Here is a 115,343-nt window from a genome sequence, read left to right as displayed (position 1 = left end):
AATGAGCAAATTCCTCTGTTCCTATATCAGTTAACAGACCTACCACTTTATCTGGAATTGTATATCTTTGGTTTAAGTATCTTAACGCAGCTGCCAATTCTCCATCTGCTCCGCCATATTGTTCTATTAAGAATTTTGCTAAGGTTGGATTACATGTTGTTACTTTTACCGGATATTGCAATTTCTTTTCATATACCCACATTTTTACCCTCCCTTTCTACACCTGCCAGGGCCAAGGAGATGTTCCCCAGCTCCAATTTGCATCTGTATAACTATTTCCATATTGAAGAAGTGGACCGAACTCTGCTTCAAACTGTTGTTTAATCTGTTTACTGTATTGTGCGAATTGATTAAATTGCTGCATCGCTTGTTGATCGGTTTGGTGAGTATCTAAGTATAATGTTAGTTCTACTAGGACGAAGTCAACGGCTTGAATTTCTTCCATTAATTGATAGTATCTTTCAGGCAACTGCTTCACATGTCCTGCCTCCTTTTTGCTTCATAAGGGTTTTCATAATAATCATAAAAAATAGGCCAAAGGGTGCCTTTTTGTAACGCTTCTTTTGGGGAGTATTGCGGAAGATTAGGTGGTTGAAATCCTACATAAAGATTTGGGGGTGTTGAGTAAAACTTAACTCCAATCGGACGACAAGGATCAAATGGACTGTGGTAGGGTTGGTATGTTTTCATGTGAGTAAATACTTGTTTAGGCTGGTTAGCCATAATTTCCACCTCTTTTTACCCAGTTTCTAAAATATACTCGAATACCGCTTGTCACTATGTCTAAAAAGTTCTTTCCATTCAAATCGTAATGTTTCCTTATCCATCCTCATATTTTTAACTGACAATCTCGAATAAGAGGTGTGGTGCTAATGAGAAGTGAAAAATTAATGAAGACGAAAGATTATTTAATTGAAAGCCTGAGAGATAAGCAGAAAAGGGATGGTTCGTGGAAGTTTTGTTTTGAAGGAAGTTTAATGACAAATGCATATATGATTATATTGTTACGGTCATTGAACATCCATACAGAGGAGACGCTCATTAAACGATTGGTGCAAGAGATATGTGGAAAGCAAGAGAACAACGGCTCATGGAAACTTTATTATGATGAAAGATTCGGAAACTTATCTAATACGATTGAATGTTATTTTGCACTACTTTATTCAGGTTACTTACCAAGGGATTCTGATGTTCTGCAAAGGGCGAAGTCATTTATTATCAATAATGGTGGACTTCAAAAATCTGAGTGGTTAACAAAATCCATGTTAGCTATTACGGGGCAAATCCCCTGGCCAACCATTATTAAACTCATTCCAATAGAAATCATGCTTTTACCGACTTGGTCGCCCATTTCCATGTTTGAGATCGTTGGCTACGCTAGAGCTCACTGGGTCCCTATTATCATTTGTTCAAATAAAAATTTTAAGAAAGTTCACCCACAACTTCCTTCTCTAGAAGACTTGAATTTAGATAGAGAAGAAGATCAGTCACAATTAGATGAACGCTCAATGAAATTAATCTCAAAGATTAAATCAGAAGCTATAAAACTAGCAGAAATACCAGAACAAATTCATGAAGAGTCTTTTCATAAAGGTGAAGCTTACATGCTTGAAAGAATAGAGTCGAATGGTACATTATATAGCTATTTTAGCTCTACCTTTTTTATGATTTACTCCCTATTAGCACTCGGATACAAAAAAGATCATCACATTATTAAAAGTGCCATCGAGGGGATGAAATCTTTTCTTTTTGAAGAGAAAGACCTCTATTATATTGAAAACTCACCATCCACGGTTTGGGATACTGCACTAATAAGTAACGCCTTGCATATTGCAGGTGTAAAGAATACGGATCCAATGATAACAAGCTCAACTCAATATTTATTAAACCACCAACATACTACCTTTGGTGATTGGATGATAAATTGTCCAGACACTCCACCGGGTGGTTGGATGATAAATTGTCCAGACACTCCACCGGGTGGTTGGGGTTTTTCTCCGATCAACACGATGGTTCCAGATATAGATGATACGACCGCTGCCTTACGTGCGCTTACACCTTCCACTATTGCAAAAAAAATTCCTCCAACCGCTTGGGAAAAAGGAGTAAACTGGGTGCTTTCCATGCAGAACAAAGACGGCGGGTGGGCTGCTTTTGAAAAAAATATCACGAACAAGTGGCTCTCCTTTATCCCTTTCAGATACGAGGATCGAGTTTTATTTGACCCATCCACTGCTGATTTGACAGGTAGGACACTTCATTTTCTAGGAGAATACACGAATATCGAAAGAAATTCAGCCACGATTAAGAAAGGAATCAATTGGCTTAAGAAGCATCAGCTAGAGGATGGCTCATGGTACGGTCGATGGGGAGTTTGCTATATTTACGGTACTTGGGCTGCCGTTACCGGATTATTAGCTTGCGGGGTTAGTCAATCAGATCCTACCATCAAACGAGCGATAAATTGGTTGAATTCGATTCAAAACAATAATGGCGGATGGGGTGAATCATGCTCAAGTGACATGAAAAAGAAATATACGCCACTTTATGCAAGTACCCCATCACAAACCGCGTGGGCTCTAGATGCACTGATTAATTATTATGATAAACCAACAAAAGAAATAGAGATTGGAATGGAATCGCTCTTATCGTCATTCGAAAAATCAAATTGGACGATTGAGTATCCAACAGGGGCCGGTTTGCCTGGAGGTTTTTATATTCATTATCATAGTTATAACTACATTTGGCCTCTTGTTACAATTAGCAATTATCAACGAAAATATTTATAGAATTCATGTGAATAAGACCGTTTATGCATAACAAATTTTTTACTGAGGAAAATACCTCCTAGGTAGTCTTACTAGGAGGTATTTGAATGGACACTTTTATCAGGCATAAGTTACTCCAAAATCATGACGGAGCATATGAACTCATTCTTTACTTAGACGATACTTTAACAGAGTTTTCACAGGAACTTGGCACAAAGTCATCCATCCGCACTGATATTATGAAGCAAGCAACTCTTTTAATAAAAAATCGTTATCCTTCGATCAAGATTACAGTTGTCAAGGTTGTGTTAGGTGGTTTCGTAATGAGCACCTTGCCAGTAGCAGCTGATCGCTCACTTGCCAATACTTCTATTCAGCAAACAAATTCTAACGTCTTTTACTCCGTTTCTCCAGGTGATACATTGTGGGGATTAAGCAAGAAATTGGGGACCTCTGTGGATCTTATTAAAAGTGCGAATAAGCTACCCTCCGACACATTAACGATCGGACAAAAGCTCGTCATTCCAAAAGCGATACATACGGTCCAATCTGGAGAAACATTATATAGTTTATCGAAAAAATACAATACAACCGTTGATAGCATTAAAGAAGCAAATCAAATGTCATCCACGACATTATCTATAAATCAAAAACTGATTATTCCAGCTATACTAAAAATACCACAAACACCTGCAGTTTCGGAAACCACAGCCACTCCTGCTAGTGTGACCCACACGGTTGTTGCTGGAGATACACTTTATAGCCTCGCCAAAAAATATAATACTACGGTGGATGCACTAAAAAAGAATAATCAGCTAACAACCGACGTATTAAGCTTGGGACAAATATTAACGATTCCTTCAACACAATCGGTGGCTCCAACTCCAGGACCGACCACAACTACCCCATCGCTCCCTGACACTTATACAGTGGTTAGTGGGGATAGTCTATATTCAATCGCGCTAAAGTTTGGATTAACGGTTGATGAACTAAGATCTCGAAACCAATTAGTTAGTGATGTATTACGAATTGGTCAAGTGTTACAAATTAGTGATAAGGCCGTTTCTACTCCTATTAGCACAGTTAGCTTTACCACGCATAAAGTCCAGGCTGGTGATTCGATTTGGAGTCTGAGTATAAAATACGGAATTCCACAGGCAGAACTATTACAAGCGAATGGGTTAACCACCTCAAGTATGCTCTCGATCGGTCAAGAGTTACGAATCCCCGTTCATAATATACCTGTAAAAGAGACCGTCAGTCCGAATCATGGTGAATTATTAAATTGGTGGACGGAAGCCCAATATGTATTTACAATTGGCAAAGTAGCAAAGGTAACAGATCTTGCTACAGGCAAATCATTTAATATTAAACGGACAATTGGCGCTAATCATGCAGATAGTGAGACTGTTACAGTGACCGATTCAAATATGGCAAAAACCATATGGGGAGGCTATTCCTGGACACCAAGAGCTGTTATTGTTGAAGTGGATGGCAGAAAATTAGCCGCTAGCATGAGCTTTTATCCTCATGAACGAGAATATATTATGGATAATGGGATAACAGGACATTTTGATGTGTATTTTTCAGACAGTACAAGACATGTAGATGGCAAACCAGATCCATCTCACCAAACCCAAGTGGAAAAGGCTGCTGGAGTGAGATAAATAAAGAAACAAGGAGCTATTACTTAGCTCCTTGTTTTTTCTCATGATTATAGAATGTCTAATCTAGCAACTAGAGCTAGTAGTACTTGTAGAAGCACTTGTACGTTAACAGCTAAATCTGTATCAGTAGTTGTTACTTTTACACCACGAGAGTTTTCGATATACGTTTGTTGACGATTGACTTGCTTATTAATTAGTTTTTGCGTCAATTCTTGAGTTAATACTTCAGCTTGGTCGCTACTAGCAATTGAGATGCTAATAACTAGTTGAATAGCCGCTTGAAGAGCAACTTGAAGGTTGATGGCTGCTTGTGTGTCAGTAGTGATTACTTCAACATCACAAGAATCTTTGATTACGATTGACTCGTATGATGCTTGCACGCTTTTAGTTGTTTGATCTGCTTCTTGTGTGTCGTTATCACAATCCCAAGGGTGTGTGCTGCTAGGGTCTAATGCATTAAATCTTTGAGGTGCGCATCCTCTGTTGTCAGAAAGAACTGGCGCCTGGCCTCTCCATACTTTTGAACTCATATATGATTTCCTCCTTATTGAATTTAGTTATTACACTATTGGTATATGTAAGTTTGACCCGGTCTGGCAGGGCAAAAGACTATATTTATAGAAAAATGGACTATAGACTAGTCATTTTTTTAGGTAAAAAACTAGAAAAAGTGGTTGTTTGTCACAACCACTTTTACCCATTACTTTTTTGTAATATTAGTTAGAGACTCCACGTTTTGCTTAAGTCCTTCAATTAGACTTCTTAATTCTGCTCTATCTTCATCTGAAAGCTGTGGCTTTGTATCCAGGTTAATGCCATGTCTTTTTAACGTAGCATTAATTAATAAATCCATACTTTGTTTTGAAATTTTTTCAAATTCTTCTTTATTGCTCATTCAAATCCCTCCTACCTTTTTAATATAGGTTATGTCACGATACTTCTTGATGTGTTAAGGGTATATGACCAATTTTCAATGAAAAAAAATAAAAACCATAGGAATTTATCCTATGGTAGGTCAGGTGGGCATGTATAAGAGTCATTACTTAAACCAGCCTTTTTCTTTAGATTGTGTAATGGCTTCAATTCTGTTCGTAACCTCAAGTTTCTCCAAAATCGCTGATATGTAATTTCTAACCGTTCCTGTTTTAATGTTTAACTGCTCAGCGATCTCCTTCGTATTCCTTCCGTCCGCAACAAGCTCAAGAACCTCGCGCTCTCTTTCCGTTAAAGGATTTTCCTCTGTATAAAGATCATCCATTAGTTCAGGTGCATAAATTCGCTTGCCAGCTACAATATTTCTTATCGAGCTTGCCAATTCTTCACTTGGACTATCCTTTAAGAGATACCCTCTTACTCCCGCTTTTAACGCACGCTGGAAATAGCCTGAACGCGCAAATGTCGTTAGAATAATCACTTTACAGTTTCCACCCTTTAGCTCTTCAGCCGCTTCAAGCCCTGTCTTTTCTGGCATTTCAATATCCATGATACAAACATCAGGTTGTAATTGTTTTACAAGGGAAACAGCTTCGTTTCCATTATTCGCCTTCCCGATCACTTCCATATCATCCTCTAGGCTTAGAAGAGATCCTAAAGCTCCTAACAGCATTCGCTGGTCCTCTGCTATGACGATCTTGATCATACTAAATTCCCCTCCTTTGCGACCTGTACAAGTGGCACCTTCATAATTAGCTTGGTTCCACCATCACCAATGATTTTTAGACTTCCATTAACAAAATCAAGACGTTCTTTCATCCCTACTAACCCATGTCCTGATGATTGGCTCTGCTTTTGCCAAAGACCTATTCCATCGTCTTGTACGATTATCGTTATGTCTTTTGATGATTGTTTTATAGTCAGCTGAACGACATTCGCCTGACTATGCTTAACGACATTCGTTATTGCTTCCTTAATACACATGCTTAAAATATTTTCAAGAAATAACGATACATTTGTAACTGGTTTTTCTTGACTATAGATAAACTCAATATCTGCCGCTTTTAATATTTGTCTAACGAGTACAATTTCTTCATCTAGCCGAATCCCTCTCATTTGTGATACTAATTGTCGAACCTCGTTTAACGCAGTTCTTGCAGTTTGCTGCACATCCCTTAGCTCATCCTTGGCCTGTTCAGGATCCTTTGTAATCAATCTTCGAGCTAAATCACTTTTTAAGCCGATTAGGGAAAGCTTTTGTCCCAAAGTATCATGTAAATCACGAGCAATCCTTTGCCGTTCCTCTTGTTTCACCAATTCGGCAATCCGTTTGTTTGCATCCTCTAACTTTTCTTCTAGTACCTCTTGTTTTTTACGATTATGTATATTAAAAGGTAATAAAATCACACTTATCCAGATGATAATGACAAATGGCAGCTGTTTTAAAAACTGAGGGTCTTGTAGAACCACATTGTAATTGATTGCAAATGTGGTTGCGACAAGATGGATTACGTATATAGTCATAAAAGCAACACGTTTTTTAATATTGCCGTTGTAATACGCTATGTAAAAAGCAAAGTACACAAACGAAAAAAGAATAGCCATAGTAATAGAAATACTAATTAATATAATCGTCCATAAGTAGACTGGCCAACGTTTTGATAAGAACGCAAATCGTAAGGTAATAAAAAATATGACAGTCAGTATGATTCCTGCAACAATTTCAGGAGTGGACGATGATTGGAAGATAAAATAAAAAGGAAGTATACTGATAACGCTCCAAATATATGGCGAAATGCCCCAATTTCTTTTTGATTTTAACACGAATCAAACCTCATTTTCTTACCAGCTTTTTCTATATAGTATCATATCTTTAAGAAATGAAAAGAAGGTTGCCTTTAATAAGCAACCTTTATAAGCGAACTTTAGATTATATTGCGGCATTTGATGAGTTATTACGCTTTTGTATAGCGTTTACACCCATGATTACAGCTATTAATTCTGGTGATGTTAACATATTAGAGTGATTGTCTAATTCGTAGGCGGCGGATGAAAAGATACCACTTACTTTCTTAAAAGTCGCAATCACCTCTTCGTCTGCCTCTCGCTTGATTACATATTCCTTTGAAAACAATTCAGAATCGATAAAAAAAGTGTCCCGATCATATGCTTCATACGAATATTTTTTTGAAAAGAAAGCAAATTTCTCCTTTAACTTCCCTAACTCTGTACCGTCTCTATCTAATACTCTCCAATAAATACCTAGCATCGGAAACTTTCCACTCACTAAAACTTCTTGTTTTCCATTCAATATATCTACAGATGAAGAAAACATACTTTTAAGATCAATCTCTCCAATCTTTTCTTCCTCTTCCGTTAAAATATCCGTCTTCCCCGTAGAAAAGAATGTATCGGAAAAGTACAGTTTCTTTTGATTCATCGGAACTCCCCCTAACTTGCTTTTAACTTATCTTATATACGGGGCAAAGTTTAAAAAGATTCACAACATTAAAAAACCACTCAAATGAGTGGTGACTACTTATTTGCTAAAACTGCTATAAATTCTCTCATATAGTCAGGTAAGTCTGGTGGACGGCGACTTGAGATAATATGTCCATCGACGATAACTGGAACATCTACCCACTCAGCTCCCGCGTTGATCATATCATCTTTAATCCCTGGAGTACTTGTTACCTTTCTACCTGATAAGATTTTTGCAGAGATTAATACCCATCCGGCGTGACAGATTTGGCCAATCGGTTTTTCTGCCTGATCCATGGAACGAACCATGGAGAGAATCGATTCAAATCTTCTTAATAAATCCGGTGACCATCCACCTGGTACAAGAATAGCGTCGTAATCTTCTGGGTTAATATCTGTAAATGCCCGATCTGATTTAATAGGAACTCCATATTTCCCGATATACGTTTCTCCAGCTTTTTCTCCTACAATATCAACGATTGCTCCTTCTTCACGAAGCCGCAGAACAGGGTACCATAATTCTAAGTCCTCGAAGTCATTGCTAACCAACTGGATGATTTTTTTCCCTACTAACTTCAACCCTTCTCACTCCTTTTGTATATCTTACTTCTCTGGGATCTCACAAGAATCATCTGTACATACTCCCGCATCATCGGAAGACAGATTTTGAAGTGGACTATTTGCGTTCTCCTCTTCCCAAACCTTTTCTAGCGCGTTTTTAAACGTTTCCAAAGGCTGTGCTCCGGAAATACCATATTTATTATTCACAATAAAGAATGGGACGCCTGTTATTTTGTATTGCTGTGCTATTGTCTCATCGATACGAACATCATTCGCATAAAGAGTATTATCGTCTAACACTTGCATTGCTTCCGCTCTTTCAATACCCACACGTTCAGCAATTTCTAGTAATACGTCTTTTTGAGATTACTGTTTGTTCTCGGTAAAATAAGCATACAAAAACTTTTCAGTCAGTTCCTTTTCTTTCCCTACCGTTTTGGCATACTTGGCTAAACGGTGAGCATCAAAGGTATTACTTGGCATCATATCGTCAAAGCGAAATTGTAATCCGACAGAAGCCGCTTGTTTCGCCATATTTTCATTTGCTCGTTTTGCTTCGTCCACACTCATCCCATATTTCTTTGCCAATGCCTCATGAATTTTCATAGTAGGCTCCATCGGCGAGTTAGGATCCAATTCGAATGCTTTAAACTCTACCTCTACTTGGTCTTTATGTTCAAATTGATTAATTGCTTCCTCTAGTCTTCTTTTTCCAATATAACAAAATGGACAAACAAAATCTGACCATACTTCTATCTTCATAAAAACCCCACCTACAACTTAATTTACTTGCATATAAACCATAGTTTACAACAAAAAGTAATTAAACACACTTGTGATTTGTTCATTGTACCCCTCCCACATTTCGCTGTAAATCATTCTGCTCACATGAAAAAATCCCACTCAATAGTGGGATCCAAGGTTTACGAAAACAAGCTCTTCAAACTATCAATAAACGACTTAAAGAAATTTGCAATGGTGTCCAAAAATCCTTTGTTTTCACTAATTGCATTCTCAATACGATTTTGGATATCCTTTGATAGATCTTCAAGCTGCGATTGAACATTATCAAAATTAATATTGAGATTACGCATTTTTTCAAAGAGGTCTATTAATAGCTGACGATCTTCTTCACTTAATTGAACATTTAAGGTTTGGAGCTTTTCGTCAATCAATTGCTCCAATTCCTCCTTTGTTGCTGGTTTTTGTTCGGCAATCTCTTTCTTTATTTCCGTTAACAGCTCACTTACCTTATCTTCATCGAGCCCTTCTTTTTTGGCCAGATCTGTGGCTAGCGTTAGTTCTTCATTCGCTACTTCGGTACGCTCTTGATTCAGCTCTGTACCTTCACCCTCGTCGTAAGCTTTATAAATACCAACAAGAGCGGAGTGTCCACTTACCTTAACAGGAGATGCTACATCTACCACTGCGTCCTCAATCCCCGCAGTCAATAAAGCATTGGCATACATTTCACTCGTTACTTCTGTAATGTTTTCTGGTGTAACTTGGTTAATAACCAGTCCTTCCCCTTTTTCCTTACGAGTGATCTTTGCGGAGGAGTACATATTAGAGTTTTTATCTCCATCAATATAATAAACAAGGTCTTCCCCTGTTACGGTAATTTCAGTTACTTTACTTGTATCCTTCACCCCGAGCAGGTCTCTTACCTCTGCTTTCTGACTGTCGGACAAGGCTTCACCATATACAACAATCGGAAGACCAAATTTTTCATTAATACTTTCTTCGTCATTTGAATCAGTTGAGGCATAAACCAATTGATTTGAACTGACCACTACAAAAGCTAGGGCAACCATACAAATCCATTTTAACAGCTTCATTTTCTTCCTCCTAATAGTGTTAAGCATGTACTCTCTATCCTATGTTCTTGACTAATTAATATTTCATTTAATTAAATCGTTTGAACAAATGAAAAGATAAATGAGTATACCAGTTGGTAAGCCTCCGCAACGGTCATATCCTCACGAAAACCTGGAAGGGTATGTAGGGAAAAATTGATATTCCAAATGCCTTCTTGCGCGTCGAACATTAAGTCTACAGGCTCTTCAGGATATTCTGAGTGTTGTGTAAAATAGTCTCTAAGCTGTGAAGAATACTTTTTTTGAATTTTGAGACCGAGCATCACATCGTAGGTTCCAAATAAGTCGTCAACTTCAAAGGAAATCGCATCGATTCCAATTAACGTAAACCATTTCGATTCCATATATAGAAACTCATTCATATGTTCCTTAAAATACGTAATTGGCTTATTTAAGAAGTTCGCATTTTCCTCTCCCAGAAATTCTTCTGTTTCCTTATTTGAGCGTTCCATATAGGCATCAAGAAACCTAGATTTCCCATTAATTTTGACAACTTCCGTAGCAGAGTTAGTTAATCCATTGTTTATAACAAAATCGTATTCCTCTGGATACAATTCAACCTTGCTTTGATTTTTCATTAAATTCTGTAATGATTCTTTTAACATGAGAAAATCCTCCTAAGTAATTGCTATCTTCAGTTTTTACAAACTCACTTCAATGCATACCGGGCAGTGGTCACTTCCCATCACATCGCAATGAATCTGTGAGTCTATTAAATTCGTAGCAATCCTATTTGATAAAATGAAATAATCAATACGCCATCCGATGTTCCTTTCTCGGACCTTGCTCATATATGACCACCAAGTGTAAGTATCTTTTTGTTCTGGATATAAATAGCGGAAGGAGTCCACAAAGCCAGAGCTTAGCAGGTTGGACATTTTACCTCTTTCTTCCGTAGTAAAACCAGAGTTACCAATATTGCTTTTTGGATTTTTTAAATCAATCTCTTCATGGGCCACATTTAAATCCCCACAATAGATGACCGGTTTTTTCTTATCTAGTTGAGTTAAGTAGTCAGATAATTCATCCTCCCATTGCAAACGGAGAGGCAATCTAGCTAAATCACGTTGTGAATTTGGTGTATACACATTTACTAGGTAGAAATTTTCATACTCAAGGGTAATAATTCGCCCTTCTGACTGAGATTCATGTTCACCCACACCATACGAAACGGAGAGTGGTTTATGTTTTGTAAAGATGGCTGTACCTGAATAACCCTTCTTTTCTGCGTAATTCCAAAATTGATAATAACCTTCTAACTGTAAATCAATTTGACCTTCTTGCAGCTTCGTTTCTTGTATTGAAAAGAAATCTGCATTCATTTCATTAAAATAGTCTAAAAAGCCTTTTTTTACACAAGCTCTTAAACCATTCACATTCCAAGATATAAACTTCATTTATCTTTCTCCTCTATCTAAATCTGAGGCTCATTTTACTATAATTTAAAACGTCTGTCCAAAATAAGAAAAGCGCAAGCGCCCGTTTTGCGACGTATGGACTGGAGCGCTCTGACTGAGATAAAGGAAACACGGAGAGCGCTAGCGATCCGATGTTGACTTATCGAAGGGAAGAGAGCGAAGTACACTAGTCGCTGGGCGCTGGAGCTAGACATTGTTTATAGTTCAATAATTTATCCTTTCTTATCTTCTAAAAAAGGATGCACGTTTCCGCATCCTCATTATTACGTTTGTAAAAACTGCAGAATTTCCTGCTTTTTCTCTTTATATACTTGTCTGCCTAATTCAATTAGCCATTCAATTGTCTCTACCTGGTCAAAAGGAACTTCTTTGCCTAAATCCGTATTTAATCGTAAGTAGTTTTCTCCAAGTAAATGTTGACACTGATACGAGATGGATTCCGAGGATAAATGGAGGGCAAGGTCAAGCAGCTTCGGTGTAAAAGTCATCGTATGTAACCGAAAAGGCATCCAGTGCTTAATCCCCCACAAATGAGTTTTTTTAGAATTGAAATTGATTTTTTGTTGACCAAGTCCAATCGATAATATTTTTATTTGTTCCATTTCTAATTCGTAATGGTTCATCGCTTCCGTAATACACACGAGTGAAGGATTGTTGGCCCAGAGGCCCCCATCAATGGTAATGACTTCATTATTTATATTGTTAGGTGGAAAATAGATAGGAGCAGAGCATGAGGATAGTACAGCATCCCAGAGCTTTATATGATCATTTTCGCCTTTCTTATGAATTCCATAATGCGATCGATGAACATATGGTTTCCCCTCCGTTACATTGACTGCAGGAATTAAAAGTGGAATACCTACCTCAGCAAGTGATTGCTCCTTAAATGCTTTTTGAATAAAGCAGCGTAGATCACGATCACTATAAATACTACGAAACAAGCCGATTCTTGCTTTTCGTTTAAAAATTTTTCTTCCAAAGTGACGGTACCCCTCGAGGAGTTCACCCATTTCCCTTTTTACAGCAATGGAAGCAGCTATGATTGAACCTGTACTCGTACCAGCAACAAGGTCAATGGAATCGCGAATGCTCATTCCTACATCCTTTTCTAATTCCTGAAGAATGGCAACTGCAAAAACCCCTCGAATTCCTCCACCATCAATACATAACATCTTCATGTTTTCACCTTTTACAAGTAGTTTTATGTTTTTTTAAAAAGCTTCCCCATCTTAGTTGCAATTGTGTTAAATCCTCTTCATATGAGGCATCCAAATTTCATCAACCGATCCAATATTCTATCTTAACTTCCCCAAACAGAAAAAAAACAACCATTTACATGATTGTTTTTTCTATGAATGATTAATTTTTTTTAGTTGCTTCAAAAACAGACACAACAGGTGGAGCATCAAGATAGGTTGAGCTTACCTTACCCCAGTCTTTATAGTGCGGAGTTTCATTATGAAACTTAATAGCTTCCATGTCCTTCCATTCTTCTAATACGACAAATGTATTGGTATCCGTGGTTAACTCATATAGTTCATAACGAATATTTCCCTCTTCCGCTTGTGAACCCTCTACCAACGGCTTAACCACTTCCAGGAATTCTTCACGTTTTTCTGGCTTTATTTTTAAATGTGCATGAATAATATTCATCCTGAATGCCTCCTTTTTCAACTTCTTTTATTTTAGCAAAATTTCGGTTAAATTGGGAATAATAGCTATGAGGTGATGCATGATGAAAATAAAAACTCTAGTTATTTGTTTCGTATTCTTCCTTCTAGCCCCACTTGCTAGTTTTGCCGAACAAAACCCTATTGAGATTTTTGATATCGAAGAAGGAAAAGTGGTTCAGGAGAGTCCTTCAACTTCTGATATTCAAAAGGAAACTGAAAAAATCATTAAAAGTATTACAGGCGTGTACAAAAATCTAGATCCCCTTCCGAAAAAAGGTGTAATGGTCAAGATACCTCTAGATCCACCTATCACGTTAAAAAATGAATGGTTCAATGATTTTGTCAATGAAGCTGTGCTTATTTTCTCATATGAGGAGGAAGATCCATATATCCTCATTTGGAATGACGAAAACCATCCTCACTTTTACACGTTCAAAGCCTCAACAGAGAAGCTAATGAAGTTATTAAAGTACCAACCCAAAGAAAAGGAATAGAACCTAGGGCTGTTTCCCTAGGTTCTTTATTGATTGGCTATTATTGAAATCATTCGGTCTTCTACTTTTTTTGCATTTTCTTCATCTACCACATTATTTATTAGGATAGAAAATATCAAGTTGCCCTTTGATCTCGTCCTTACATAACCCGAAATGGAGCTTACTGTCGTTAACGTTCCGGTTTTTGCCACTACATTCCCTACTAAAGGTTCTTGTTTCATCCGATATCGTAATGTTCCACCCACCAGTTTTTCCTTTGCTCCAGCTACTGGCAAGGCACGATAATAGCTTGGAAACCAGCTCTTTGATTGAATGGCGAACAACAGCTTCGTGAGTTCATTGGGTTGTACTAAATTCACATGAGAGATCCCTGAACCATCTCTTATTACTTGGTTGTTAAATTCTATTCCAAATGGGGTTAGCTTCTCATTCATAACAGCTAGTCCTGCTTCAAAACTACCCGTTCCTTTTATAACCTTCCCCATTTCCTTCATCAACAGCTCACCATGGACATTATTGCTAAGCTTCATAAACGGCAGTAATAACTCTCTTAGTGGTATCGATTTGAGCTCGTTGATAAAACGCGCATTACTTGGTGTTACTCCTAGCCGGTATCCTTTATCCACTTTGATACCAACTTTTTTTAACTCCTCTTCAAAGAGATGTACAACAAACTTACTAGCATGAAAAACCGATATCCACTCACTTTCACTTGTTGCACCTTGAGGAATTTGACCAGAAATCGTAATCGTATTGGTAGAGTGATCCCTTGAGAACGTAAGGTCCTCCTTACTATCTTTTGCGCTAGTTACTGCTTCATTTACAACATGAACATATGTATTTTCTGGCCTCATCGTAAAGCTTACTTTTTCTCCTACCTTTTTGGCTGGCTTTACTTCTAATGCTACTGTCCCCGCATCATAATCCTGATCAGGCGATAAAGTTAATGCAGATATTTCTGCGCCATAATAGGCTTCTTTATCGCTCCATGGCATATCAATGGAATAACGAATATCATCATATCTTGTATCGTCTCCAAGGATTTGTCCACCAATTCTTTTAATTCCGATCTCCTTGAGGCTATGAGCAAAAGCTTGTAAATCAGCTTGCTGTAGGGTAGGGTCCCCACCCCCCTGTAAGATTACATCTCCCTTTAGTACTCCTTTTTCAATTGATCCATTTACAAAAAGCTTAGTAGAGAAAGTATAGTTTTCCCCAAGCACTTCCAAGGCACTAGCCGCCGTGAATAACTTTAAATTAGAAGCAGGCCGAAGTCTTGTTGATCCGAGATGATTATAAATTAATTCACCTGTTTGTTGGTTTCTAATACTAACACCTACCATTGCTCCCGCTAAAAGTGGCTCTTCATTAATAAACGAATCCAATTGCTGACTAAGAACTGAGCCTTGAGTATTTGCTTTTACATGGGGAGCAGTAGCAGTGAGAGCAGGTAATAACCATGTAAATAGTAGACTTAAGACGATGACTGTAATTTTATACCGGTACAATATCTCTGCCCCTTTATTAATCGTTTCAGTCCTACTAATATATGTTACAGAAATTCAATCTATGTAAATCTACTCTATTTTTTTCATTACCATCCGCTCCCATAACCTCCATGGAAGACAGCTCTTTACGAACAAAGTAAATCTTACTCCCTTTCCAATTGGGTACCTTAGCTTAGTCGAGGATTGTTCGCAGATTTCTGTAATGAGGTTAGATACCTCTAATGGGTCGCCATATGAGGCTTCTCCCTTTTCCAGATGTAACGAAAGTTTTTTCATATAAGAAAAGTAGGGTGAATGCTTCTGCAATGATTTATCTGTTATATGCTTTCCAGACGACCAAATACTCGTTTGAAAAGAACCGGGTTCCACTAACACCACATCAATACCAAAAGGGCCTACCTCCAACCTTAAGCTCTCGCTCCAGCCCTCTAACGCATGCTTGGACGCTACATAGGGTGATAGCCCCGGAAAACCAACTCTTCCACTAATACTGCTAACATTAATAATTTTCCCGTTCCTCTGCTCTCGCATAAAAGGAAGGCATAATTGTGTGACAGAAATCGCTCCGAATACATTCGTTTCAAACTGCTGCCGATACTCTTCGATCGGAATCTCTTCAGAAAATCCAGCGCCAGCATAACCTGCGTTATTGACTAACACATCTACTCGACCAAGTTCTCTAAGTTTCTCTTTAAATACTAGTAAAGAATGGTCGTTTGTTACATCCAAAGGAAAGACCTCTACAAGTTTTGTAACCTTTGCTACTCCTGCCCTCTCTAGTAAGGCTAACTTTTTATCTACATTTCTCATTGTCGCAACTACATAATAATTCTGTTTAGCTAGCTCAATACTTGTTAGCATGCCAAAACCACTTGATGCACCTGTAACAACGGCTATTTTTTTACCGATCATAATGTCCCCCATTCACTTTATATAGCTTATTTTAGCAAAAAAAAGCCAAGGACCCATCCTTGGGAACCTTGACCATTTTTATGGTAGAAAAACGGAAATGACTGAATTCTGGTTATTTATAGAAAAAGAAAGATGACAACTTCCTCGAGTATAAGCCATATACTTTTCTAAGAGCATGCGAAAGTAGGTGGCGGTTTGTCTCACAATCAAAAGGAAATATTTCTGTTTCAAAACCTTCAAGAAAATCACATGTCATTTGAAGATATATTCGAAAGAATTATTACGTTTATGCAGCTGCACCCCAGTGGAAACTACCGACTGATGGTTGGAACAGACTCACAGGTTCATCATAATCGTACCCTTTTTATAAGTGGAGTTGTCATTCAAAACATCGGTAAAGGTGCCTGGGCCTGTATTCGGAAGGTTGTAGAACCTAGAGAAATGAAACAGCTTCATGAGCGGATTTCCTATGAAACGACTCTTACCGAAAGAATTGTCTCCCTATTTACCGAAGCACATAAAAATCGTCTTATTGATATCGTTCTTCCCCATATATACCATGGTGCCTCATTTACGATGGAAGGACATATTGACATTGGTTCAGGACAGCGAAACAAAACCCGTGAATACGTGGAAGAAATGGTCACAAGAATCGAATCAATGGGTTTTGAACCTAAGATTAAGCCTGACTCCTTTGTTGCCTCCAGCTATGCGAATCGTTATACAAAATAATCTTTATGATCTTTTATAGCGTGCTGAATGGCATTGGTCACAAATAGGAAATTCATAATTCCATGGCAAATGACGTCCACAACTACGGCATCTTTTTGCAAATGAACCAACATCTGTTTGAAGCTTTTCATGGACCTCGTCACTCAACTCATCCCTTACTCTTTCCCAATAAATTGCCTCTGTTCTCCGATCTAACCGATATAAAAACAATAAATGTAATCCTAATTTTTTATACGATAACTCGAGGTCCTCCAATGTTCGCTTTTTTATATTTGGCTCTGGCAGGTCTTCGTTATTGATGATTGCAAAAATCGTTTCATACCATTGCTGAATTAAGGCTTGCTCCCTTGAGGCAAACGGAAGATGTAAAAATCCATATAAATCCTGTAAAGAAAGACGTGCTTCAATTTCAGTTCCCTTCACGATGTCGTAAAGCTCCCGTTCTTCAGCTAAGCTTGCCTTTTCCGTACCCCTTGGATTTTTAAAGCGATCCCATAATTCAAAAAAAGTACCAAGATCACGATAATACGTTTGAAACCTTTCTAACACACCGGTCGTAGGTGCAATCGCAAAAGTATGAACTGGTTCATCTTCTTGTTCTAGTTTCCTTCTCATAAGCCGGATATCCTTTGTAAATGCCACTTTTCCAACATCATAAATCCCTTTTCTGCCTGCCCTCCCGGCAATTTGCTTGATCTCCTGCGAAGTTAAAAGCCTTCTTCTTGTACCATCAAATTTCTCATTTTCTAAAAATACAATTCGACGTATCGGTAAATTAAGACCCATTCCAATTGCATCTGTTGAAACGATGACCTTCGACTTTCCTTCAATAAATTGTTGAATTTGTTTTTTTCTTGTCTCAGGGGGCATGCTACCATAAATTACACTGACCGAATGACGATCGTTTTGAAGTCTTGATGCCGTTTCTAACACCCTTCGACGAGAGAAGCAAATTAGTGCATCTCCCTTTCGCACATGTTTGATGGAAAATTCGTTTCCTTCCACCTCAAGCGGAATGTCACGTTTATATTCATGAATTTCCGTTTTTGATTCTCCTAGTAATTGTAAAATCATATTTTTCGAATTTCTGCTGCCTATGATATGAACTTCCCGAGCTCTTGCCTTCGTAATCGCCTTAAACCATGAAAACCCTCTATCCTTATCAGTAATCATTTGAGCTTCATCAATGACGATACAATCGTATCGATCTTTTTCATGGAACATTTCAACCGTTGAAGCAATGTGGCTTGCTCCTGGAGTCAATTTCTCTTCTTCACCTGTTTTTAAAGAACAAGGTATGCCTTCCGCATTTAATTTATCATATACCTCAAGTGCAAGAAGTCTAAGTGGTCCAAGGTAGAGGCCGCTTGTTGCTTTTTTCATTCTTTCAAGAGCGTGGTGTGTTTTACCCGTATTTGTTTCTCCTACATGGATGACATATTCAACATTTGGATCATAGATCACTCCATATTCCCTGCCAAATATATCGTCCATCATCCGCTCTTCTTCTTCGATCTTTCTTTGTCGTTCAGCCTCCTCCTCGGCTTTCCGTTTCACTCTTTCTGCTTTTTGCTCTTCATATAATTTGCTATGAAAATCAAGATCATAAGGTGTATCCACTGCTTGTAACAAGTGATCAATATATTCAACTTCTAATTCAGAAAGCATTTTGGAAAAGAGAGATTCAAGCTCTTCTTCCACAAGCTCCTTCATCTTTGATTTCGAAAGAGCTTGGCCAGTTAGCTGGATGTAATCATTTTTCGTTCCATCATCAAGATTTGTCATCACTTTTGATGGAGCAAGAGACAAAAGATTCTTCCAAACGAAGGAACTATATAAGTCGCCATAGGTTTCATATTCATAATAAAACCTGCCATCATAATTCGTTTTCTGAATATCCCCTGTTAGCTCATCCAAAAAGAAAGAAAAGGACTGTTCACGAAGATCCTCAAAGCTGCCTTCTATTTCAAGCTTCTCTTCTAGTGCATATGTATCAAGCCTTTTATATCTAGGCTTGGATTGAAGATCTGCTTTCATCTGTAAACCAACTAAATATCTAATATACAAATAAAGACTTTGATAGCCGCTTGAGAATACATCCGAAGCCTTTTCCTTTATCGCTTCTAGGACAGACTCCTTTTTTATTAATTTCTGAGTCGCTTCTTTTCTTTTTTGAACTTGCTCCATTGTGTGGTCATATAAATCATTCCATTTTTCGAATTCCTGAGCGTATGTTTCCTCGAGCCAGTCTGTTACTTTAAACGGTTCATACTCTCTGACTTCTGTTCGAAACAGGTGGTCAATCATTTTTCTAGCCATTCCCTCTGTTTCAATCCCACGGTCCTGCAAAAATTCTTTTTTATCTACCCGGGGAACCTGGTTAGACACTCTTGTAAGCCAAACATTTACCCATATTTGATCCAAATAATGACCCCTTGCCCGTAAATACTCCTCAAAGGTTGGCCTCTCTTCCTGTTGCTCGAAGAATGACTCTATATCCTGATGGATCTTCATTTTTGTATGTACAATACTTTCATCATGTATTTTTTGTAATAACATTTTTCACCCTCCAAATAACCATCTCTGTCGATTAACCATACCATTATTTGATATTGTTTTAAATCATATGGCTTTTTATCCTATTATTGACCTTTGCGTCTTATCAAAAAAGATGCTATGATTATTTTGCTCCCTCCGAACATTCGCTTGTTGCGGGACACTTAACCATGTACGGACGGAGGGAGTTGGTGTCTGCTTAGCAGACACCATTTTTAATAACAAAGGGGCGAATTTTGTGAGTGTACATAAAGCATTATCTGATCATGCGAAAAAACTAAACGCTATTTTAACCCAATACGCAAATCTTGACCGTGAACGGGAATTCTACATAGAAGAAGCATTATCTCTTTATGAAAGAGGCCTTCCCTTCACTACCGATAACATTAATTCTATTACGATTCAAATGAACAAACTTTCTAATAAAATTGAAAATCTTCCACCTCGAAAACTTGTAACCAAGGAAATGGTCGAAGAATATGCAAATAGACGAAAATAAGTGAAGCAGAAGGCCGTGACCTTCTGCTTTTTGTTTTTTTAAAAATTGCACTTCTTTTGGCGAAATAAAAGAAGTTTTGTCGCCAAGATAGGAAATTTAATTTTTAAAGAAGAACATTACTATAAAGGAGTTGAGACTATGAATACGAGTTCGGTCGCTAAACAATTGGGAGTTTCTTCAAGTACCGTAAAACGTTGGGTAAAACAATTAAAACTAGACTTAGAGAAAAATGATATGGGGCATTTCACCTACCGGCAAGAAGACGTTGACCTATTAATGACTTATAAGGAACAGCAAAACGAAGCTTTACTCGTTTACAATGAAATTGCGACTGGTAAAGACTATTTACGAAGAGGCTCAGTTCATACATCCATGGTTGATGAAAATACGGTTCTTCTAAATCGGATCAAATGTCTAGAGTCCATTGTACAGTCAAAGGCGGACCAGGTCGTGGAATATCAGATACTCCAACATCGGAGAGAAATGGAAGAAATGCAAGCTACCCTTGAAAAACTTGAAGAAAGAATTCGGTTATTAGAAGCACAGCAAGTACCTCCTTCATCCCTTATTACCTCTTCCGAACAACCCATAAATATAAAGCCTCGAAGAAAGAAAAAACAGAGTATCCTACAAAGTGTTTTCCGTTCTTCCACCCAACACAGTTCTTAGCATCTAAGAAGTGTGTTTTTTTTTGCATTTTTACAGAAACTAATATGAAGAACATACGAGGGTATGAAAATCAAGTATTCAGTTCAACAAACTCGATATTGTATTAAAAATTGAACGAATTGTGAAAAAACCTGTATTTTTTCGACAAAATTCTTTCCTATTTAATAGTTTTCGTATAAAATTAATCTCGTTTGGATGAAGTGATATATAACTGGAGGTTACATGATGGTTTTCAAGAAGAAAGACAAGTTTAACACTTTGTTAAGCAGCATTGCACTAAACCTTAAAGAAGGTGCAGATTATTTCGCTGATTACAAATTGAAAAATGTGAGCGATCTAAAAATATTCTCCGAGACATTAAAGGACTACGAAACTAAAGGAGATACATATGTACACGAAGTAATAAAAGAGTTAAATAACGCTTTTATTACTCCTATTGAGCGTGAAGATATCCTTCTTCTAGCTATGAGTATGGATGATGTAATCGATGGAATTGAGCATTGTGCAGCTATGTTTGAAATGTACAATATTACTCAAGCTGACGAATTCATGGTGAAGTTTGTTGAAGCTATCAGAAACTGTGCGATTGAAATTCAGCAATCGGTTGAACTGCTTTCAACAAAAAAGCTTCCATCAATTCGTGAACATGCGATTAAAATTAAAGACTATGAGTCAAAATGTGATGGAATCCTTCGTCAGTCAATCAAGCATTTATTCTCAGTTGAAAAAGATCCAATTCGTGTTATTCAATACAAAGAAATTTACGAAGAACTTGAAGAGATTGCTGATAGCTGTCAAGGCGTGGCAAACACACTTGAAACCATCATCATGAAAAATGCATAAGGGGACGTACTAACATGGATGCATTATTTGTGATAACGATTTTAATTGTGATCGGTGCCCTTGCCTTTGACTTTATTAATGGGTTTCACGATACAGCAAATGCGATTGCTACTGCTGTTTCTACAAAAGCGTTAAAACCAAGGCACGCGATTATCCTTGCTGCAGTGATGAACTTCTTGGGAGCAATGACATTCACTGGTGTTGCAAAAACAATAACAAAAGACATTGTCGATCCCTTCACTCTTCAAAACGGATCACTTGTTATTTTAGCCGCCTTGATTGCAGCTATTTTTTGGAACTTACTAACTTGGTACTATGGTATTCCAAGTAGTTCGTCGCATGCCATTATCGGATCCATTGCGGGCGCAGCCATTGCTGCTGCCGGATTCGCATCGTTGAATTACACTGGATTCTTAAAAATCTTACAAGCTTTGCTTTTTTCTCCGATCCTTGCTTTTGTCGCAGGATATATCGTTTACAGTATTTTTAAAGTTATCTTTAAAAACAATAATTTAGCTAAAACTAACAGAAGTTTCCGAACTTTCCAAATATTCACAGCTGCTTTGCAAGCTTATACACACGGAACAAACGACGCCCAAAAAGCGATGGGGATTATTACGATGGCATTGATCGCTAACGGATTTACTAATTCGACAGATATTCCTTTCTGGGTTCAATTTTCTTGTGCGTTGGCCATGGGATTAGGAACAAGTGTTGGTGGTTGGAAAATCATCAAAACAGTTGGTGGAAAAATCATGAAAATTAGACCTGTTAATGGGGTTGCAGCTGACTTAACTGGAGCAATGATCATTTTTGGTGCAACGTATATTCACCTACCAGTAAGTACAACGCATGTTATTTCGTCTTCCATTTTAGGAGTGGGTGCTTCTCATCGTCTGAAGGGTGTGAAATGGGGAACAGCTCAAAGAATGCTAATAACTTGGGTTATTACCTTACCAATTTCAGCAACTATCGCAGCACTATGCTATTTTGTCCTTAATATGATTTTTTAAATTCAATATAAAAACTTCGAGTTCACGACTCGAAGTTTTTTATATTTTTCTAATATTTTTCTTCTGTTTATTCATTACCTCATAAGATTTATCAATAATATCAGTAAGCACATCACCTTTATAGACTCTGCCTATTTTTGTATGCTCCTGATAATACTCAACAATTTCATCGAGTTTTTCTAACGTTTCTTTTGTCACTCGTACATTTAGTTGGACTCTTTTCTCTTCTCCCATCCCCGCAACCATCCTCCTAGTTCTTTTTTATCAATTTGCTAGCATCTGCTAACATAATTATATCAATATAAACAACAATGTCTATCAAAAAAAGATGCTCGTTTTTCACGGACATCTTTTAACGTTTTTATTCTTTTGTATCTAACGGCTTTAATTTCGCTTCTATACTGCTTCTTTGCGCTTCAAAATATGGAGGAAGAGCAAGACTTTCTCCAAGATTCTCAAACGATTCATCCCCCTCAAACCCTGGACCATCCGTCGCTAATTCGAATAGGATTCCATTAGCCTCTCGAAAATATAAAGACTTAAAGTAATATCTTTCTACAAATCCAGAGCTAGGGATTCGCAACTCTTTTAAATACTGAACCCATTTTCTCAATTGTTCTTCATTTTCCACTCGAAAAGCTACGTGGTGAACACTTCCACGTCCAGGTCTTTCCACAGGAAGATCTGACTCTTCAAGGACATGTATTTCTGCTCCGGTCCCTCCTAACCCGGTTTCAAATACTGTCACTTTCTTTTCTTGTATCATATAGGTTCCTACTTCTCTGAATCCTAAAACCCGAGTTAAAATCATAGAAGTAGATTCAAGCTTTGCTACCGTCAACATCACAGGACCCAATCCTATAATCGCGTGTTCAACGGGAACTGGACTTTTCTCCCAAGGCCTTCCCCCTTCAACGCCATGATTATTCTCGTCTGATACAAGCATCAATCTTTGTCCTTCAAAATCCTTAAATGCAAGAGATAATCTTTCGTATACCTTTTGTTCCTCGTATTCTACACCTAAGGCATCAAATCTTTCCTTCCAATAGTGAATCGCAGAATCTGATGGAACACGTAGAGAAGTGGTTGAAATACTATTTGTACCGTATCTAGTTTGGCCTGCATTAGGTATTTCAAAAAACGTCAGATCGGTGCCTGGATTCCCTCGTTCATCTGCATAAAATAAATGATAGACAGACGTATCATCTTGGTTTACGGTTTTCTTCACAAGTCGTAAACCGAGAGTTTTTGTATAAAATTCATAATTTCCCTTTGCATTAGCTGTTATGGCAGATACATGGTGTTGTCCTTTTAAAGGTAATAACTGCTCCATTATTAGCACTTCCTTATCTTTAATTAAAATATCTCAATTTAAAGGTATTTATTTTATAGTGCACTATTTTGTTTCTGATTGCAAATAAATTAATTTTTTTCTTGTACAAAATGTTAGGACGTGCTATAGTTATGAAGCGATGAGCTGAATTGCATAAGTCGAGAGACGCTCCTTTATTGGAATACACGAATGTGGCGTGTAGTCTCGTCGCCGCAATACGCAGAAAAGACTCCTACGGGGGTCTTTTCTTTTTTATTTCTATAACTGTGATAAAAAATATGTGCAAAGCCTCTCTGAATGGACTCGGACAGATATATATGGTGGCAAAGTGTCATTGGCAGCCTCATAAGGGACTCCAAGCCAGAATATTTTGTTATCAACCATGACAAAAGGAAACGGTGGTTGTTTCTCTTCTTGTCTAAATATTAGCTTAACGGAAGAGCCTTGTAGAAGCCGGTTCCACTCATTTGATAATTCTTTTCCTTCTGGGAGAGAAACGAGAATTTCAGATTTGGCTGACCTTACATCGCTCATCAATATCTCAAGCTTTTTCGCATGCATCCAGGTTACGTCTTCATGTTGATTTTTAATCCAGGTACCTATTTGCCCAGGAGTGATAAGCTGATTCGTACTTTCCTGAAATTCTACTAACTTTCGAATCGTTTTATCTCGGTATACCTTCTGTTTTATGTAATTTCGGTTAGCAAGATGAACAAATTTCCCCTTTGTCCTTGTCACTGCCACATTAATTAACCTCTCACTCTCTTTCCCGGTCAATAACATGCTCGGTCTACTCTCAGGAAACGAATCAACCGTATCAAAAACCATTACTTCCCTTTCACTTCCTTGAAATTTGTGTACCGTTGCAGATAGAATCTCCCCATTCTGAAGCTGTTGATTGTATAAATCTTGTAACAGTGTATCCATCAGTCCTGCTTGGGCACGGTACGGAGTCGTATACCCTATATTTTTAGAACCGCCCACATATAATTCATGAATGACCTGAAATGAGAGCAAAACCTGCAACAAATTAAATCGTGATCCTGACGTGGAACGCATACAATACTCCCCCATATGGCTCGTATCTAATAAGATCGACGCCATCTTTGGAAATGGAGCTCTATTTGCGATCGGCTCTCTTACGGTGTACATACTTTTGTAATCTTTTACCATACCAAAATATACAAATTGGTTTGTGAATGCGGAGATGTCAGGATGCATTCTCCTTTGTTCAGACAGCAAAAATAAATGAGGATGCAGCATCCCCTCTTTCAACCCCTCTACAACTCCAGACTTATGAAACACATCCTCTTTTAACCATTCATTTACTAGAGGGTGATTGGCATGTGCAATGGGTGGAAGCTGTTTAAAATCACCACATACAATGCTCTTTTTTCCAAGAGAAACTGCGAATGCAACTTGCGGAATATATGCCATACTTACCTCGTCAATAATAACGAGATCATATTCCTTTTCATAAATAGAGGGATCTGTGGCAGCTTTTGCGAGTGTAGTTCCGATTACCTCTGCATCTTTTACAAACGTCATTTCTTTCGCACGAATTTTATCTAGTACCTGAGCTAGCTTTTTTTCTACTTCTAAAAGTGTTTCAGAGTCTCTAGTGGAGAAAGAACCTACTAAATCTTTTTTTAGTAGATGCCTCTCATTTCTCATTTCTTCTCTTTGCTTTGAAAGTTCAGGGTGATTTTTTTTTAATAAATAATCAATAGTTAAAGGAGTGTCCTGTAATATTTCACTTACTTGTGATCCATATCGAAGAAGTTCTCCAACCTGTAGCTTATTTTGTTTGTCAACAAAACGCATTATCTCTAACATTAACACATCAACAGCTTGGTTACTTTGAGACAAAACAAGAACCTTTTTCGCTTTTAAATATTTATTTGCAATGACCCTAGCTAGTGTGTATGTTTTTCCAGTTCCAGGTGGGCCCCAAACAAAGGTAATTGGATTGTATTTTGACCTGAGCACAAGCTCATGTACATTGGTTTTTATTTTTTCTATTGGATGGAGCGGCACCATGGTTGGCTCCAACATTTTTTGAATCCTGGTCCTTTTCTTCTTGCTTGAACGAATGTCTTGAAGTCGATTAATTAATTCGTCTAAAAGTTCCCATGGATCATATTGGAGCATGAGTTCACTTAAGACAGCTCCAATATATTGTTCGAGTTCTACCATCATACTTTTTCCTTCTGATGATAAAACTCGACCTGCTATTTTTCGCTCTCCCCACCATAATGTTACTTTAGATCCAATTGGAATACTCGTCGTTGTTGATGCCGTATTAAAATAATAAATAAAAGGTGCCCTCTCGTTAATCGCGTAGCCATGAGTAAGGCGATACCTTGTGCTACCGTACTTCTTCAAATATGAAATCTCTATTTGCAGTGCCTTTTGCCAAAGTTGTAAATAAGTTGCCATCATTGTCTTCCCTTTTATTAATAGTAAAAACTCAGAGCGTACACACTGAGTTTCGTTCCGCGCTCATATTATAGCTTTAATTGGTATAAAAAAACAGGTTTAATTGTTATATTCAGATAGGCTTTGGATTGGCATATGGTCATCCTTGAACAACTCTTGACCCTCTTCAAGCGCAAAGTTTCGTCCGAGTGGCAGCTTGAACATGTCAATATCAACGATGTATTTTGGACGGCGTTTGGACTCTTTGTATATTTTTCCGATATATTCCCCAATTAAACCAATTGCGATTAATTGAAGACCACCAATCAGCCAGATAGATGTGATAAGGGAAGTCCAGCCGAGCTCTGTATTTCCAAAAAACTTTAAACTTAGAAAATAAAGCGCAAAGAAAAGACTGATAAAAAAAGATACTAAACCTCCAACGAGGACTAACCGAATCGGAGTAACTGAAAAGGAAGTAATTCCATTAAATGCAAACGATAGCATTTTACGTAAAGGATATTTACTCTCACCTGCTGTTCGTTCTTTTCTTTCATAGAAAACCTTTGTAGATTGAAAACCAAGAAGAGGAATAATCCCTCTTAAAAACATATTCACTTCTTCAAATCCTTGTAGGTACTCTGCTGCACGCTTACTCAATAAACGATAGTCAGCATGATTATAAATAAGCTCTACTCCCATTTTGTTCATTAACTTATAGAATGATTCAGCAGTAAATCTTTTAAAGAATGTATCTGAATCACGCTTCTCCCTTACACCGTAGATAACTTCATATCCCATCTGATATTGCTCAATAAACTCCCGCATAACATAAATATCGTCCTGTAAATCCGCATCAATCGTAATAATAGCGTCCGATGACTCTGTTGCTATGTGAATTCCTGCTAATAAGGCATTTTGATGGCCCACATTTCTAGACAGTTTGACTCCTTTAATCATTCCGTTTTTTAACGTTTCTTTATAAATTAGTTTCCATGTTTGGTCTATACTACCGTCATCTACAAACAGTATCTTACTCTTAGGAGAAACTAGCCCATCATCTACCATACTAGTCAACAAGTTGGATAACTCAGAAAAGGTTTTCTGTAATATTTCTTCTTCATTGTAACAAGGTACAACAATCGTTACGTTTGTTGGATTCAAAGTATTGCTCCTCCTAGCTGTTTAATATAATTTGTATAAGTAAATGGTCCAAGCAGAGCTTTCCGATTGAAATATTTTTTCAAGCTGCAATTTGTTTTCATCCGCATTCTTAATAGGCATTGCTGAAAATACATACTCCCCACCTAATTCCTTTAATTGGGATGGCTGCAGCTGCAAATTTTTTAGAGTTTTAGAAGAATTCTTTTTGACCATATAATGCTTTCCAATTTGGGCTGTAAAAATATAGCATCTTCCCCCCCATTCATCAAAATACCTTTTGATTTTTTTATTCTTACTTAATTCCTTTTCAATAATGGTTCGAAATTGATGCTTATAAGTTAAAGGATAGAAGTTGTTATACGTATCAAGAGTGTAGAAACCGTTATACTGTGCGATTGCTGGGTGAATACCGATACTTACCACACGATAGTCGTTTACTGGTCTTCCTATAAACGCTTTTATGTTGGTAAATTGTTCTGTTGCGTAAAATTGTTTTACGGTTGGCTTTCGATGATTAATGATTTCTTCATTAAAGGCAAATAACAGCATGATCTGCGCAACAAGGATGTAGCGAATATATCCGTTTTTTTGAATGTATGACTTAATAATGAACAAGGCTTGTGCGAAATTGATATAAATAATAAGCGGTCTAAGAAAGTGAAATCTTGCGAAATTAAACGTATTCAAAAAATGAAATCTTTCTACGATTGGAGCCCACCCTTCATAAAACCAAAAAGCATACCAAAGGGATAAGAAAAAGTTTAATACGAATAAGGTAAGATACACTTTATGCACTTTCCAACTCTTGTTTTTTAGTACCAGAAAAAGGGCTATTAAGAGAATTGGAAGGATGATTAAACCATGAACGCTCATCACATGTGTATGTCCTAGGATGAAATTCTTAAAGGTTAAGCGAATCACGCGCCGTAATGGTAACGTGGCATGAATATATTCATCTCGACTGTTTGGTTCACCAGCAACGAGGAAGGAGCTAACCAGACGATATTCTACGAGTAAAAAAACCAATGTCATATACACGATAGAAAGAAAAAATTGAATTTGAAGCTTTTTTCTCATTAAAAGCTCGTAGAACCAAAAGATACCCATCGCTACCAAAAAGAAGAAGAAACCTAGTACAAAACTAGAATAGAAAGGTAAAAAGGTAAAAATGATTACGTTATTCCAAGTTTTCTTTCCACTACGAACATTAAGGAATGCCCATAAGGCCAAAGGCATACCAAGTGTACTTAACATCCCTGATGGCCAAAAGGGAGTTAACGCAAACGCTAATGCGACACCTATACGAATCACCGTATCAGGACTATTTGGCACATAGTAATCTCGAAGCAATAAGTACATACCAAGAAAAGCAAAAAAACGAGTGATCGCCTGGCTAATGGCATACGCCGTCATCGTTGGAAGGAAATGATGAAGCCAAACGATTCCACTAAATTCGGTCCCAAATGCATTCCTAGGCAGACCATTTATCACTTGTGGGATTACAGCATCAATACCTCCAAATAGTTCCCCACTACGGGAAAGAACTTTATACCAAGCAAGATTTGAATCCAAATTATCATGAACTCGTATATGCGCATTTTCTCCTAGTACAAATAAAGGCATTAAGTACACAGCTATAACTACTGATGCGAACACGAACATTCTTCGCTCAAAAACAGTTGAAGATTTGAACAAACTAGCCACCTCATTCAAAAAAGCTCCATTTCTAACTTTTGCATTATTACCGTAATTATTCCATTTTGTTTTTTTATCTAAAAAAAGCTCCCATGAAGGGAGCTTTCTCACTACTTCTTAATAAACATTTGTGTCCAATGGTTTCCAGCTTCCACATAACCAACACCAATATGTGAATAGTTACCACTTAAAATGTTTTTTCGGTGTCCTTCACTATTCATCCATGCCTGAACAACTTCCTCAGGAGTTCTCTGTCCTTTTGCAATGTTCTCTCCAGCACTTTGATACGTAATCCCGAAATCACGCATCATATCAAATGGAGAGCCGTAAGTTGGACTGGTATGCGAGAAATATCCTTTTTGTTGCATGTCGCGTGATTTCTCACGAGCTACGTTACTAAGTTTAGTATCAGCTTGAAGCGCAGGTAAACCAGCTTTTTTACGTTCCGCATTCGTTAACTCAATTACTCGCGATTCAATAGAGCTAATGGATCCAGCAGCAGGTGTAGTTTTTGGTGCTGGAGCTGGGGCAGCAGGAGCTGCTTGGTTTTGATTTTGTGTTGGTGCTTGTTGTGGCTGTGTTGCATTCGGCTGTTGTTGTGTTGGTTGTTGCTGTCCAGCTTGGCCAGTAACAATCTTCCATTGACCTTGCTTAATAATCTGGCTATGTGGATATTTACCACTTGGTGTACCTGTACTATAAGCATTTGGGTCAATTGTGATAACGCCTGTTTTAATTTTTAATATATCACCGTTATGCGCTAGTGCTTTGGATTTGCCTTGTTCGTTTGGCGACCCGTTCATCCCAGTGGCTCCGAAGCCTCGATCCTCTCCTCGACCTTTTTTCACATATCGATAATCATCGGTTGGGGACGGATTGGTTCCCACATCTGTACGGCCAATCTCTCTTCCGCCTCGGTAATCGGAGTCCATATGATATTGATGATCTCCTCGTCCTAAACGAACAAGAGGATTCATATCGGTATTATTCACTCGTTGTGTTCTGTTGGTTGTATATCTTGATGCTTGGTCACTTGTAAATCCTACATCCGAAGTACCGGTCGTGCGGTTATTATTATTATTATCTTCGGCTGCATTGTTGTTACAAGCAGTAAGCAACATTAAAGAAAAACCTACAGAAAGTAGACGCTTGTTCAATGTAAACCCCTCCTTTTAGTAATTAAGTGTTACATATGTAGTGTTTCTTCTTTCGAGACAAAACATAGATGGGAAAAATCGAGAATAAAAATGGCATAAACAAGGAAAAATGACAAAAAAAAAAGATAACCTTATTGAAGGCTATCTCAGGTGACTTTTATTTTGATGGTACAGCTGATATCTTTGCAACCAGATCAATGGTACGTTCGATATCCTGTTTGTTCACTTGATGATGTGTGGTAAACCTTACAGCGGTTGGTCCAAAGGTGACAGCTAGCACTCCCTGTTTTTCTAATTCATTTACAAATGCTTGAGAACTCATTTGTATATTTGCTACATCAACAACCACAATATTTGTTTCTACTTCATTGACCACTTGTATCCCCTTTATATTTTTAAGGGCATCAGAAAAGCTCCTAGCTAAATGATGGTCTTCAATTAACCTTTCTCTCATAGTTGTTAAAGCTACATACGCTGGTGCCGCAATCAACCCAGCCTGACGTAATCCTCCACCTAATCTTTTTCTCCACTTTCTTGCTTTGACAATAAATTCTTTATCTCCAGCCAAGATGGAACCAACAGGTGCACCAAGCCCTTTTGATAAACATACTTGAACAGTATCACAGTACTGCGTAAAATCTGTTACAGAAACACCTAAAGCTGCGGCTGCATTAAACAATCTAGCTCCATCCACGTGAACAGGTATATGATTTTCTGCTCCTATTTCATAGATCTGTTTCATGTTTTCGACAGGAACGACCGCACCACCTGCACGATTATGTGTATTTTCCAAGCAAATTAAGCCCGTATCTGGAAAATGAATGTCCTCGGGACGAATAGCCGAACGTACTAATTGTGGATCCATCGCTCCTCTAGAACCTTGTATCGTTCTCGTTTGCACTCCAGCTAACGCGGACACCGCACCTGACTCATAATAAAAAATATGTGATTCTGCTTCAAGTAAAAGCTCTTGTCCCGGACGGCAATGGGTTAGAACAGCAATTTGGTTACCTTGTGTCCCACTTGTTACGAATAGTGCCGCTTCCTTACCAAGAATGGCAGCAGCTTCCTCTTCTAATTTATTTACAGCAGGATCCTCTCCATATACATCGTCACCAACCTCTGTATTAAAAGCGGCCTCTCTCATTTCTTTTGTCGGTTTTGTCACTGTGTCACTTCGTAAATCAATCACTATGTTTCCACTTCCTTTTATTTCGTATTTCTAAATTATAAAACTTGTCCCACTATTTTTGTATAAAAAAAACCAGATCTTAAAAAAGTTCTGGTAATGACTAAGTTTAATGAAATGTATTTGGGTTAATGTCCTGAAATAAAGTGGCAAAGGTGGACTTATAATTCTTAGTTATCGTTAATAATTCGTTCTCTCCATGAACCTGACAATACTGAATAAAATCATCTAGTTCATAAAAGATTTTTTCAACCATCTCTAATGGAAGGGAAATTGTAGTCAAATGCTCTCCTCCTCCGTCAGCTTCTGGAACATACATTAAAAACTTGTGGTATAGAAAATCAAAGAACTGTAACTCATGATGAAGATGTTCCCTCTCTACATCATCAATATCCTCGTTTTCTTCCACTTCATAACCACGCCAATGCAAGTGAAAAGATGAAAAATGAATCCAAAACATTAATATCTCCGAATTAACCGCTAACTTAATATCATTCGTTTCAACAGAAGAATCTAAAGAAAATAACTCCATAAAAAATGCCCCCTCATTTTAAAGACATTTTAACTTCACAGTTTCGCAGAACGCCTATAAACAAATAATCGCTACTTATCATAACATAAAGCAAGGGTTCCACCTATTTACTTTTAATTCCATAAAGGAGAGATTTGATGCCGTTAAATAATCAAAATCCGTTAATACTTTCCAATCAAGGAGAACCAAACTCCAATCAGACCATATTCCGGTATTCCTATTTTCAAGAAGTACTGCAAAACCAAAAAATGACTAACTCTACTTTATCACAATCCATTGAATCATTTCATAGCACGCTTAGTGAAACCACTTCCTCTCAGCAGATAAAATTTAATGAGTTACTACAAGAAATCAGCCGATCAGAACAATCTTTACGGCAAATTGCATCAATAATGATTGAACAAAGTAAAACCAATCAAAAAATTCTTGAGAGACTGGATAAGCTTGAAAAAGAAAATGAACTTGTCCTTAATGAAATTACAAAAGAAGGGCTTATGCATGAAGCAATGGTGGATCAATTATCTTTACAAGATCAGCGTTTACTCGAGCTTAGTTCAACACTGTCTTCACACGAACAACAAACAGTTGAGTTAACAAAACAACTACATGTACATGAAAATATGTACGAAGAGATTTCAGAGAAAATGGGATTACAAGAGGTATTTCATCAAACAGTGATGGAAAGGCTAGACCATCAAGAGGCCATTTCGGAAAAAATTCAAAGACAACTCGATCATTTAAAGACTGCCATTTATGAGAGAGCATCACACTTGGCGGAAAAAATAGAGACGAACTTTAGCAAAGTTGCTAAACCTGTTCATCGATTTTTTGTACAAAAAGAAAAAAACGAGCAAAAATAATAAAGAAAAACCCCAGTTTTATAATGACTGGGGTTTAAGCTTAAGCCGTTTTTGCAGGTAATATGATATTAAAGGTGGTGCCTTTGTTTATTTCACTTTCTATATATACTTTTCCTTGGTGGCTCTCAATGATTTTAAAGCTAACCATTAATCCTAGACCGTTTCCTTCCTTTTTGGTTGTATAGAACGGTTCACCAATCTTTTTGAGCTTATCCTCTGGTATCCCAACCCCCGTATCTTGGATTGAGATTTGTACTTGGTTATCCTCGACACTTACTTTAACGGTTAATTCCCCACCATTCGGCATAGCTTCAATACCGTTCTTTACAAAGTTCAGAAACACCTGTTTTAGTCTATCTTCATCACACTCGATTTGAATGATTTCCTCATTTGCTTCAAAGCTCATTTTCACATGCTTTTTTCGTGCTTCGAATTCTAATAGTGAAAGTACATTTTTTATAATCGTGACGATATTTTTTTCTTCAAGTTCTACTGCCTTAGGCTTGGCAAGAACCATAAAATCTTCAACAATCGTATTTACACGACCAATCTCATCAAGAATAATCTCAATAAATTCTCTTCTTTGTGGATCGGTTTCATCCTCTAATAGAAACTCTCCATATCCCTTCATAGAAGTTAGAGGGTTTCTTATTTCATGGGCCACCCCGGCAGCTAACTGACCAACAGCAGCAAGCTTATCCTGACGATGAAGTGTTTCTTCTGTTTTCTTTCTTTCAGTAATATCATTTCTTATAGCAAGATATTGATACGGTTTCCCTTTTTCATTCATGAACGGGATGATGGTTGTATCGACCCAATAGTAAGTTCCGTCCTTTGCTTTGTTTCTTATTTCACCTTTCCAAACATGTCCGTTCCCTATTGTACTCCACAACTCCTTAAAGAAAGCTTTGGAATGGAACCCCGAGTTTAAGATGTGGTGATCTTCCCCAATAAGCTCTTCACGTGAGTATTTAGAAATCTCACAAAACTTATCATTCACTTTTGTAATTTTTCCCTTTTCATCTGTAAAAGCAACAATGGAGGATTGATCTAAAGCAAAATTTATGTCGTTGACTTCTTTTAACGAATCTTTTAATTTCTCTTCTGCTAATTTTCTATTGGTGATATCATGACGAATCGCGACATATTGATACGGTTTGCCGTTTTTTCCCAGAAACGGAACAATGGTCGTATCGACCCAATAGAAGCTTCCATCCTTCGCTTTATTTCGAATTTCCCCTTTCCAAACTCTTCCTGAGCTAATCTCTTTCCAAAGTTGTTGGAAATAACTACGTGGATGGCACCCCGAATTTAATATCCGATGATCCATACCGAGAAGCTCTTCTCTTTGATACTTAGAGATTTCAACAAATTTGTCGTTAACAAAGGTAATTTTCCCTTTTGGATCTGTAATAGCAACAATGGAGGATTCGTCTAATGCAGCTGTGATATCTTTAAGATTTGTGTCAGTAATAGCCAACTTTCTACTGATAAATGCTGAAGACGAAATTAACCCTATTAAAATGACTATCGATAAGAAAAGAACAAAATAAATAAATAACCGTTCATCGTACATATTCCCTAATTGATCCGTATTTTTAAACCTAATAATTGCAGCTGATTTTACAAGTAAAAAATGCCCTTCCACAATAGCTATTGTTAATACTAAAGCTGCTAAAGGCTTCATCCAAATGCGATGACTAACTGAAAAGTTTTTAGCAAAAAACAACATCCAAAATACGAACCAAAAAGATGCACACATCAAAACAAGAGCAACGATAAGGATAAGGGGATCATAAGAAAATGTGATTTCCAGTCCTAACATCCCAACCATATGAACGAACAAAACTGCACAAGTCATAAAAATACTTCCTAATAACAGACTAGTTCTATGGAAGTGATGTATTGTAACAGTATAAAATGCAAGCCCTACAAAGCTAATACCAATTATCAGTGATAACAAAATGAGTGGAATACGATAATGAAAGGAAGCCGCTCCATCTATAGTAAGCATTCCGATAAAATTCATTAACCAAATACCAACACCCATCGATAAGGTACCGGCAATTAATAAAAACCTCCTATTTCTTTCGGAGGAATGAAGCATTGCAACAAGGTTCATTGAAGTATAGGAAGCCATTATCGTTAAAATAAATGCAGAAAAAATTAAAATAGGATTGTACGATCCAATAATTTCTTGCATAAAAAGAGATGCCTCCTTTTCAGAAACAGTTTATATCTACTTGATTTTAATGGATAGATACCGTTTATAAAAGAAAAAGTTTTGTTTTTTGTCACAATTATTTTCTTTTGTTTTCCCACCGAAAATGATATCTTAGTACATTTCGCTTATTTATAAAATATTTTGAATTTTTTATGAAAAGGGTCTACACATTTTGAATATCCTCGTGTATACTGTACTATAACAAAAGAAATTAAAATTATCTGTATTATATAAGGAGGAGTAAAAATGTTAATGAGTCCAGTTGAGTTTTTCCGTACATTACCGAAAAAGGTTTGTCCCGAGTGTGGTCAACATGTACATGAACAGGCTGAATCGTACATCTTGGAATGTGACAGATGCCTTTCAAAGAAAATGGAAGAGTAACAGGTAACTGAGCACGGTGAGGTTAGATAATCTCACCGTTTTTTTGTGTTGATTTGTTAAAATATTTAGAAAAATCATTCCAAATCATGTATACTTACACTGTATATACTTAGGAATACGAAATACATAGTTGGGGAGGAAAGAAAATGAAGAAAACATCTGAAAAAAGGTATTTACGTGAAGAGGTACCCGAGCATTTAACATGGGACTTAAGTGATTTGTTTGACTCTGAAGAGACTTGGCAAGACAATCTCAAATTGGTGGAAAACGATCTAATTCTATTTGATGCTTTTAAAGGAAAAGTAACCGAAAACTCCGCTACTCTACTCGAGTGTTTAGAACAACGTGAAAAGTTAACCCATAAGTTAATAAAAATTTCTACTTTTGCTTCTTTAAAGCAATCAGAAGATGGAACAAATCCAATCAATCAGGAAAATGTTGGAAAGCTTTCATCGCTACTATCAAAAATAAACTCATCATTATCTTTTATTGATTCAGAGTTACTAAAACTTGACGAAGTGACCCTTTCACAATTCGTACAAGAACAACCGAATCTCCTTCCTTTTCAGAATATGCTAGCTGATTTACTAGAGACAAAAAAATACCGTTTATCCCCTGAAACTGAAGAAGTACTTGCTGCTCTAGGGGAAGTTCATGGAGCACCTTACCAAATTTATCAAACAAGTAAATCTGCCGATATGACTTTTTCTTCGTTTTTAGACGACGAAGGAAACGAGTTACCAAATAGCTTCGCTTTATTCGAAGACCGATATGAATTTTCACCAGATCCAGTAGTGAGAAGAAATGCCTATGAATCATTTGTTTCTACATTAAGCAAGTACAAAAATACGTACGCTACTGTGTATGCAACAGAAGTAAAAAAACAAGTCGCTTTGTCTATATTACGAGGTTATGACTCTGTAACAGATATGCTTTTACATCTACAAAAAGTTGAGAAAGTTACCTACGAGAATCAATTAGATGTTATTCAAAGGGAGCTTGCTCCGCATATGAGAAGGTTTGCTCAGTTAAAGAAGCGTGTTCTTGGTCTTGAAACGATGAGATTCTGTGATTTAAAGGCACCTTTAGATCCATCTTTTAATCCATCTACGACCTATGAGGAAGCAAGCCAAGTGATTTTAGAGGCATTAAAAGTAATGGGGCCTGAGTATAGTAGCATCATGAAGAAAGGATTAACGGAAAGATGGGTTGACTTAGCTGATAATGTTGGGAAATCAACCGGAGCGTTCTGTTCTAGCCCTTACGGCTCCCACCCGTATATTCTAATAACTTGGACAGACACCATGAGAGGTGCTTTTGTACTTGCCCATGAGCTTGGACACGCAGGACATTTTTATTTAGCAAACAAAAATCAACGAATCATGAATACTCGCCCTTCCATGTATTTTATTGAAGCCCCCTCAACAATGAATGAAATGCTTTTGGGTGACTACTTGCTCTCTCAAACGAATGATGTTCAAATGAAGCGCTGGGTTGTATTACAATTGTTAGGAACGTATTATCATAACTTTGTTACACATCTTCTAGAGGGAGAATTCCAAAGAAGAGTTTATCATTTTGCTGAGGAAGGTGTGCCATTAACAGCAAAAACACTTTGCGAACAAAAAGCAAATGTGCTAACTGACTTCTGGGGAGATACAGTGGAAATCGATGAAGGTGCAAGTCTTACATGGATGAGACAGCCTCATTACTATATGGGACTATATCCATATACGTATTCCGCTGGCTTAACTGCTTCAACTGCTATGGCTCAGTTAATAAAGGAAGAAGGTCAAGCGGCTGTTGAGCGTTGGCTAGAAGTGTTAAAAGCTGGGGGGACTCTGCGTCCATTAGAGCTGCTAAAACATGCTGGAATTGACATGTCCACACCAGCTCCTATTGAGAAAGCCGTAAGCTACGTAGGTACATTAATTGATGAACTAGAAGCAAGCTATCAATAATAAAAATGGCACAGATTACTTTTACGTAGTCTGTGTTTTTTAGAGTAAATAAAAACTCTCTAGCTAAACTAGAGAGAAAGTCAACATCTTAGGGGACCCAACCATTTTTCACCAGCTTTGCTTCCGGTTTAGTTATTTTCCTACTTCAAATAACAAGGTTAAGCTTTTTTAAAACTTGGCTGATGTGTGTTTGTTCCGTTTTAGGATTACGTTGGATGGTCTCACTTACTTAGCGAAGTGAGAAGGTATTCCTTCCGTATAACAAACAGCCTTATTAAGTTTTAATTTTTTAACTCACATACACATAATTGAAGCTTTATTAGAATTCTATAAAGGAAGTTGTAATTTCCATAACCAAATTTTCCGTTTTTGGTCTACTTTTTAACCCAAGGCGTTGGCTTCTTTCCCATTTATTATTTTCTCGTAACTATTTTTTTCATAACACTATATAGCTACAATACTTAAAATGAGAATTTCAGCTTCAGGTCTTTGCTACTTATTAAGTAGCTTTTTACTGAATAAGTAGTGATTAAAAAGTAGGGATTTTACACTTTACCTTTCTTTTCACCGCTTCATGGATTATGTGTGGACTTTATAGTTTACTCGTTCTCGATACACTTACTTACGGAACGAACACTATATGGTTGAGTCTCCTAAAATGTTAACTCCTTTCTTTTTTTGACTTGTTTTTCTTTACACTCTTATTATATCACCTAAAAAACGGAATACTCCCCATAACTGTGATAGTTATGTGAACGTTTTCATGTCTTTCTGAAAGAATAACACTTGAACTTGATGAGAACGATATATATATGCTCATCAACTAAAAGGAGGTGATCATGAGATGGAGATGATCAATCCAAAAGAGGTCAAAGTAGGTGATGAGGTGTTTGTGATTTACAATAACCCACATACTCCGACTGTATCTAATATACGAGCCGCTGAAATCGTACAACATCCTCATAATCCCGATGCAGTCGCCTTATTTTTAAATGAGACCTTTCATGTAATTGAAGATGACGATGCCCTTTTTGCTTCTGAAGCTGCTGCTGAACAAGCATTTAATGACCACTACTTTAATTCGGATACACACTAAAGAAGCAAGGCTACGCCTTGCTTCTAAACCCTAATTGATTTTGGGCAGCTCTCTAACTTCCATTGTTGTGTCGTGTCCGCACAGTGGACATTTTAAATCGGAGCTTGCAAATTCTTTTCTCATCCAACCAATACAATCGTTATCAGCACATGTATACACTTCAATATCCATTAAAATATCTTCTGGTTTTTCTTCTTGAGCTTTTCTGTTAAAGAACATAGCAATTGCCCCCATTCTAGAGATTCTTTCGTTCTTTTTATTTAGTATGTACAATTTATTATATTTTAAAAGTATTTTTTCCTGTGTATCCAAAAACAAACAACCTGCCCATTAGAGCAGGTTGTTTATTTGTTCTTATAACCAAGAGGCGCCTACAATGATTAATAAGATAAATAATACGACGATTAACACGAATCCTCCGTATCCATAGCCACATCCACCATAACCATATCCGTAGTTATAGCCCATACCTTTCAACCCCTTTTATTATAAATTACTTATTAATATCCCCATCCTACATATGCTGCTCCTACAATAATCAATAGGATGAATAAAACGACGATCAAAGCAAATCCACCGCCGTAGCCGAATCCAGCTTCTGCGCTCATTACTTCCACCTCCCATGACATCTATCGGCAGTATATGTGTGGCAAAGTTGTCCTGTATGGGCGTTTTCACTAATTAACAAACTTACCAGAAAAAGAATGGCAGGAATGCAAGTCCAATGATTGCTCCAATAGCAATGCCTGCAGCAAAACCACCGTAGCCATATCCATAACCTCTTCTTCCCCATGGATAAGCAAATCCTCCGTAATTCCCTCTATTTCCTTGTCCAAATGGTTGTAGATATACTCTTGAATTAGTAACACGATGGATCATTCCAGTATGAGTTCTACCATCTCTTGTTGTTATTCTTACTGGTCTTCCAACACCGCCACGGCACATTTCATAGTAGTTTCTATTTGACACTTTCTCACCTCCGATGGTTTGTACACATTTATCATATGTGACCACTGGGAGTGACGTACGTACAAACGCACAGGGCTTCTCCATCAAAAAAACTCCTTGAACTATATCAAGGAGTGATTGCATACCATTAAATTCTTACATTTTCGCTACTCTCTTCTCTGAAACGGAAAAAGAAACTTCATTTTCTAGTACTTTCTTATCTTTAACAACAGGCTTTTTATTTAGGTACACATAGAAAGCTCCGACAAAAATACTTCCGCCAATTAAATTTCCAATGGTTACAGGTATGATGTTATGGATAGCTGACCCTATTGTAATCGTTTCTGGATGTGGAACCATTAGTGCAATACCAAATAGTGCCATATTTGCAATGCTGTGTTCATAGCCTGAGATAACAAAACCAAATACAAGTAAGAGGGTTAAAAGGACTTTTGCTACGTCACCTTTTACATGCATTGGTAACCAAATGGCCAAACATACGAGCCAATTACAAAGAATCGCACGAAAAAAGATTTCCAATGTATGTCCGTGCATCTTATAACTTGCAACGTCCATCAAAAGCTGCGATTTGTCTGGTGATAAAAATAAACCTGATAGCATGATCAGAAGAGAAAAAAACAATGCACCTGCTAAATTTCCAAAGTAACAGGCCACCCAGACTTGGAACGTCTCATACCAGGTAGTTTCCTTTTTTAACGTTCCGATGGTCATTGTCATTGTGTTACTAGTAAACAACTCCGCCCCACCATAAATAATCATTACTAGTGCAGTCCCAAAGAAAATAGCTACCAACATCATGGCAGATGGAGACCCGGCATCAAAGAAAAATTCCCCAGTCTTATAAGATACCATGATTCCGAAACCAATATAGACCCCAGCAAGCATCGCTTTAATAAAGTAATGTAGTTTAGAAGACATCCAAGTATCTCTTTTTTTCTTAGCGTTTAATGCCGCTTCCTCAATGGGTGTAAGCTCATTATACATGTTCAGGATCCTTTCTCTTTTCAAAATGTGAAAAACGTCACAATATTTACTGTCATTTTACCCCTCATTCCTGCTTTTGTTAATAGAAAAACTATTGAACGCTTCGTGACTCTTTATGAAGCGGTTACATATTCCCTTTTTCATCATTTAAGTATTGAAAACTAGGGTTTTCAATATAGGAATATTAAAAACTCCCCTTACTCCCCTGTTACAAATATCACTCTTTTAAAGAGATTTTAAATTTAACGTGATTTCTGTCACAAAACGTTAACTCTTTATTAAGTAAACTATATTGACCAGCTACATGACATTCTTTTAAATAAAATATATGGCCAGCGCTTAAAGGAGGATACCGATGGTGAATCAAAAATATAAGGAAGAATTGTCCTACGAACTTGGCGAATTATTAAAATCGGCTGAACGAATTGTACCTATAAAAAAAGGAAGCTATCTGTTTAAAGAAGGACAAGAAGCAAGAGAAATGTATATTATCTTATCAGGTAAGGTTCAAATATCTAAAATGAACGCCGAAGGAAATGAACTGAGTTTAAGACTTTGTAAGCATAATGATATTGTAGGGGAACTAACCTTATTTACTGTGGATCCAAGGTATATATTTAATGCTAAAATAATAGAAAATGGTGAAGCAGCAGCCATTAATATTGCTGATCTTGAACAAGCCTTTTTTAAAAATAGCCAGTTGGCTTTTGAATTCCTCCGATGGATGAATGATCATATAAGAAAAACCATTACTAAGTTTCGTGATTTGGTGTTAAATGGAAAAAAAGGTGCACTCTATTCTACCATTATCCGGTTATGTAATAGTTATGGTGTATTAAGAGAAAATGGAATTGAAATATCGGTTCCATTAACAAATCAAGATCTAGCGAATTTCTGTGGTACAGCAAGAGAAAGCGTTAGTAGAATGCTGACTGAATTAAGAAAGAACCATATTATATCTATTAGCAAAAAAATAATTACTGTCCATGACCTAGATTATTTAAAAAAAGAAATAGATTGTGAGAACTGTCCGATTGAATATTGTAATATTGATTAATCGTAATCGCCTATTTTAGGCGATTATTTTATTTTTGTCGAAAAATCGTGTCAAACATTATCGGAATATTCCCTATATTTATGATTGAAAAGTAGTTTTATAAAATGATAGTATTAACGTTGTAAGCGTTGTCATAGTTTGGAAATTACTTAACCATTTAATAGCGGGAGGGAAACAATGAGTCAATTAACTGTTCAATTGCATGAAAAAGTAGAAAAGTTCCTATCAGGTAAAAAGAAGCTCTTTATTAATGGTGAATTCGTCGAGAGTCAAACTCAAAAGACATTCGAAACCTATAACCCTGCTACTGGCGAAGTGCTTGCAACTGTTTTTGAAGCCAATGAAGTAGATGTAGACCTCGCTGTGAAGGCAGCTAGAAAAGCTTTCGATGAAGGTCCTTGGTCAAAAATGGGTAGCGCTCAAAGAAGTAGATTAATGTATAAGCTTGCTGACCTAATGGAAGAAAATGCAGCTGAACTGGCTCAACTTGAGACATTGGATAACGGTAAACCAATTAGAGAAACAACGAATGCTGATATTCCTTTAGCTGTTGAACATATGCGATATTATGCTGGCTGGGCAACAAAAATTGTTGGGCAAACTATTCCGGTTAATGGGCCGTACTTTAACTATACACGACACGAAGCGGTCGGGGTTGTTGGACAAATTATCCCTTGGAATTTCCCTCTTCTAATGGCAATGTGGAAGCTAGGTGCTGCACTAGCAACAGGATGTACAGTCGTACTAAAACCAGCTGAGCAAACACCTCTTTCTGCCTTATACTTAGCTGAGTTAATTCAAGAGGCAGGCTTCCCTCCAGGTGTTGTCAATATCATTCCTGGATTCGGTGAAACAGCAGGTCAACCGCTTGTTGACCATCCACAAGTTGATAAAATTGCTTTCACAGGTTCAACTGAAATTGGGAAAATGATTATGGAGAGAGCAGCAAAAACCTTAAAGAGAGTAACCCTAGAACTAGGCGGAAAATCGCCAAACATCTTGCTGCCAGATGCTGATCTTTCAAAAGCAATTCCTGGAGCACTAAATGGGGTTATGTTTAACCAAGGTCAAGTGTGCTGTGCGGGTTCTCGTGTCTTTATTCAGAAAAAGCAATTTGATAATGTTGTTGCTGATATGGTGAGTCATGCGAAGAATATAAAGCAGGGGGCAGGTCTACACTCTGACACACAGATTGGACCTCTTGTTTCAAGTACACAACAAAAACGCGTTCTTGGGTATATTGAAAAAGGAATTGATGAAGGAGCCGAGCTATTAGTTGGTGGAAATAGTCCATTTGAGCAAGGATACTTTGTTTCACCAACGATCTTCGCCAATGTTAGTGACCAAATGACGATCGCTAAAGAAGAAATATTTGGTCCTGTTATTTCTGCCCTTCCATATGAAGACTTAGATGAGCTTATTGCTCGTGCTAATCAAAGTGAATACGGCTTAGCTGCTGGGTTATGGACACGTGACGTAGCTCAAGCACACTACGTAGCCAACAATTTACGAGCTGGAACGGTTTGGGTTAACTGCTACAACGCATTTGATGCCGCTTCTCCATTCGGTGGTTATAAGCAATCTGGTCTTGGTCGTGAAATGGGCTCTTATGCACTCAACAACTATACCGAAGTTAAGAGTGTATGGATCGGTATGAATTAATAACCACAAGAAAAGCGAGAGGGTCTTCCCTCTCGCTTTTTTTATAAACAAATATTAGTAGCCGTAGCCTCCACCGAAGAATCCTGCCCCAACAACGATTAGCAAGATAAACAGGACAACGATTAAAGCGAAGCCGCCTCCATAATTTCCACTCATGATATTTAACCCTCCTCTATAGCCTTTTCACTCCTAGTGTATTCAGACGGGATGTCAACGGTATAGATGAATGTCCTATATGGGATCAATTAAATATGTTCACAATATGTCCATAGGATTTTCCTTCAAGATTCATTATCTTAAATAGAGGGGGGATGTTCATGAAGAAAATATATATGATTTGTTCAATTATTATCATCGTTGGTATAACTGCTGGTATATCCTTTTTTCTAATTCGTGATGCCAATGCAACAATTCCTGACGATATCGTTTTAACGACAATGAACAATGAAAGCTTTGATTTTAGTAAAACAGAGAAAAAAATAAAACTTGTTGAATTCATGTATACGCATTGTCCTGATATTTGTCCAACCACAACATTGAAAATGAATCAATTAAAAAAGGATCTTGAAGAGGAAGGCGTATTCGGAGATAAGATTCAATTTCTAACCGTTAGTATTGATTCCTATCGTGACACACCAGAAGTGATGAAAAGTCACATGTCCCATTTTGAAATTAAAGACGATGGAAACTGGATATTCTTAACTGGAGACCCCAATAATATTAAGGAAGACCAAAAGGATATTGAACGTTTAGCCAATACCTTTCAGTTTCAATATAGAGATCCAGGTGATGGATTCTATGTCCACTCTACTTTCGTTTTTCTAGTAGATGAAAACAATAAATTTATTAAGAAATTCCCTATGGGTGATGATTTTAATCGAGAAGATGTCTTTCATAAAATTATGAAGGAAATACAATAAAACGAGCGGCGTCAATAGCCGCTCGTTTTATTAATTTGTTGTAGAAGATAATTTCGCCTGTTGCTGTAGTAGGAGAATTGATTTTGGGCGAGGTTTTGAAAAGCTTACCTTGATTCCTGACCCCTTTAACCGATTAACTAAGTCTATTAATTGTTTTTTAGCCATATTAAAGACTCCTTTTCCGATCTGATTAGCTTTATTGTACATGATAAATATGAAAAAAATATGAAATTTCATCATTTTTTTCTATGAAAATAAAACTTTTATTTAAGGTTGATTTTTTTGGCAATGATGATGATATAGAATTTCATGCGAACAACCAGTAAAAAGTGTTATAATGAAAATTATTGTTTATTTTGTTTGGAGGAAAAGAAATGATTACAGTAACAGACGTAAGCCTACGATATGGTGACCGTAAACTATTTGAAGATGTAAATATTAAATTCACTCCTGGTAATTGCTACGGATTAATTGGAGCAAACGGTGCAGGAAAATCAACATTTTTAAAAATCCTTTCTGGTGAAATAGAGTCACAAACCGGTCAAGTTTCGCTTGGACCTGGAGAAAGATTGGCAGTTTTAAAGCAAAACCACTATGAATTCGAAGAAGAAGAAGTAATGAAAGTCGTTATCATGGGCCATAAGCGTCTATATGAAGTTATGCAGGAAAAAGATGCTATTTATATGAAAGCGGACTTTACAGATGAAGACGGAATGAAAGCTGCTGAGCTTGAAGGAGAATTTGCCGAGCTAAATGGTTGGGAAGCCGAATCAGAAGCTGCCATTTTATTAAAAGGGCTTGGAATCACTGAGGACCTTCACACGAAAAAGATGGCAGATATTTCAGGTTCCGATAAAGTAAAGGTACTTCTTGCGCAAGCTCTATTTGGTAAGCCAGATGTTCTTTTACTTGACGAGCCGACGAACCACCTAGACATAAAAGCAATCCAATGGTTAGAAGAATTTCTAATTAACTTTGAAAATACCGTTATTGTTGTTTCCCATGATAGACATTTCCTTAATAAGGTATGTACGCATATTGCGGACTTAGACTTTTCGAAAATCCAAATCTACGTTGGAAACTACGATTTCTGGTATGAGTCAAGCCAGCTAGCACAAAGAATGGCTCAGGACCAAAATAAGAAAAAAGAAGAAAAAATTAAAGAACTTCAAGCATTTATCGCGAGATTTAGTGCTAACGCATCTAAATCAAAGCAAGCAACATCAAGAAAAAAATTACTTGATAAAATTTCTTTGGATGACATTCGTCCATCCTCTAGAAAATATCCGTATGTTGGTTTTACTCCTGAAAGAGAAATTGGAAACGACCTGTTACGTGTTGAAGGAATAACAAAAACAATCGACGGAGAAAAAGTTTTAAACAATGTTAGCTTTGTAATGAATAAGGAAGATAAAATTGCACTTGTTGGAGCAAATGAACTTGCTAAAACAACCTTATTCAAGATTTTGACGGGAGAAATGGAAGCTGACAGTGGTACGTATAAATGGGGTGTAACTACTTCTCAGGCGTATTTCCCAAAAGACAACACTTCTTACTTTGAAGGAAGTGAGCTTAACCTGGTCGATTGGTTACGCCAGTTCTCTCCAGTGGATCAAAGTGAAAGCTTCCTTCGTGGGTTTTTGGGAAGAATGTTATTTTCAGGTGAAGAAGTATTAAAGAAAGCTAGTGTTCTTTCTGGAGGAGAAAAAGTGCGCTGTATGCTTTCTAAGATGATGTTAAGTGGTGCGAATGTACTTCTTTTAGATGAGCCAACTAACCACCTTGACTTAGAATCCATCACCTCTGTAAATAATGGGTTAATAAACTTTAAAGGTTCACTTATGTTTGCATCACATGACCATCAATTTATCCAAACCATTGCAAATAGAATTATTGAAATTACACCGAACGGCATCGTAGATAAGCAAATGACTTATGATGAGTATTTAGAAAATAGTGAGATTCAAAAACAAGTAGAAGAAATGTATAAATAAATTTAAAAGAGAGCCAATTGGCTCTCTTTTAATGTCTTTTTGTTTTTCGTCTTGCACTATCTTTTTTTGTCCCAGCCATTTCATTTTCTGTCGTGCCTTGCCCTTCAACTTGCGGAGAACTTAATCCAACGGTAGAAGGATCTTTTTTTCTATTTGACATAATGAAAACACCTCCTCTGTTATTTTCTTATATTTCTATGGTTTTTATCCGAACCCTTAGACAACTTTTTTTAATTGTCTCTGTCACAACTGTCTAAATTTCGCTATAATTTTTTGTATGCATAATAAATAGGAGGCTTCTTTACTTGTGAGAAAAATAACCATTGCCATCCTCATTTCATGCTTGTTTAGCTTATTAAGTTCCTGCAGCCAAGAAAAAGAGGAACCTATTCAATTGACGATCTCAGCTGCAGCAAGTATGAAAGATGTGTTAACTGAGCTTAAAGAATTATACGAACAAAATCATCAGGTTGAGCTTCTATTTAACTTTGGTGGTTCTGGAGCATTAAAGGAACAAATTATTCAAGGAGCACCTGTTGATCTATTTATTTCAGCATCAAAGGATCATGTAGATGAGTTAGTAGAAAAACAAAAAATACTTACTAATTACCACTCTCCGTTAGTAGCTAATTCCCTTGTTCTAATTACACCGAAGAATGATAACAGTATTCATTTGAGACTCTCTAATCTTCAGGATCAGTCAATTAAAAAAATTGCTATAGGAATACCAGAAACGGTACCTGCTGGAAGTTATGCGAAGGAAGTATTGCAAAACGCTAAATTATGGAATCTAATTGAAGACAAACTAATATATACGAAAGATGTTTCTCAAGTTCTTACATATGTAGAAACGAAAAATGTGGATGCTGGAATGGTTTATAAAACAGATGCCTTAACATCAAAGAAAGTAGAAGTGACTGAAAACATAAATCCGTCTCTTCACTCCCCTATAATGTATTATTATGGTGTCTTAGAATATACAACCAACAGCAAAGAGAGCAAATCCTTGTTTGATTTTCTACAATCACCAGCTGCACAACAAGTATTTAAAAAATATGGATTTAACGTATTGGATTGATTATATGAATTTACAATTTTGGTCACCAGTGCAACTCTCCTTAACAGTTGCCTCGGTTTCACTACTTTTTGTGATTATTTCTGGAGTGTTCGTTTCTAGGATTATGTATCAATCTTTCTTTAAAGGTAAAACCATTATTGAAACAGCACTTCTTTTACCTATCGTCCTACCCCCTACCGTTGTTGGATTTTTATTAATCATGATTTTTGGTGTTAATAGTCCTGTAGGGCAATTCATTGAACAAATTTTTAAGCAACCCGTTATGTTTACCTGGTGGGCAGCAGTAATCGCTTCAACAGTTGTTGCCTTCCCTCTTATGTATCAATCATGTAAGACCGGTTTTTTATCGGTAGATAGTGAAATAGAGGATGCAGCAAGAGTTGACGGCGCTGGGGAATGGAAGGTTTTTTTATTTATCGCTCTTCCGTTGAGTATAAAGGCAATTGTTTCTGGTTCTATCCTTGCGTTTGCCCGTGCTCTTGGGGAATTTGGAGCAACACTCATGTTCGCTGGAAACATACCTGGAAAAACCCAAACCCTTCCAACAGCCATATATGTTGCCTTTGAGTCTGGTAATAGTAGTCTCGCTTGGTCCTGGGTCCTTCTGATGATCTTTTTATCGTATATTATGCTTTATCTATCAAGCCATATAAAATAGCCATGAGCATACTCATGGCTATTTTTCATCCATTCAATATTCGTTTTTTCCACATTCCTACGAATGCTCCAATTAACGCAAATCCTAATCCAATTGATATGGCTTTCATCATAATAGGTGTAGTATCACTCGATGTGGTTTCTCCTATGATAGATTCGCTCTCTGTTGCTGTTTTGAGTTTATATTTAGCTAAAGAGATCGTTTGGATCTCTTTATTCGAGGAATCAAATACAGCTAAATCTCCCTCTTTTGTTACATCCACTACAGCAGAACCAGTAAGAGGTTCTGTTATATATAACGGATCCGTCACAACAAACTTATCCTTTTCACTTTCAAATGTTGTATTCACAGGAATAGTTGAAGTTTTATAGTTAGAAAATCCAAAGCTTAACAAATTAATTGTATCATTATAAATATCACGTTTATACGTAGCTCCTAAACCAATGACTGTTAACCCAATTTGACCATTAGAAGCAGTCGTTGCTAACGTTTGCCTTGATTCATTGACAAAACCAGTCTTTCCACCTGTAATACCTTCGAATGGAATTTCTCCCTTCAAGAGTAAATGATGTGTAAACAAAGTCGTATCCCATGATTGACCATCCCAAGCCAAATCTTTTGTTCCGAAAATTTCTTTAAATGTTTCATTTTTTAGTGCGTAATTCGTGATTAGACCTAAATCATACGCTGTTGTATAGTGGTTTTCATCAAAGAGTCCATGCGGATTCGTAAAATGAGTATCCTTAACTCCAACCTCATTTTTTAAAAATTCATTGATATTTTTTTCGTATGTCTCCATGCTACCGTCAATATGAAGGGCAATGGCAGCAGCTGCATCATTTCCTGAGTTAATAAGCATACCTTGAATCAATTTCTTTAAAGTAACTTCTTCTCCCTCATTTAAATATACTTTAGTTCCCTCAACTTCAATAGCTTCACTACTTACTTTTACCACTTCATCTACTTTTACAGTTTGAATTGCGTAAATGGCAGTTGCAATTTTTGTTAAACTAGCAGGATACATACGTTCATGCTCATTTTTTGAGTAAAGGACCGCATTGGATTGTGAGTCCATTAATATTACCGAATCGCTTATTATGGACAGCTCGTCCATTTGCTCAGCAAACACTTGATTTGCACTTAATGCAAGGATAGATAGAAAAATAAAAGATAGTTTTTTTATCACTGTATGCACACACCTTGTTTGAATTCAGTCTTTTTCGATTGTACCAAAAAAATAACATGTAAACGTATAAATTATACATTTGTTACGAAATTGAAAAACTAGGTAATATTTCGTGCTTTATAACGAAAAACCGATACTAAGGTCGTAAATTTACATTCATAGAAAAAGTATAGACAAGTTTCCATTACCTTGATGCATATAAATTAGTAGAAATAAATTTTTTGGAGGGGTACGATGCAGTTTCTAGTCGTCAAAAAACGTTCTATTATTTTTTCACTTCTTCTGTTAGGTTTGGTTTTCTCCGCCTCCCTTTGGATTTATTTAAACATGGGCAGCGAAACAGTCGTTCAAACATCGGTCAATGATTCTACGAGAGAGATTCATTTAGTCACTGGCGAGTTTGAAGCGACAACTAAAGATGGAAAAGAAATCGAAGCGTATCGCTTTGACCCTGGCACCATCTTTCTTCAAAAGGGTGAGAAGGTAAAATTAAAGATTATGGGAATAAACGGTGCTAATCATCCGTTTATAATTGAGGGTACAAACATTAGCGGTAAAATTCTTCAAGGAGAAGAAACCGAACTAGATCTCCAGTTTCAAAAGAAGGGTGTCTATCGATTGGTTTGCTTAACCCACCATGATTCAGATTCAAATGGACCAATGACGGCCTATATTGTTGTTAATTAACACTTGTAGACGATTGTGTGTAACACGCACAATCGTTTTTATATGCCTCGATCAAACTGTCAAAATATCTACATAACCTAATTGACCACGAAGATATTTATCACGTTACAATAGTGTTATTAATAATAACTTTTTGTATAACAGATTTCATTTTTTACCGAATCATTATAGTACAGTTTTCTTTTTTCACCATTCCGTCACATAACGAACCACTGACAAACCTAATGTTCATAACATTGTCAAAATGTCACCTAGATTATGTGATGTATTTCACTAATTATCTGTTATACTTCAAGTATGATGTATTTGTATCATCTGTTATATAAACATTTACTAAGAGGTGGACTCAAATGGAACAGTGGAAAGGCTTTTCAGAAGGTACTTGGAGAAAAGAAGTAAACGTTAGAGACTTTATTCTAAGAAACTTTAAAACGTACGAAGGAAATGATTCCTTCCTCGCAGGCCCTACTGAGGCAACAACAAAATTATGGGATCAAGTAATGGATTTAACAAAACAAGAAAGAGAAAACGGTGGCGTTCTTGATATGGACACTGAAATCGTTTCTTCTATTGTTTCTCACGGTGCAGGGTATTTAAATCAAGATTTAGAAAAAGTTGTTGGTGTTCAAACCGACAAACCGTTCAAACGCTCTTTACAGCCTTATGGCGGAATTCGCATGGCACAACAGTCTTGTGAATCTTACGGTTTTGAATTAAATAAAGACGTTGAAAAAATCTTTACTGACTACCGTAAAACACATAACCAAGGTGTATTCGATGCTTATACTGATGAAATGAAAATGGCACGTAAGGTTGGTATCATTACTGGTTTACCGGATGCATACGGACGTGGTCGGATTATCGGTGACTACCGACGCATTGCTTTATATGGTGTAGACTTCTTGATTCAAGAAAAGAAAAAAGATCTTGCTGGCACAACTCCAGTAATGAAGGAATCTGTTATCCAGCTTCGTGAAGAATTGTCAGAGCAAGTTCGTGCCCTTAACGAATTAAAGAAATTAGCTGCAAGCTATGGATTTGATATTTCTAAACCGGCTACCACAGCAACTGAAGCTTTCCAATGGTTATACTTCGGATACTTGGCAGCTATTAAAGAACAAAACGGAGCAGCAATGAGTCTTGGACGCGTTTCAACTTTCTTAGATATTTATATTGAAAGAGATTTAGAAAACGGTGTACTTACTGAGCAAGAAGCACAAGAATTAGTTGACCATTTCGTTATGAAGCTTCGTCTAGTAAAATTTGCTCGTACTCCTGATTATAACGAACTATTTAGTGGAGACCCAACTTGGGTAACGGAGTCAATCGGTGGTGTTGCAAATGACGGACGTGCATTAGTAACGAAAAACTCTTTCCGTTTCTTGCATACTCTTACTAACCTAGGACCGGCACCAGAACCAAACCTAACAGTACTTTGGTCTACTCGCCTTCCAGAAGGCTTCAAAAAGTTCTGTGCGAAAATGTCAATCGAAACAAGTTCAATTCAATATGAAAACGACGATATTATGCGCCCAGAATGGGGAGACGATTACGGAATTGCATGCTGTGTGTCTGCAATGGAAATTGGTAAGCAAATGCAGTTCTTCGGTGCTCGTGCAAACCTTGCAAAAGCACTTCTATATGCAATTAATGGTGGTAAAGACGAAAAACATAAACTACAAGTAGCACCAGAGTTCTCCCCTATCACTTCTGAAGTCCTAGACTATGAAGAAGTTATGGCGAAATTTGATTCTACAATGGATTGGTTAGCTGGTCTTTACATTAATACACTAAACATCATCCACTACATGCATGATAAGTACAGCTACGAAAGAATTGAGATGGCTCTTCACGATACAAATATTCTTCGTACAATGGCAACAGGTATTGCTGGACTAAGTGTTGTTGCTGACTCATTAAGTGCGATTAAATACGCTCAAGTTCGTCCAATTCGTGATGAAAACGGTATTTCTGTTGACTTTGAAATTGAAGGCGACTTCCCTAAATACGGAAACAATGATGATCGTGTGGACAGCATCGCTGTTGATTTAGTTGAGCGTTTCATGAAAAAGCTTAAAAAGCACGAAACGTATAGAAACTCTATGACTACTATGTCAATTTTAACAATCACTTCTAACGTTGTGTACGGTAAGAAAACAGGTAACACACCTGATGGTCGTCGCGCTGGTGAGCCATTTGCTCCTGGTGCAAACCCAATGCACGGTCGTGATACAAAAGGAACTCTAGCTTCTCTTGCATCTGTTGCTAAGCTTCCTTATGCTTACTCATTAGACGGTATTTCTAATACTTTCTCCATCGTACCTAAAGCATTAGGGAAAGATGATGACAGCCGTGAAAATAACCTTGTAAGTATTCTTGATGGCTACTCAGTTAAGCAAGGACATCACTTAAACGTAAACGTATTTAATCGTGAAACATTGCTTGATGCTATGGAGCACCCAGAAGAATACCCACAGTTAACGATTCGTGTATCAGGTTACGCAGTTAACTTTATTAAGTTAACAAGAGAGCAACAAATGGATGTTATTAACAGAACATTCCATGGATCACTATAAAAAACTGATGTAGGGAGATTGCTAACATCTCCCTACCTGATAATTGAGAGGAGTTTTTCATCATGAACGGAAACATTCATTCAATCGAAACATTTGGAACAGTAGACGGACCTGGAATTCGCTATGTCGTATTTACACAAGGTTGCTTGCTTCGTTGCCAATTTTGTCATAATGCGGATACTTGGGAAATCGGAACTGGAAAACAGATGTCTGTTTCCGAAATCATCGATGATTTAAAAACATATCTACCTTTCATCGAATCATCAGGTGGCGGAATTACTGTTAGCGGTGGCGAACCGCTTCTACAAATTCCCTTTTTAATTGAACTCTTTAAAGAATGTAAAAAGCTTGGGATACACACAACCATTGATTCTTCCGGCGGCTGTTTCTCACACGCGGAACACTTTCAAGCAAATCTTAAAGAGTTATTACAATATACCGACTTAATTCTGCTTGATATCAAACATATTGACCGAAAAAAGCATATCTCCTTAACCGGAATGGCAAATGAACATATACTAGAATTTGCTCAATTCTTATCTGATCATCATGTTCCAGTATGGATACGCCATGTTCTTGTACCAACTATTTCAAATGATCGTAACGATCTTCAAAAACTTGGTGAATTCATCGGTACACTTAAGAATGTTAAAAAGGTCGAAGTTCTTCCGTATCATGAGCTTGGAGTATATAAATGGGAAGCTCTTGGAATGGAGTATCCATTAAAGGATATTCAACCACCAAGTGATGAAGAAGCCCAAGAGGCTCTTGAGCTTTTAACTGCTACAGTTAAATATGCATAATGAAAATGGGGAGCAATTTTTTGCTCCCCATCTTTTTATTTCCACCAATCATCAAACATTGTTGTAGGCGGTCGTCTTTTATGTTCTGTTATGAGATATCGCTGTTCAATTTTCTCTGCTACCTCATTTGCCACTTCTTTTCCTTCAAGAAAATCATCCAGTTCCTCGTACGTAATTCCGAGTTCCGTTTCATCGGCTTGACCAGGCTTTTGATCCAATAAATCAGCTGTTGGAACTTTTAAATAAAGACGTTCATCAGCACCGAGTTCTTTTAGTAGCTCGCGCCCTTGTCTCTTTGACAGTCCAGATAGCGGCAGCAAGTCTGCACCGCCATCACCATATTTTGTAAAGAAGCCCGTAACAGCTTCGGCTGCATGGTCAGTTCCAACTACCAGTAAGCCTTCCTGCCCTCCGATTGCATATTGTGCAATCATCCGCATTCTCGCTTTGACGTTCCCTTTATGATAGTCCCGTAACGGCTCTCCTACCGTTTTTTGATCATATTCAAACTTCACTGCGTCTACTGCTTCCTTAATATTAAAGACAAATTCCTCATCCGGCTGTATGAACTTCAGAGAATTTTGTGCATCTTCTTCATCTTGTTGAATTCCATAAGGTAAGCGTACAGCAATAAATTTACATTCATAGCCTTCTTGTCTTAGCTCCTCCACAGCTAACTGCGACAATCTACCAGCTAAGGTACTGTCTTGTCCCCCGCTAATTCCTAATACTAAACCTTTTGCGTTTGTTTTCTTCACATATGCCTTTAAAAAAGTAATGCGTTCGTTCACCTCTTGGCGAGCATCAATAGAAGGCTTCACATGTAACTCATTCATAATAAGACTTTGAATGTTTCTCAACTCTTCTCCTCCTTATCTAATATTCTGAGATTTAATATTCGCCTTAACTTCTTCTATATTTCTTATTTTGTTATCCCAACATTTTTGACTCAAATCGACTGGGTATTCCTCTGGGTTTAGTGCTCTTGTATACTCCTCCCACAACAGTTGGAGATTTTCTTTTACGTAATTTTGCATTTGTAGCAAACTAGGCACTTCATACACAAGCTTTCCGTTAATAAAGATATCCTCATGAAGATCCTTGGCAGTGAAATTTGTAATAAACTTACTGATATAAGTGTGTATAGGATGGAACATTTTAATTCTAGATTCAGCTTCTGGATGTTCCTCATCCATCGTAATATAATCGCCTTCGGATTTATGATTTTCATTATTAATAATCCGGTATACCCTCTTTAGACCAGGGGTAGATACCTTCTCAGGATTACCACTAATTTTAATTGTATCAACGAGCTCTCCATTTTCCCCTTCTATCGCCACGAGTTTATATACGGCACCTAACGCAGCTTGATCATAAGCAGTGATTAGCTTTGTACCTACTCCCCACGTATCAATCATAGCTCCTTGAGCTTTTAAGTTGATGATGGTGTACTCATCTAAATCGTTTGAGGCAATTATTTTCGTCTCCGTGAATCCAGCTTCGTCAAGCATTTCACGAGCTTTTTTTGAAAGATACGCAAGGTCTCCACTATCGAGACGAATACCAAGAAAATTAATTTTATCACCAAGTTCCTTAGCAACCTTTATCGCATTTGGTACACCTGATCGTAGTGTGTCGTATGTATCTACTAAAAACACACAGTCCTTATGTCTACGAGCGTATTTATGAAAAGCAATATACTCATCCTTATATGCTTGGACCAAAGAGTGAGCATGGGTGCCAGCTACAGGAATGCCAAACATCTTTCCTGCACGAACATTTGAGGTAGCCTGGAAACCTCCAATAAAAGCTGCTCTTGTACCCCAAATAGCTGCATCCATTTCTTGAGCTCTTCTAGTACCAAACTCCATTCCCACTCCATCACCGATCACTTGTTTAATCCTCGATGCTTTCGTTGCAATTAACGTTTGATAATTTATAATATTAAGCAGTGCCGTTTCAATGAGCTGAGCCTCTGCTAATGGAGCTTCCACTCTTAATAACGGCTCATTTCCAAAAGCAATTTCCCCTTCAACCATTGAACGGATATTTCCTGTAAAGGTTAACGTTTTTAAATAATCAAGAAAGTCTTCCTTATAATGAGCAGCCTCTCTTAAATATTCAATATCGCTATCTGTAAACCGAAATCCTTTTATGTAATCAATGACTCTTTCTAAACCTGCAAAAATAGCGTAGCCATTTCCAAAAGGCAAATTTCTAAAATATAAGTCAAATACTGCTTTCTTGTTGTGTATCCCATCCTCCCAATAAGTTTCTGCCATATTGATTTGGTACAAATCCGTATGTAAGGTCAAGCTATCGTCTGGATAGTCACGTTTCATTACTAAAATCTCCTTAACTTCAAAAATGCATTTTAACCTATCATAGCGAAACTACCTTTAAATGTCACGATTTTAGATAAATTGTCAAAATAAATCCTTATTATCTTCGTATTTGCACAGGAGTTTATGATTTACTATACTTATAAGGAGAACATTCAAAAGAAGTGAGGTGATTTCGATGGATGAGATTCTCTTTGACTTAACGAATTTTTCAACACTGTATACCATTTATGCATCTGTCGTGATCAGCTTAATCCTTCGATTGATTTGGATCTGGAATATAGAGTATCACTTTCTTGACACTGTGTGTTCCTCGACAGATCTTAGCTCGGAGAAGAATCAAATCTTCTATGATCGGGCGTACGTTCACCAATTACACCCTGCTCTCGTCTGGATATGTCGCTACATTAGACGAAAAGTGGCAGGTAGTGATGATACAGATAGCTTCTTTCCTCCTTCATCGAGATAAAACAAAAAAGATACGGAGGAAAGATAAATGAGTGAATTTTTTCAAACAGTATTTGTCAACACATTCTCAACCGCCATTCATGCCATTGCGATGATTTTTAACGGAAGCTTCGGTTTATCTATTATATTTCTTACATTAATTGTTCGCCTTCTTCTCATGCCACTTATGCTTAAGCAGTATAAAAGTCAACAGCAGATGAAAGAGAAAATGGAGGCACTTAAGCCTGAATTAGATGTGATCCAAGCAAAAATAAAGAAAACAAAAGATAGCAAAGAGCAACAAAAGCTACAGCAAGAAATGATGGGTTTATACCAAAAACACGGAGTAAATCCGTTAGCAATCGGTTGTCTACCCATGCTCATTCAAATGCCTATTTTAATGGGATTTTACTACGCGATTCGGGGATCTCACGAAATTGCAACCCACTCATTTTTATGGTTCAACTTAGGTGAGTCAGATATTTGGATTACTGCTATTGCTGGTATTGTGTATTATTTACAATTCAAAGTGTCTATGTCTAACATAAGTGGTCAACAACAGCAGCAAATGAAATTCATGGGACTTCTTTCACCTATTATGATTGTCATGTTCTCATTTAATGCACCTGCTGCTTTACCTCTCTATTGGGCAATTGGGGGTACTTTTCTCATTATCCAAACACTAATAGGAAAAAAATTATACCAAACACCTGCGCCATCACTTACAGCTAATACAGAAAAGGCATAGCTAAAAGGTCTGCTCTATTAAGAGCAGACCCTCTTTATGCCAGCATAAATCCAATTGAAGCTAGGACAATTCCTAAACCGTAGCTCAATATCAAATATAGGACGAATGCTTTATGTTCTTTTGATTGCCAAAGCTGTACCAGTTCAAGTTTGAATGTAGAGAATGTAGTAAAAGCACCCATAAATCCAACTCCTAAAAAGGAGTATACGTCCCCTCTTATCCCCTTACCTACCAACAAACCTAAAAGTAATGAACCTATTGCATTAATAAAGAGAGTACCGATAGGAATGGAAACATTTATGTACTTTTTCGCAAATAGACCAATAATATATCTAGCATTTGCTCCGATAAACCCACCTACAGCGATTAGAACGAAATTCATTGAATAGCCACCCTTCTATGCCCTATTCGGAAGCCGCCGAATGCGCAGACCAGGCCACCTATCATACTTATCAATACATAACATATGGCTAGAAGATATTGTCCTTCCTGTAAAAGCGAGCTAAGCTCCACACTTAAGGTAGAGAAAGTCGTAAAAGAACCAATTAACCCCGTCCCAATAGCAGCTGCTAAATCATCAGAGAGCTTCTTTGATAGCAACAGTCTTGAAGTAAACCAACCTAGTGCAAATGCTCCTAACAAATTTGCAAGTAGCGTTCCTAAAAATGGTAACCAGTCTCCATTGATGGCTAACATATTGTAGTAAATACTATACCTCAACACACTTCCAATGGAGCCACCGATCCCTACAAATAATAACCTCATTACATCCACCCTATTATTAGAAAAATGACAGATTAAAAGAAAATACTGTTAGCTACCATGCTAACAGTATTATGTAGTCCGATGTTAAGCTTCTTTAAAATAACCCTTGTAATAGCCTCCGACTTTTCCACTATTATCTATAATAAAGTAAAATTCTTCTGTTTCATTTTTTACTTCGTACACATTTCCTGGTGTTAATTTATTATCGACAATATATTTTTCAGCTTTTGTGTGAACACAAGTTACCTTTTTTATTGTTTCTGACTCTGACCATTTTAGATGAATCACTACAGTCACTCCTTTTACATTATCTATCTTATTATAGAAAGGAAGTAACTACTTAGCAACTTTTTCTAATAACTGCTTCTTAAAAGATCTAATTCGAAAATTTCTTTTTGTCACTTTTCGAACTTTGTTTTCTTCGAAGGTAAAAAATTCACCTGTTAAGATATTTTTTAAAGTTATATAACTAATTTCACATATTGTATCTAATCTAATAAACTCTAGATAGTTGTATTGTCGATTATTATACACCAGCTCATAATAGCCATTGTCTCGATTTCCACTCATATTCTGACCCACTTTCTTAAGTTGGTGATATTAAGTGTTTACCACAATGGATACTCGTATTAAACCGATGTGCAATAAAAAATTAACTATTGCTCGACTTTTTAAGACGATCAAGCTCCGTTAGTAAATATTGATAATATCGCTCGCTCAATCTTCCTTTTGCCCCTCTAAGAATTTCGGTCGAATAATGGTCGGGTGGTGTCACTTCGGGCATTTTGTTATACACATGGAATGTCAAAACATCCTTAAACGTTTCCCCATCGATGTCCACATCTACAAAGGTAGGGCGATACCATCCTCCATAAAACCCCTCTCTAGCAAATAAATACTCGACCCCTTCGTATGGAGTTAAGTAAACCAACCCTTCGGTTTCACCACCATCTTCCACAATATCTGCTCTTCCGCCATCACTTACTCTGAAAAGGTATTTCATGGAGTAACCCTTTAGTACGGCAGCACCGACGAGGTTTTTAAAACAGTAATCCACCCCCGCTTTTCGGAATCGTTCATCATCCATACATGAACCATACGCAAAGTAGTATACTTGTTCAGGACGATTTTTTATGAACCTATGTAACTTCCAATCTCCGTGGGTGATTTTTTCGAACTTGCTTGATTCGTCCACATTCACATACACGAGCGCTACTGTAGTGCCTTTATCAGTATGAACGGTAACATTTGTTCTGTCATACAAGTTAGACTCTTTACCCTCTTCATAATCCTCCAATGCGTCGAGCTGAGGTAAAAGGTTTTTACTAACTTCATATAACTCTCCATGCACCTTACCAGATTCATTAAGTTCGAGGGTAGGATAACCGTTACCTGTATCAAAAAGCTCACCGTTTACCCATGCCTGTTCAGCTATGCAAGTAGCTTCTCTGATTAATCCGTGATTCGTTTCATGTCGTCGTAATGTACCATAAACAAAAAGTGTAATCGTATCCATCCTTCTCCCCCATCATACAAACTATTTACCATATTTTATCATGAAAAAAATCATTACGTGAAAATCCTGTAACAGAATATTAATAATTTTATGGCAATAAATATGGAGTTTTGGGTTTTCAAATGGATTAAAACCCGATACAATGATAAAAAGCTAGAAAATTCAGTCCATTTTAAGGAGGCTTGCAAATGAAGATTATGAGTAATGAAATGTTAGTTGTCTCGTATCGGAATGCATTGAAGTCAGGTGAGGATAAAGAATGGGCGAAGTTTTTGAAGAAGGAAATTGAAAAAAGAAATTTGAAACCGACAATTAAATCGTAGGACACAACCACCGGTTCCCATGTGCCGGTGGTTTTATATATCGTACGAAAATAAACAAGACGGGTTTCCCCGTCTATAACTGATCGATCATATTTAAGTAAAGTTGTTGCGGGGGGTGACTGGAGAGTCGTTTCTCCTTTTGAGCTAATTCATTCATTTCTCTCATTTCAAGAGGAAAATCCACGTGACCACCTACAGGATAACCTTGAACACTCTCACCTGAAATAAACAATTCAATTCCATCTTCGGTAACAAAAAAGGCGTCTTCACTCAACATATACCGATGATGACATCTGCTTTTCGTTTGCATGAATTTCCCTCCACTTTTTGTTCTCAAACTCATTATATATTAAATGTTCTGAATATTCATATAGTAATTTTTAGGAAATTGTGAACAAAATTGTCGTTAATTTGTAAAAAAGATTGACACTTAGCGATTTACTGTAGTAAAGTTAGAAAAAATTAAATGTTTTGATTTCTTATCAAGAGAGGTCGAGGGTCTGGCCCTATGAAGCCTCAGCAACCATCAATTTTTTGAAAAGGTGCTAATTCCAGCAAGTATTTTACTTGGAAGATAAGAAGAATGGCTCATGTTGATAACAAAGTCTTCTTCTTAGAGAGAAGACTTTTTTTTATTATTTGGATGTTGGGAGAGACTAAAATGTACAAAAACGAAACAAAGGTAGCGCAGATCGGGAACAGAAGTGAAACTCAAACTGGGACAGTAAACCCACCTGTTTACTTTTCGACAGCTTATCGACACGAAGGAATTGGCCAATCAACTGGCTTTGATTATATTCGCACAGGTAATCCAACAAGAAAGCTTGTAGAGGCGGCAATTGCTGATTTAGAAGGCGGTGATCAAGGATTTGCCTGTAGTTCTGGAATGGCTGCAATCACTACCATTCTTGCACTCTTTGAATCTGGCGATGAATGGATCGTTTCAAGAGATTTATACGGTGGAACCTATCGAATTCTAGAGCAAGGATTTAAAAAATGGGGACTTTCGAGTACGTATGTACAAACTCATGATGTGAGCATTATCGAACAGGCCATTACTGAAAAAACGAAAGCCATTTTCATTGAAACACCAACCAATCCTCTAATGGAAGAAACGGATATTCAAGCGGTTGCTGAACTAGCGAAAAAATATAATATTTTATTAATTGTCGACAATACGTTTTACACTCCATTACTTCAAAGACCGATTGAGCTTGGAGCTGATATTGTCATTCATAGTGCTACCAAATACTTAGGTGGACATAATGATGTGCTAGCTGGCTTGATCGTCGGGAAAGGAAAAGAGGTTTGTGAACAGCTTGGATTCCACCACAACTCTATTGGAGCTGTTTTAAGTCCGTTTGACTCTTGGCTTCTTATTCGCGGGATGAAGACTTTAGCACTTAGAATGAAACAGCATGAAAAAAATGCAAGAGAGCTTGCAAGCTTCTTAAAGAATCATGAAAATGTAGTAGATGTTCTTTACCCAGGCCGTGGCGGCATGCTTTCCTTCCGAATTAAAAAAGAAGAGTGGGTTAATTCATTCTTACAAAATCTTAACCTTATTACGTTTGCAGAAAGTCTTGGGGGTGTAGAAAGCTTCATTACATACCCAGCTACACAGACACATGCGGATATTCCGGAAGAAATTCGTTTTTCAATTGGCGTTTGTAATCGCCTGCTTCGTTTCTCTGTTGGTATTGAAGACGTGGAGGATTTAATTAAAGATATTGACCAAGCTCTTACTCGTTTAAGTTCGGAGGCATAAAAATGACAAAAGAACACAATTTCTCATTTGAAACAAAACTACTTCATAATGAACATAAATTTGATCCTACTAACGGTGCTGTTTCCGTTCCTATTCAACATGCATCCACCTTTCATCAACACAGCGTGGATGAGTTTGGAAAATACGACTATGGACGAAGCGCGAATCCAACTCGTGAAGCTTTTGAAACAGTCATTGCAAATCTTGAGGAAGGCACAAACGGATATGCCTTTTCATCAGGTATGGCAGCCATTTCGACTGCGTTTCTCCTTCTCTCTCAAGGAGACCATGTAGTGATTACGGAAGACGTGTATGGTGGGACCTACAGAATGGTGACGGAAGTCCTTTCGCGTTTTGGAATCGAACACACATTTGTTGATATGACGGACCTTACAGCTGTAAAACAAGCTATTCGTCCGAATACGAAGGTTTTCTATGTAGAAACTCCTTCCAATCCGCTTTTAAAGGTGACGGATATTCGAGCCATCAGTGACATTGCAAAAAGTGTTGGAGCTTTAACTTTTGTTGACAATACATTTTTAACACCTGCTCTACAAAAGCCATTACTTCTTGGTGCGGATGTAGTGCTTCATAGTGCCACGAAGTTTCTTTCTGGTCATAGTGATGTAGTTGCTGGTGCGATAGTTGTAAACGATCCTGACCTTGCTAAACAGATTGGATTTTTACAAAACTCTTTTGGCGCTGTGTTAGGCGTTCAAGATGCTTGGTTAGTGTTACGAGGAATGAAGACCTTATCGGTTCGGATGGACTTCTCAATGAATTCTGCCCTAAAAATAGCACACTTTCTACAGAACCATCCATCTGTGAAAAAAGTGTACTACCCTGGACTTACTGATCATCCACAGTACGAAATACAAAAAGAACAATCAGAAGGTGCCGGTGCCGTTCTTTCGTTCGAGCTTGAAAGTGAAGAAGCGGTAAAACAATTTGTTGAATTAACAGAGATCCCTGTATTTGCTGTTAGTTTAGGAGCTGTTGAATCGATCCTCTCTTACCCAGCGAAAATGTCACATGCGGCAATGCCGATTGAACAACGTTTAAAAAGAGGAATCAGCCAAAGTCTCCTTCGCCTTTCTGTTGGCCTAGAACATCCAGATGATATCATTAAAGACTTCACGGCTGCCCTTGAAACGATAGCCGCGAAGAGCCAAGGAGAGAAAGTCAGATGAGCCTTTTAGATAAACTGAAAAAAGACATTGTCATTGGTGATGGTGCAATGGGTACCCTTCTCTACTCTTATGGAACGGATAGTTGTTTTGAAGAGTTAAACTTGTCGCATCCGGATGATATTTTAAACATCCATAAGACCTATCTACGAGCTGGAGCGGATGTTATTCAAACGAACACGTATGCTGCCAACTCCTTAAAGCTACAAAGATACGGTCTTGAAGATTCTGTAGAAAAAATTAATCGTGCTGCCGTAAAAATTGCGAAACAAGCTATTACAAATAAAAGCTTTGTTGTAGGAACCATTGGTGGTAACCGTGGCATCCGCCCCAACTCGTTTTCTTTAGAGGAAATTGTCCAAAGCTTTTCACAGCAACTACATTACTTATTGCTTGAAGATATTGATGGCCTGTTACTTGAAACTTACTACGATTTAGATGAAATCGAATCAGTCCTTTCCATCGCGAGAAAGGAAACCAATTTACCGATTATTGCTCAAGTTTCCATGCAGGTCCCTGGCATTATGCAAAACCGAACGCCGATTAATGAAGCTCTCTTACGTTTAGAGAGTCTTGGTGCTGATGTGGTGGGTGTGAACTGTCGACTTGGTCCCCATCATATGCTTGAAAGCTTGGAACAAGTTGAATTACCTAAAACGGCGCTTTTATCCGCGTACCCAAATGCTAGTCTTCCTACGTACACTGATGGAAAATTCCATTATGAAGGAGATGCGGATTATTTCCGAAAAAGTGCACAGGAATTCAGAGCTCAAGGTGTTCGTCTTTTAGGAGGATGCTGTGGCACGACTCCAGCCCATATTGAGGCGTTTGCTTCAGAGCTAAAAGGAACTTCGCCAGTGACGGAAAAGCAAGTTGAAGTAAAAAAAGAAGTAGTTCAAGTGAAAACTGTACAACCAAAACGTACGGAACGTCCTCTACAGGAAATTGTTAAAGAGAGATCATCAGTCATTGTTGAATTGGACCCGCCTCGAAAGCTGAACACAAAGAAATTTTTTGAAGGAGCACAAGCGCTTAAGGAAGCCGGTGTTGATGCAATTACATTAGCTGATAATTCACTAGCGTCTCCAAGAATTTGTAATACTAGCTTGGCTCAATTGACAAAAACAAATATCGGCTTACGACCACTTGTTCACATTACTTGTCGTGATCGAAATATTATTGGTCTTCAATCTCATCTAATGGGACTTCATACCCTGGGATTACATGATATTTTAGCTATTACAGGCGATCCTGCCCGTGTCGGTGATTTCCCTGGCGCGTCATCGGTATATGATGTTTCTTCATTCGAACTCATTAGCATGATTAAGCAGTTTAATGAAGGTCTGTCCCCTACTGGCAAGGACTTAGGGGAAAAAGGCGTATTTTCGGTTGCTGCCGCATTTAATCCAAATGTAAAATATATAGATAAAGCTGTTTTACGGATGGAAAAGAAAGCAAAGTATGGAGCAGATTACTTTATTACCCAACCTGTGTATTCAGAGGAAAAACTGCTAGAGATCTACCATGCAACTAGGCATATCACCCAACCTATTTACATTGGGTTAATGCCACTAACATCGAGTAAAAATGCGGAGTTTCTTCATAACGAGGTACCTGGAATAAAAATTTCTGATTCTATTAGAGAGCTAATGGCTTCTTTAAAAGATGATCCTGTTCAGTCAGCTAAAGAAGGAATCGCTATTACAAAGTCATTGATTGACGCAGCTTCTGAATTGTTTAATGGAATTTATTTAATTACTCCTTTTATGCGCTATGAAATGACCGCACAGCTCGCTACCTATACAAATACAATAAACAGCCAAGTGTTAAGGAGGAAGCTGAATGCAAACAGCATCGTTAAATGAACAACTAAATAAACGAATTCTCATCATGGATGGTGCGATGGGTACGATGCTCCAACAAGAAGCATTAACAGCTAAAGATTTTGGTGGAGAGGAGTATGAGGGTTGTAATGAAATCTTAAACCTCACTGCCCCTGATGTGATTGAAAAAATTCACCTGGAGTACTTACGTGCTGGAGCCGATATTATAGAAACAAATACATTCGGTGCAACTAGTCTAGTATTGGATGAATACGATTTAGGCTCTAAGGCGTATGAAATTAATGTGGTCGCTGCCAAGCTAGCAAGTAAGGCAAGGGATCAAATATCTACGCCTGAGTGGCCACGCTTTGTCGCAGGTTCCCTTGGCCCAACAACCAAAACATTAAGTGTAACAGGTGGAACAACCTTTTCTGCTTTAGTTGAAACATATGAGGAGCAGGTACTCGGTCTTCTAGATGGTGATGTAGATTTACTACTTCTTGAAACTAGTCAGGACTTGCTAAATGTAAAAGCTGGATTTTTAGGAATCCAAAGAGCCTTTGACCTTCGTAACCGCAAGCTCCCTATTATGATTTCAGGGACGATCGAACCGATGGGAACAACGCTTGCCGGTCAATCCATTGAAGCCTTTTATATATCCATTCAACATATGAACCCTATAGCAGTTGGACTAAATTGTGCAACAGGGCCTGAGTTCATGCAGGATCATATTCGTTCCCTTTCGTCCCTATCAAACTCTGCAATCAGTTGTTATCCTAATGCGGGTTTACCGGATGAAGAAGGTCATTATCATGAAACACCTGATTTGCTAGCAAAAAAGCTTGGTAACTTCGCTGCAGAAGGCTGGATTAATATTGTTGGTGGTTGCTGTGGTACAACTCCTGAACATATTAAAGCCATTTCTGATGAGATGAAGAAATACAAGCCCCGTCAACGAATTGAAAACCATGCCCACATGGTGTCAGGCATTGAGCCATTCGTATACGATGATCCAACTCTACGACCAATCATGGTTGGGGAACGTACAAATGTAATCGGGTCAAGAAAGTTTAAAAGATTGATTTGCGAAGGAAAAATTGAGGAAGCTTCAGAAATTGCGCGTGCTCAAGTGAAAAACGGAGCTCACGTTATCGACATCTGCTTAGCAGATCCTGACCGTGACGAAATTGTTGACATGGAGAACTTTATTCAGGAAGTTGTTAAAAAAGTAAAGGTTCCTTTGGTTATCGATTCAACTGATGACAAAGTTCTAGAAAAGGCACTTAGTTATTCTCAAGGAAAGGCCATTATTAACTCAATTAATCTTGAAGATGGCGAAGAAAAATTTGAATCGGTTTCCAAACTTGTTCACCAATATGGCGCCGCAATTGTTGTTGGGACCATTGACGAAAAAGGAATGGGTGTAACTGCCGAGAAAAAGCTAGAAGTTGCGAAACGATCTTATGATCTACTAGTAAACAAATATGGTGTTCCTCCTCAGGATATTATTTTTGATCCACTTGTCTTCCCTGTTGGTACTGGAGATGAACAATACATTGGTTCGGCAAAAGCAACAGTTGATGGAATTCGAATGATCAAGGAGCAGATGCCTGAAACTCAAACGATATTGGGGATTAGTAATGTATCCTTTGGTCTTCCACCTGTCGGACGTGAAGTGTTGAACTCTGTATTTCTTTATCACTGTACGGTTGCTGGATTGGATTACGCGATTGTAAATACAGAAAAACTCGAACGTTTTGCAAGTATTCCACCTGAGGAAGTAAAATTGGCTGAAGACCTTCTTTTCCATACTACCGATGAGACACTTGCAGTTTTCACAGATTTTTACCGAGAAAAGAAAAAAGAAGCCAAAAGCACACTACCGGATATGACGTTAGAGGAGCGACTTGCTTACTATATCGTTGAGGGGACAAAAGAAGGGTTACTCCCTGACTTAGAGCTTGCTTTATCAACCTACCCTGCCCCACTAGATATCATTAATGGTCCATTAATGGATGGTATGAAGGAAGTAGGTCGCCTATTTAATGATAATCAATTGATTGTAGCAGAGGTACTTCAGAGTGCTGAAGTAATGAAAGCCTCCGTTTCCTTCTTAGAACCACATATGGAAGCAGGAGATACATCAGCATCAAAAGGAAAAGTAATTCTAGCTACTGTAAAAGGCGATGTTCATGATATCGGTAAAAACTTGGTGGATATTATCTTAAGCAATAATGGATATGATGTAGTTGACTTAGGTATAAAGGTAACCCCAACTACATTAATCGAATCAATAAAAAAGGAAAATCCCGACATTGTTGGATTATCAGGGTTACTAGTAAAGTCCGCTCAGCAAATGGTTCTGACTGCTCAAGACATGAAGCAAGCAGGAATTAATATTCCAATTTTAGTTGGTGGTGCAGCTTTATCTAGAAAATTTACTGACACAAAAATTTCTAAGGAGTACAATGGTTTAGTATTGTACGCTAAAGATGCAATGAATGGGTTAAGTCTTGCCAACCAGCTTCAAGATGAAGAAGAGCTGAGAAAGCTAGAGATCGAGCATGCAGAAAAACAAGAGCGTTTAGCTAGTACAAGCACCGACACAAGTACTTCAACAGCTACAGCTACAGCCGTTAAGGTTCGCTCAAAAACAAAACAAGATTTTATCGTTCAAGTTCCAAAGGACGTGAAACGACATGTTTTACGGCAGTACTCCCTTGCCCATATTGAGCCATATATTAATGAACAAATGCTTATTGGTCATCATTTAGGGGTAAAAGGAACGATCGAAAAACTATTAGCAGCTCAAGATGAAAAAGCGTGGAAAGTAAAAAATGTAGTTGATGAGCTCAAAGCAGATGCAAAACAAAAGGGTTGGATAAAACCCCAAGCAGTCTATCAGTTTTATCCTGCTCAATCAAAAGATGAGAGTATCTATATCTATAATCCTGAAAATCATTCAGAAATTATTGAAACCTTTACGTTCCCTCGTCAGGAATCAGAACCATATTTGTGCTTAGCAGATTATGTTAAAACAGTTGACTCTGGTGAAATGGATTATGTCGGTTTCTTTGCAGTAACTGCAGGAACAGGGATTCGACAGGCTGCTGAAGAATTAAAAAAGGCTGGAAAGTTTTTAGAAAATCATGCTCTTCAAGCTTTAGCGTTAGAGACTGCTGAAGGATTTGCAGAATTCATTCATCGACTCATGCGTGACCAGTGGGGATTCCCAGATCCAGTTAGTATGACGATGAAGGATCGATTCTCGGCTAAATATACTGGTCAACGCTTCTCCTTTGGATACCCAGCTTGTCCAGATCTTGAAGATCAAACAAGACTATTCTCGCTTCTGAAACCTGAGGAAATAGGCATTCAATTAACAGAAGGTTTTATGATGGAGCCTGAAGCTTCTGTTACAGCAATGGTATTTTCACATCCAGAAGCCCGTTACTTCAATGTTTTAAGATAATTGCTAGAAAGTGTTTAGCCTAACAAGCTAAACACTTTTTTGTGTTTTTTTCCCTATTTTTCTACTACAATAAAAGTAATGACTAAAAGAATAGGTGATTCAATGGATTTTTCAATTACTCCTTTAGGTGATGCTGCACTAATGATTGAATACCAAGCAACAGGGTTAAGTGATAGAGCAAATGAATTCGTCCACTCTGCGTATCATTTACTCTCAAAACGGTCAGTACCAGGAATGATTGCTTTAGTTCCTGCGTATACAACCTTAACGCTTCACTATGAGCCTTCTTTCATAAAATCGGATTATCCATATCAGCACATGAAAATTATCATCCAAGAAATTCTGCGAAAAGGTTTAAAAACGGACACCAGACATGGAAATTGTTTTCTTATCCCAGTATGCTATGAGCCTCCTTTTTCTTTGGATTTAACAGAGGTTGCACAAGTTCACCAACTAACTGAGGAAGAAGTGATTCATTTTCATACAAAGCAAATCTATCAAGTTAGCTTTCTCGGCTTTTCACCAGGATTCCCTTTTTTAAGAGGACTGCCTAAATCAATCGCTACCCCTAGAAAAGAAAATCCAAGAACACTTGTGAAAGCTGGATCAGTTGGTATTGCTGGTGAACAAACGGGAATCTACCCGACCGATAGTCCTGGTGGCTGGAAAATAATCGGTCAAACACCGATTCGTATTTACTATCCTGAAAAGAAGGAGCCCACACTATTTGCACCAGGCGATACAATCCGTTTTTACCCGATAACAGCTAATCAGTATTACCAACTGGAGGAATCTCATGAGTATAACTGTCCTTAAGCCTGGTCTCCTCACAACCATTCAAGATCTAGGTCGTACCCACTATCAAGTTATGGGGATTGGCACTTCAGGTGCGCTAGATCTTCACTCTCATCGGCTTGCTAATTGGCTTGTGGGAAATAAAGATAACGAAGCTACGATTGAAATCACCCTTATTGGGCCTACTCTACTGTTCCAATGTTCGGCAGTCATTTCGATATGTGGAGCAGACCTTTCCCCTACATTAAATGGTATTAAAATAGACAACGGAAGAACGCTCCAGGTGTTAAAAGGAGATGTTCTCTCATTTTCTGGCATTCGTAACGGTAGTCGGGCGTATCTTGCTGTAAGTGGAGGTATCCATACTCCTTCTAAATTTGGGAGTAGAAGTACTGATATCAGGTCACAAATTGGAGGCCACTATGGGAGGCCCTTAAAAGCTAAAGATCAAATATTGATCTCATCAAGTTATTTATTACAACGTATACAATGGAAGCTCTCCCCTGAATTACATAACCATGTGACGGAAAATAGAAAAGTACGATTTACAAAAGGAAAGCAATACGACCTCTTTACAAACAGTAGCCATCAAGCGTTTATCACATCAGACTTTCAAATCAATAAAGATTCAAATCGAATGGGAATCCGATTAAATGGACCTCCCCTTCAATTACAAACAAAACAGGAGCTTGTTACTGAAGGAGTGGCACATGGATCTGTTCAAGTTCCTCCAAATGGGCATCCCATCATCCTTCTATCAGATAGACAAACAACTGGAGGGTATCCGAAAATAGCACAAATCGCATCCGTAGACCTCCCCTATCTGGCACAAAAAAAACCAGGAGAAATTGTAAATTTTGAGGAAATCACCTTACAAGAATCTCAAAAATTATTTGGTAGGATGAATCATCTTATGCGGGTGCAAAAGGCAATCATTAAAGAAGGATTAAAAGGAGTGATTCAACATGGAGGTTGATCTGAATTGTGATTTAGGCGAAAGCTTTGGTGTTTATAAGCTTGGAAATGACCAAGAAATGATGAAATATATCACTTCGGCTAACATCGCTTGCGGTTTTCATGCAGGCGACCCGATTACTATGAGAGAAGCTGTTTTAATGGCCTTATCCAACGGGGTATCTATAGGTGCGCACCCTGGTTTAGCTGATTTAAGAGGGTTTGGCCGGAGAAATATACACATTTCTCCTAAGGATGCCTATCATGATGTTATATATCAAATCGGGGCATTAGAAGCATTTGTCAAATCAGAGGGTGGATTATTACAACATGTTAAACCTCATGGAGCTTTATATAATTTATGCGCTGAGGATGAAGCACTCTCTGAAGCTGTTGCAGAAGCTGTTTATCGAGTGAATCCTAATTTATATTTATATGGGTTAAGCGGAAGTAAATTAATTGAAGCAGGAAGGAAACTAGGTCTTAAAACCGTAAATGAGGTGTTTGCGGACCGAGCCTATATGGAAAACGGAACACTTGCTCCAAGACATATGGAAGGTGCCGTCATTAGCGACGAAAATACTTCCATCCACCAAGTGCTTCAGCTAGTTCTTGAAAAGCGGGTAAAAACCCTTACGGGGAACGAGATCCCCTTACAGGCAGACTCTATTTGCTTACATGGTGATGGGAATAAAGCCGTTGAAATGGCAAAATTAATTTCTTCCACACTTAAAAACAAAGGAGTAATTTTAAAACCATCCTTATAACAAAGAAAGAAGCGCAATTTATTGCTGCGCTTCTTTTACTCTGTTAGTGATTCCTTCAGGAGAAGCATTTCTTCCTCCGTTTTCGCGATCTTCAACAATTGTGTGTCCAATCTTTTCGATATATTATCAAAGTTTTTTTGATAACTAGCCTGCATTTTTGAAAAAGTATCCTCTATGGCGACGGTCACTTTTTCAAAGGGATGTTCCTCAATCTTCTGTAATAATTCCTTAATATCACCAATATCAATTTGATTAACAGCTACACGATGCTCAATGCTGTTCACTTTCTCAAGCGTTGCAAGTCTTGATTCAATAGAATCTAATTTTGAGTTTACATTTATATTGATTTCATTCAAGAGCCGCACTAATTGCGTCATCTCACTCATGTTCAAAACCCCTCAATGTTTTTTCTAATTGTATCATTTACAACTTAAGAAAGGTGTTACAGAACTTCGTTATTTTCGTGTCCAAAAAACAAACGTTTTAATTTCTTAGTTGACTACAAATACCCATTTTTAGTGTTTCGGGTACTTTCCGACAACGTGAATGGCTGAAATAATTTTTTTATTAATCCATTTTCTATTATCTATTGTGTTAAGTGTTTCATAAACCATTTTTCTACCTTCTTCTGTTGTTACATAGTGACTAGGAAGGCTGTTTAAACTAAGTGCGATGATATCATTTCGACATTTGTCACATTTACAAAATATTTGGTACTCAGGTCCAACCATACACATGGTGACTAAGGCGATTACTATTTCTTCCATAACATTAACGTAACTTTTCATTTCGTCCACTCCGCCTTATTAGATAAAAATTGCCAAATTGAATGTATTTCGATAATCTATAGATACCTATTGTAACAGGAGATTCCTATGATTCGTATGATTGGCATTACAAAAGATTTTACCATAAAAGACATTAGTTTCCGTCAATTTAATCCTAATGAATGGATTTGGTATTGGATTGATTTCCATCAGCCAAGTGAGGAAGAAACGATTTATTTACAGGAGCCTTTGCAATTTCATCCCCTCGCTATAGAAGATTGCATTAATAAGCTTCAACGTCCTAAACTGGACTATTATGATCAGCACACCTTTTACGTTACCCATCGCTTAGGTGAGGGGAGCCTGGAAAAGGAAGAAATTAATTTTTTTGTTGAAAAGCAATTTATTGTCACCTATCACCATTTACCGTCCCCAGAGATTGATCAAGTATGGGAGCGTTTAATTCATTCTCGCAAGATCAAAGACTGGAATCCATACTTAGTGTTCTACTACGTGCTCGATAAGATTGTTGACAATTATTTCCCGTTTTTATATGAAATCGAAGATACTTTAAATGACATAGAAGACAATTCAAATCATGTATCAATGGAAAAATTGCTTGATCAATTGTTTGAGACGAGACACCATTTATTAAGCCTGCGACATACGATTATTCCTATGAGAGACCTTCTCTACCGAATGTTAAACTCGCACCGACTAGAAACCATTCAAGGAAAAAAAGAGTATTTTGCTGATATATATGACCACCTGCTGAAATTATCTGAAATGATTGATGCAAACCGCGAAATCACTGCTGATATACGCGATAGTTATATTTCATATAACTCCCACCAAACCAATCGAGTAATGAAGGTACTTACAGTGATTACAACCATTTTCATGCCCCTTACCTTTATAGCAGGTATTTACGGAATGAATTTTGAACACATGCCAGAACTCCGGTGGGAATATGGATACTTTCTTATACTTCTCATTATGCTTATCATTGGGGGAGGTATGTATATTTGGTTTAAAATGAAGGGTTGGTTCCTATAAATGTAGCAAATCCCCAACTGTTGTTGGGGATTTCATTTTAGATGAATTTTTTATCATTTATATCGTATTTTTCTTTTAACCATGGGGGAGCCGTTTTGACTAGTCTTTGTAAGATGAAAGTTGTAAATAATAAATCATCCGTAAACCCAAAAATGGCAAATATATCTGGTATCACATCAATTGGCAAATAGAGATAACCAATAATAAGAGCTATTGGCCAGGCCTTATGTTTTAGTGATACGTCTCGTGCAAAATAAAACTCTTTTATGAAGGGTAAGAATCTCCAAAATTTAACGACAAATGCTACTCTTCTCCAAGCTTTTTTCATGCTCGATTCCCCTTCCTTAACCTTTTACTGGATATGAATTAGATCTTGATCCTCACTCTTAACCCCTGCATCAAATATCATCTTAGTTATAAATCGATACTTGATAGTTGATGACGATTTTTCAAGTTTATCTGGTAAGGTAAATCGAAAATTTAATTGATTTTGTTCCTGTGATTCAATCATTTGTGTAGTGTAAATCGTTGAGCTTTCAATGATTACCTCTTGGTTTTCCTCTTCATTTTTCATTACTAAATCACATTCAATTCTTCTTAACTGCTGCTCAATCGTTCCTCCTTGAATATGAAAATGTCCTGTGACACACTCCCCTGGTTGAAATTTTGTATGATCTAGCTTTAAGTCTATCGTAGCTGATCCAATTCCTAATAATGACATATACTTTCTCAAAATCATGGTTTCCCAATCCCCTCAATATTTTTTAGTTACCCTTATCCTTATCCTATTATCAATAAAATAAAAATGGTCCTTACCTTGGAGGTAAAGACCATAAATAAAGACCTTTACCAAATGGTAAAGGTCTTGCTAACAACAAGTAATGTGTGTTGCCAACAAAGCCGAGAGTTTCCTCTGAAGTGACGACTTTGCTGTAAAAGCTACTCCCCTTTAGGAGATATTATAAAATTATATACTAATTTTATGTTATTTTCCTTAAATTTGTCAATCTTTTTATAACGGAATTTCTAAAACAATCTTTGTCCCTTTACCAGGAGAGGAATGAATATGAACTTCCCCCTTTACCGCACGAGCACGTTCCTCCATACTAAATAGTCCTACTCCCCTTGTAATGTTTGAGGGGTCGAACCCTTGACCATTATCTTCGATGATCACACGAACCTCTTGATCCATCTCTCGAATAATAATCGAAACTTGCTCCGCATTTGCATATTTTTGAATATTAATTAATGCTTCCTGAAGAATACGATAAATAGTAATTTCCTTGTTTGATGAAAGCCGCTGTTGTAAAAAGCAATCAAATTGAACATCAATCTGATAATTCTCTGAAAAACGGGTTAAATATGAACGGATCGCAGGCAAAAGACCAAGATCATCGAGAACAGACGGTCTTAATTCCTGGGATATTCTTCTGACTTCTTCAATTAATTCCGTTGCTTCTTTTTGGAGCATATCAAGTAACGGATGCTTTAGTTGCGATTGTAAAATATTAATTGAAATTAAATGACTATACAGATTTTGTCCGATCCCATCATGAAGATTTCTTGAAAGCCTTTTTCTTTCGTCTTCTTGTACCTCGATGATTTTTGTCATCATACTTTGTAGCTCTTCTTCTACTTTTTTTCTTTCTGTGACCTCATGACGAATTGCTAAATACTGATACGGTTTTCCATTTGAATCCAAAAACGGAACAATGGTTGTATTTACCCAATAATATGTACCATCTTTTGCACGATTTTTTATTTCACCATTCCATACTTGTCCAGATGATATGGTCATCCATAGGTCTTTGAAGAATGCCTTTGGATGAAAGCTTGAATTAATAATTCGATGATCCGATCCGATCAGTTCTTCCCTTGAGTACTTAGAGATCTGAGAGAACTTATCATTTACATACGTAATTCGCCCTTTCGCATCTGTAATAGCTACAATAGATGATGCATCTAGGGCAAATTTGAAATCCTTTAATTCTTGAACAGATTTTTGTAACTCTTCGGATAATTCGTTAAGAGGATTAGGTGAGTGATGATTTGCGTTGATGATCCTCGATTGATCCTTCAACTCTATAGCCTCCCTCTATAATTATTTTACATTTTTTCCAATGATAGAAATTTTTTTATATCCGCTGCAGTCTTTTCAACTAACTTTTTTTCATCGTCACTGATGCAAGTTTCCGATCTAAACCCCACTAGCAACACACCTTTAGGTATGCCATTGATGAGAATAGGTACAGCGTACGCATAAAGCAGTTTTTCTGCTAACAGGATGGGGTACTCCAATGCTTTTCCTAGGATATTCTGAGGAAAATACTTAATCTCCATTGGTCTTCCGGTAGATATCACTCTACCGGCAATTCCTTTTCCATACCGTAGGGTGATTCTCTCATATTTATCATTGCTATTCCCGGAAGCAATTTTCCAGCCAATATTAGGTCCTTTGCTCTCTTGAAAGGCTAGACCGACAAAGTCACATTCAATCGTTCCTTGAAGCTGTTCGCAAGCCTGTTTCATGTATGTCTGATTGTACAAGTTATCCATAACCATTGAATACATCCTTTACATGCCATAGCCGAGCAAGCCTTTTTTTAGTGCAAATGCAACTAGCTCAGGTCTAGTTTTCATTTGAAGCTTTTCCATAAGATTTCCCTTATGTGTTTCAACTGTTTTAACAGAAATGACTAGCTTTTCAGCAATTTCTTTATTGGCATAACCCTTTGCAATTAGAGTTAAGACTTCTCTTTCTCTATCAGATAGAAGACTAAAAGTATCTTGATTTCCTTGTTTTACGCTGTCAATATACTCTTCCATTAGCCTTTTCGTGGCAGATGGATGAAGGTAAGCATCACCTTTTGCCACCATTTTTATGGCACCTAACAATTCATCATGTGGTGCACTTTTCAAAATACATCCTGAAGCACCCGCTTGAATCGCCCGAAATAAATACTCTTCATCATCATGCATCGTTAAAATTAGGATTTGTACATTTGGCATTAGCTTTTTTAGCTCCGATGTAGCTGATAACCCATCCTTGCCGTGTGGCATGCTTAAGTCCATTACGACTACATCTGGCTTTAGCTCTTGGGCTAACTGAATACCTTCGTTCCCCTCTGACGCCTCCCCTACCACTTCCATCTCTGGATGGTTACTTAATAACATTTTTAATCCCATTCTAACGACAGCATGATCATCACATAATATAATTTTAATCAAGGTAAGCCCCCCCATGACTTCTAAAAAGGAACATAATCCTTATATCCTTTTATTATAGCGGTAAAAGAACATCAATTGTAGTCCCTACCCCTATTTCAGAAGTTATCACGCATTGGCCCCCAATTAAATTCATACGCTCTTTCATAGCAGCCAATCCACTAGAACGCTGCATTTCATTTTCAACGTTAAAACCTTTCCCATTGTCCTTAATTGTTATGGATAATTTGTTATCACCAAATGAGAAGTCTAACTGCACAAAATGAGTGTCCGCATATTTTGCTACATTCCCTAGCGCCTCTTGACATACTCGAAAAAGGGTTATTTTTTGAGGTTCTGCTAAATTCGGTTCCTGTCCCTCAATATCGAGATCGACTAATATTCCGTAAGTCGATGTAAACATCCGTAAATAGCTTTTTATTGCTGGTACTAACCCAAGTGTTGTTAACGTAGGAGGATGAAGCTCTACTGACAAAAGACGGATTTCCTGAATCGTCTTTTCAAGTAATTGACTCATTTCATTCACATATGATTTCATATTTGAACCGTTTATGGCCTGTTCAATAAATTGGAGACCAGTATACATACTATAGAGGGTTTGCCCAACACCTTCATGAAGCTCAAGTGCGATACGTTTAATTTCTTCTTCTTGTGATTGGATAATGTATGAGCTAATTTGATTTTTAGTCGGTGAATTTTTCATAAAGAACCTCCCCCTACCCTTTAAATATAGATAGACACATACCCCATCATTATTTGAAAACAAATGATGGGGCATATGCCTTGTTTTTATGCTACATTTTTCGAAGGTTTTGTGCTTACAGTAGAACGTTGATAGTAGAACCAGTTTAATACAATGGAAATTACATAGAAAGCGATAAAGAAATAAAAGGCATTTACTGGTGTTCCAAACTGATTAACTGACCAACCGAAAAGCTTTGGTATAAAGAATGAACCATATGCTGCGAATGCAGCGGTGAATCCTAGAACTGGTGCTGCTTCTTTTACAGGGAAGATATCTGGAATCATCTGGAATGTCGAACCAGATCCTAAACCTGCCGCAATAAATAGAACTAGGAATGATGCAAGGAATCCTGTAAACATTTTGTCATTTGTAAAGTAGATTACTCCTGCTGCTCCAATTGCCATAACTACAAGAACCCAGGCAGTGACAAGAGCTCCACCTAATTTATCAGAAATCCAGCCACCAATAGGTCTTGCTGCTGCTGCTAAAAATGCTCCTAGGAAGGCTAAACCAACATGTTCTGGGAATTGAGATTTTAGTAGTAAAGGAAATGCTGCTGAATACCCAATAAAGGAACCGAAAGTAGCAACATATAAAACAGTCATAATCCAAGTGTGCTTACGCTTAACGATAATAAATTGATCCTTCACCGATTGAGTTGCCGTTGGAATATTATCCATCCCAAACCAAGCAGCAATCGTTAAAATTGCAATCGGAATGACCCAAATGAAAGCTGCATTTTGAATCCAAACACTTTCACCTGTTGGCAATGTTTGACTTCCACCAACTAAAGCAAATGTACCAGATGCAATAATGAGAGGAGTCACGAATTGAACAACTGATACACCCATATTTCCTAGTCCACCGTTAATACCAAGTGCTGTTCCTTTTTCTTTTTTCGGAAAGAAGAAACTCATATTAGCTGAAGAAGAGGAGAAGTTACCTCCACCAAGTCCACATAAAGCAGCAAGGATGAGCATAGTGGTATATGGTGTGTCAGGATTTTGTACAGCAAAACCAATCCCAACTGCTGGAATAGCTAAAATAGCTGTAGAAAATACGGTCCAGTTTCTTCCGCCAAATTTACCAACTGCAAAAGTATAAATAAATCTCAGTGTTGCACCAACTAGTCCTGGCATTGCAGCAAGAGTAAACAGCTGTTCAGGCGTAAAATTAAATCCTACATCATTTAAGCGTACTGCAACAACCGACCATATTTGCCATACAACAAATGCCATCATTAACGATGGAACGGAGATTAATAAGTTTCTTTTAGCGTGTCTTTTCCCTTCTTTTTTCCAAAATTGTTCATCTTCCGGATTCCATTGAGTGATTCTTCCTTTACTCATGTTTATCAAACCTTTCTTATTACATAATATAGTTTACTAGCTTCATCAAACGCTACCCATTCCTTTTCACTAACAGTTACTTGAGAAGATCCAGGTATAGCAAAGAAATTTCTGTCGTCAAAATAGATTCTCACATGTGTTTCGTCAGGACATAGTCCCACTTTTACTAGTGATTTTTTTATAAACGGTGCTGCCTGTTCTTCCCCAGAATAGTCCTGGATAGAAAGCTCAACTGTTTGATTGACAAAGATTTTTAGATCCTCAAGATTAATGCCCTGCACAGCTGCTTCCACATCCTTTCCCATTAGGATAAACAAACATCTTATAACCTTGAAGATAAGACCAGAAGTCTTCTTGTGCGTGTGTCTCAATATGCTCAATAACTTCTTCTTCTGACTGAAAACGAGTCATTCCTTTTATCTCAGCAATAACTACATCTGCACCTTCAGTTACTTTTTCATCAAGATACCAATTCACACGCATTCCTTTAAACAAATCCGTTAACAACTGATCAATGAGATTAGAGAATTCTCCAACATGCTCTCTTACAAAACAGAAGTCTAAGTAGGTTTCAGAATTCATTGTCAATCACGCCTTCTTTTGATCTTGTTTGTAAATTAGAAATGCTATAGGGAATAAGATTAGATTTAAGACACAATAAATGATTGCCGTTACATAGTTTTCAAAATAATACTGGTGCACCATTTTTTGTGTAAATACGATATTTAACATAAGAATGACTAACAAGGCAGCAAAATTGAAATTAAACTTCATAACGTTTCACCTTCACTGCATATACTGCGTCTTTCTCTACTATTACTTCAATTTCAGGTAATGGTCTACGAGGAGGTCCTGCAGTTGGTGCGCCTGTTTCAACATCAAATTTCCCATGATGGCAAGGACAAAGCATCTCTCCTTTTTCCTTTTCCCAAAATACTGGACAGCGCAGGTGAGTACATGCGTTTTGATAAGCAACATATTTTGTTTCGGTTAACCGAATTAATATGGCATCGTCATGTTCACCAGGGAACTTAAAATCAACAGAATGGCCAACTGGAATACTTTTTATATCAACAATCTTTTTGTGCGGATATTCCTTGTTTCCTAGTCCCATTAACTCCTTCGCTGCAACCCCACCCCAAGGGAGAGATGATACGGCAAATACACCAGCTGCCCCTACCAATGTCTTCATAAACCCTCGACGGTCTAGCTTTCTTTCATTGTTCCGATTGATATTGTGGGTATAATTATCTTCGTTAAAGGGGATTTTATTATTTTTATGTGTCATGATAATCCCTCCTAAAATAACTTTGTTACTCCCTGTAAAATACCAGGGAGATTCACTCGTACATTTGTTTCGCCTTCAAGATACGGCATACTTGTCACCCATTTACCATTATCTAAATTGAACTGCTTTTGCTTTGCTTCGATCTCATCATCCGTTAGCCACTGCAGTGTATTTGATGGACAAACACTTGCACACATGGGTGGTATTCCATCCTTTGTCCGGTCAATACACAAATCGCATTTGTACATGAGATTTTGTTCTGTATCAAATTTTGGAATTCCATATGGACAAGCGATCGTACAGTTTTGACAGCCAATACATTTTTCTACCAATGCAGACAATACCGCTCCCGTTTCATGGATTTGGATCGCCTGAGCAGGACAGCTTCTTGCACATGCCGGATTTACACAATGAAGGCACATGAGAGGCATCGTCTGACGGTTTACAAGAGGATTCACATCATATACATAGTTTCTGTTTTTCTCTTCATGTCCTCCGCACTGCGTACAGGCAGCCAAACAAGAGCGGCAGCCGATACAGTTTTCTAATTCTAGATAGAGCCTCTTCTTCATTTATTGCACCTTCTTTATTTCTAGTTTTTCAATTTGCGCTGCACATGCCTTAAACTCTGGCATTCTTGACATCGGATCAAGTGCTGCAATGGTAAGGAGATTAATAGATTGATCGTGACCAAAGTGATATGGTACGAACACCGTATCTTTTCGAATAGCTTCGGTTATTTTCACTTTATAATCAGCTGTTCCACGACGAGTGAACAGTCGGACCACTTCTTCATGCTGAATGTCATATTTAGAGGCGGTATCCGGATGCACCTCAACATAAGGTTCTGGACACATATCACGTAAAAATTGAATTCTTCTCGTTTGATTTCCGGATAGGTAATGGTACACCACGCGTCCAGTTGTTAAACGTAATGGATATTCTTCACATGGCTCTTCTGCTGGTGGTCGGTATGGAAGTGCACAAATCTTGGCTTTTCCATCTGGATGATAAAACTTTTTGTCTAAGAACATATGTGGTGTTCCCTTATCATCCTCATCTTTACAAGGCCAAAACACTCCATCTTGCTTCTCGATCTTATCCCATGTCGCTCCATAATAGTCTGCGTAACCACCTTTAGACGCTAAGCGGAATTCGTCTCCGATATCTTTTGCTGTTTTTAAATGTCTGAAGTATTGCCCTCTTCCAAGTCTTTCAGCAAGCTCAACTTGAATTTCCCAGTCTGGTTTAGATTCGCCCACAGGCTCTTGGGCTTTATTAATTTTAATGATACGACCTTCGATATTGGTGACAGTTCCCTCATCCTCAGACCAAGTGGTTGTTGGAAGAATGACATCGGCAAATTCTGCTGATTCAGAAAGATAAAAATCTGCAACAACCATAAAATCGAGATTTTTTAAGGCGTTTCGTACATAATTAAGATTAGGAGCACTAACTGCAGGGTTTGAACATAATAGGTAAAGTCCTCTAATCGTTTTATCTGTCATCAACTCAAACATCTCGTACGCTGACACACCTGCTTGCGGCATCTCTTCCGGCTTGATTCCCCATACTTTACTAACTTCACGAACATGATCTGGATTGGCAATTTTACGATACCCAGGAAGTGCATCAGCCTTTTGTCCGTGCTCACGTCCTCCTTGCCCATTACCTTGACCAGTAAAAGTGGCTACGCCTGATTTTGGACGACCAATCTTGCCCGTTACGAGAGCTAAATTTGTATACGCGGAAACATTGTCAACACCTTTATGCTGCTGTTCTATACCACGAGCAAACATTACTACTGCATTCGGCGCTTTTCCATAAATCTCGGCTGCCCTGATAATTTTCTCTGGAGCAACACCTGTAATTTCACTTGTATATTCTGGAGTAAACTCCTTCACTACTTCCTTTGTTTCTTCAAATCCATTTGTGTGATTGTTCACAAATTGTTCATCAATATGTCCCATTTCGATTAATTGATGGAGAATTCCATTTGCAAGGGCAAGGTCTGTACCTGGACGAAGATCCAAATGAAGATCCGCTCTTCTTGCAATTGGTGTTTCACGTGGGTCAACCACAATGATGTATCCTCCTCTTTCTTGGACATTCCAAATGCGGAACATAGAGGTTGGATGACATTCAGCCGTATTACTACCTGCAATTAATAAACAATCTGTTTCATGTATATCCGTCCAAGGAATCGTTGAACCACGATCGACCCCAAGAGATCTCATAAATCCACCAGCTGCACTTGCCATACAGAAGCGGCCATTATAATCGATGTATCTGGTACCAAGACCCACACGAGCAAACTTTCCAGTTAAATAGCATTTCTCATTTGTCATTGAAACGCCGCTGAAGACTGAAAGACTATCTTTTCCGTAATCGTTCTGTAATTCTTGGAATTTCTTTACGATTAAATTGTATGCTTCTTCCCAACTTGCCTCACGGAAACCTTCTTTTGTTCCTTTTAATGCTTGATTATCACGAATTAGCGGTCGTAAAATACGATCATCATGATTCGTTTGCTGGTAAGCTGTCACACCTTTCGGGCACATTTTCCCAACTGTTACGGGCCATTCATAACGAGGCTCTACGCCAATAATTTTGTTTGTTTTTGTATTCACACGTAAATTCATCCCACATTGCATCCCGCAATAACTACAGTGAGTTTTCACTAGTTTCTCATTTGGATGATGTAAGTTCTTTACTTCTTTAAAAAATTTATCCCTTTGCATTCTGGTTTGCCTCCTTAACTTTCACTTCATGTGTAGGGAAGCCAGAGAACTGAGCGATACGGTACTTTCTCCGACATGGAAGACATAATTCCGCAAGATGAAAGTCTTCCTTTTTAAATTCCATATGGTTCACGCCTAGTACATGGACGACATCATTTGATTGTTCTGTTGATACAAATCCCTCACCACAAACCTTACAATGTTTCATCGACTGCTCAGCATAATGCTCGCGGTAGTTTCTAGCAAAAATACTTACTGGGCGGAAAGGAATATGTGCTAATTTTCCAAATGGTAAATATATTAAAGTAACAATTACGGAATATTGATGAATTAATGACATGACCGAATGTCCCCAGCCGTGTAAAAACATATTGATAAACGTCAATGCAATACCTGTGATACTAACAAAAAGTAGTAAATATAATGGCAAAAAGTCGTAAACAACTGTTTGTTCTGCACGTGCTTGCATGTTTTTCAAGCGTCTGTAAATAATCATGCAAACACCTGTGATTACCATAACTGCAGATATATTTAAAGCGTTATAGAAAAGGTATCCTAAAGCACCGTCTGCTTTAATTGTCATGATGTCAATTCCCATTCCAACGACCGTATAATATCCGTTCTCTTCCATCGTAAAGTACATCCAGCCAAACACTAATGGGAAGGTAACGAATGCTGCGATTACACAACCCCAACCCATTAAAATATGTTGAGTCCAACGATAGATCCCACGATTCCAAATAAAACGATAGGTGACTAGGTGCTCTGTAGTCGTCATAGGGGTTGACTTTCGAAACAAAAGTTTTAATCCCTTTTTTATGAAGATTTTTGTTGGTGGTCGTTCTCCCCAAGCGATAAATCGATAAAAGAATCCTCCTAAGAAAACAATCGTCCCAACCATGTATCCGTATAAATTTAAGTCGATATGAGTAAACATTCTCGTTCCAATAAATGATAAAATCGCTAGTCCGCATACACTTAAAAACATAGATTTGGCAAACTTAGAAGCAAACGCACGATCGATTGAATGTGTTGCTTTTTTATTTGCTGAAAGTTCTCCTTGCATTTTTTAGCTCCTCCTTGAAAAATCACCATTTAAGTTACTCTCATTTTATGTCTTGATCTCAGTTGAACGTATCGGGGGATTTCCTTACCCACCTCAGAAAATTCCCTTAGAGGGCTATTTTTCGGCATTCACAAGGTATTTCGACCCTTATAAACGTTGATATAACAACGTTTTTTGATTTGTGGCGATTTTGTAACAGTTGATGTCATAATCGGTTTTCCGGCAAAAAAAAACACTTTTCTGTAATAGAAAAGTGCTTTATCCCCCATTTAACTCGATATCAATCATGTGATCTAATCTTTTTAAACTCTTTCTTGCCCTTTCATTTGAAATGGTTCGATAATGATGTAATCCCCCTTCTTCCTCATCCATTTCATCCGCCTTTTTTACGATTTCTTGTAAGGGAGTTCTAATGATTGTATTTGTTGGTAGAAACGAATCGGTATGAAATAAAATGGCATGAGAAATGACCTTTGCTGACGCGGGGTTTTCACCGAGGCGAATTAATAATTTATGAGCGCGTTCAGCCCCTTTTATTGGATGGATATCGTATTTTTTATACATTTCATAATCCCACTTCCCATTTTTATACCAAGTGAAGTGTCCAATATCATGCAGCAACCCAGCTTTTGCTGCTAAATCAACAGGTACTGAGTGTTTCTTTGCTAAGTGAAAGGAATGATAAGCGACAGCAATCGCATGGGAAATGCCTGATCTAGTCAAATATTTTTGTGCAATGTGATGGTCAAAAATCGCCTTTAATTCAACGTCACGCAATTGTTGTCCCCTCCTTTTTACTCAGGTAAATTGCCAACATAAATTATATAGGCCAAAAAAATGATAATAAATGCAGCTAGGCCTACGGTAACAACACTTCTTATCGCCCCTTTCCAATTAGTAACACCTGAAAAACCAATGATGCCAACAAAAAATACAATCATTGTAAAATAATAAATCATTTTTAACGGATGAATTCCAACCCACTGGATAAAGTAAGAAGTAATTATATTAGTAGAGAGAACAAATACGAGTCCACAAGAAAGTAATACCATGAAAAATGACCACGTATTCAGTATCTTTCCCATATTTTTCTCCTCCTTATTCTATTCTTACTATTAAATATATACAGAAAGAGAAGGAGTTATTTCATATTGTCTTAATATTCCGTATATTATTCCACAAACTTTGCTGTAATCCTTCTTATCCAGCAATATCTTTTCACAATTTTCTCAACTAAAGGAAAAAACTGCTGACTTAATTAGCAAGCAAGCAGTTTTTGAGACGTCCGTTCATTTATATCAATACCTTTTAAACTGGCTAACGAATCTTTTACTTAACAGTCTAGGCATTGGTGGTAATGCAACGACCGATAACTTTCCATTAATCACTTCAGTGACTCCTTTTTCATGAACCGCATAAAAACCGCTTTCCACCAACGTTTCTAGCTCGTTTTCACTGCCCCTTAATATCATTTTCTTCATGCCTGATTGGTACCATTCTACATAGTATTCAAAGTAATCAGGAAACCTAGCTTGCTTGGAGCTGACCATATTTATGGTGGATATAGTAGCAGCATGGGCAATTTGTGAGGCAAGTTTCCCAGGAGACAGTTTTAAGTCCTCGTTCACAACGTAATATTGCACGACCTCATTATTCACCGATTCCCCTCCCTTACAGCAACAAATTCAACTTTTTCTTCTATGTATACTCATAAAAAATACATTCTATGCGAAAACCGTTGCTTACTCGGCCACCAAACTTGTCCATAAAAAGAAAAGCACTCCTTTTAGAAGTGCTGCGGCTTCATCCTAGATGAACATATGCATCAAAGCCTTCTCTTTCTGCCCTACTTGCTAACTCTTCAGCTCTACTTCTATCAGCAAATGCTCCAATCTGGACTTTGAATAACCCATCCTCTTGGTACGCATAGGTCTCGAACCCTTTCGATATAGCTCTTTCGGCTAGCGCTTCAGCATTTTCTCTTGTTCGGAATGCTCCTATTTGGACACGATATACGCCTTGTCCAGGAGATAGAGCAGGTGTCGTTTTTCTTCTTAGGTTATACGCCCTTGCCAACCCGTTTGTATGACCCCTTGCTAAGCTTGTAATAAAAGATGGACTTCGTAACTTTTCTGCATCTGAAGTATTATCAATAAACCCATTTTCTGTGAGGACCGCATCCATATTGGTTTCCCTAAGCACATGAAAATCAGCTTGCTTTTGTCCTCTATTAGAGAAGTTTACCGTTTTAAGCACTTCCTCGTGAATAGCTTGACGATAGGTAGTTGTAGGAACTCCTACATTAGGGTAAACATAACTCTCAAAGCCAGTTCCCCCACCTGCATTTACGTGAATCGAGAGGTAGAAGTCAGCTCCCCAGGTGTTAGCTGCATTTGTTCGGGAAGTTAAACTCACGGTCTGGTCTCCCGTTCGACTCATCTGAACTTCAACATTTTCGTATTCATTGATAAGAAAATTACGAATGGTAGAAGCTATACTTAGAGTTATATTTTTTTCTTGGAGTCCATTACCAGTTGCACCAGGATCTGAGCCACCATGACCAGGATCCAAAAATATTTTCACCATATTATTTATCACCTCCTTACTACTTATATATGAAAGAACAGCAAAATAAGACAATGTTTTCACTTTTTTATTGTTAGAATTTCGATTACCAAAATAATTCTAATACTTGTTTATAATTAAAAGTATTTTCCTTTACAGTTATTTTTTCATTTCATATATTAGAATAGAGCGGTATTTTATACATGCGAAAGAAGAATACTTTATACATAGAAGTAGAAAATATCTTAAAAGGATGATTTTGTTTTGACCATTGAACTCGTTATTTTAATCGTGTTAATTTTATTAAATGCCTTTTTCGCAGCTTCAGAAATTGCACTCATTTCCTTAAATGATAATAAAATTAAAGTCATGGCTGATGAAGGACATAAGAAGGCTAAGATGCTCCATCAGCTATTAAGTGAACCAAGTCGTTTTTTGGCAACGATACAAATTGGCATCACATTAGCTGGGTTTTTAGCGAGTGCGTTTGCTGCTGAGAACTTTGCTAGTGACTTCACTCAACTGCTACTTGCTTTAGGGGTACCATTATCAGAAAGAATGCTTGGTACCGTCTCTGTTTTTGTCATTACGATCATTTTGTCCTACTTTACTCTCGTATTTGGAGAATTAGTCCCAAAACGTTTGGCAATGAAAAAAGCAGAAGCTATTTCGATGATTGCAGTAATTCCGCTTACCACCTTGTCAAAGATTTCTGCGCCGTTTGTGAAATTACTCACTGGATCAACCAATATTGTTGTTCGTCTTTTTGGTGTAGACCCACATGCAGAGGATGAGGATGCAACTGAAGAAGAAATCAAACTAATGCTCGATATCGGCAAGGAAAGAGGGACCATTCAAGAGGCGGAAAGCGTTATGATAAACAATATTTTTGCCTTTGATAATACTTATGTTACTGATATTATGACTCATCGTACTAATATTGCTGGTATTCCTGCTGATGCAAACATAAAGGATGTTGTACGCATTGTAAATGAAGAAAAGTATACGAGATTCCCTGTATACGAAGAAGATATGGATACGATTATTGGTATCTTTCATGTAAAAGACTTAATTGAATTTATGGAGCATGAAGATAACCGTCCTTTTGAAATGAAAAAAATTATTCGTCCGCCATTTTACGTGATTGGTTCGATGCGGACGGATGATGTGTTTAAAGAGCTACAAAAGAATAAAACACATATGGCCATTGTACTAGATGAATATGGGGGAACTGACGGAATTGTCACCGTTGAGGACCTACTCGAGGAAATTGTGGGTAATATTTTTGATGAATATGATGAGAATGAAGAAGAAGAAATTGAAATACTTAAAGTAAATGATGATGAATATACCATCTTAGGAACCACTAGTTTAGATGATGTGGAAGAAGTGTTAAAACTCGATCTACCTTTAGACCAATATGAAACATTGAGTGGTTTTTTCATTGGGGAATTAGGAAGATTTCCTGAGCATAATGAGCAACCCTCTATTTCATTTAATGGTGTACAGTTTACTGCAACCCAATTGGATGAACTTAGAGTATCTAAAATTCAGGTGAAAATACTAAAGGAAGTAGAAAATACCAAGTAAAGACGTTCATGTAACGTCTTTTTTATATGTTTTCATATCCATAGACAAAAATATCAATTGACATATAAGAAGAATTTCTAGATAATTCAACTAATGTGCATAAAAACTCAAATTTCGACATCAGGAGGATAATCAATGGAATGGATTCAAACAATTGTCGGACAAGCAAATAATATCTTTTGGTCATATATTTTAATTGGCTTGTTATTAGGCTTGGGCATTTATTTCACCATAAGAATGCGCTTTGTCCAGATCGTAAAAATCGGGGAAATGTTTCGCGTACTAAAAGATAAAAATACAAATGTATCGGGTGGAAAAGGGGTTACCTCCCTACAAGCATTTTTTATCGGTGCTGCTACAAGAATTGGTACAGGAAATATTGCTGGGGTAGCAATGGCTATAGCAGTTGGTGGTCCTGGTGCTGTTTTCTGGATGTGGATGGTTGCCATTTTAGGTGGCGCTAGCGCGTTTGTTGAAAGTACTTTGGCACAAATCTATAAAGTAAAAGATGGAGCCGGATTTAAAGGCGGCCCAGCTTATTATATGAGAAAACAACTCGGTTCCGTTGGACTTAGTAAAGTATTTGCCTTTGGTATCATATTTTCTTTTGGATTAACATTCATTGCTGTTCAAAGTAATGTTATTGCTGCTTCTTTTAACAGTTCATTTGGTTTTGATGGATTACTTGTAGGCATCGTATTAGCCATTTTAACGGCCGTAATTATATTTGGCGGAGTACAACGTGTCGCAAAGTTTTCGTCTGTTATCGTACCGATTATGGCATTCTTTTATATTATTTTAGCCGCATACATTATCATTACGAATATTCAGGAAGTACCAGGCGTTTTAGCACTTATTGTTAAAAATGCATTTGGGATCGACCAAGCAATTGGTGGTGGCATGGGTGCTGCGATTATGATGGGTGTAAAAAGAGGGTTATTCTCAAATGAAGCTGGTATGGGTAGTGCACCAAATGCTGCTGCGACTGCAGTTGTGTCTCACCCTGCAAAGCAAGGGTTTGTTCAAGCACTAGGTGTGTTCTTTGATACTCTTGTAGTTTGTACAGCTACAGCATTTATTATCTTACTGTCTGACTCTTATACGACAGGTCTTCAAGGTATTGAACTGACACAAGCATCTTTAGGTGAACATTTTGGAAGTTGGGCAAGTCTCTTCTTAACCTTTGCCATTTTTATGTTTGCATTTTCTTCAATTATTGGGAACTACTACTATGGGGAAGCAAATATAGAATTTGTTCATAAAAGTAAAGCTACCTTAATTATTTTCCGAATTCTAGCTGTTGGAATGGTCATTTTCGGTGCTGTTGCAAGCTTACAAATTGTTTGGGATTTGGCTGACTTAGCAATGGCCATTATGTCCTTTACAAACCTTATTGCCATTGGTTTACTTGGTAATATTGCTTTTAAAACACTTGATAATTACCTTGAACAACGTAAGCAAGGTCTTGACCCTGTGTTTTTTGAAGATAGTATCCCTGGATTAAAAGGGGTAGAGAGCTGGCCTAAACAAAAGCAAGAAACAACTGAAAAAGCTTAATCAAAAGACTGGGAATTCCCAGTCTTTTTCATTTCTTAATCCCCGCATAAGGAAATCATGAACTTGGAATAATACTCATGGTACCTAAGTGGAAGGATGATACGATTGAAATTAACTGGACTTTTATCTATTCTCATGCTTATTCAACAACCAGCCAATCACGATGTACTTACATTGATTGATAATGATCAACCCATAATGAGTGTAGATCGTGAAGAACTAGTTTTTCCTCTTCCCAATACTCCTCTTATGGACTTGCATCATCTTGACATCTTAACTGCTGAACTTTCCCAACAAGTATACATAGAGCCGAAAAATGCTTTTCTTGATGAACATGGAAATTTACAGCCAGAGCAGCTGGGATATCAACTCGATAAGAGAGCATTTCATACCCTATATCACTCCTATTTTTATAGTAAAGGTGCTAAAACGCTTAAAGTACCTAAAAAATCCATTTTCCCAGAGGTAGATAGTGAGTTATTGTCAAGAATTCGACAACAAGCGATCGGATATTATGTCACTTATTTCAATAGCTACAATACCTCAAGAACAAATAATATAAGAATATCATCCGAAGCGATAAATAACTACGTCCTATTTCCAGGTCAGACCTTTTCGTTCAATGAGGTGGTTGGTCAACGGACAAAAGAACGTGGATATACGCCAGCTCCTATTATTGTTCGAGGTGAGCTTTCTGAGGGGGTCGGCGGAGGTATTTGCCAAGTGTCTTCTACACTCTTTAATGCTGTGGATCGAGCAGGGTTAAAAATCGTGAAACGATATTCTCACTCCAAACGTGTCCCTTATGTTCCTCCAGGTCGCGATGCAACAGTCAGTTGGTATGGGCCTGACTTTGTTTTTATGAACAACTATAAGCATCCTATCTTAATACGTTCAAAAGTGAGAGGGGGTTCCGTATCCATACTTTTGTATACTTCAGACGATGTGAATGTTGAACTTAATCAAGTTCCAAGCATGTATCAATAAAAAACAAGGCTGTCCAATGAATGGGAGGATCCCACCCACTGGACAGCCAATTTTAATATAGATGAAAATACTTTGATCGAATGGAATCAGATAACAGTTCGGATACCGGGACGACCTTTATATGCTTCTGCTTAAATTCAGTCATTGACTCAGTAACACCTAACGAGCATACCTTACCTGATGTACCAACATGTCCAATTGCAACAGCGGTTCCCCTGCTCTCCGCAATCCTTGCAAGGATAAGCATTTGTTTTTTGACCTGATTCACAGAACAGATATCATCCAAAAACACGTCTCGCTTAATAAAAGGTACATTTAATTCCTCAGTGATTTCCTCAAATTTTGATTTTGGACTTGTTGCACTATCTACAATATATAGCTGCTTTTCCTTTGCTACTTCGACAATAATTCTGACAATCTCCTCATTTTCAACGACAAGCGAGCCCATATGATTATTTAATCCCATAGCATGAGGAACACTATCGATAGCATCAATGACTCTCTTTCTTACTTCTTCCTTTGATAAGTCATTCGTTATTGGCTTCGGCCCTAACCAAGAGGCCTTTCCCTTTTTTGGCTGCATAGGCAAATGTACCATAATCTCTAAGCCATTTTCATATGCCCATTCTGCATGCTTTTTAGAAAGTTCATTAAAAGGCATAATAGCCGCCGTTATTCTCACATCACCTTCTAGAAAATCCTTTACACCTCCCACACCACCGCCAAAATCGTCAATAATAATAGCTGCCTTTTTCACTTCCTGGCCATGCCCATGATGAGGGAACAGTGTAAAGATGACCAAAAAAATGATAAATGAAGTTTTTTTCATAAAATCCTCCATTTTAATGTTAGTTCTTGGGATAGTTTGTCTCATTGAGGAAAAACCATACAAAAAACTCGTCCAAAACATTGGACGAGTGTTAGATTACGATATTTTTTTCATGGTCTCTGAAGAGGAAACCCTTTTGTGGAGAAGAAATCTTGGTGAGCTAGACACTAATAAGAATAAAATAACGGAACAATAGATGGCTGCCCCAATCATTGTACCACCATTCACGCCTAGTGAAAATAAGAATGGAGACATCCCATCCGGTGCATATTCTCCCCAGAATAAAAATCCCGCGATAAAATGCCAAAAATAACGAGCCGCACTTCCGACGAATGTGGCAACTATCATCCATTGAAGGGCTTTCTTTTTATTTTCAGTAAGTGCTACCTGAATTTTTTTCATAAAGAAACCTGCAAATCCAATAAACGCAAAGGCCAGAAAATACTCAATGAAGCCCTGTAGCGGAGTTAGAATATAGGCATCACCCATGGCAATTTGTAATAGTCCCCATAAAAAGCCAGAAGCGGTTGCAGCAACGAATCCCCATCTAAAGGCAATAATTAAAATAGGTAGCATCGCAAATGAAATGGAAATATTAGGCGATAGCTTGATCGATGGAAGAAGGTCTAGAATTAATGCAAAGGCTGCAAAAAAAGATGCTTCAATCATCATGATTAATCGTTTGTTTCCCATATAAAAAATCTCCCCTTTTTGGAAACCTCAAGGAGAGCGTAGATAGACATGATTGCACGAAAAATTCAGTCAGTCCACATCCCTGCGCTAGAATTATCTAACAGGTTCAAAGGGTCAGAACAAACGTTCACTCTCAGCATGACGCTCCCCTTGTGGTTTCTTCGTATGTAGTTATAATTTCGTTTTCATTATATCATATAAAATTAAATAGAAAAGCATCTAGTTGGAACTAGATGCTTTTCATGTTTATATTTTAAATCGGCGAACTAGCTGTTGTAAGGTTTCGGCCATTCCTGATAGGTCTTGAGCACTTGCGGTTACTTCTTGGAGGGTAGCAACGTTTTCTTCTGTTCCGGCTGCTACTTCTCTAGTTGTTGCAACGCTTTCTTCTGCGATTCCTTTTACATCGTCAATTGCTTGTACGACATTTGAACTATGCATACTTAGTAGCTCGATGGCACATGAAACGTCTGATACCTTTTCAATTACGTCTCCCATTGACTCTCCAATAAGAGCAAACGCTTTCTTTGCATCCTGACTATATTCGAATCCTTCAGATACTTTGTGAGACTGTTCTTCCATTGCTGAAACGGCTAGATCCGTCTCAGATTGGATATAAGAAATCATTTTTGTAATTTGATCGGCTGATTTTTTTGATTCCTCCGCGAGCTTTCTTACTTCGTCAGCAACTACAGCAAATCCCTTGCCATGTTCACCTGCTCTTGCAGCTTCAATTGCGGCATTTAAGGCTAGCAAATTCGTCTGATCTGCAACAGTGGTAATCATATTAAGGATAGAAGTAATTTCATTCGAGCGTCTCCCTAACTGACGAATGATTTCTGAAGCATTCAAAACTCCATCATTGATAAGATTCATTTGGTTAACAACTTTTTCGATAGATAATGCTCCTTGATCTGTAACTTGAAACGTATTATCAGCTGTGACGAGCATTTTTTCACTACTTTTTGTAATTAAATTTATATTGCTAGACATCTCTTCAATCAATGTGTGAATTTTGGTTAAATGTTGTAGTTGCAGATCCATACCCTCTGAGTTTTGTTCAACAATATGAGAAATTTGTTCACTTGCTTGAGTACTGTCCTGCGCACTTGTACTTAGTTGTTCACTACTAGCTGCAACTTGAGCTGATGAATCTCTAACTTGAACAACTACTTCTCTTAATCCAGAAACCATTAAGTTGACAGACTGTATCATTGCCCCTATTTCATCTTTATTTTTCACTTGTATCTCATCAATAGAAAGGTCTCCGCTCGCAACCTTCTCAATAGCTTTAGATGCATAAACAATTGGTTTTGCAATCTGTAGACTTATAATTGTCGCTAGTGCTAATGCCACAAGAATCGCAGATACACTTATTACAATCATTATTGTGACAATTCCATCTATTTTTTTTGTGGTCAAGCTACTCGCATGGTCTAAATGTTTTTCCTGAATAGATAGAAGTTCATTTACTTTTGCATTAAACTGCATACCTAACGTTTGTGCAGTTGATTTTGCTAGAATTAAATAACCTAATTCATCATTGTCTTTCTTCATTTGTATTTGGTCTTGAGCAAACTTCGAATCATTTTTTGACATTTCCTCAAGAGCAGTTAACGTATTTAATAACTCCTTATCAGTGATTGTTGTTTTTAATTTCTTCATAGAGTTATCAAAGCTCTTTACTGCCTCATCGTATTCTGTAATATAGTCAGCTTCTCCAGTGAGTAGGAAGCTCCGAACGGCTGCTGATTTTCTAATCATTTGCTCTTGGAGATTTTTCACTTCTAGCTTTTGACCTACTTCTTCTTTTAAGAATGATTGATACGTATTGTTTACTGAATAAAGTTGAAAAATCCCAGCACTTGCTACAACTACTAACATGAATAAAACAATAACAAAACTACCTATAATTTTTTTTCGAACAGTGATATTCATGATTGCTCCCCCATTTATAGGTTGTACTTTATACCTATATTAACAATAGTTCTTTTGATATGGAAGCGTTTTATTTTAATTAAAAAGAAATAGACAAAATCTATTTCTTTTCGTAAGGAGCCACTTGATAAAAATAATTTGGCAATTGAATGCTATTGTCATATTGCTGGTGAAAAATATGGGTTAATGCGGGAGAAACAGGGGGTATCAACCAAGTCCAATTGCCTGTTAATTTCCGGCTTTTTTCTTTCTCTCTTTCTTCAAACAACTTAAACTGAGCCGCAGCGGTATGATGGTCAACAATACTTACTCCAGCCTTTTTATAGGAATATAGAACCGCTCGATTCACTTCAAGTAGCGCTCGATCCTTCCAAAGACTACTATTTCTAGACAAATCTAATTTCATGTGATCAGCAACTAAAGGCAACACATTATATCGGTCTTCATCCGCTAAATTTCTAGCCCCTATTTCTGTTCCCATATACCAGCCATTAAAAGGGGCAGCCGTGTATTGTATTCCACCAATTTCAAGACGCATATCAGCAATCATCGGTACACCATACCACTTTAATTCTAGTTCTTCAAACCATTCATATTCCGGATGTGAAAGATTGACCTCAAGAACTAGACTCGGAGGGATAGTTTTCCAATTTGGTTTTTCATGATTTACTTGAACCACTAGAGGTAAAAGGTCAAAATTTGTATGGTTCCCCTCCCACCCTAGCTCTTCACACACCTTTGTAAATGGAATAGAGTGAGGGTCTCCAATCAATCCGTGCTGTGTATCATATCCAGCATATCGAACAAGCTGGTGGTTCCAAATCCGTATGGAATGTTCCTTTGTTTCCTGTTTGAAAATAGAAATGGTCGGTCTAATATGACCATTGTTTGTCGCAAATTTGATATGTTCGAAAAGTGCATGGATGATCTCATCGGATTGATGTAAATGACGACAATCTTTAACAATCAAAGACTCCCAAAACAAACGTCCAATACATTTATTACTATTTCTCCATGCCATCTTTGCCCCATGGGAAAGTTCTTCATATGTATGTTCATATGTTCCCGTCTTACGAATCGAACTTTTTACTTCTTCCAATCTTGCTAACAAGGTAACATGATCCTTTTCTAGTTCTAAATAGCAAAGATTGATAAATTCTTCTGCTTTTTGGAGTAAATCTTCATTCAAGGCAAATCCCTCACGTTTATTAGTTTACATAATAATATTATCGTAACCTTTAGAGCTTACTGGAATCTCATTCACTTCAATTGATGTAAAAGCATTGTAAGGAGTGCATCAGAAGTTATCGTTTTAGCCTCTCCACCTCCTTGTGCCTGTTTTTCATTTCCTCCTCCCCTTCCATTTATCACTGGCAATATCGATTGAGCAAGATTCTTCATATTGATAGCCGACTCTTCTCTTTGACACACAAATTGAAGTTTCCCATTTATCGCTGAAACGAAAAGGACATTGACTTCAGGGTCAATAGCCAAAACATATCGAGCAATGGTTTGTAGCTCTTGGAGGCCCTTATCTGCAAAAGTAGCTTGAACGACTCTATGGTGCGCAACTTTTGTTGTTTCTTTTAATAAATCCTGAGCTTCAAACTGTAAAATAGTTTCTTGTAAAACCTTTATTTCTTTTTCAAGTGTTTTATTTCTATCAATGAGTCGGAGGGCAGCAGTCTCTAGTTCATTTTGAGGTGCATGTAAGAGACTTGTTAACTTTGATACAACAGTTGTCTTATCATGAATCTGCTTTCGAACACGGTGACCACATACAAACTCGACCCTTGTCTTTTTCTTTTGTCGTTCAGTACCCAAGATAGTAATGGCTTGAACTTCACCTGTATTTTGTGGATGAGTACCTCCACAGCCGTTATAATCAAATTCTGGAATGATTACTAAGCGGATATTTTCTTCAACTGAAAGGGTTTTCCGTAACGGATATTCGCTTACTTCCTCTTTTGAAACCCATTTAGTCTCTATTTTTCTATGTTCTAGAATGATTTGATTAGCTAATTGCTCGACTTTTTCCAGCTCTGTAGAAGAGATATTCTCTACATTGAGATCAATTGTTACTTTTTCTGACCCAAGATGAAAACTGATGGTTTCATAACCATATAATTCTACAAATGCGGCAGTTAGGATATGCTGTCCAGCATGCTGCTGCATGTGATCAAATCTTCTTTCCCAATCTATAATTCCCTCAACTTTAGAACCAACAGAAATGGAGTCATTTATATAATGTCGAATTTCTCCATTTACTTCTTCCACATTCGAAACTACTTTTCCGTTAATCGTTCCCGTATCGCTTGGTTGCCCTCCACCAGAAGGATAAAAGGCGGTCTCACTTAGTACAATATAATCGTCTTCACTTTTCGTAACAGTTGCTACAAAAGTGGATTGATACACATTTTCATAATATAGTTTTTTTGTCATTTTTCTATAACACTCTCTTTCGTTAAGAAATGCTACACCTACTTTATCACAAAAAGAAAAGAGGTAGCTATTTCTACCTCTCTCCTTGTTTTGTAGGATTTAAATACTCACATCACGTTTTTGAAAATAAACAAACGTCGCAATCATAAACACAATATAATATACGGTAAGAATGAATAGGGAACCAGCTAAGGTAATATTTTGCAAAATCTTATCTTGGAGGGCAAACACGGTTAAGTCTAGATGAGGAAAAATAAGAAACTTTGCCCAAGTATACTCTTCAGCAAGCATGATAATAAGTCCACCTAATGTAGTTGAAACAAATAGAACAAAAATTCCTATCCCTACAGCTACAGCCTGACTTTTAAAGAGAGTGGACAACATAAAGGAAATCGTAGTAATCATAAGCAAGCTAGGAAGAAAATAGACTGTTTTTAAGAGAAACTGCGTACCAAGTACGGCCTCTTTTTGCCCATCTAGCGTATATTCGAAAAATGGTGTCTGAAAGTCTCCTAGACCAAAAAATAAAACCCCTACAATGAATCCTGAGACAATTAATGTGGCCATTAAAATAACTGCATATATTAAAACCGCAACATATTTTGACAATAAGATCTTCCATCTTTTATGCGGTCTTATGAGCAGCTGTTTAATTGTGCCATCTGAAAACTCAGCAGCGACGACCGCACTTGCTACAATAACAGAAAACAAGGTGACAAGTGTTGTTACGCCTATTACGACATCGTTCATAAAATGCCAATTGGTTTTTGCCGTTGGATTTATATTTTTCTCAAGAAATCTTTCATTTTGCTTGATTTGATCTTCTAGCCAGGTTGGATCTTGATCGGCGGGAGTTTGCTCTATTTCTTGTTTATACTGCGCATTCTGTGCTTCTAAATTTTCACGCCAATTTTCATCTGCCTCTCCATTTACTCTTTGATAAATAAATCCACCAATCACCATTGCAACAATTAGTATTGCAATATAAATCCAGCTTGCCCGTTTCTCGAAGATTTTTATCATTTCATTTTGAATAAGTCCGATCATATCGATTGCTCCTTTTTTTCTTTATTTGTAATCTCAAGGAAGCGATCTTCAAGCGATGCTTTTAAATAAGAAATTTCATACACTTGTAATCCGTTCGAGACAAATAGCTGATTCGCCTTAGCAACTGTCTCCCGATCCATAGATGAATAGATAAAACCCGCTTCCACCTTTCTTTCTTCACCCAAATTTTGATTTACTAGTAGATTAAAGGCCTGTTCAGTGTTATCAACCTCAAACATCACATGTTGTTTTGTTTGACTGCCTAGATGGACTGTTTCATTCATTCGGGAGATATGAGTTAGCTTACCTTTTTCTATAATGGCAAACCGATCACACATCAGTTCCATTTCTGAGAGCAAATGGGAGGAGACCAATACAGAAATACCTTGATTCACTAATAATCTTAAATAATCACGAAATTCTCTTATTCCTTGTGGGTCAAGTCCATTCGTCGGTTCATCAAGAATGAGAATACTTGGACTATGTAATAAAGCCTGAGCTACTCCGAGTCTTTGTCTCATTCCTAGAGAATACGTTCTTACTTTCTGATGGATTGCTTGTTCCAGACCGACCAAACGTATGACCTCATCAAGCCTTTCAACTGAAACATCCTTTGTGGCCATTCTCATATAATGCTTTAGGTTTTTCATACCACTCATATATTTATAGAATTCAGGATTTTCCACAATGGCCCCTATTTCTCCCATTGCTTCTTTGAAAGATTCATCTAGATCATGTCCATTTATCACTACTTTTCCTTCTGTACGATTAATTAAGTGGACGATCATCCGAATGATCGTTGTTTTTCCGGCTCCGTTAGGACCAAGTAAACCAAAAATTTCTCCTTTTTCAATTTGAAAAGTTACGTTTTTAACAATCAATTTTTTCCCTATTTTCTTTGTAAGGTTGTGAACTTCTAGAGCATATTGAGTCATTTTCGCCCTTCTTTCTATCCTTATTTAACACATATTTCTATACGATTGAAATTGGATAAAGTTACAAATTATTATTTATTTTCGATTGTTTCATCATATACTCTGTTAAAATAATACTAGATTACTGTTTGAGCAATTAAACAAACTACTTCCCGATTACCAATATCTTTTGTATAATTGGAACTTATGGGAACAACAATAAGTTTAGAATATTTATAAAGAGGTTTATCATGAAAATTAGTTCGAAAATCTTTATGGAAAAGCTTTCATCTGTTCAAATCATTGTATTATTTTACGTACTTGCGGTGGTTATATCAACTGTACTTTTAATGCTTCCAATCACTTTAAAATCTGGAGAGGACATTTCCTTTATTGATGCATTATTTACTTCTGCTAGTGCGGTAAGTGTTACAGGACTTTCTACCATCTCTATCTCTGAAAAGCTAAGTGTGGCAGGAACATTCATTTTTGCTTTCATCCTTCAATTCGGTGGAATTGGGATTATGACACTAGGCACATTTATTTGGCTCCTAATGGGAAAGAAAATTGGACTTCGTGAACGAAAGTTAATTATGACCGATCAAAATCAGTCCACTCTGTCAGGTCTGGTTCAGTTAATGAGACAAATTCTTTATCTTATCATCTTTATTGAAGTAATTGGGAGTGTAGTACTCGGTATTTACTTGGTTAATTACTATCCCAATTGGCAGGAAGCCTTTTTACATGGCTTTTTCATGAGTGTTAGTGCGACCACGAACGCAGGATTTGATATTACCGGTCAGTCCCTGCTTCCATATGCTAATGATTATTTTGTTCAACTCGTTAACATCATACTGTTAATTCTTGGTGCTATCGGTTTTCCTGTTCTAATTGAGGTTCGTCACTTTTTATTTCGTAGAGAAGATAGTCTATTTCGATTTAGTTTATTTTCAAAAGTTACATCAACAACTTTTTTCCTTTTAGTTATCGGTGGAACTTTACTCATTATTCTTTTTGAGTATAATCATTTTTTTGCAGGGAAATCTTGGCATGAATCATTTTTTTACGCATTATTCCAATCGGTTACTACTAGAAATGGTGGTTTAGCGACCATGGATGTAAGTGAATTTACAACCCCTACCCTACTACTTTTATGTATTCTCATGTTTATCGGGGCCTCTCCAAGCAGTGTGGGTGGTGGTATACGAACTACCACTTTTGCAATAATGATGTTAAGTATATTTACATATGCAAAAGGTCGAGATACGATAAAAGTATTTAAAAAGGAGATTTTACAAGAAGATATTCTTAAATCATATATTGTCATCACAACGGCAGTTATGATTTGTTCAGCTTCTGTCATTATATTGGCTGTTCTTGAACCTTCAATAGGTTTAATGGAGATTGTCTTTGAAGTTAGCTCGGCTTTTGGTACAACGGGATTATCAATGGGGATCACGGCAGATTTAAGTACAGCCAGTAAGCTAGTCATTATTTTGGTTATGTTTATTGGTCGTATCGGAATCTTCTCCTTCTTATTTATCATTCGAGGAAACCCTGTCAAAGAAAAGTTCCATTATCCTAAAGAACGTATTATTATTGGTTAGTTATAGTAAAAACTCCGCTGCTAAGGCAACGGAGTTTTTTTACACTAATGGTGGAGTTTTCTTTTTTATTTCAATTTGCTTGATTTTATTATCCTCTACTACAAGCATTTCAAAGTGGAGATGATGGTATTCAAATGTTTCCCCTTCCTCTGGGAAATGCCCCATCTCTTTTAATAAAAATCCTGTTAATACATCTTCATCTTCAGGAATCTTTGTTTTGAACACTTCATTTAATCTTCTTAAGGCTAGCTTTCCATTACAAATAATATGAGAGTCCGTTAATTCATCGATCAAAATCTCTTCATTTTCATCTGTCTCATCTTTTATTTCAAGGCCAATCATGGCTTCAATAATATCCTCGTTTGTAATTATTCCTTTGGTTCCCCCGTATTCATCAAGCACAATCGCAAGATGCTTGCGTTCCTTTAGCATCATTTTAAATATCTTTTCAATTGAGTGAAATTCAAATACAAATAATGGGGAATTATCTGTAAAATCCTCTAATGGTTTATCAGGTTCTACTGACCAAGATAATAGACCCTTTGAATGGAAGACTCCTACAATATTATCCATATTTTCTTTATATACTGGATATCTTGTATATTGATTGTTTATAACCACTTCTCTCGCTTCCTCAAATGTCGAGTCAAAAGGAATTCCTTGAATTTCCATGCGCGGGGTTTTTAATGCATCTCTAACATCTAAGCTATAAAAATCAATAACTCCCTTTATACTTTTCGTCTCATCATTTTGAAATGTACCTTCCGTCGCGGCAATGTCGACCATAGTAATAAGCTCTTCCTTTGAAATAGACACGCCATCCCTATCTTCTTTTTCTAAAAGCTTAATGACAGCTCTTGTAAAGCGTGACAAAAGAAATGTTAATGGTTTTAATATAATCATAATGAACTGAATGACTGGAAAGACGAGAAAGGCAATCTTATCAGCAAAACTAGCAGCAATCGACTTAGGCAATACTTCAGCAAATACAATTAATACGACCGTAAGAATCCCTGTCACAATCCCTACGTTCCATCCATACTCAATGGCAATAATGGTTACCAATGTAGGAAGCATAATATTAGCGATATTGTTACCAATTAATATTGCTGTAATTAATTCGTCCAAATTAGACACAAGTGTTAAAAGCTTCTGCGCCTTTTTGTCACCGCTTTCTGCCTTTGTCTTTAGTTTCATTTTATTAACCGCAGTTAGTGCAGTTTCACTTCCAGATAGAAAAAAAGACATAAGCAGAAAAAATATAATAGCTATAAACACAAATCATCCTCCAAACAAAACTATGATGAGTATAACATTAACAAATTACTATTCATTTTGCCACTATCATGTTATCTCTCATGCCATTGATTTAGCATAAAAATAAAGCCCATTATCGTACCGATGATAACAATAATAAAGCTAAACCAATATGCTCTAGTATCACTGGGAATTGGATTTCTATATTTCGATGGGACGAACCAATCACCGAGAAACGCAAAGAAACGGATATATACCCAATAGAGAGAATACGAGTCCCATGTATCCCAGGGACCTCTATACACAATAAAATGAAAAAAATACCTTAGTACCATTTCAATCGCGAAAACAAGATTGATAATAGTAAAGTAAAAAACAAATGTGTGGTGCTTCGGCTTATAATAAATGGAAAATAACGTGAGAAACGTAAAACTCATAGCAACGGTAGGTAGAATAACTGGTAGAGGCAACACAAATCGATAAAACCCATTTTTGTAGAAAAACATACACAACACTATGGATACTAGGATGCTTATTCCTGTAATAATACCGTAACTTACATAATTCTTTCGTAAGATAACCAATAATCCGATAGCAGTAAGGATAAATACAACGATTAATATGACCCAATGGATTCCCGTCTGTTCGAGCATATCTTACCTCTTGTTTTTCATATTTCCTTTATTTTTTACTAAAACAAGATTATTATTTCAAAAAAAGAAGCATGAATATTCATGCTTCTCCTATCTTATACCGGTACACCGACAAAGAACTTATTATAAAGTGCTTTTACTGCATGCTTTTCATCCGCTTCTTTTACGCCAAACATCATACTCACTTCAGATGAACCTTGGTTAATCATCTCAATATTCACACCAGCATCGGCAAGTGCCTTTGCAGCTCTTGCTGTTGTTCCAACATTTTGTCTCATGCCTTCACCAACAATCATGATTAAAGCCAAGTCGTGCTCAACCTTCACTTCATCTGCATGCAACTCTGTGAGAATAAGGTTAACAATACGTTGTTCTGTTTCGTAATCCATTTGATCCTGACGTAAAATAACAGAAATATCATCAATTCCTGATGGAGTATGCTCATATGACATTCCATGTTCTTCTAATATTCTTAATAATCTACTTCCAAAACCGATTTCTCTGTTCATTAAATATTTTCCAACATAAATGCTACAGAACCCTTTATCACTTGCAATTCCTGTTACAGGACCATTTTGAACACTGCGCTCATGAACAATTAAAGTCCCTGGCGAAAGCGGGTTATTCGTGTTTTTTACCTGTACTGGAATTCCTGCCCTAAAAGCTGGAATTAATGCTTCATCGTGAAATACAGAAAAGCCAGCGTAAGAGAGTTCTCTCATTTCACGGTAAGTAAGTTCTTTTATTTCTTTTGGGTCTTGAACAAGATTTGGATTTACTGAATAAACAGCATCTACGTCTGTGAAATTTTCATACAGATCTGCTTTTATGCCATTCGCTAAGATCGAGCCTGTAATATCGGAACCACTTCTCGAAAAAGTTACAACATTTCCATCCTTTGTATAACCAAAAAATCCTGGGAAGATCAAAATCCCATCTTCTTCTCGTAGTTTATATAAATTGTCATAAGATTCCTGTAGTACTTGTGCATTCCCTGTCTCATCAGTAACAAACAATCCAGCGTCCTTTGGATTGATGTATTTTGCCGGCACTCCTTTTGATTGAAAGAACTTCGCCACTAATTTCGCATTATTGTCCTCACCAGCTGCTTTTAGAGCCTCCATATAATGGTCTGGATTGGATTTATCTGCAGATAATAATGAGTGTAAAGTATTTTTAATCTCTTCTGTAATATCTGATGAGAGATGGAGTTCCTTAACGATGCTATCGTAACGATCGATTATTTGCTCAAGTGTCACACTTGTATCTTCACCATTTAATCCCTGCTCTGCGCAATGTATCAACAAATCTGTCACTTTTATATCATCTGATTTTCTCTTTCCTGGTGCTGATACAACAATTACCTTTCGACTAGGATCAGCTGTGACGATTTGAAATACTTTTTGTAACTGCTCTCCATTTGCTAAAGATGATCCTCCGAATTTTGCTACCTTCATGTAAACATCCCCTGATAAATAAAATTTATATTTATTATCGCTTCAAAGTAGTAAAGAATCAAGCATTTTTTCCTCATTAGATGGACAAATGTATTTTTAGAGAGGACAATTTAGATTTTTCATGTTTCTTTTCCTCTAGTGAATGGAAAATGAACTTACGTTTACAATATGTAAAAAGGAGCGAAATCTATGCGCACAAATTTTCGAATCATCCTTCTTAAGTTCGTTGCTTGTATTATTATATTTACTATTGCCTTTGACCTGTTCTTTGAAGCCGGGATTTCCGAAGTCTTGTCATTCAGTATTTTGGTAACCATTGTTTCCTATTTCATAGGAGATAAAATTATTTTGCCGAGGGTTGGAAACCGAGCCGCTGTTGTCATCGATTTTTTCACTGTCTATGCGATTGTGTGGATTTTTGGAAACGTTCTTCTACACAGCTATGAACAGATTGCATGGGGAAGTATTATAGCAGCAACATTCATCGGAATATCTGAGGTGTTTGTACATTTATTTCTAATAGGTCGGTTAGAACCATCGACTCCTACAGAAAGGAAAAGACCTCTACGTACGTCTCAGAAGCTAGCGTTTGGGACGGAATTTGCTGAGGAGTCGGATCCTCGAAAGAAAAACTAAAAACGTTACTGCCGTAGAGCAGTAACGTTCCTTCTTTATATTTCTAGCATGTCATGCATAGTTTTTTTCTGCTAAATGCATGGATAATTTTTTCCTCGCTCGATATAACACGGTTTTGACATTGTTTTGATTAAGGTGTAATGCTTCGGCGATTTCTTTTTCCTTCATTCCTTCTACAACTTTTAAATGTAGCACAGATTTTTGATTAGCATTAAGCACCCCAAAGGCTTTTGTTATTTCATTCTGTAATAACAAAGAATTCACTTCTTCTTCCACATTTTTATGAGATGCGACCTCTTGGTAAGTGATTTCAGTTTCGAGTACTTCTTTCCTTCTTTTTTCTTTTCTCACAAAATCAATTGCTGTTCTTGATGCAATCGAGGATAACCATGAGCGGAGCTTGGCCTCATCAACGATGGTATCTATTTTCCGAAATGCTTTAAAAAATGTTTCTTGTACTACGTCCTGTGCTAAGTGGTAATCCCTTGTGATACCGAAGGCGATATGAAAGAGAAGTTTTTGATGACTAAAACAAATCGTCATCATATCTTCCTTCGATAATTCCTCATTCATGATCACTCCCTCCCTTTCCCCGTAATCCATTAATTAAACTTTTCATTTACATATGCAGGTGCGTCGCTCTTGTCAAACGTTCCTAAATAAGGGTCCTGTTGATTTTTAAATTTATAGGCGATTACGTATGTCTTTTTACTGTCTGGTAAATAAGCGTCTTCTGTAATATCCATCAGTTCTCTTATTTGATCTTTCGTTTTGAAAGTTTTGGCGTTTGGATGATTATTCATATTGGTAAAAACTTCAAGATTTGAGTATCCATCATGATTGATTTCGAGGTCCTCTTTTTCTAAAACCACTGCGTAATCAATGTCTTCCTCCGAGATAAAGGCATTATCAAGCAGTTCTTTCTCAGCTAACCAATTTTCAAGCTTTTTGTAGCTAGCTAAGGCAGGGATATCTGCGTATCCGTAAAATTCTTTGCTATTATTCAAAGAAAAGGAAATATGAGATTGAAAAGATTTTGAACTATACATCTCCTCATAAGTTGAGGCTAGAATATCTTCCTTTATAATAGATAGAAATTCCTTGATATCTGCTTTCTCAGAAATTACGGCACGATCATTTTTATATCCCATTGACTCAATAGTAATCATGTTAATTTCATTCGTTGTTAAATTGAACAATGGATAGTTAACCTCTTTATATTCCTTTGATTCATGAATAGGTTTGTAGTATGCCAAATAATCATCTTTGTTTATTTCGTATTCACGAACCAATTTTTTTCCGTTCTTTAACTCATACACAAAAAAGGCGGTTTCAATTTGTTCACCTGCACCTGATGCTTTTTTACTTTCTTTATTGGAAAGAATCTGCTTATGCAAATCGTGAACTAATCCAATATTGTTTTTTTCATTTAAGTAGAAGGTATCTTTTGAATAGCCACTTTGCTCAGGATTCAAGTAAAGATACGGACCATCGCTTAAATGCACCTTTTGGATATCTTCTATCTCTGGAATTTGGTTTTCATAGTTAGTGAGATCAAACTGAAAAATAGCAATGATTACTATTAAAATACCACCATAATATAGATAACCTTTAAGATTACCAAATACCCTCCATGTTTTATGAAGTAGAATTTCAGCTAGTACATAACCGAAAAAGGATCCAAACAGATAACCGAAGAATAACCAGCTTTCCGATACCTCACGATAGTCACCGAAGTAAGCAGCTGCCAATAATGCACAGCAAACAGTCATTCCAAATTTCAAGATTGGTTTTAAAATCGGAAATATAACGGCTTGAGATACAGATTCCGGTTTCCTTTTTTTATAAAGCACTAAACTAAGAAAATACAGTAATACAGAAATACCGGCATAAATCCCTAAAAGTATCCCATTAGAAATATCTTGTATTCCTTCTATCATGGTTAACGGAGATAAATATTGTACTTTTCCATTTAAATGATAACTATCTGGAAAACCAAACATAAAAAACTTAAGATTAAATGCGCTTAATACAAATAATCCAACTGGCAGAAGCAGAAAAATATACGATAGAATACCTTGTACAATCGAAATACCTGTGATCATGCCGATAAACACTGTACTAATATATATGATGGTATTAAAAAGAATTGTCATCCCTAACCAATAAAAAATAGAGTCAGTTACTAAAATAGATTGTAGATCCAAAACACTACGCTGAACGAAAACTATCGTTGCAATTATGACGACTGGTATGTTTACCATTAGCCAACCAGAAAGAGTGTATTGGTGGAATAGCGTTTCTCTATTTACTGGTAAACTATGAATAAGATCTGAGCTTTGTTTTGACTGCATAAAATGAAACAAGAACAAAGGCAATAAAACCGGCACGGATACTAGTAAAATATATTGAAGTTCCATATTGTATTGAAACACATTCGCTGGTTCAAACATCAAACGTTCATTTGTAGTGCTCAATAATATTTCAAATGGGATGGCAAACAACAATACAAGAAAATAAATAATAGATACCCAACCTGAGCTTCTAAGCATTAATTTTAAAATCTCAGGGTTAAGCAAAGATGTTTTTGATGGCATATCCGACACCCTCCATTTCATAAATAAAGATTTCTTCTAATGTTAGTGGGAGAATATCGAGAATTACAGGTTGATATTTCTTGACTTTATCTACTATTTCCGCTTCTTTTCCTTTAACAATACAGATAAAGACACTTCCTCTTTTCTCTTGATGCAAAAGTTTGACACCGGTAAATAGATTCTCCGGGACATTTTCCTTGAATGCTACTTGAATTTTATGTGTGTCAGACTTTAAGTCATCAAGTTCCTTCTCAATCAATAGCTCTCCTTTATGCAAAATGCCTATATAATCACAAATGTCTTCTACTTCACGCAAATTATGGGAAGAGATAAGTACCGTCATTTCCCTTGAGGCTACATCTTCAATAATTAAGCTTTTAATATTTTTCCGAACAACTGGATCCAGTCCATCCATAGGCTCGTCTAGAAGAAGGATTTCAGGCATGGTGGACAGGGCTAGAATAAACGCCGCTTGCCTTTGGACACCTTTTGAGAATTTATGAAGCTTTCTTTTTTCATCGATCTTAAACGCATCCACAAGTAATTCGTATCTCTCTTGATTCCACTTATAGTAAATTTTCTCATAAAATTTACCCATATCAGCTAGTGTGTATTGTGAAAAGAAGAATGGTTGGTCAGGAATAAAGAACACACGCTGTTTTATGTAACAATTTTCAAATACTGAGTTCTCATCAACCAATACAGAACCGTTGTCAGGAACATAAATTCCAGCTAAAAGCTTTAATAAAGTAGTTTTCCCCGCTCCATTTGTTCCAAGCAACCCATATATTGATCCCTTTTGAATATGGAGGCATATATTTTCAACCGCATCGGTTCCCTCAAAGGATTTACTTACCGAACTAAATTGAATCACTTCTGCTCCCTCCCCCTATTGTGGATTCCACTTCCTTTATGATTTCAACGAGTTGATCACTAGTGATTCCAAGATACATAGCTTCTGACAAAAGTTTTATTAGTTCAGATTTAATTGTCTTCATTTTTTCACTGTTTTGCTTTGGAGTATCTGGACTCACAAAGCTCCCCTTTCCTTTGATTGAATAAATATATCCTTGAACCTCAAGCTCTCGATAGGCTTTTTGAATGGTATTCGGGTTAATCGTCAGTTGCTGTGCCATTACCCGAACGGATGGTAGCTGTTCATCCGCTTTCATGACTTCACTAATAATAAGCTCTTTTAACTTGTCTACCAGCTGTTCATATATTGGTTTTCGACTTCTAATATCTAGCTCAAACATGGTCACCCTCCAATCTGTACCTAGTGTACTATTAATCGTAATACAGATGGTACAGTTGAATTATATTTTATATGTCCAAAAAATAGAAGAGTTTTTTAAAAAAAATAAAAAAAAACACCCTCATTTTGTTAAAATGACGGTGCTTCTAATGCAAAATAGCTATGACTTACTGGCTAGCTTCAGTACAACTTTTCCAAAATTACTGCCTTTCTCTATTCGATCTTGGGCTTGGTGCATTTCTTCTAAAGTATAAACCGAATCTATAGCCGGGCGTAATTGATGTTCTTCATACAGTTTCAGCATGTTTGTAAAATCTTTTGGTGAACCCATGGTGGAACCAAGTATATCCAAGTGCTTAAAAAATATTTTTGGCATGACGATTTGTGGGATTGGTCCAGCGGTTGCCCCGAAGCTAACAATTCTTCCCCCGTTATTTGCTACATTAATTAGTTTAGAAAAACTAGAGCCTCCCACACTATCAACAATGAGATCTGCCGACCCTTTCATTTGTTCCTTTAGTAGTCGATCCCATCCTTCTTCTTTATAATTTACACCACCAATAGCTCCCATGCTTATCGCTTTTTTAATCTTCTCCTCGCTACTAGACGTAACAAAGACTTTTGCTTTTACTGCAACAGCCATTTGTAGAAGAAAGGTTGCCACTCCGCCACCAATCCCAGGGATTAATACAGTCTCTCCTTCTTGTAGTTTTCCTCTTGTAAACAACGCACGGTAGGCTGTTAATCCTCCTAATGGAAGCGCTGCAGCTTCTTCCCAGCTAAGGTAATCGGGCTTCGGGAATATATTTTCTTTAGGTACTTTTATGTATTCAGCAAAGGTTCCATCTGAAGGAACACCGATAATATGAAAACCTTTTGAATAGAAGTTTTCATTTTCTCCCCAATTTAATGCAGGATAGATAATGACTTCGGACCCATCTTCTAACACCCCAGCCCCATCAGCTCCTGGTATTGCCGGTATCTTAATTCCTGGATATTGTCCCATTCGAACATATATATCACGACGGTTCAAAGCTGACGCCTTCAACTTTACGAGCACTTCATGAGCATTCGGTATGGGCTTCTCCACTTCTTCTAGTCGAAATTGCTCTGGTCCTCCTAGTTCACGTAATACGATTGCTCTCATCCCTTACCCTCCCCGTTTTTCTATGACTCTACCCTTTAGTTTAGCGATTGACACTTACAGTTTCTACCTTCTTTTTTCGAGGTTTTTTATTGATTTCGACTCTCGAATCGCAAATAACCAAACTTTCCCTCAGCTTTTGGGGAAAGAACACTAGTTTTGATAGCTTTTGTCTTATGGCAGGAAACTAACTAGTTTCATAGAGAATAATTGTTAATATTAGCACACCACTAAATTCTTATAAGAAAGGAACGTCACTATGATAAATCAAGAAATTACAAGAGCCTATTCTATTCAAGAGGTATCAAAACTACTTGGAATTCCTTCTGGAACGATTAGACAATGGGAAAAAGATTTAAGTGGACTTTTAGTCATTCCGCGTACAAAGCAAGGTGCGCGTTATTATACAAGTGTTGAAATTAAACTTTTAGAAAAAATTTCAGCTATGAGAGCTCAAAATGTGGGCAAGGGCATGATTCGAACCCTTCTAGAGAAGCACTTACAATCCCCTTCAGAATCTGTCTCCGAATCATTCGAAATGGTTTTGTCAACGACAGATGTAGCCGAGCCGGAAAAAACAAACGAGCACTCGTTACAATTAACTGACATTCAAGCCAGCCTTCAAGTTTTAAAAGAAGGTGTGATTCACGAAGTAAGGAGAGAGATGTTAAATCAGCGTTCCATTCTTATGGATGAAATCAAACACGAGTTAGCAAATTCATCATTACAAACAGTCATTGATCTTTCAAAGTCAATTCAAAGATCAAACGATAAGCGAAAGGCTGACATGCAAGTACTGAGTGAAGCGATTCAATCAAATTCGAAATATACCTCTGAAACATTCGGAACCTTATCAGAAACCATTGCGAAACATTCGAAAGCAACCTCTGAAAGTATTGAGCAAAAAATTGATCAAATGAACCAAGCCGTTCAAACAGAAAATGACCAGCTTCTATCAGCAGTGTCTCAAACCGTAGCAGATGTTAAAAATGATGTTCGAACAGTTGCCTTTTCTTTGCATGAGGATCAACAGCAGCTCCGAGAATCTATTCACGAGCTCCAGGAATTCACTAGTCACATTCATCAACGCGAAGAAGGATTTCAAGATCTAGTTTCAGCTTTCCGTGAAGCGGCCGCCGCAAAAACCGCGAAAAAACGAAGCTGGTGGAGACTTTGGGGAGATTAATATGTGATTGAAAGACAAAGTATGGGTAGATCCCGCTTTGTCTTTTTTGCGGATGAAAACTCGCCTTTATGCATTACCTATACTTTATTCAAAACCATATTTCGAATCACTCGTACCCCCTACTTCTCTCGATTCCCTGAAACACCCAGAACTTACTGCTTATAAAGTTAATTACCATCCCAATCCCTGTGCATATGACCTTTGCAATTAAAACAGGCAGATGAAACAGGTTGATAAAGAGAAGAATCAGCACTGATACTACAATTAAGGTAGCTACATTTGCTACTACATACTTTAAGGGCTCAGAGTACTCATTTCTTTTATTCTCCTTAAAGGTCCATGAACGATTCATTATAAAACTATTTAGCATTCCACATCCATATGAGATGATTTGAGACAATAGAATGGGACAACCATTTGTCAGTAACAGGCTAAACACGCCAAAATCAACCATCGTATTAATTGCTCCAACAATAGAAAACTTGAAAAATTCAATAAGTGTCTGATTCCTCATAAATCTCACTACTTTACCCATTTTTTATCCAGACATAGTATGTTTCTTAACTAGACAAATTATTTATACGTAGTTAAAAATTGTTAGAAATAAGTTCGTATCATATAATTATCTAGGTGGTTATTTTTCAATTGAGGAGGAAAATGAATGAGTAAATTATCTGGTTTCATCAGCGGCTGGCTATCGCATAGAAAGGCATTACTTGAGTTACTAAAAGTGGTTAACGATGAGCAACTCTCCTTTAGACCGTGGGAAAATGGAATGTCCTTGTCGGAGCTTGCCCTTCATATCTCGGGTTCCACTTCAATGTTCGTAAACACAGTGAAGACGGGAGTGTTTACACCTCCAACAGAAAAGAAGGAAGTCTCTACTGCAAAAGAGCTTATTGAATTAGTTGAGGCTCAGACTGAGTACGCTAAACAAGAGCTGGAAAAATTAACTGATGAACAATTAAAAAGTATCATAGCTTTTGCTGGAATGGACTTACCAGGAAAAGCTATTTTGGAGCTGGCTAAAGATCATGAAATTCATCATAAAGGACAACTTTTTACATATGTTCGTCTTTTAGGAATTGAAGAGGTTCCTTTCTTCATCTATCGTCCATAAATATATAAAAAAGAAACAGGCCTTTGTATGATAAAGACCTGTTTCTTTTTACTCTCCTAAATCAACGTTATGATACACACGTTGTACATCTTCTAAATCTTCTAATGCATCAATTAATTTTTCAAATTGTGCTTGAGCTTCTGGGTCTAAGCTAATATCATTTTGCGCGAGCATCGTTAGCTCAGCAACCGTAAATTCTGTAATTCCAGCATCTTTAAAAGCAACCTGTACAGCGTGGAACTGATCGGGTTCCGCATATACAATTACAGTATCCTCTTCTTCAATAATGTCACGTACGTCAAGATCTGCTTCCATTAGTAACTCAAGTACCTCGTCAGACGTTTTACCCTCAATACCAAAAACAGCAGTATTATCGAACATATAAGCAACAGATCCGCTTACTCCCATGTTTCCGCCGTTTTTGCCAAACGCAGCGCGAACGGTAGAAGCTGTGCGGTTCACGTTATTGGTAAGTGCATCAACAATAATCATTGATCCGCTTGGTCCAAAGCCTTCGTAACGAAGCTCATCATAGTTTTCTTCCGCTCCACCTTTAGCTTTATCAATCGCACGGTCAATAATAACTCTTGGTACGTTATACGTTTTCGCACGCTCTAAAACGAATTTAAGCGCCTGGTTTGATTCCGGATCCGGCTCACCTTGTTTAGCTGCTACATAAATTTCTAACGCAAATTTGGAGTAAACTCTACTCGTATTTGCATCCTTGGATGCCTTTTTTTCCTTAATATTGTTCCACTTACGGCCCATAATGAACACTCTCTTTCAACATTGTATCTACTTACCTACTAACTAGGCTTATACTTAATCACATGACATATTATACCGCAACAACTCCATTTACGAAAGAATTATAACGAATAGATCATAACGGTGACAGACACCCTTCGTGGACATTTTCCCTGCTTTTGTCCATCTCAGGTGGACAGTGTGCAATTAAGTCAAAAAAAATAAGCTGCCGTAGCAGCTCATGCAAAATAAAGTCTCTTATTAATCTCCATCCAACATTCTAAATACGCCACCCAATAGACTACCTTCGTCTCTTCCATTTCCTCCAGCCTGCGGAGCTGCTGCAAATACCCGACTCGCTAAACGACTGAATGGTAGAGATTGAATCCAAACGGTTCCAGGTCCACGTAACGTAGCAAAAAACAACCCTTCTCCACCGAATAAAGCAGTTTTCACACCTTTAACCATTTCAATATTATAATCTACATCCTTCGTCATTGCGACTAAGCAGCCAGTATCGACACGGAGAACTTCACCTGGTGCAAGCGTTTTTTGATAAATGGTCCCACCAGCATGAACAAAAGCCATTCCATCACCTTCAAGCTTCTGCATAATAAATCCTTCTCCACCGAAAAATCCTGCACCCATTTTTCTCTGGAATTCAACTCCAACCGATACACCTTTTGCAGCTGCTAAGAACGCATCTTTTTGACAAATAATTTTTCCCCCTAGCTCACTGAGGTCCATTGGTACTATTTTTCCTGGGTATGGCGAAGCAAAGGATACATGTTTTTTCCCACTACCCTGATTCGTGAATGTCGTCATAAACAAGCTTTCGCCAGTAATCATTCTTTTTCCGGCTCCTAGTAATTTCCCCATCAGACCTCCACCACCGGAAGATCCATCACCAAAGATCGTCTCCATATGAATGTGGTCCTCCATCATCATTAAGCTCCCTGCTTCAGCGATTACCGTTTCTCCTGGGTCAAGCTCCACTTCAACGAACTGCATGTCATCTCCATAAATCTTAAAATCAATTTCATGATTATTCATCTACATTTCCTCCAAATTTAACTGTTTGTTATTTTCGTCCTTATAAAAACTAGTAACCATTGTATATACGAAGAAATTTTATAGAAGTTTCCTTTACATACAAATTTTTTCAACTTCATTATGTAATAGAAACACCAAGCTAGCAACTGCTAGCGATATGCTATGAACAAATTTCCCCTTTAAGAAAAATAATATTACACCAACTGACAGATTGCACGCATTATTTGTTATAATTTTCTGACAACAAACGTCTCCATAATACAATTTCCGACACAGATATTGCAGGAAATGTCAAGTCTTGCGCTTTCCCAAGAAATAATGTATAGGATGACAAAAATCTACACTAGGCTACTGCCCTGTCAAATATTTGTGTTATTCATAAATTATACCGACTAACGATAAAGGAGAGCTGCCTCAAATGTATCACTACCCTACTTATTTTACTAATGGTTATGTAGTCCCCACTACTGCCATTCATGACTATTATCGGCAACCACCTCAAATTCAAGGATTAGAAAGAAGATTATCTACTTTAGAGAGAAAAAATGAAAACCAATCGAAAGAAATTGAACGCCTGAATAGAGAATTAACACGTCAAATAACAGAGATCACAAGAGTGAATAAAGAAATTGGTAGAATAAATCAAGAAATTGTCCGTCTAAATCAAAACGACGAAAAACATACTCGTCGTTTAAGTCGTTTGAATCAAAGACTTAGAACAGTTGAAAGAAGTCTAAACATACCATTCTCCACTCAGGATGACGAATTTTGATAGAATAATGGGAAAGATCGTTATTCGATCTCTTCCCCCCTTCTCATTTATCTTTTTTACTTTATTTCAAATTACGGAATATATAGTTTGAATTTTTAAAATTTTACCCAGAATCAAAGGAAATTCTATTCCAAGAATAACAGAATTAGGTTATATTAGGTTATATCAGGCTTGATAATAAGTTTTTATGAGATGGAGTTGGACCAATGTTTGAACGCTACAAAGGTAGATTGATCTCAACTATTGCGTTTTTGATTGGAATGACTACATGGAATTTGGTTTTCTATGTAGCAAAAAATTATGAGTATGATCCATGGCTTGACCTTCCTTTCACTTTTACCTTCGCAATTACTGCTTGGTGCCTTGGTTCATATTTTGACAAATCAAAAGTACTTTTTAAAAAGCTATCAAACAGTGAAGAAAACTACAAAAAACTGTTAGAAACAAATACATACTTATTTAACAATTTGAATCAAGTGGTCTATCAAACGGATCACTTGGGTTGTTTTACCGTGTTGAATCCAGCCTGGGAGACTGTTACTGGCTATTCTCCCCTCGAAAGCATTGGGCGCTCCCTATTATTCTATGTGTACCATGAAGACCAAGAATGGATGAACCAACGAGCTATTGAAACGATTAAGCATTCCACTCAGATTGTCCAAGAAGAAGTACGTTTACGTAAAAAGGATGGAGGCTTTGTTTGGATAGAAGTCAACTCTAAATTTAATTTTAACGATAAGGGAAAGCTTATTTCTACAGTTGGAACATTAACAGATATTACCGAATGGAAGCTTTCAGAGTTAAAATTACTTCAATTAAACGAGGACTTAGCAATACACTCTGACAAGTTAAGTGTGGTAGCAAATATGTCAGCGGCCATTGCACATGAAGTTAGAAACCCTCTTACCTCCATTTCCGGATTTATTCAGTTACTGAAAGAGCAACGACATCTTCAAAAAGAGTATATTGATGTCATATTTTCAGAGATTGAGAGGATCGAACTTGTATTAAGCGAGATGCTGCTTCTATCTAAGCCTCAAGTAGTCAATCTTAAAAAGTTTGACATCATTAAAACTTTAGACTATGTAATTGCACTTATTAGTACAAAAGCCAATATGAATAGTATTGAAATAAAGCTAAAAAAAGATGATAAGCCTATCTGGGTGTATGGGGAAGAAAACCAAATTAAACAAGTTTTTATAAATATTATTAAAAATGCAATTGAAGCCATGCAAAATGGTGGAAAAGTGCACGTAAGTATTGTAAATGACTACCAGTTTGTTTCAATTTATTTTTCCGATACAGGATGTGGTATTTCTAAAGATACGCTTGAAAAGATTGGACAACCATTTTATACGACCAAGGAAAAAGGAACCGGTTTAGGCCTTACGACTTGCTTTAAAATCATTGAAAATCACAAAGGTAAAATACATATATCAAGCCAAGTTGGTATCGGAACAACTTTCGAAGTGATTCTCCCACTAACCGAGGCTGAAATTTCTGCTGTCATATAAAACAGTACCACTATAAAAGTGGTACTGTTTTAATATACATCTTGCCGAACAAAGACAGTAAAAGAGACAAACAATGCAACAACTGCCCAAACAGCTAGTACTCCTATAGAAAATAATAGTGTCATCCCAGGTACTGGAGGAGAGCTCCCTGCTAAATATCCTGTTAAATCAAGATTAATCATGAACAAATATTTCGCTGACTGCCAGGACGATACAAGATTGCTCAAAATTAACCCTGCAATTAAAGCAGCAAGCATGACTCCCATACTAGCTGACGTACTTTTTAATAAAACGGATAACATAAAACTAAGGGTTCCGACGACAATGGCAACAAACCATACTAACCCAAACTCCATTAAAATGTACTGCAACTGATCTATTAATTGAACATTTGAAGTATCAAGCTCTCCTCCCATGCTTGTGAAACCTGTTAAAATCGGTGCCTTCCAACCTCCGAATCCAAACACCACTCCTGAAATCACATACGCTAGTAATCCCATAAGGACAACAATAATAGAAATGGACAATAATAATGCAATATACTTACTTAGTAGAATCTTCCACCTTTTCACCGGCCTTGTTAATAGAAGCTTTACCGTACCCGCACTCTTCTCTGAAGACACTATGTCTGCAGCAATGATCATAATTAATAATGGAACAAAGAGGGTAATTGATTCTTGCGCAAAACTGCGAACAAATGTAGGAGCACCTGGCTCGGTTGGATTAATATTATTATCTAGGTAGTATTGTTGTTGCTGGACACGAATTTGTAACTGAGCTTTCCATTCATCCGAGATACCACTGCTCGTTAATCGGTTTTGTGTATCAACGATTTGTTGCTGTAAAGTGGTTCTCCAATCAACATCCCCTAATTTTTCAATTTGTCTTTGAACCTCCCGAAATTGTGCATATGTAAAAAGACTAATTAAAACGGCCATAATCGCTACAATAACAATCAGTTTTCTCTTCCGGATAATCTTTAGCATTTCATTAAAAATAAGCTTATTCAACGGATTCTCCTCCTGTTAATTCGAGGAATAGGTCTTCTAGAGTAGGCACTTTCCTTTGGATTTCGTGGACCTCTACCCCATTTTCTACGAGCATTTGATTCAACAAAGAGGATTTTTCTGTTAACGGAGTTACTAACCGGTTCTCTTCATCCAGAGTTACCGATGTAGCCGTCTGCAGAAGCTTTGCTCCCTTTTCAACTGGAGTCACTTTCCAAACTAATTGCTCTTGAAGATTTAATAAATTGCTAACTGTATCCACTTTAATTACACTTCCTTTTGAAATAACAGCCACCCTATCACACATCAATTGTATTTCACTGAGTAAATGACTGGATACCAGCACGGTTAAGCCTTCTTTTTCAGCTAAAAACCGGATAAATTCTCTCATTTCACGTATCCCCATCGGGTCTAATCCATTTGTGGGCTCGTCCAAAATTA

123 protein-coding genes, 1 pseudogene and 2 riboswitches (2 of these 126 cut by a window edge) are annotated in these 115,343 nt (G+C 37.3%); of the genes and pseudogenes, 41 read left to right on the top strand and 83 right to left on the bottom strand.

What is annotated here, in order from left to right; all coding sequences use genetic code 11:
- The 3 genes in view from ACRX5O_RS11225 to ACRX5O_RS11215 are tightly spaced (at most 15 nt apart) and all read right to left on the bottom strand, a layout consistent with a single transcriptional unit that may run on beyond the window.
- A protein-coding gene (locus ACRX5O_RS11225) for a manganese catalase family protein (RefSeq protein ID WP_433906025.1) crosses the window boundary here: on the bottom strand, positions 1-202 show its start. 368 nt of this gene lie to the left of the window's left edge; only the first 202 of its 570 coding nucleotides appear in the window; it begins with the start codon at positions 200-202; the stop codon falls past the left edge of the window.
- Between the two features lie 15 nt (positions 203-217).
- Positions 218-478 carry a spore coat protein CotJB gene (locus tag ACRX5O_RS11220; RefSeq protein WP_119708630.1) on the bottom strand — a complete coding sequence of 87 codons (261 nt, stop codon included), beginning with the start codon at positions 476-478 and terminating at the stop codon, positions 218-220.
- Positions 475-723 (bottom strand): spore coat associated protein CotJA, encoded by a 249-nt coding sequence (locus ACRX5O_RS11215; protein WP_433906024.1) that lies wholly within the window; start codon positions 721-723, stop codon positions 475-477. Before ACRX5O_RS11215 ends, ACRX5O_RS11220 begins: the two co-directional genes overlap by 4 nt.
- A 149-nt stretch (positions 724-872) precedes the next feature.
- On the opposite strand from ACRX5O_RS11215, the gene shc reads away from it, so the two are divergent.
- Both shc and ACRX5O_RS11205 read left to right on the top strand, forming a co-directional pair.
- On the top strand, positions 873-2,789 hold the full coding sequence (gene shc, locus ACRX5O_RS11210) for a squalene--hopene cyclase (protein WP_433906023.1): 1,917 nt from the start codon (positions 873-875) through the stop codon (positions 2,787-2,789).
- 86 nt (positions 2,790-2,875) lie between these two features.
- On the top strand, positions 2,876-4,435 hold the full coding sequence (locus ACRX5O_RS11205; RefSeq protein WP_433906022.1) for a LysM peptidoglycan-binding domain-containing protein: 1,560 nt from the start codon (positions 2,876-2,878) through the stop codon (positions 4,433-4,435).
- 47 nt (positions 4,436-4,482) lie between these two features.
- Here ACRX5O_RS11205 and ACRX5O_RS11200 read toward each other — a convergent pair whose 3' ends face one another.
- The 12 genes and pseudogenes from ACRX5O_RS11200 to ACRX5O_RS11145 all read right to left on the bottom strand — a co-directional run bounded on the left by ACRX5O_RS11200 (position 4,483) and on the right by ACRX5O_RS11145 (position 13,358).
- Positions 4,483-4,965, bottom strand: a complete 483-nt coding sequence (locus ACRX5O_RS11200; protein WP_433906021.1) for a spore coat protein — start codon at positions 4,963-4,965, stop codon at positions 4,483-4,485.
- Positions 4,966-5,135: 170 nt separating this feature from the next.
- Positions 5,136-5,330, bottom strand: a complete 195-nt coding sequence (locus ACRX5O_RS11195) for a hypothetical protein (RefSeq protein WP_433906020.1) — start codon at positions 5,328-5,330, stop codon at positions 5,136-5,138.
- Between the two features lie 144 nt (positions 5,331-5,474).
- The gene (locus tag ACRX5O_RS11190; protein ID WP_119708636.1) at positions 5,475-6,074 is read right to left on the bottom strand and encodes a response regulator transcription factor; all 600 of its coding nucleotides are present in this window, start codon (positions 6,072-6,074) and stop codon (positions 5,475-5,477) included.
- A complete protein-coding gene (locus tag ACRX5O_RS11185; protein ID WP_433906019.1) occupies positions 6,071-7,192 on the bottom strand; it encodes a sensor histidine kinase in 1,122 nt (373 codons plus the stop codon). The genes ACRX5O_RS11190 and ACRX5O_RS11185 overlap by 4 nt, the downstream gene beginning before the upstream one ends.
- A 106-nt stretch (positions 7,193-7,298) precedes the next feature.
- Positions 7,299-7,808, bottom strand: a complete 510-nt coding sequence (locus ACRX5O_RS11180) for an LURP-one-related/scramblase family protein (RefSeq protein ID WP_433906018.1) — start codon at positions 7,806-7,808, stop codon at positions 7,299-7,301.
- 95 nt (positions 7,809-7,903) lie between these two features.
- Entirely contained in the window at positions 7,904-8,428 is a 525-nt protein-coding gene (locus ACRX5O_RS11175) for a type 1 glutamine amidotransferase domain-containing protein (protein WP_433906017.1), read from the bottom strand.
- A gap of 24 nt (positions 8,429-8,452) precedes the next feature.
- Positions 8,453-9,172: pseudogene (locus ACRX5O_RS11170) on the bottom strand (DsbA family oxidoreductase).
- Between the two features lie 161 nt (positions 9,173-9,333).
- Positions 9,334-10,248 (bottom strand): DUF1002 domain-containing protein, encoded by a 915-nt coding sequence (locus ACRX5O_RS11165; protein ID WP_433906016.1) that lies wholly within the window; start codon positions 10,246-10,248, stop codon positions 9,334-9,336.
- Positions 10,249-10,319: 71 nt separating this feature from the next.
- On the bottom strand, positions 10,320-10,892 hold the full coding sequence (locus ACRX5O_RS11160) for a branched-chain amino acid aminotransferase (protein WP_433906015.1): 573 nt from the start codon (positions 10,890-10,892) through the stop codon (positions 10,320-10,322).
- A gap of 36 nt (positions 10,893-10,928) precedes the next feature.
- Positions 10,929-11,684 (bottom strand): exodeoxyribonuclease III, encoded by a 756-nt coding sequence (locus ACRX5O_RS11155; RefSeq protein WP_433906014.1) that lies wholly within the window; start codon positions 11,682-11,684, stop codon positions 10,929-10,931.
- Positions 11,685-11,968: 284 nt separating this feature from the next.
- Positions 11,969-12,883, bottom strand: a complete 915-nt coding sequence (locus ACRX5O_RS11150; RefSeq protein ID WP_433906013.1) for a CBASS cGAMP-activated phospholipase — start codon at positions 12,881-12,883, stop codon at positions 11,969-11,971.
- Between the two features lie 181 nt (positions 12,884-13,064).
- Entirely contained in the window at positions 13,065-13,358 is a 294-nt protein-coding gene (locus ACRX5O_RS11145) for a putative quinol monooxygenase (protein WP_119708644.1), read from the bottom strand.
- A 79-nt stretch (positions 13,359-13,437) separates the two neighbouring features.
- Between ACRX5O_RS11145 and ACRX5O_RS11140 the strand changes: the two genes are divergently transcribed.
- Entirely contained in the window at positions 13,438-13,872 is a 435-nt protein-coding gene (locus ACRX5O_RS11140; RefSeq protein ID WP_433906012.1) for a hypothetical protein, read from the top strand.
- 26 nt (positions 13,873-13,898) lie between these two features.
- On the opposite strand, the gene dacB is transcribed toward ACRX5O_RS11140, so the two are convergent.
- Both dacB and ACRX5O_RS11130 read right to left on the bottom strand, forming a co-directional pair.
- The gene (gene dacB, locus ACRX5O_RS11135) at positions 13,899-15,380 is read right to left on the bottom strand and encodes a D-alanyl-D-alanine carboxypeptidase/D-alanyl-D-alanine endopeptidase (RefSeq protein WP_433906011.1); all 1,482 of its coding nucleotides are present in this window, start codon (positions 15,378-15,380) and stop codon (positions 13,899-13,901) included.
- Positions 15,381-15,449: 69 nt separating this feature from the next.
- Positions 15,450-16,289, bottom strand: a complete 840-nt coding sequence (locus tag ACRX5O_RS11130) for an oxidoreductase (protein WP_433906110.1) — start codon at positions 16,287-16,289, stop codon at positions 15,450-15,452.
- A 252-nt stretch (positions 16,290-16,541) separates the two neighbouring features.
- Between ACRX5O_RS11130 and ACRX5O_RS11125 the strand changes: the two genes are divergently transcribed.
- Positions 16,542-17,024: a ribonuclease H-like YkuK family protein gene (locus tag ACRX5O_RS11125; RefSeq protein WP_119710614.1), complete on the top strand. Its 483-nt coding sequence runs from the start codon at positions 16,542-16,544 to the stop codon at positions 17,022-17,024.
- Between the two features lie 3 nt (positions 17,025-17,027).
- Here the strand turns inward: ACRX5O_RS11125 and ACRX5O_RS11120 are convergent, their stop codons facing one another.
- Positions 17,028-19,583 carry a helicase-related protein gene (locus ACRX5O_RS11120; RefSeq protein ID WP_433906010.1) on the bottom strand — a complete coding sequence of 852 codons (2,556 nt, stop codon included), beginning with the start codon at positions 19,581-19,583 and terminating at the stop codon, positions 17,028-17,030.
- 235 nt (positions 19,584-19,818) lie between these two features.
- Here ACRX5O_RS11120 and ACRX5O_RS11115 point away from each other — a divergent pair, with 235 nt between their 5' ends.
- From ACRX5O_RS11115 to ACRX5O_RS11100, 4 genes are all read left to right on the top strand, one after another.
- Positions 19,819-20,079 carry a DUF2533 family protein gene (locus ACRX5O_RS11115; protein ID WP_391558068.1) on the top strand — a complete coding sequence of 87 codons (261 nt, stop codon included), beginning with the start codon at positions 19,819-19,821 and terminating at the stop codon, positions 20,077-20,079.
- 138 nt (positions 20,080-20,217) lie between these two features.
- Positions 20,218-20,748 carry a MerR family transcriptional regulator gene (locus ACRX5O_RS11110; protein ID WP_433906009.1) on the top strand — a complete coding sequence of 177 codons (531 nt, stop codon included), beginning with the start codon at positions 20,218-20,220 and terminating at the stop codon, positions 20,746-20,748.
- Between the two features lie 225 nt (positions 20,749-20,973).
- Positions 20,974-21,591, top strand: a complete 618-nt coding sequence (locus tag ACRX5O_RS11105; RefSeq protein ID WP_433906008.1) for a DUF47 domain-containing protein — start codon at positions 20,974-20,976, stop codon at positions 21,589-21,591.
- A gap of 14 nt (positions 21,592-21,605) precedes the next feature.
- On the top strand, positions 21,606-22,604 hold the full coding sequence (locus tag ACRX5O_RS11100; RefSeq protein WP_433906007.1) for an inorganic phosphate transporter: 999 nt from the start codon (positions 21,606-21,608) through the stop codon (positions 22,602-22,604).
- Between the two features lie 39 nt (positions 22,605-22,643).
- On the opposite strand, the gene ACRX5O_RS11095 is transcribed toward ACRX5O_RS11100, so the two are convergent.
- The 8 genes from ACRX5O_RS11095 to ACRX5O_RS11060 all read right to left on the bottom strand — a co-directional run bounded on the left by ACRX5O_RS11095 (position 22,644) and on the right by ACRX5O_RS11060 (position 32,092).
- Positions 22,644-22,838, bottom strand: coding sequence for a hypothetical protein (locus ACRX5O_RS11095; RefSeq protein ID WP_119708652.1), 195 nt, complete (start codon positions 22,836-22,838; stop codon positions 22,644-22,646).
- Between the two features lie 127 nt (positions 22,839-22,965).
- Positions 22,966-23,937 carry a ring-cleaving dioxygenase gene (locus ACRX5O_RS11090; protein WP_433906006.1) on the bottom strand — a complete coding sequence of 324 codons (972 nt, stop codon included), beginning with the start codon at positions 23,935-23,937 and terminating at the stop codon, positions 22,966-22,968.
- Positions 23,938-24,195: 258 nt separating this feature from the next.
- Positions 24,196-26,376: an AAA domain-containing protein gene (locus ACRX5O_RS11085; protein WP_433906005.1), complete on the bottom strand. Its 2,181-nt coding sequence runs from the start codon at positions 26,374-26,376 to the stop codon at positions 24,196-24,198.
- 99 nt (positions 26,377-26,475) lie between these two features.
- Entirely contained in the window at positions 26,476-27,519 is a 1,044-nt protein-coding gene (locus ACRX5O_RS11080; protein WP_433906004.1) for a glycosyltransferase family 2 protein, read from the bottom strand.
- Between the two features lie 21 nt (positions 27,520-27,540).
- Entirely contained in the window at positions 27,541-29,181 is a 1,641-nt protein-coding gene (locus tag ACRX5O_RS11075) for a DUF6044 family protein (protein ID WP_433906109.1), read from the bottom strand.
- A gap of 143 nt (positions 29,182-29,324) precedes the next feature.
- The gene (locus ACRX5O_RS11070; RefSeq protein ID WP_433906108.1) at positions 29,325-30,017 is read right to left on the bottom strand and encodes a CAP domain-containing protein; all 693 of its coding nucleotides are present in this window, start codon (positions 30,015-30,017) and stop codon (positions 29,325-29,327) included.
- Positions 30,018-30,528: 511 nt separating this feature from the next.
- Positions 30,529-31,563 (bottom strand): low-specificity L-threonine aldolase, encoded by a 1,035-nt coding sequence (gene ltaE, locus ACRX5O_RS11065; RefSeq protein WP_433906003.1) that lies wholly within the window; start codon positions 31,561-31,563, stop codon positions 30,529-30,531.
- 106 nt (positions 31,564-31,669) lie between these two features.
- Positions 31,670-32,092: a hypothetical protein gene (locus ACRX5O_RS11060; protein ID WP_433906002.1), complete on the bottom strand. Its 423-nt coding sequence runs from the start codon at positions 32,090-32,092 to the stop codon at positions 31,670-31,672.
- Positions 32,093-32,229: 137 nt separating this feature from the next.
- Here ACRX5O_RS11060 and ACRX5O_RS11055 point away from each other — a divergent pair, with 137 nt between their 5' ends.
- Positions 32,230-32,952 carry a hypothetical protein gene (locus tag ACRX5O_RS11055; RefSeq protein WP_433906001.1) on the top strand — a complete coding sequence of 241 codons (723 nt, stop codon included), beginning with the start codon at positions 32,230-32,232 and terminating at the stop codon, positions 32,950-32,952.
- A 40-nt stretch (positions 32,953-32,992) separates the two neighbouring features.
- On the opposite strand, the gene ACRX5O_RS11050 is transcribed toward ACRX5O_RS11055, so the two are convergent.
- Positions 32,993-35,155: a PAS domain-containing protein gene (locus ACRX5O_RS11050; RefSeq protein WP_433906000.1), complete on the bottom strand. Its 2,163-nt coding sequence runs from the start codon at positions 35,153-35,155 to the stop codon at positions 32,993-32,995.
- A 267-nt stretch (positions 35,156-35,422) separates the two neighbouring features.
- On the opposite strand from ACRX5O_RS11050, the gene yhfH reads away from it, so the two are divergent.
- From yhfH to ACRX5O_RS11035, 3 genes are all read left to right on the top strand, one after another.
- On the top strand, positions 35,423-35,560 hold the full coding sequence (gene yhfH / locus ACRX5O_RS11045) for a protein YhfH (protein WP_119708660.1): 138 nt from the start codon (positions 35,423-35,425) through the stop codon (positions 35,558-35,560).
- Positions 35,561-35,706: 146 nt separating this feature from the next.
- A complete protein-coding gene (gene pepF, locus ACRX5O_RS11040) occupies positions 35,707-37,521 on the top strand; it encodes an oligoendopeptidase F (protein WP_433905999.1) in 1,815 nt (604 codons plus the stop codon).
- 844 nt (positions 37,522-38,365) lie between these two features.
- Positions 38,366-38,617, top strand: a complete 252-nt coding sequence (locus ACRX5O_RS11035; RefSeq protein ID WP_119708662.1) for a transcriptional regulator SplA domain-containing protein — start codon at positions 38,366-38,368, stop codon at positions 38,615-38,617.
- A gap of 30 nt (positions 38,618-38,647) precedes the next feature.
- On the opposite strand, the gene ACRX5O_RS11030 is transcribed toward ACRX5O_RS11035, so the two are convergent.
- The 5 genes from ACRX5O_RS11030 to ACRX5O_RS11010 form a co-directional block, all read right to left on the bottom strand.
- Complete coding sequence (locus ACRX5O_RS11030) at positions 38,648-38,929, bottom strand: cold-inducible protein YdjO-related protein (RefSeq protein ID WP_433905998.1); 282 nt, start codon at positions 38,927-38,929, stop codon at positions 38,648-38,650.
- A 42-nt stretch (positions 38,930-38,971) separates the two neighbouring features.
- Entirely contained in the window at positions 38,972-39,085 is a 114-nt protein-coding gene (locus ACRX5O_RS11025) for a YjcZ family sporulation protein (RefSeq protein WP_119708663.1), read from the bottom strand.
- A 32-nt stretch (positions 39,086-39,117) separates the two neighbouring features.
- Positions 39,118-39,225 (bottom strand): YjcZ family sporulation protein, encoded by a 108-nt coding sequence (locus ACRX5O_RS11020; protein ID WP_084361915.1) that lies wholly within the window; start codon positions 39,223-39,225, stop codon positions 39,118-39,120.
- A gap of 82 nt (positions 39,226-39,307) precedes the next feature.
- The gene (locus ACRX5O_RS11015) at positions 39,308-39,670 is read right to left on the bottom strand and encodes a hypothetical protein (protein WP_433905997.1); all 363 of its coding nucleotides are present in this window, start codon (positions 39,668-39,670) and stop codon (positions 39,308-39,310) included.
- Between the two features lie 51 nt (positions 39,671-39,721).
- Complete coding sequence (locus ACRX5O_RS11010) at positions 39,722-40,570, bottom strand: formate/nitrite transporter family protein (RefSeq protein WP_433905996.1); 849 nt, start codon at positions 40,568-40,570, stop codon at positions 39,722-39,724.
- A gap of 355 nt (positions 40,571-40,925) precedes the next feature.
- Between ACRX5O_RS11010 and ACRX5O_RS11005 the strand changes: the two genes are divergently transcribed.
- Together ACRX5O_RS11005 and ACRX5O_RS11000 are read left to right on the top strand one after the other, a co-directional pair.
- Entirely contained in the window at positions 40,926-41,627 is a 702-nt protein-coding gene (locus ACRX5O_RS11005) for a Crp/Fnr family transcriptional regulator (RefSeq protein WP_119708665.1), read from the top strand.
- Between the two features lie 177 nt (positions 41,628-41,804).
- Positions 41,805-43,289, top strand: a complete 1,485-nt coding sequence (locus ACRX5O_RS11000; protein WP_433905995.1) for an aldehyde dehydrogenase family protein — start codon at positions 41,805-41,807, stop codon at positions 43,287-43,289.
- A gap of 54 nt (positions 43,290-43,343) precedes the next feature.
- Here the strand turns inward: ACRX5O_RS11000 and ACRX5O_RS10995 are convergent, their stop codons facing one another.
- A complete protein-coding gene (locus ACRX5O_RS10995; protein ID WP_119708667.1) occupies positions 43,344-43,445 on the bottom strand; it encodes a YjcZ family sporulation protein in 102 nt (33 codons plus the stop codon).
- 161 nt (positions 43,446-43,606) lie between these two features.
- Between ACRX5O_RS10995 and ACRX5O_RS10990 the strand changes: the two genes are divergently transcribed.
- Complete coding sequence (locus ACRX5O_RS10990) at positions 43,607-44,209, top strand: SCO family protein (protein WP_433905994.1); 603 nt, start codon at positions 43,607-43,609, stop codon at positions 44,207-44,209.
- Between the two features lie 30 nt (positions 44,210-44,239).
- Here ACRX5O_RS10990 and ACRX5O_RS10985 read toward each other — a convergent pair whose 3' ends face one another.
- Positions 44,240-44,374 carry a hypothetical protein gene (locus tag ACRX5O_RS10985; protein WP_276131113.1) on the bottom strand — a complete coding sequence of 45 codons (135 nt, stop codon included), beginning with the start codon at positions 44,372-44,374 and terminating at the stop codon, positions 44,240-44,242.
- 209 nt (positions 44,375-44,583) lie between these two features.
- On the opposite strand from ACRX5O_RS10985, the gene ACRX5O_RS10980 reads away from it, so the two are divergent.
- The gene (locus ACRX5O_RS10980) at positions 44,584-46,203 is read left to right on the top strand and encodes an ABC-F family ATP-binding cassette domain-containing protein (RefSeq protein WP_433905993.1); all 1,620 of its coding nucleotides are present in this window, start codon (positions 44,584-44,586) and stop codon (positions 46,201-46,203) included.
- A gap of 28 nt (positions 46,204-46,231) precedes the next feature.
- Here the strand turns inward: ACRX5O_RS10980 and ACRX5O_RS10975 are convergent, their stop codons facing one another.
- Positions 46,232-46,363 (bottom strand): YuzL family protein, encoded by a 132-nt coding sequence (locus tag ACRX5O_RS10975; protein ID WP_119708670.1) that lies wholly within the window; start codon positions 46,361-46,363, stop codon positions 46,232-46,234.
- Positions 46,364-46,510: 147 nt separating this feature from the next.
- On the opposite strand from ACRX5O_RS10975, the gene modA reads away from it, so the two are divergent.
- Complete coding sequence (gene modA / locus ACRX5O_RS10970) at positions 46,511-47,281, top strand: molybdate ABC transporter substrate-binding protein (RefSeq protein WP_433905992.1); 771 nt, start codon at positions 46,511-46,513, stop codon at positions 47,279-47,281.
- A 4-nt stretch (positions 47,282-47,285) separates the two neighbouring features.
- Positions 47,286-47,939, top strand: a complete 654-nt coding sequence (modB, locus tag ACRX5O_RS10965; RefSeq protein ID WP_433905991.1) for a molybdate ABC transporter permease subunit — start codon at positions 47,286-47,288, stop codon at positions 47,937-47,939.
- Positions 47,940-47,964: 25 nt separating this feature from the next.
- Here the strand turns inward: modB and ACRX5O_RS10960 are convergent, their stop codons facing one another.
- Positions 47,965-49,125, bottom strand: coding sequence for a D-alanyl-D-alanine carboxypeptidase family protein (locus tag ACRX5O_RS10960; protein WP_433905990.1), 1,161 nt, complete (start codon positions 49,123-49,125; stop codon positions 47,965-47,967).
- Between the two features lie 234 nt (positions 49,126-49,359).
- Here ACRX5O_RS10960 and ACRX5O_RS10955 point away from each other — a divergent pair, with 234 nt between their 5' ends.
- From ACRX5O_RS10955 to pflA, 3 genes are all read left to right on the top strand, one after another.
- Positions 49,360-49,812, top strand: coding sequence for a cupredoxin domain-containing protein (locus ACRX5O_RS10955; protein WP_433905989.1), 453 nt, complete (start codon positions 49,360-49,362; stop codon positions 49,810-49,812).
- A gap of 350 nt (positions 49,813-50,162) precedes the next feature.
- Complete coding sequence (gene pflB / locus ACRX5O_RS10950) at positions 50,163-52,388, top strand: formate C-acetyltransferase (RefSeq protein ID WP_433905988.1); 2,226 nt, start codon at positions 50,163-50,165, stop codon at positions 52,386-52,388.
- Positions 52,389-52,450: 62 nt separating this feature from the next.
- Entirely contained in the window at positions 52,451-53,191 is a 741-nt protein-coding gene (gene pflA, locus ACRX5O_RS10945) for a pyruvate formate-lyase-activating protein (RefSeq protein WP_433905987.1), read from the top strand.
- Between the two features lie 35 nt (positions 53,192-53,226).
- Here the strand turns inward: pflA and nadE are convergent, their stop codons facing one another.
- Both nadE and ACRX5O_RS10935 read right to left on the bottom strand, forming a co-directional pair.
- A complete protein-coding gene (nadE, locus tag ACRX5O_RS10940) occupies positions 53,227-54,027 on the bottom strand; it encodes an NAD(+) synthase (RefSeq protein ID WP_490885383.1) in 801 nt (266 codons plus the stop codon).
- 36 nt (positions 54,028-54,063) lie between these two features.
- Entirely contained in the window at positions 54,064-55,533 is a 1,470-nt protein-coding gene (locus tag ACRX5O_RS10935; protein ID WP_433905985.1) for a nicotinate phosphoribosyltransferase, read from the bottom strand.
- A 178-nt stretch (positions 55,534-55,711) separates the two neighbouring features.
- Here ACRX5O_RS10935 and ACRX5O_RS10930 point away from each other — a divergent pair, with 178 nt between their 5' ends.
- Both ACRX5O_RS10930 and yidC read left to right on the top strand, forming a co-directional pair.
- Positions 55,712-56,002: a hypothetical protein gene (locus ACRX5O_RS10930; RefSeq protein ID WP_433905984.1), complete on the top strand. Its 291-nt coding sequence runs from the start codon at positions 55,712-55,714 to the stop codon at positions 56,000-56,002.
- A 27-nt stretch (positions 56,003-56,029) separates the two neighbouring features.
- Positions 56,030-56,728, top strand: coding sequence for a membrane protein insertase YidC (gene yidC / locus ACRX5O_RS10925; RefSeq protein WP_433905983.1), 699 nt, complete (start codon positions 56,030-56,032; stop codon positions 56,726-56,728).
- Positions 56,729-56,762: 34 nt separating this feature from the next.
- Here yidC and crcB (ACRX5O_RS10920) read toward each other — a convergent pair whose 3' ends face one another.
- The 4 genes from crcB (ACRX5O_RS10920) to ACRX5O_RS10905 form a co-directional block, all read right to left on the bottom strand.
- Entirely contained in the window at positions 56,763-57,110 is a 348-nt protein-coding gene (crcB, locus tag ACRX5O_RS10920) for a fluoride efflux transporter CrcB (protein WP_433905982.1), read from the bottom strand.
- Positions 57,107-57,493 (bottom strand): fluoride efflux transporter CrcB, encoded by a 387-nt coding sequence (crcB, locus tag ACRX5O_RS10915; RefSeq protein WP_433905981.1) that lies wholly within the window; start codon positions 57,491-57,493, stop codon positions 57,107-57,109. Before crcB (ACRX5O_RS10915) ends, crcB (ACRX5O_RS10920) begins: the two co-directional genes overlap by 4 nt.
- A gap of 84 nt (positions 57,494-57,577) precedes the next feature.
- A complete protein-coding gene (locus ACRX5O_RS10910; protein ID WP_433905980.1) occupies positions 57,578-57,781 on the bottom strand; it encodes a DUF6501 family protein in 204 nt (67 codons plus the stop codon).
- A 364-nt stretch (positions 57,782-58,145) separates the two neighbouring features.
- Entirely contained in the window at positions 58,146-59,009 is an 864-nt protein-coding gene (locus ACRX5O_RS10905) for a gamma-glutamylcyclotransferase family protein (protein ID WP_433905979.1), read from the bottom strand.
- Positions 59,010-59,197: 188 nt separating this feature from the next.
- Here ACRX5O_RS10905 and sda point away from each other — a divergent pair, with 188 nt between their 5' ends.
- Entirely contained in the window at positions 59,198-59,332 is a 135-nt protein-coding gene (gene sda / locus ACRX5O_RS10900; RefSeq protein WP_430773384.1) for a sporulation histidine kinase inhibitor Sda, read from the top strand.
- A 73-nt stretch (positions 59,333-59,405) separates the two neighbouring features.
- Here the strand turns inward: sda and ACRX5O_RS10895 are convergent, their stop codons facing one another.
- Entirely contained in the window at positions 59,406-59,642 is a 237-nt protein-coding gene (locus ACRX5O_RS10895) for a hypothetical protein (protein WP_433905978.1), read from the bottom strand.
- A 166-nt stretch (positions 59,643-59,808) separates the two neighbouring features.
- Positions 59,809-59,913: riboswitch (SAM riboswitch) on the top strand.
- An 80-nt stretch (positions 59,914-59,993) separates the two neighbouring features.
- On the opposite strand from ACRX5O_RS10895, the gene ACRX5O_RS10890 reads away from it, so the two are divergent.
- The 7 genes from ACRX5O_RS10890 to ACRX5O_RS10860 all read left to right on the top strand — a co-directional run bounded on the left by ACRX5O_RS10890 (position 59,994) and on the right by ACRX5O_RS10860 (position 70,098).
- The gene (locus ACRX5O_RS10890) at positions 59,994-61,100 is read left to right on the top strand and encodes a methionine biosynthesis PLP-dependent protein (RefSeq protein WP_391558047.1); all 1,107 of its coding nucleotides are present in this window, start codon (positions 59,994-59,996) and stop codon (positions 61,098-61,100) included.
- Positions 61,101-61,102: 2 nt separating this feature from the next.
- A complete protein-coding gene (gene metC, locus ACRX5O_RS10885; protein WP_433905977.1) occupies positions 61,103-62,290 on the top strand; it encodes a cystathionine beta-lyase in 1,188 nt (395 codons plus the stop codon).
- The gene (locus ACRX5O_RS10880; protein WP_433905976.1) at positions 62,287-64,152 is read left to right on the top strand and encodes a bifunctional homocysteine S-methyltransferase/methylenetetrahydrofolate reductase; all 1,866 of its coding nucleotides are present in this window, start codon (positions 62,287-62,289) and stop codon (positions 64,150-64,152) included. The genes metC and ACRX5O_RS10880 overlap by 4 nt, the downstream gene beginning before the upstream one ends.
- On the top strand, positions 64,130-67,582 hold the full coding sequence (metH, locus tag ACRX5O_RS10875; protein WP_433905975.1) for a methionine synthase: 3,453 nt from the start codon (positions 64,130-64,132) through the stop codon (positions 67,580-67,582). Before ACRX5O_RS10880 ends, metH begins: the two co-directional genes overlap by 23 nt.
- A 102-nt stretch (positions 67,583-67,684) precedes the next feature.
- Entirely contained in the window at positions 67,685-68,398 is a 714-nt protein-coding gene (gene pxpB, locus ACRX5O_RS10870) for a 5-oxoprolinase subunit PxpB (RefSeq protein WP_433905974.1), read from the top strand.
- Positions 68,379-69,353, top strand: a complete 975-nt coding sequence (locus ACRX5O_RS10865; RefSeq protein ID WP_433905973.1) for a 5-oxoprolinase subunit C family protein — start codon at positions 68,379-68,381, stop codon at positions 69,351-69,353. Before pxpB ends, ACRX5O_RS10865 begins: the two co-directional genes overlap by 20 nt.
- Complete coding sequence (locus ACRX5O_RS10860; RefSeq protein WP_433905972.1) at positions 69,343-70,098, top strand: LamB/YcsF family protein; 756 nt, start codon at positions 69,343-69,345, stop codon at positions 70,096-70,098. Before ACRX5O_RS10865 ends, ACRX5O_RS10860 begins: the two co-directional genes overlap by 11 nt.
- 35 nt (positions 70,099-70,133) lie before the next feature.
- Here ACRX5O_RS10860 and ACRX5O_RS10855 read toward each other — a convergent pair whose 3' ends face one another.
- Positions 70,134-70,484 carry a hypothetical protein gene (locus tag ACRX5O_RS10855; RefSeq protein WP_433905971.1) on the bottom strand — a complete coding sequence of 117 codons (351 nt, stop codon included), beginning with the start codon at positions 70,482-70,484 and terminating at the stop codon, positions 70,134-70,136.
- A 129-nt stretch (positions 70,485-70,613) separates the two neighbouring features.
- Positions 70,614-70,886, bottom strand: a complete 273-nt coding sequence (locus ACRX5O_RS10850; protein ID WP_433905970.1) for a late competence development ComFB family protein — start codon at positions 70,884-70,886, stop codon at positions 70,614-70,616.
- Positions 70,887-70,973: 87 nt separating this feature from the next.
- Between ACRX5O_RS10850 and corA the strand changes: the two genes are divergently transcribed.
- On the top strand, positions 70,974-71,921 hold the full coding sequence (gene corA / locus ACRX5O_RS10845) for a magnesium/cobalt transporter CorA (RefSeq protein ID WP_433905969.1): 948 nt from the start codon (positions 70,974-70,976) through the stop codon (positions 71,919-71,921).
- 37 nt (positions 71,922-71,958) lie between these two features.
- On the opposite strand, the gene ACRX5O_RS10840 is transcribed toward corA, so the two are convergent.
- The 18 genes from ACRX5O_RS10840 to ACRX5O_RS10755 form a co-directional block, all read right to left on the bottom strand.
- A complete protein-coding gene (locus ACRX5O_RS10840) occupies positions 71,959-72,249 on the bottom strand; it encodes a YkvA family protein (RefSeq protein ID WP_433905968.1) in 291 nt (96 codons plus the stop codon).
- A 24-nt stretch (positions 72,250-72,273) separates the two neighbouring features.
- Positions 72,274-72,660 (bottom strand): sporulation protein, encoded by a 387-nt coding sequence (locus ACRX5O_RS10835; protein ID WP_433905967.1) that lies wholly within the window; start codon positions 72,658-72,660, stop codon positions 72,274-72,276.
- Between the two features lie 273 nt (positions 72,661-72,933).
- Complete coding sequence (locus tag ACRX5O_RS10830) at positions 72,934-74,001, bottom strand: PAS domain-containing sensor histidine kinase (RefSeq protein ID WP_433905966.1); 1,068 nt, start codon at positions 73,999-74,001, stop codon at positions 72,934-72,936.
- 26 nt (positions 74,002-74,027) lie between these two features.
- Positions 74,028-74,483 (bottom strand): GAF domain-containing protein, encoded by a 456-nt coding sequence (locus ACRX5O_RS10825; protein ID WP_433905965.1) that lies wholly within the window; start codon positions 74,481-74,483, stop codon positions 74,028-74,030.
- A gap of 12 nt (positions 74,484-74,495) precedes the next feature.
- A complete protein-coding gene (locus tag ACRX5O_RS10820) occupies positions 74,496-75,149 on the bottom strand; it encodes a response regulator (protein WP_119708697.1) in 654 nt (217 codons plus the stop codon).
- A gap of 52 nt (positions 75,150-75,201) precedes the next feature.
- Complete coding sequence (locus ACRX5O_RS10815; RefSeq protein ID WP_433905964.1) at positions 75,202-75,849, bottom strand: sensor histidine kinase; 648 nt, start codon at positions 75,847-75,849, stop codon at positions 75,202-75,204.
- A gap of 86 nt (positions 75,850-75,935) precedes the next feature.
- A complete protein-coding gene (locus ACRX5O_RS10810) occupies positions 75,936-77,240 on the bottom strand; it encodes a NarK family nitrate/nitrite MFS transporter (protein WP_433905963.1) in 1,305 nt (434 codons plus the stop codon).
- 5 nt (positions 77,241-77,245) lie between these two features.
- A complete protein-coding gene (locus tag ACRX5O_RS10805; RefSeq protein ID WP_433905962.1) occupies positions 77,246-77,533 on the bottom strand; it encodes a hypothetical protein in 288 nt (95 codons plus the stop codon).
- Positions 77,508-77,822: a hypothetical protein gene (locus ACRX5O_RS10800; protein WP_433905961.1), complete on the bottom strand. Its 315-nt coding sequence runs from the start codon at positions 77,820-77,822 to the stop codon at positions 77,508-77,510. Before ACRX5O_RS10800 ends, ACRX5O_RS10805 begins: the two co-directional genes overlap by 26 nt.
- Positions 77,823-77,828: 6 nt before the next feature.
- On the bottom strand, positions 77,829-78,014 hold the full coding sequence (locus ACRX5O_RS10795) for a hypothetical protein (protein WP_433905960.1): 186 nt from the start codon (positions 78,012-78,014) through the stop codon (positions 77,829-77,831).
- Entirely contained in the window at positions 78,004-78,528 is a 525-nt protein-coding gene (locus ACRX5O_RS10790; protein ID WP_251519380.1) for a QcrA and Rieske domain-containing protein, read from the bottom strand. Before ACRX5O_RS10790 ends, ACRX5O_RS10795 begins: the two co-directional genes overlap by 11 nt.
- Before the next feature lie 11 nt (positions 78,529-78,539).
- Positions 78,540-79,100, bottom strand: coding sequence for a 4Fe-4S dicluster domain-containing protein (locus ACRX5O_RS10785; RefSeq protein WP_066048124.1), 561 nt, complete (start codon positions 79,098-79,100; stop codon positions 78,540-78,542).
- Entirely contained in the window at positions 79,101-81,269 is a 2,169-nt protein-coding gene (locus ACRX5O_RS10780) for a molybdopterin oxidoreductase family protein (RefSeq protein WP_433905959.1), read from the bottom strand.
- Positions 81,256-82,335 (bottom strand): hypothetical protein, encoded by a 1,080-nt coding sequence (locus ACRX5O_RS10775; RefSeq protein WP_433905958.1) that lies wholly within the window; start codon positions 82,333-82,335, stop codon positions 81,256-81,258. Before ACRX5O_RS10775 ends, ACRX5O_RS10780 begins: the two co-directional genes overlap by 14 nt.
- Before the next feature lie 258 nt (positions 82,336-82,593).
- On the bottom strand, positions 82,594-83,112 hold the full coding sequence (locus tag ACRX5O_RS10770; RefSeq protein ID WP_433905957.1) for an HD domain-containing protein: 519 nt from the start codon (positions 83,110-83,112) through the stop codon (positions 82,594-82,596).
- 17 nt (positions 83,113-83,129) lie between these two features.
- On the bottom strand, positions 83,130-83,420 hold the full coding sequence (locus ACRX5O_RS10765) for a hypothetical protein (protein ID WP_433905956.1): 291 nt from the start codon (positions 83,418-83,420) through the stop codon (positions 83,130-83,132).
- Positions 83,421-83,633: 213 nt separating this feature from the next.
- Positions 83,634-83,993, bottom strand: a complete 360-nt coding sequence (locus ACRX5O_RS10760) for an aminoacyl-tRNA hydrolase (RefSeq protein ID WP_433905955.1) — start codon at positions 83,991-83,993, stop codon at positions 83,634-83,636.
- 145 nt (positions 83,994-84,138) lie between these two features.
- On the bottom strand, positions 84,139-84,921 hold the full coding sequence (locus ACRX5O_RS10755; RefSeq protein ID WP_433905954.1) for an N-acetylmuramoyl-L-alanine amidase: 783 nt from the start codon (positions 84,919-84,921) through the stop codon (positions 84,139-84,141).
- A 243-nt stretch (positions 84,922-85,164) separates the two neighbouring features.
- On the opposite strand from ACRX5O_RS10755, the gene ACRX5O_RS10750 reads away from it, so the two are divergent.
- The 3 genes from ACRX5O_RS10750 (at position 85,165) to ACRX5O_RS10740 (ending at position 89,034) form a co-directional block, all read left to right on the top strand.
- Positions 85,165-86,490: a hemolysin family protein gene (locus ACRX5O_RS10750; protein ID WP_433905953.1), complete on the top strand. Its 1,326-nt coding sequence runs from the start codon at positions 85,165-85,167 to the stop codon at positions 86,488-86,490.
- Positions 86,491-86,625: 135 nt separating this feature from the next.
- Complete coding sequence (locus ACRX5O_RS10745) at positions 86,626-88,047, top strand: alanine/glycine:cation symporter family protein (RefSeq protein ID WP_433905952.1); 1,422 nt, start codon at positions 86,626-86,628, stop codon at positions 88,045-88,047.
- Between the two features lie 96 nt (positions 88,048-88,143).
- A complete protein-coding gene (locus ACRX5O_RS10740) occupies positions 88,144-89,034 on the top strand; it encodes a VanW family protein (protein WP_433905951.1) in 891 nt (296 codons plus the stop codon).
- Between the two features lie 52 nt (positions 89,035-89,086).
- On the opposite strand, the gene ACRX5O_RS10735 is transcribed toward ACRX5O_RS10740, so the two are convergent.
- From ACRX5O_RS10735 to ACRX5O_RS10705, 7 genes are all read right to left on the bottom strand, one after another.
- Positions 89,087-89,863 (bottom strand): divergent polysaccharide deacetylase family protein, encoded by a 777-nt coding sequence (locus ACRX5O_RS10735; protein WP_433905950.1) that lies wholly within the window; start codon positions 89,861-89,863, stop codon positions 89,087-89,089.
- Positions 89,864-89,959: 96 nt separating this feature from the next.
- Entirely contained in the window at positions 89,960-90,556 is a 597-nt protein-coding gene (gene thiT / locus ACRX5O_RS10730; RefSeq protein ID WP_433905949.1) for an energy-coupled thiamine transporter ThiT, read from the bottom strand.
- Between the two features lie 62 nt (positions 90,557-90,618).
- Positions 90,619-90,717: riboswitch (TPP riboswitch) on the bottom strand.
- Between the two features lie 85 nt (positions 90,718-90,802).
- Positions 90,803-92,494, bottom strand: a complete 1,692-nt coding sequence (locus tag ACRX5O_RS10725; RefSeq protein WP_433905948.1) for a methyl-accepting chemotaxis protein — start codon at positions 92,492-92,494, stop codon at positions 90,803-90,805.
- Positions 92,495-92,594: 100 nt separating this feature from the next.
- Positions 92,595-93,683 carry a nitric oxide synthase oxygenase gene (locus tag ACRX5O_RS10720; protein WP_433905947.1) on the bottom strand — a complete coding sequence of 363 codons (1,089 nt, stop codon included), beginning with the start codon at positions 93,681-93,683 and terminating at the stop codon, positions 92,595-92,597.
- 71 nt (positions 93,684-93,754) lie between these two features.
- The gene (locus ACRX5O_RS10715; RefSeq protein ID WP_433905946.1) at positions 93,755-94,936 is read right to left on the bottom strand and encodes an alanyl-tRNA editing protein; all 1,182 of its coding nucleotides are present in this window, start codon (positions 94,934-94,936) and stop codon (positions 93,755-93,757) included.
- 99 nt (positions 94,937-95,035) lie between these two features.
- Positions 95,036-95,983 (bottom strand): DUF2705 family protein, encoded by a 948-nt coding sequence (locus tag ACRX5O_RS10710; RefSeq protein ID WP_433905945.1) that lies wholly within the window; start codon positions 95,981-95,983, stop codon positions 95,036-95,038.
- Positions 95,980-96,918 (bottom strand): ABC transporter ATP-binding protein, encoded by a 939-nt coding sequence (locus ACRX5O_RS10705; protein WP_433905944.1) that lies wholly within the window; start codon positions 96,916-96,918, stop codon positions 95,980-95,982. The genes ACRX5O_RS10710 and ACRX5O_RS10705 overlap by 4 nt, the downstream gene beginning before the upstream one ends.
- Before the next feature lie 230 nt (positions 96,919-97,148).
- On the opposite strand from ACRX5O_RS10705, the gene ACRX5O_RS10700 reads away from it, so the two are divergent.
- On the top strand, positions 97,149-98,504 hold the full coding sequence (locus tag ACRX5O_RS10700; protein ID WP_433905943.1) for a TrkH family potassium uptake protein: 1,356 nt from the start codon (positions 97,149-97,151) through the stop codon (positions 98,502-98,504).
- A 39-nt stretch (positions 98,505-98,543) separates the two neighbouring features.
- Here ACRX5O_RS10700 and ACRX5O_RS10695 read toward each other — a convergent pair whose 3' ends face one another.
- From ACRX5O_RS10695 to ACRX5O_RS10685, 3 genes are all read right to left on the bottom strand, one after another.
- Entirely contained in the window at positions 98,544-99,782 is a 1,239-nt protein-coding gene (locus ACRX5O_RS10695; RefSeq protein WP_433905942.1) for a hemolysin family protein, read from the bottom strand.
- A gap of 71 nt (positions 99,783-99,853) precedes the next feature.
- The gene (locus ACRX5O_RS10690) at positions 99,854-100,414 is read right to left on the bottom strand and encodes a hypothetical protein (RefSeq protein WP_433905941.1); all 561 of its coding nucleotides are present in this window, start codon (positions 100,412-100,414) and stop codon (positions 99,854-99,856) included.
- A gap of 95 nt (positions 100,415-100,509) precedes the next feature.
- Entirely contained in the window at positions 100,510-101,871 is a 1,362-nt protein-coding gene (locus tag ACRX5O_RS10685; protein ID WP_433905940.1) for an aspartate kinase, read from the bottom strand.
- 189 nt (positions 101,872-102,060) lie between these two features.
- Here ACRX5O_RS10685 and ACRX5O_RS10680 point away from each other — a divergent pair, with 189 nt between their 5' ends.
- Entirely contained in the window at positions 102,061-102,507 is a 447-nt protein-coding gene (locus ACRX5O_RS10680) for a YndM family protein (protein WP_433905939.1), read from the top strand.
- A 51-nt stretch (positions 102,508-102,558) separates the two neighbouring features.
- Here ACRX5O_RS10680 and ACRX5O_RS10675 read toward each other — a convergent pair whose 3' ends face one another.
- From ACRX5O_RS10675 to ACRX5O_RS10655, 5 genes are all read right to left on the bottom strand, one after another.
- Positions 102,559-103,080: an RNA polymerase sigma factor gene (locus ACRX5O_RS10675; protein ID WP_433905938.1), complete on the bottom strand. Its 522-nt coding sequence runs from the start codon at positions 103,078-103,080 to the stop codon at positions 102,559-102,561.
- Between the two features lie 29 nt (positions 103,081-103,109).
- Positions 103,110-105,104 carry a DUF6449 domain-containing protein gene (locus ACRX5O_RS10670; protein WP_433905937.1) on the bottom strand — a complete coding sequence of 665 codons (1,995 nt, stop codon included), beginning with the start codon at positions 105,102-105,104 and terminating at the stop codon, positions 103,110-103,112.
- Positions 105,079-105,978, bottom strand: a complete 900-nt coding sequence (locus tag ACRX5O_RS10665) for an ABC transporter ATP-binding protein (RefSeq protein WP_433905936.1) — start codon at positions 105,976-105,978, stop codon at positions 105,079-105,081. The genes ACRX5O_RS10670 and ACRX5O_RS10665 overlap by 26 nt, the downstream gene beginning before the upstream one ends.
- On the bottom strand, positions 105,965-106,360 hold the full coding sequence (locus ACRX5O_RS10660; RefSeq protein ID WP_433905935.1) for a GntR family transcriptional regulator: 396 nt from the start codon (positions 106,358-106,360) through the stop codon (positions 105,965-105,967). The genes ACRX5O_RS10665 and ACRX5O_RS10660 overlap by 14 nt, the downstream gene beginning before the upstream one ends.
- A gap of 159 nt (positions 106,361-106,519) precedes the next feature.
- Positions 106,520-107,506 (bottom strand): zinc-binding dehydrogenase, encoded by a 987-nt coding sequence (locus ACRX5O_RS10655; protein ID WP_433905934.1) that lies wholly within the window; start codon positions 107,504-107,506, stop codon positions 106,520-106,522.
- Positions 107,507-107,762: 256 nt separating this feature from the next.
- Here ACRX5O_RS10655 and ACRX5O_RS10650 point away from each other — a divergent pair, with 256 nt between their 5' ends.
- Positions 107,763-108,689 (top strand): MerR family transcriptional regulator, encoded by a 927-nt coding sequence (locus ACRX5O_RS10650; protein WP_433905933.1) that lies wholly within the window; start codon positions 107,763-107,765, stop codon positions 108,687-108,689.
- Between the two features lie 106 nt (positions 108,690-108,795).
- Here the strand turns inward: ACRX5O_RS10650 and ACRX5O_RS10645 are convergent, their stop codons facing one another.
- The gene (locus tag ACRX5O_RS10645; RefSeq protein ID WP_433905932.1) at positions 108,796-109,203 is read right to left on the bottom strand and encodes a GtrA family protein; all 408 of its coding nucleotides are present in this window, start codon (positions 109,201-109,203) and stop codon (positions 108,796-108,798) included.
- Between the two features lie 147 nt (positions 109,204-109,350).
- On the opposite strand from ACRX5O_RS10645, the gene ACRX5O_RS10640 reads away from it, so the two are divergent.
- On the top strand, positions 109,351-109,809 hold the full coding sequence (locus ACRX5O_RS10640) for a DinB family protein (RefSeq protein WP_433905931.1): 459 nt from the start codon (positions 109,351-109,353) through the stop codon (positions 109,807-109,809).
- Positions 109,810-109,857: 48 nt separating this feature from the next.
- Here ACRX5O_RS10640 and ACRX5O_RS10635 read toward each other — a convergent pair whose 3' ends face one another.
- Complete coding sequence (locus ACRX5O_RS10635; protein ID WP_119708731.1) at positions 109,858-110,577, bottom strand: YebC/PmpR family DNA-binding transcriptional regulator; 720 nt, start codon at positions 110,575-110,577, stop codon at positions 109,858-109,860.
- 240 nt (positions 110,578-110,817) lie between these two features.
- The gene (locus tag ACRX5O_RS10630) at positions 110,818-111,609 is read right to left on the bottom strand and encodes a TIGR00266 family protein (RefSeq protein ID WP_433905930.1); all 792 of its coding nucleotides are present in this window, start codon (positions 111,607-111,609) and stop codon (positions 110,818-110,820) included.
- A gap of 418 nt (positions 111,610-112,027) precedes the next feature.
- On the opposite strand from ACRX5O_RS10630, the gene ACRX5O_RS10625 reads away from it, so the two are divergent.
- The gene (locus ACRX5O_RS10625) at positions 112,028-112,381 is read left to right on the top strand and encodes a hypothetical protein (protein ID WP_433905929.1); all 354 of its coding nucleotides are present in this window, start codon (positions 112,028-112,030) and stop codon (positions 112,379-112,381) included.
- 206 nt (positions 112,382-112,587) lie between these two features.
- Positions 112,588-113,895: an ATP-binding protein gene (locus tag ACRX5O_RS10620; protein ID WP_433905928.1), complete on the top strand. Its 1,308-nt coding sequence runs from the start codon at positions 112,588-112,590 to the stop codon at positions 113,893-113,895.
- 29 nt (positions 113,896-113,924) lie between these two features.
- Here the strand turns inward: ACRX5O_RS10620 and ACRX5O_RS10615 are convergent, their stop codons facing one another.
- Both ACRX5O_RS10615 and ACRX5O_RS10610 read right to left on the bottom strand, forming a co-directional pair.
- A complete protein-coding gene (locus tag ACRX5O_RS10615; RefSeq protein ID WP_433905927.1) occupies positions 113,925-114,905 on the bottom strand; it encodes an ABC transporter permease in 981 nt (326 codons plus the stop codon).
- Positions 114,898-115,343 carry the 3' portion of an ABC transporter ATP-binding protein gene (locus ACRX5O_RS10610; protein ID WP_433905926.1) on the bottom strand. The gene runs 463 nt beyond the window's last position, so the window shows 446 of its 909 coding nt (coding positions 464-909); the start codon falls outside the window, past its right edge; its stop codon occupies positions 114,898-114,900. The genes ACRX5O_RS10615 and ACRX5O_RS10610 overlap by 8 nt, the downstream gene beginning before the upstream one ends.

The organism is Robertmurraya mesotrionivorans, assembly GCF_050971805.1.
GTDB lineage: Bacteria > Bacillota > Bacilli > Bacillales > Cytobacillaceae > Robertmurraya_A.
This window is presented reverse-complemented; position numbering and strand designations above follow the sequence as displayed.

Coding starts and splice junctions, on each gene's coding strand:
- ACRX5O_RS10985 (WP_276131113.1), bottom strand. CDS start 44,374: ATGGCTAAAAAACAATTAATAGACTTAGTTAATCGGTTAAAGGGGTCA.
- ACRX5O_RS11215 (WP_433906024.1), bottom strand. CDS start 723: ATGGCTAACCAGCCTAAACAAGTATTTACTCACATGAAAACATACCAA.
- ACRX5O_RS11110 (WP_433906009.1), top strand. CDS start 20,218: ATGAATACGAGTTCGGTCGCTAAACAATTGGGAGTTTCTTCAAGTACC.
- ACRX5O_RS10955 (WP_433905989.1), top strand. CDS start 49,360: ATGCAGTTTCTAGTCGTCAAAAAACGTTCTATTATTTTTTCACTTCTT.
- ACRX5O_RS11195 (WP_433906020.1), bottom strand. CDS start 5,330: ATGAGCAATAAAGAAGAATTTGAAAAAATTTCAAAACAAAGTATGGAT.
- ACRX5O_RS11125 (WP_119710614.1), top strand. CDS start 16,542: ATGTCATTTGAAGATATATTCGAAAGAATTATTACGTTTATGCAGCTG.
- ACRX5O_RS10905 (WP_433905979.1), bottom strand. CDS start 59,009: ATGGATACGATTACACTTTTTGTTTATGGTACATTACGACGACATGAA.
- ACRX5O_RS10935 (WP_433905985.1), bottom strand. CDS start 55,533: ATGAAACGTGACTATCCAGACGATAGCTTGACCTTACATACGGATTTG.
- ACRX5O_RS11035 (WP_119708662.1), top strand. CDS start 38,366: ATGGAGATGATCAATCCAAAAGAGGTCAAAGTAGGTGATGAGGTGTTT.
- ACRX5O_RS10895 (WP_433905978.1), bottom strand. CDS start 59,642: ATGCAAACGAAAAGCAGATGTCATCATCGGTATATGTTGAGTGAAGAC.
- modB (WP_433905991.1), top strand. CDS start 47,286: ATGAATTTACAATTTTGGTCACCAGTGCAACTCTCCTTAACAGTTGCC.
- ACRX5O_RS11050 (WP_433906000.1), bottom strand. CDS start 35,155: ATGCAAGAAATTATTGGATCGTACAATCCTATTTTAATTTTTTCTGCA.
- ACRX5O_RS10800 (WP_433905961.1), bottom strand. CDS start 77,822: ATGAATTCTGAAACCTACTTAGACTTCTGTTTTGTAAGAGAGCATGTT.
- ACRX5O_RS10975 (WP_119708670.1), bottom strand. CDS start 46,363: ATGTCAAATAGAAAAAAAGATCCTTCTACCGTTGGATTAAGTTCTCCG.
- pflB (WP_433905988.1), top strand. CDS start 50,163: ATGGAACAGTGGAAAGGCTTTTCAGAAGGTACTTGGAGAAAAGAAGTA.
- pflA (WP_433905987.1), top strand. CDS start 52,451: ATGAACGGAAACATTCATTCAATCGAAACATTTGGAACAGTAGACGGA.
- ACRX5O_RS11010 (WP_433905996.1), bottom strand. CDS start 40,570: ATGTATAATGAGCTTACACCCATTGAGGAAGCGGCATTAAACGCTAAG.
- ACRX5O_RS10660 (WP_433905935.1), bottom strand. CDS start 106,360: ATGTTTGAGCTAGATATTAGAAGTCGAAAACCAATATATGAACAGCTG.
- ACRX5O_RS10835 (WP_433905967.1), bottom strand. CDS start 72,660: ATGATTTTGAGAAAGTATATGTCATTATTAGGAATTGGATCAGCTACG.
- ACRX5O_RS10755 (WP_433905954.1), bottom strand. CDS start 84,921: ATGGTGAAAATATTTTTGGATCCTGGTCATGGTGGCTCAGATCCTGGT.
- ACRX5O_RS11190 (WP_119708636.1), bottom strand. CDS start 6,074: ATGATCAAGATCGTCATAGCAGAGGACCAGCGAATGCTGTTAGGAGCT.
- ACRX5O_RS10785 (WP_066048124.1), bottom strand. CDS start 79,100: ATGAAGAAGAGGCTCTATCTAGAATTAGAAAACTGTATCGGCTGCCGC.
- sda (WP_430773384.1), top strand. CDS start 59,198: ATGAAGATTATGAGTAATGAAATGTTAGTTGTCTCGTATCGGAATGCA.
- ACRX5O_RS10645 (WP_433905932.1), bottom strand. CDS start 109,203: ATGAGGAATCAGACACTTATTGAATTTTTCAAGTTTTCTATTGTTGGA.
- ACRX5O_RS10710 (WP_433905945.1), bottom strand. CDS start 95,983: ATGATCGGACTTATTCAAAATGAAATGATAAAAATCTTCGAGAAACGG.
- ACRX5O_RS11180 (WP_433906018.1), bottom strand. CDS start 7,808: ATGAATCAAAAGAAACTGTACTTTTCCGATACATTCTTTTCTACGGGG.
- ACRX5O_RS11165 (WP_433906016.1), bottom strand. CDS start 10,248: ATGAAGCTGTTAAAATGGATTTGTATGGTTGCCCTAGCTTTTGTAGTG.
- metH (WP_433905975.1), top strand. CDS start 64,130: ATGCAAACAGCATCGTTAAATGAACAACTAAATAAACGAATTCTCATC.
- ACRX5O_RS10775 (WP_433905958.1), bottom strand. CDS start 82,335: ATGCAAGGAGAACTTTCAGCAAATAAAAAAGCAACACATTCAATCGAT.
- ACRX5O_RS11015 (WP_433905997.1), bottom strand. CDS start 39,670: ATGGAGAAGCCCTGTGCGTTTGTACGTACGTCACTCCCAGTGGTCACA.
- ACRX5O_RS10685 (WP_433905940.1), bottom strand. CDS start 101,871: ATGAAGGTAGCAAAATTCGGAGGATCATCTTTAGCAAATGGAGAGCAG.
- ACRX5O_RS10620 (WP_433905928.1), top strand. CDS start 112,588: ATGTTTGAACGCTACAAAGGTAGATTGATCTCAACTATTGCGTTTTTG.
- thiT (WP_433905949.1), bottom strand. CDS start 90,556: ATGGGAAACAAACGATTAATCATGATGATTGAAGCATCTTTTTTTGCA.
- ACRX5O_RS11025 (WP_119708663.1), bottom strand. CDS start 39,085: ATGGGCTATAACTACGGATATGGTTATGGTGGATGTGGCTATGGATAC.
- ACRX5O_RS10625 (WP_433905929.1), top strand. CDS start 112,028: ATGTATCACTACCCTACTTATTTTACTAATGGTTATGTAGTCCCCACT.
- ACRX5O_RS10850 (WP_433905970.1), bottom strand. CDS start 70,886: ATGAAAAGTTACGTTAATGTTATGGAAGAAATAGTAATCGCCTTAGTC.
- ACRX5O_RS10655 (WP_433905934.1), bottom strand. CDS start 107,506: ATGAGAGCAATCGTATTACGTGAACTAGGAGGACCAGAGCAATTTCGA.
- ACRX5O_RS10715 (WP_433905946.1), bottom strand. CDS start 94,936: ATGACAAAAAAACTATATTATGAAAATGTGTATCAATCCACTTTTGTA.
- ACRX5O_RS10680 (WP_433905939.1), top strand. CDS start 102,061: ATGCGCACAAATTTTCGAATCATCCTTCTTAAGTTCGTTGCTTGTATT.
- ACRX5O_RS10690 (WP_433905941.1), bottom strand. CDS start 100,414: ATGCTCGAACAGACGGGAATCCATTGGGTCATATTAATCGTTGTATTT.
- ACRX5O_RS11200 (WP_433906021.1), bottom strand. CDS start 4,965: ATGAGTTCAAAAGTATGGAGAGGCCAGGCGCCAGTTCTTTCTGACAAC.
- crcB (WP_433905981.1), bottom strand. CDS start 57,493: ATGAGGTTATTATTTGTAGGGATCGGTGGCTCCATTGGAAGTGTGTTG.
- ACRX5O_RS11000 (WP_433905995.1), top strand. CDS start 41,805: ATGAGTCAATTAACTGTTCAATTGCATGAAAAAGTAGAAAAGTTCCTA.
- ACRX5O_RS11020 (WP_084361915.1), bottom strand. CDS start 39,225: ATGAGCGCAGAAGCTGGATTCGGCTACGGCGGTGGATTTGCTTTGATC.
- ACRX5O_RS11085 (WP_433906005.1), bottom strand. CDS start 26,376: ATGGCAACTTATTTACAACTTTGGCAAAAGGCACTGCAAATAGAGATT.
- yidC (WP_433905983.1), top strand. CDS start 56,030: ATGAGTGAATTTTTTCAAACAGTATTTGTCAACACATTCTCAACCGCC.
- ACRX5O_RS10980 (WP_433905993.1), top strand. CDS start 44,584: ATGATTACAGTAACAGACGTAAGCCTACGATATGGTGACCGTAAACTA.
- ACRX5O_RS10705 (WP_433905944.1), bottom strand. CDS start 96,918: ATGACTCAATATGCTCTAGAAGTTCACAACCTTACAAAGAAAATAGGG.
- ACRX5O_RS11120 (WP_433906010.1), bottom strand. CDS start 19,583: ATGTTATTACAAAAAATACATGATGAAAGTATTGTACATACAAAAATG.
- pepF (WP_433905999.1), top strand. CDS start 35,707: ATGAAGAAAACATCTGAAAAAAGGTATTTACGTGAAGAGGTACCCGAG.
- ACRX5O_RS10995 (WP_119708667.1), bottom strand. CDS start 43,445: ATGAGTGGAAATTATGGAGGCGGCTTCGCTTTAATCGTTGTCCTGTTT.
- ACRX5O_RS10865 (WP_433905973.1), top strand. CDS start 68,379: ATGAGTATAACTGTCCTTAAGCCTGGTCTCCTCACAACCATTCAAGAT.
- ACRX5O_RS10780 (WP_433905959.1), bottom strand. CDS start 81,269: ATGCAAAGGGATAAATTTTTTAAAGAAGTAAAGAACTTACATCATCCA.
- ACRX5O_RS10745 (WP_433905952.1), top strand. CDS start 86,626: ATGGAATGGATTCAAACAATTGTCGGACAAGCAAATAATATCTTTTGG.
- ACRX5O_RS10990 (WP_433905994.1), top strand. CDS start 43,607: ATGAAGAAAATATATATGATTTGTTCAATTATTATCATCGTTGGTATA.
- ACRX5O_RS11090 (WP_433906006.1), bottom strand. CDS start 23,937: ATGGAGCAGTTATTACCTTTAAAAGGACAACACCATGTATCTGCCATA.
- ACRX5O_RS10890 (WP_391558047.1), top strand. CDS start 59,994: ATGTACAAAAACGAAACAAAGGTAGCGCAGATCGGGAACAGAAGTGAA.
- ACRX5O_RS10735 (WP_433905950.1), bottom strand. CDS start 89,863: ATGAAAAAAACTTCATTTATCATTTTTTTGGTCATCTTTACACTGTTC.
- ACRX5O_RS11145 (WP_119708644.1), bottom strand. CDS start 13,358: ATGAATATTATTCATGCACATTTAAAAATAAAGCCAGAAAAACGTGAA.
- ACRX5O_RS10855 (WP_433905971.1), bottom strand. CDS start 70,484: ATGAGTGAGATGACGCAATTAGTGCGGCTCTTGAATGAAATCAATATA.
- ACRX5O_RS11140 (WP_433906012.1), top strand. CDS start 13,438: ATGATGAAAATAAAAACTCTAGTTATTTGTTTCGTATTCTTCCTTCTA.
- ACRX5O_RS10640 (WP_433905931.1), top strand. CDS start 109,351: ATGAGTAAATTATCTGGTTTCATCAGCGGCTGGCTATCGCATAGAAAG.
- ACRX5O_RS10670 (WP_433905937.1), bottom strand. CDS start 105,104: ATGCCATCAAAAACATCTTTGCTTAACCCTGAGATTTTAAAATTAATG.
- ACRX5O_RS10860 (WP_433905972.1), top strand. CDS start 69,343: ATGGAGGTTGATCTGAATTGTGATTTAGGCGAAAGCTTTGGTGTTTAT.
- ACRX5O_RS10825 (WP_433905965.1), bottom strand. CDS start 74,483: ATGGTTATGGATAACTTGTACAATCAGACATACATGAAACAGGCTTGC.
- ACRX5O_RS11150 (WP_433906013.1), bottom strand. CDS start 12,883: ATGAAGATGTTATGTATTGATGGTGGAGGAATTCGAGGGGTTTTTGCA.
- ACRX5O_RS10630 (WP_433905930.1), bottom strand. CDS start 111,609: ATGAATAATCATGAAATTGATTTTAAGATTTATGGAGATGACATGCAG.
- ACRX5O_RS10790 (WP_251519380.1), bottom strand. CDS start 78,528: ATGACACATAAAAATAATAAAATCCCCTTTAACGAAGATAATTATACC.
- ACRX5O_RS11005 (WP_119708665.1), top strand. CDS start 40,926: ATGGTGAATCAAAAATATAAGGAAGAATTGTCCTACGAACTTGGCGAA.
- ACRX5O_RS11205 (WP_433906022.1), top strand. CDS start 2,876: ATGGACACTTTTATCAGGCATAAGTTACTCCAAAATCATGACGGAGCA.
- ACRX5O_RS11055 (WP_433906001.1), top strand. CDS start 32,230: ATGCCGTTAAATAATCAAAATCCGTTAATACTTTCCAATCAAGGAGAA.
- ACRX5O_RS10700 (WP_433905943.1), top strand. CDS start 97,149: ATGAAAATTAGTTCGAAAATCTTTATGGAAAAGCTTTCATCTGTTCAA.
- metC (WP_433905977.1), top strand. CDS start 61,103: ATGACAAAAGAACACAATTTCTCATTTGAAACAAAACTACTTCATAAT.
- pxpB (WP_433905974.1), top strand. CDS start 67,685: ATGGATTTTTCAATTACTCCTTTAGGTGATGCTGCACTAATGATTGAA.
- ACRX5O_RS10815 (WP_433905964.1), bottom strand. CDS start 75,849: ATGAAAAATTCACCGACTAAAAATCAAATTAGCTCATACATTATCCAA.
- ACRX5O_RS11160 (WP_433906015.1), bottom strand. CDS start 10,892: ATGTTAAAAGAATCATTACAGAATTTAATGAAAAATCAAAGCAAGGTT.
- ACRX5O_RS10650 (WP_433905933.1), top strand. CDS start 107,763: ATGATAAATCAAGAAATTACAAGAGCCTATTCTATTCAAGAGGTATCA.
- ACRX5O_RS11095 (WP_119708652.1), bottom strand. CDS start 22,838: ATGGGAGAAGAGAAAAGAGTCCAACTAAATGTACGAGTGACAAAAGAA.
- ACRX5O_RS11100 (WP_433906007.1), top strand. CDS start 21,606: ATGGATGCATTATTTGTGATAACGATTTTAATTGTGATCGGTGCCCTT.
- nadE (WP_490885383.1), bottom strand. CDS start 54,027: ATGAATGAGTTACATGTGAAGCCTTCTATTGATGCTCGCCAAGAGGTG.
- ACRX5O_RS10765 (WP_433905956.1), bottom strand. CDS start 83,420: ATGGGAAAGATACTGAATACGTGGTCATTTTTCATGGTATTACTTTCT.
- corA (WP_433905969.1), top strand. CDS start 70,974: ATGATTCGTATGATTGGCATTACAAAAGATTTTACCATAAAAGACATT.
- ACRX5O_RS10635 (WP_119708731.1), bottom strand. CDS start 110,577: ATGGGCCGTAAGTGGAACAATATTAAGGAAAAAAAGGCATCCAAGGAT.
- ACRX5O_RS10880 (WP_433905976.1), top strand. CDS start 62,287: ATGAGCCTTTTAGATAAACTGAAAAAAGACATTGTCATTGGTGATGGT.
- shc (WP_433906023.1), top strand. CDS start 873: ATGAGAAGTGAAAAATTAATGAAGACGAAAGATTATTTAATTGAAAGC.
- ACRX5O_RS10840 (WP_433905968.1), bottom strand. CDS start 72,249: ATGAAAAAAGCTTGGAGAAGAGTAGCATTTGTCGTTAAATTTTGGAGA.
- ACRX5O_RS10725 (WP_433905948.1), bottom strand. CDS start 92,494: ATGAATATCACTGTTCGAAAAAAAATTATAGGTAGTTTTGTTATTGTT.
- yhfH (WP_119708660.1), top strand. CDS start 35,423: ATGTTAATGAGTCCAGTTGAGTTTTTCCGTACATTACCGAAAAAGGTT.
- ACRX5O_RS11075 (WP_433906109.1), bottom strand. CDS start 29,181: ATGTTCGTGTTCGCATCAGTAGTTATAGCTGTGTACTTAATGCCTTTA.
- ACRX5O_RS10795 (WP_433905960.1), bottom strand. CDS start 78,014: ATGAAGTTTAATTTCAATTTTGCTGCCTTGTTAGTCATTCTTATGTTA.
- ACRX5O_RS10675 (WP_433905938.1), bottom strand. CDS start 103,080: ATGAATGAGGAATTATCGAAGGAAGATATGATGACGATTTGTTTTAGT.
- ACRX5O_RS10810 (WP_433905963.1), bottom strand. CDS start 77,240: ATGAGTAAAGGAAGAATCACTCAATGGAATCCGGAAGATGAACAATTT.
- ACRX5O_RS11155 (WP_433906014.1), bottom strand. CDS start 11,684: ATGAAGTTTATATCTTGGAATGTGAATGGTTTAAGAGCTTGTGTAAAA.
- ACRX5O_RS11105 (WP_433906008.1), top strand. CDS start 20,974: ATGGTTTTCAAGAAGAAAGACAAGTTTAACACTTTGTTAAGCAGCATT.
- ACRX5O_RS10740 (WP_433905951.1), top strand. CDS start 88,144: ATGATACGATTGAAATTAACTGGACTTTTATCTATTCTCATGCTTATT.
- ACRX5O_RS10930 (WP_433905984.1), top strand. CDS start 55,712: ATGGATGAGATTCTCTTTGACTTAACGAATTTTTCAACACTGTATACC.
- crcB (WP_433905982.1), bottom strand. CDS start 57,110: ATGAATTTCGTTCTAATCGCTGTAGGTGGGTTTATCGGAGCAAATGCT.
- ACRX5O_RS11070 (WP_433906108.1), bottom strand. CDS start 30,017: ATGAACGGGTCGCCAAACGAACAAGGCAAATCCAAAGCACTAGCGCAT.
- ACRX5O_RS11060 (WP_433906002.1), bottom strand. CDS start 32,092: ATGGAGTTATTTTCTTTAGATTCTTCTGTTGAAACGAATGATATTAAG.